The sequence below is a fragment of the Winogradskyella psychrotolerans RS-3 genome (assembly GCF_000427335.1).
In the GTDB taxonomy this organism is placed as follows: Bacteria; Bacteroidota; Bacteroidia; order Flavobacteriales; family Flavobacteriaceae; genus Winogradskyella; species Winogradskyella psychrotolerans.
Genome location: NZ_ATMR01000095.1, coordinates 1 through 115343 on the forward strand (window position 1 = coordinate 1; position 115343 = coordinate 115343).

Genomic DNA, 115343 nt, shown 5'->3' on the forward strand with positions numbered 1-115343 from the left:
TATGTTTTTTTATATTTGAGAATTACACCTATATAAGGATTAATCGCAATTATTGAATGAGCTTATTTCGTAAATTCTTCGGAAAAAAATCTGAACAAACTGAAGAAAACATACCAAATCATGAACGTGGCAAATATATGCCAGAAGTAAAGCTACCTGTAGATGAACGTTTTACAATCAACTTCAAACGCAATGGTGGTAAGTTTCTATATTGTGAAAATTTAGAAGAAGTTAAGGAAAGTTTTAATTCTATTTTAGAGGAGAATAATTGGCATAATGATAAAGTTTTTCTAATCGATCAACGTTTAACAGAATTATTTAAAGATTTTAATCTTAACAGTAGTACAAAACTCTCTGAAACTGCTTATTTTTTATCTACCTGCGAGTATTTAATTTCTGACGATGGCTCATTATTGATTTCTTCAAATCAAATTGCAGAAAAAAATTAATAGAATTACCAGATCATTTTATAATCTATGCTACAACCAGTCAGTTTGTAGAAACTATTGGCGAAGGTTTAAAAGGTATTAAAGCTAAAAGTAAAACAAAAATACCAACAAACATTACTACAATAAAGCATTTCAAAGCCGCTGACGATAAAGACTTTCTAACTTACGGAAGTAGTTCAAAAAACCTATACCTACTTTTATTAGAAGACTTATAATGAAAGAACTAGCCATAAGAGCCATTTCTGGTGCTATCTATGTTTTACTTCTAATAGGTTCACTTTACTCACAAATAGCTTCTGTTATTTTAATTGGAGTATTTGGTGTCATTTGTTTAACAGAATTAAGCCGTCTTATAAAGCTTAAATCTTTTATGCAATATCTCATATTTCTTATTTTATATGGAGGATTTTGGTATTTAAGTGTCAATAATTCAACAAATTTAATGAGCGATGAAGCCATTCAAATTCTACTAGTAATTACCATATTTGTCAATCTTATTTTAATCAAGGATTTATTTGCCTCAAAACGGATTCCTCTTTTTGAATCTAAGCGGTATATTGTGGCTGCTTTTTATTTGGCTAGTGGTTTTGTGTTTATGTTACTCATTGCTAACTACCATAATGAATTTACGCCACTTTTATTATTAGGTGGATTTATACTCATTTGGGTTAACGATAGTGCAGCATACATTGTTGGAAAGAATTTTGGTAAACAGAAATTATTCCCAAGTATATCACCAAAGAAAACAGTTGAAGGGTTCCTAGGTGGTTTATTTTTTGCCTGTATTTCCAGTTATTTTATTGCTTCTTACTCAGAAACGCTTACGTTTACACCATGGTTAATATTAGCCATTATCGTTAGTGTTTTTGGTACATTTGGTGATTTAATAGAATCTAAATTTAAACGCCAAGCAGGCGTTAAAGATAGTGGAGTTATAATGCCAGGACATGGAGGGCTTTTAGATCGACTAGATAGTATTATCTTTGCTGCTCCATTTATATATTTATTTTTAAGAATTATACACTTTTAAGAGATTAAAACTATGTTTCATAAAGAAGGCCATAAAATTATATTTATTACACTAGTAATAGTTATCGGTTCATTTTTTTTAATTGATGAATTTATTATTAATGAATGGTTAAGAAAAGGATTGATGCTAGCAATTTTAGTATTCTTCATTCTAATTTTACAGTTCTTTAGAAACCCTAAACGCAACACGCATTCTAGCGAAAAACAAGCGTTATCTCCTGTAGATGGCAAAGTTGTGGTTATTGAAGAAGTTGAAGAGACTGAGTTTTTTAAAGATAAACGTATTCAAGTTTCAGTATTTATGTCTCCTATAAATGTACATGTTACGCGTTACCCAATTTCGGGAAAAGTGACTTTTAGCAAGTATCATCCAGGAAAGTTCTTAGTCGCTTGGCACCCAAAAGCAAGTGAGGAGAATGAGCGCACTACCGTAGTGGTTGAAAATGAATATTTTGGTAAAGTATTATACAGACAAATTGCTGGTGCATTAGCGAAACGTATTGTAAATTATGCTAAAGTTGATACTAAAATCGAACAAGGATCTGATTCTGGATTTATAAAATTTGGGTCGCGTGTTGATTTATTCTTACCTTTAGATGCAGATATTAAAGTAGAACTTAATCAAAAAGTTCGCGGTGGTGAAAGCATCATTGCAGAAATTAAATGACTTCCAAAGAATTAAACATAGAATTTCAAGACGCAGTAGATCGTGTAAACGATCATACTGAACCTTTTCCTGCGGATTTTTTACTTCGCCTATACGCCTATTTTAAAAAAGCAACCAATAATTACGATCAGCCAAGCAGTCGTAAGCCCATAATTAATGCGTTTAAGGCAAATGCTTTATTTCAAGTAAAGGATATCTCTAAAGATGAAGCTAAAAAAGAGTATATCAATCTTGTTACGAATTATTTTTTATATCGTAAGTAAAGATTTCAAAAGACTTAAGCTCCCTTTGCTGTTGTTAGAAATAAGATAAAAACTTGAGAGCAACTAACTGACCACCTCAGGACTTCCTATTTAATCAATCAATACCATTTATTATTTAAAATGAGTTATAAATAATAATTGGAATAAGAGACAAATCTGTTTGCTACAATCAGAAATATCTATAGCCCCATAATAGTTTAGCAATTTATGTTTTTGTTTTATTAAAACATCGCTCAAGGGACAAACTACTCAATTCTGATCGATCAAAATTAGCAATTTAACCCTATAATAAATAATACGTATTATACCTTTTTATGTCCTACGTCTTTGTTCGATATTCCTGATTCTAAAAATATAACAAATTTATTCTCTTATCAAAGGCAGTGTAGAACACCTTAATAAACCTTCTTGCTTTGCAATCTCTGCATAAGGGACTTCTTCAACAGTAAAGCCATTTTCTCGTAACCAAGTATTCAGTCTCGTGAAGTTTTTTTCCGAAATAATAACATCTTCAGAAATTGAAAATATATTACTATTCATACTATACATTTCCTCTTTTGTGATTTCGAACACATTCTCTTTCCCGAAAAAATTCAATAACCATTCATATTCCCTTTCAATTAAGAATCCATTTTTATGAAGTATAGCTTTGTCTTTCCCTATAGGCTGAAAACAACAATCTAAGTGAAGCGCATTTTCCTTAGGATCCGTGTTTGATTTACGAAGTTCGAATGCTTTCACGGTTTTATGCGGAAACAATTCCTGAATAGCAATTACAGCATCCATATTAGTCCTCGCTGTAATGTAATCTGAATAGTCTTCACCTGAATAGGTTCCTATAAACACAAAATCATTCCATGGCATTACATCACCACCTTCTACATGGCACTCCTCTGGAAGAATGATAATGTTCTCATCCCCTATTTTCTCTATCACATGATGAATTGCTTCATACTCGCGTTCGCGATCTGGTAATATATTAGCTTTTATAAATTTATCATCAATGACAAAAGCTATATCTCTAGAAAATATTTGGTTGTAGTCCTTAATAACCTCTGGTCTATAAACCGTAACATCATATTTTTCAAATATTTCAGCAACAGCATCCATTTCCTTAATCATATCGCTTTCTTTAGGATACGTGCCTGCCTTTATATGTAGAATAGATTTAGGATCGTAAGCCTCGTCAATTGAAGGAATAGAACCAATACTTTCGGCTGTACCAAGAATAACTGATCTTAGACGTGAAGTTTCGTTTTGTATATTAAGTTTCATAAGTATTATTTATTCTTTTCAACGATCATGTATTATATCTTAATTACGATCTTATAGATGTATTAAAACACTTTACTATGGCCATTTCAAATGTCTAAAAACAGAAAAAGCTCCATAAATATCTATGAAGCTTTTATTTATAAATTCAGAGAATTATCTTTTATCAATAGATTTAAAATCTCTATGAGTTTCTCCTATGTATAGTTGTCTTGGACGACCAATAGGTTCATTACGCATACGCATCTCTTTCCATTGAGCAATCCAACCTGGTAAACGACCCATAGCGAACATTACAGTAAACATTTCTACCGGAATTCCCATAGCTCTATAAATAATACCAGAGTAAAAATCTACATTTGGATATAATTTTCTATCCACAAAGTAAGGATCTTCTAATGCTTCTTTTGCTAAGCCTTTAGCGATATCTAAGATAGGATCTTCAATACCTAAATCTGCTAATACTTCATCAGCTGCTTTCTTAATAATAAGAGCTCTAGGATCAAAGTTTTTATAGACTCTGTGACCAAAGCCCATTAAACGGAAAGGATCATTTTTATCCTTAGCTTTAGCCATATACTTCTTAGTATCACCACCATCAGCTCTAATAGCTTCAAGCATTTCTAAAACGGCTTGGTTAGCACCACCATGAAGTGGTCCCCAAAGTGCCGAAATACCAGATGCCAATGATACAAATAAACCAGCATGAGAAGAACCAGCAATTCTTACTGTAGAAGTAGAACAGTTTTGTTCATGATCTGCATGTAAAATTAAAAGTTTATCTAAGGCATTTACTAAAATTGGATTTTGTTCGTAATCACCACTTGGGCTTTTAAACATCATCTTTAATAAATTCTCTACATAACCCAATTTATTATCTCCGTAATCTAAAGGAAGACCATTCTTTTTACGTAATGTCCAAGCGACTAAAACAGGGAATTTAGCTAAAATTCTAACAATAGCTTTATACATTTCCTCTTCAGAACTAACATCTACTGTAGATGGGTAAAAATGCGGTAAGCGCACTAGTTAAAGAAGATAGCACTCCCATTGGATGTGCAGATTTAGGAAATGCATCCAAAATCTTTTTAATATCATCATCAACAACTGAATGTGCTTTAATATCGGCATCAAATTTTGTTAATTGCTCTTTCGTTGGTAATTCACCGAAAATAAGAAGGAACACGACTTCTAAAAAACTACCTTTCTCAGCTAATTCTTCAATAGAATATCCTCTATATCTTAAAATACCTTTTTCACCATCTAGAAACGTAATAGCACTTTCACAACTTCCTGTATTTTTATAGCCCGGATCTAAGGTAATAACACCTCCTGTTGAACCTCTTAAACTTTTAATATCAATAGCGACTTCTTTTTCTGTTCCAGTTATGATAGGAAATTCATACTTCTCGCCATTAATTTCTAATGTAGCTTTATCTGACATATTTTCTTTTCGGATTTTAATAAATTATAAGGATTGTAAATTTACAAAATATCAAACGATTTATAAAGCAGATTTATAATGGTTTTAACAATTTCGGGGTGTTCTATCAAACTACTATAATTTTAGCCTATTGAAATATAAAAAATGGGCCTATTTTTGCCAGTTATTTTGAATATGAAACATTTCATCTTACCACTTTTTTTTTGACATTTAGTTTTAATTGTATGTATTCACAAATTGTGAATGTAGAATCTTTAAGACGTGTTTCTGATACATCGAAATGGTCTGGATCTGCAAGTTTAGATATTGGACTCATAAAAAACACACAGTCAATTTTTAAGATCACTAATAATTTGAGGCTTCAATATAATTTTGAAAAGAACCTCTATCTTTTTATTAATGATTTAAAACTTGAACAAATTGAAAACAATTCTTTTGTAAATAAAGGTATTCAGCATTTAAGATATAATAGAAAAATTACAGAACGTTTAAAGCTTGAAGTTTTTGCGCAAAGTCAGTACGATGCTATTTCCGATATAAATTTTAGAGGATTATTAGGTGTTGGACCACGATTTAAACTCTCTAAAAATGACAATTACAGGTTTTATTTAGGAACACTTTTAATGTTTGAACACGAAGAATCCTCGGATCAAAGTATCGATATTCTAAGAGATTTTAGAGGTAGTATCTATTTTTCTAGTAGCTTATATCCTTTAGAAAATATATCTATAGTGAGCACTACATATTACCAGCCACTATTGAAACAATTCTCTGATTTTAGAATTTCTAATCAAACGTCTCTTGGTATTAAAGTCTTAAAAAATCTACTATTTAAAACCTCATTCACCTATAATTTTGATGCTAGTCCTATTATTGGTATTCCTAAGACGCAATATGAGTTGACGAATGGCATTGTTTATACGTTTGATTGAAAAAGCGATATTAGACCGTCCCGTTATCGCAACTGTTAGATCATAGAACTTAGACTCCAATGTAAATAACTGATGAAGTGATAGCACAAATAGAACTAAGATAATTGTGGATAAATACTAATTTCGGTTTAGAATTTCCCTAAACTGATAAAAGAAACGTTCTATTAATCTTAAGTCTTCAGTAATAATCTCTGCAGTGCCTCTCATTTCTTGTTTAAACTCTATGTCTTTATTATAGGAAGTAATCATTTTCTCAGGCAACGAAACATCAATAAAATACAAACCTTCTTTATCTGGAATTAATGATATGTTTTTCACTTTTCCGTTTAACACACCAAATTCAGTATCTGGATAGTTTTCTAATTTTACATTTACCTTTTGCCCAATTTTAATTTTACCAGAATTTTGTGCTGGTGTCTTTAGCTTTGCAATATATGCTGCATTCTCATTTGGAATGATAGTAAACACCAAATCTCCTTGATTAACGGTTTGATTGGTGTCCCAATAATTTAAAAAAGAAACCTTACCATTAATATTTGAGCTTAACACATATTGAAACTCCCAATCTTTAACGGCTTTCTTGAGTTGATTAAAGGATTGAATTACATTTTTAAGTAAGGTCATTTCTTCTTTAACACGATTGATTTCTGTTCCTTTTGAAGTCATGTTCGCATTACTGATACCTTCTCTAATTTGAGAAATTGAGGCTTCAAAATTTTTAAAGTTACGCTCAGCTTGCGCGTATTGCAATTGCTTGTTTTCGTATTCTTGCGCCGAAATCACTCCTTTTTCAAATAAGGTGGTTTGCCTGTTTAAATCTTTTAAATTGAATTCTAGTTCGGTTTTGTTAAGGTCTCTTTGAGATTTTAAACTTTGTAAACGTCTATTTAATTCTGAAATGGAATATCGATTTGCTATAGCTTCATTAGAAAATGGTTCTAACTCTTTGTTTAATTTATATTGTATATAACTGTTCTCAAATAATGCATATTGCGATTCTATATCTCCTAAAAATAATATGGGTAAACTGTCTAGTGGAAAATAAAACGATTTACTATTTACTGTGATGGTATCAATCACAGATTTTAGTATAAAAACATCTTTATAATTAGCTGTGTTTTCTAAAATGGCTAAAGATTGATTTTCTGTTACAACTTCGTTATCTGAAACTAGAATAGTATTCAACTTTCCTGTAATTTTAGCATATTCTTTTTGTGGTGGCACTTGTGTGGTTACCAAAGCTTCAGAAACAATAATATCTGGATATTTTACAAACCAAGAAATACCCAATAACATCAGAATTAAAAATAGGAACAAGACATTTCCCCAACGTATCATCCAATGTGGTACTCTGGTGAGTATTTCTTGTACTTCTTCGCTTCTTAGTTGTATGTTGTCTAGTTTGTTTTCCATTTATTTCATTGTATTCAATCAAAAAACACCCCTAAAGTCCCCTCAAGGGGACAATTGTACGATTAAAATTTATTTTTATATTAAACTTTATAAATGCAATAATGCTTATTTTGAGCTTACATTAATTTGTAAGCATCAAAAAAAATATTTTGTTTTTAACCTATTCTCTAAAGGGACATTTTAAAAAAATCTTTTAGATTTTTTTCCGCAACAGCGAGACTGTCCCTTTGAGGGGACTTTAGGGGTGTTTTAAAAAAATTTGAATGTCTAGTTCCCCAATTCTAACTGATTCTTTACCAAATGAAAGTAATTCCCTTTCTGCTTCACCAAAGCCTCATGATTCCCAACTTCTACAATTTTTCCTTTATCTAAAACCACTATTTGATGTGCGTTTTTTACAGTACTTAATCTGTGTGCGATTACTACAACGGTTTTATCTTCGAAAAAGGTGTTTAGTTTTTCCATAATTACTTTTTCATTATTGGCATCTAAAGCCGATGTAGCTTCATCAAAGAATAAGAAATTTGGGTTTTTATAAACTGCCCTAGCGATTAATAACCTTTGTTTTTGGCCTGTGCTAACGCCTACACCTTCCATTCCAATTTTGGTATTGTAACTTAATGGTAAACTCTCTATAAACTCTTTAATATTAGCCACATCTACTGCATGTGCTAATTTCTTTTTATCGACATAATCTTCGCCAACCGCAATATTATTGGCTATAGTATCATTAAATATATAACCTTCTTGCATCACCACTCCACATTGATGCCTCCATGTTTTTTGAGATACGTTTTGTAAATCGTGGTTTCCAATTTTTATTTGTCCGCTATTTGGGTCATAAAATTTCAGTAATAATTTCATCAAGGTAGTTTTTCCACTTCCACTGACTCCAACAATTGCCGTTACTTTATTAGATGGAATGGTTAAGTCTAAATCTTGTAATACCATTTGTTCTGAACCAATATACCTAAACGAGACTTTAGATAATTCTAAATTAGCATCTAAAGGAATGTCTGTAATTTTCTCAGCATCTTGTTGTTCTTCGTCTTCTTTATTGTGGATTTCGGCTAAACGCTCTAAAGATATTTTAGCATCTTGGACTTCTCTAATAAAGTTAATGAGTTGTGCAATTGGCGAATTTAATTGCCCAACGATATAACTTATAGCTAACATCATACCTAAAGTAATTTCACCATCGATGACCAATTTTGCGGATAAAACTGTTATTAATATATTCTTAACTTCATTGATAAAACCTGAACCCACACTTTGGTATTGTTCCAATGCCAAACCTTCAATAGAGACTTTAAACAAACGTGCTTGTACAAACTCCCAAGACCAACGTTTTTGTTTTTCTGCGTTGTGTAATTTTATTTCTTGCATGCCATTGATGAGTTCAATGACCTTACTTTGTTCTTGGCTTACTACAGAAAAACGTTTATAATCTAAATCTCTACGTTTTTTAAGAAAAATGATAATCCATAAAAAATACAGAAAACTACCCGTTAAAAATATACCAAACAACATTAAATTATAATATGCCAATACAAAACTAAACACCAATAAATTAACCATAGAAAACAGCACATTTAAAGATGATGTAGTTAAAATGCGCTCTATACGCTTGTGGTCATTGATACGCTGAAGAATATCACCTGTCATTCGCGTATCAAAAAACGCAATAGGCAAATTCATTAACTTAATAAAGAAATCTGAAACTAAAGAAATATTGATACGTGTACTAAGATGTAACAAGATCCAACTTCTAATCACCTCAATGGCTGTTCTGCCAATAAACAAAGCTAATTGGGCAAATAAGATTAAGTAGATAAAATGAATGTCTTGGTTTTTAATACCTACATCTACTATACTTTGAGTTAAAAAAGGAAAGATGAGTTGTAGTAAACTGGCTGCAATTAAACCAATGACTAATTGCCATAAGAAGCGTTTGTATTTGAAAAGGTATTTGGATAAAAAAATGAAGCCGAATTCTTTTTTATCGGTATCGAAATCTGAGTTGTAAAATTTAGCTGTAGGCTCTAATAATAATGCTATACCTTCTTCGGTTTGATCTGTAGCGTTATTACCTATCCAATGTTTTAAAAATTCTTCTTTATTATATTTAAGTAAACCATGTGCTGGATCTGAGATGTAAAAAGCTCCTTTCTTTATCTTGTATAAAACTGCGTAATGGTTTTTATTCCAATGTAGAATGCAAGGTAGAGGAGCCTCTTCAATACGCTCTAAAGTAAGTTTAACTCCTAGACTTCTAAATCCTAATTTTTCAGATGCTTCGCTTAAACCTAAAAGACTACTACCAATTCTAGTGGTTTCACTTATGGCTCGAAGCTTTTGAATGGATATAGTTCTATTATAGAACTTAGCTATTATCTTTAAACAAGTTGGTCCGCAGTCTTTTGCATCCCTTTGTTTGTAATGCGGAAAGTTTTTTAGCATTTAACAATTTTTATTTAAAACTACTACCAAAACTTATGATTCTTAACATCCTTTAATTTACGCAAAAACTGAGGCTCCTGCGGATGGTAAAATGCTTGGTCTATTAAATTCATATCCTTATCTATTAAGATATATCTTGGGATGGATTGCATTTCGATAAATTTCATGAATTCCTTAGTGTCACTATCAGTTTCATCTAGCCAATATGAAATTGACTGCCCTAATTGTTTTGTTTTAATCCTCCATTTCTCTTTATCTTTTTCTTTATCTATACTGATGCTTATTACGGATACATTGTTTGGCATGTCAATTTCTTTCATGGTTTTGACACCTTTTATACATGGTGCGCACCATGTGGCCCAAAAATCAATTAAATAATAATCTGTTTGATTTTGTTTAATGATATTTGTAAAATCAATTGATTCATCCGATTTACCAAAAAACTGAAGTTGAGACAAATTCTTTTTAAAATCCTCATTGTCTATTGGCTCAATTTCCTTGTCAATTATAATTTTATTATTAGAATATAAATTAGTTTTCTTAAGCCATTTTGTTGCTGCCGGATATTTATCATTACCTTTATTATCCTCAAATCTTAAAAAAGAAAAAACACCTATAGATAACAGATTAATATATTCTTCAGAAAAATTTATGATATTTAAATTTTTATAATCAAAAATATTTATTCTATTTTCAACATAACTAAAAAGCAATCTCCTTAAGGTTTTACTAGCAATTGGATCTGACAAAGTTTTAATAAAATGATCTACTTTTTCGCTTAAAGGGTTTATCATTTGTAGTTTTTCAAAATAATAAATATCATTTAATTGAACCTTTTTTGTGTTATTTTTTTCAGTATATAAGTTATTGTAAAAAAGATATAATGAATCTAACTCCTTTTGATAGATTTCCTTGTTTTCAGTTTGAAAAATTTTTGATCTTAATCTTCTATAGTTTTCTGTTATAGAATCTATATTTGAACTATTATGCTTGAAAATATATTTTTCTGAATCATATTCTAAAACCAGTCTAGAATTTCCTTTCGAAATTAAATAATTTTGCTTTATATTTTCAATTTTATTTTGACCAGAAATATATACACCATACCCTACAACCATTGAACTATAAGCACTAGACAGAACATGAGTTACTCTTCTTTCTTCGTGCTTTTCATTGTTAAAAGTTAGTGAATAATTATGTAATAAAGCATCAGGGACATTAATAATTGCCCTACCATCTTGATTAAAATTTACTGATATATATATAGAATCATTTTCTATATTAATTTTATTCGAGATTTCCTCTTTTACTATTTCTTTATTATTTTTTTTACAATTAAACAATAAAGCTAGTAACAAAAGAAGTAACAAGCTGTACAGCTTGTTACCCCAAAATTTGGCATTATGTTTAATAATTTTAATCATAAAATTATTGACCAAAACCATCATGTTCACAATCATAATGACAACCACTGGTTTCACCATTAGTTATATCATCAACACATGCATTATTTGCGGCACCTGAAGCACCTGAATCGCTAGAAGAAAAACTTCTTAAGATAAGCATATATGACGAGCCGTCGGAATGCGTAATAATACATTTTTGTGCACCACCACTTACGTTCTCTAACTGTTTTTTACCAAGCACAGTAACTCCTTCTAAATTTAAAATGTTTTGTAACATAATTTTAATATTTAATTGTTAAAAAATACTTGAACCATTATAGACACTCAAGTTGTGTCGTTTCCTTATATCTTTCCGATTAGAATTTTACCAATACTTATGATTCTTAACATCTTTTAACTTTGACAAAAACTGAGGCTCTTGTGGATGATAAAATGCTTGGTCTATTAAATTCATACCTTTATCTATTAAGATATATCTTGGGATAGATTGCATTTCGATAAATTTTATGAATTCCTTAGTGTTACTATCTGTTTCATCTATCCAATAAGAAAGAGATTGCTCTAATTCTTTAGTCTTAGTTTTCCATTTCTGTTTATCCTTCTCTTTATCTACACTTATACTAATTACCTTTATGTTTTTCGGTAACTGCATATTATTCATTATTTTAACGCCTTTTATACATGGTGCACACCACGTCGCCCAAAAATCTAACAAATAATAACTACTAGGGTTTTGCTTGATGACTTGAGCTATACTCAAATCATTTTGCTCGGTATCAGCTAAGATTAGTTTATGTATTTTTGTTTTGAATAAATTACTGTCTAAAGGTGTGATCTTTTTCTTGATATGTAAAGAGTCCTTTTTGTAAAAGTCTGTGGTTTTTAACCAATCAATTGCTGATTGATATTTTTTGTCTCTTTTATTATCTGGGTCTTTTAAAAAATTATAGTGTCCTATTGCTATAAGTTCTAAATATTTTTTTCCATATTTCTTTTCATTAAGTGTGTTGTAGTCAAACATCTTAATTCTTGTCTTTGTATAATTATATAGCAACGAATACAATTCTTTACTAGCTACAGGATCAATCGTTCTTTTTAGAAAATTATCAACTTCTTCATTAGTTGAATCTAAATTCTGTAATTTATTATAATAATATATATCATTATATTGTAACAAGCCGCTTTTATTTTCAGATGAATACTTTTGCACAAATTTTCTATACAACGTGTCTAATTTTAATATTGATTTTTTTTCATTGCTTTTTGATACATCCCATTTTTCATTTACTAGAGATTTATAATTTTCAAAAACATAATCAATATTGTTCATGCTTTTTGAAAAAACATAATTATCAGCAAGGAATGTCAATTTAAGAGTATCCGTTTTATCCGTTAAAAGATAAGCTTGAGTAATTTTTTGAAATTCATTATTGTTATACACCAACCCTTTATATTTAATAACCTTATACTTCTCTGTGATAGGTATTTTTTTTATGATTGAGGTGCTATCGTTTGTCTCACTTTTAAAACTTAAGAAATTATTATTTAAATAATCATCAGGTATATTAAATCCTACCTCACCTACTCCGATAAATTCAATAGACACTACTATTGAGTCTTTTTGGGTCGTATTGTTTTTTTCAACATAAACTTCTCTCTCTTTTTCTTGAACACATGAGAAGAAAAGCAAGAGAATAAACTGTAAACCCATATAAGATTTACAGTTTAAGTTTTTTATTCTATTCATAGATTTACTAATTTTAACCTGGCCCATCATGTGAACAATCATAAAAACATCTATCGGCATTTTCTAATAGTTGACCACATGCTTGTTGCGCAGCTGCTGTTTGCGACTCAGCAGTTTCACCTACACTTCCTCCCATAATGATATACTCTTCAGAATCATTATTAGTTAAAGTGGTTAGCCTACAGCTGCCTCCACCATTTATCGCGCCTTGCTGTGTTTTACCGAGCACAGTAACTCCTTCTAAATTTAAAATGTTTTGTAACATAATTTTAATATTTAATTGTTAAAAAATACTTGAACCGTTATAGACACTCAAGTTATGTCTCATTCATGCATGAATATTATTAATCTCTTTTTTAGTTTTTAACATCTCTTGTTCTAAGATTGGTTCAACAAAATGCTCAATGTCTTTAAAGCTATAATTTTTTGGAAAAAGTTTTTTGTTAATTAAAATTATAGGTGTGCTTTCTATCCCTTGTTTTAAGCACCAATATATTTGTTGACTTAGTATTTTATTATACTTTAAATCTTTACATTTCCCCCATTTTTTAGTCCATATTTTTGTATTGCCATTGCTATACCAATCATTAAAAGCGTTTAAAAAAACTTTTGTATCGTTTTCAAAATACAATTGCAGTAAGCGTTCTGAGATTATAGTTTTATTGTCTGCTCTATCTTTATTTGGAACTAAAAACCTAAAGTTTAACTGAATGCTATCCTTATACTTTTGTAATAAATCTATATATGTTTTATGAGCTTCGATACAGCTTTTGCATAAAGGATTGGTAATAATTGTAAGTTTTATGATTGGGTTTTCAGCTCCTAGTACAATTTGCGGTATAGTACAATCTTCTGTGTCAAGTTGTGTTAACGCGTTATAATAAGGAATAAACAATTTATGATTTCTTCTAAAACTTAGATTTTCAATTTCGAGCGTAATATTTTTTTGTTCTAATAATAATAGTGGTTTAAGTGCTAACCAACCTATTATTGTTATAGCTAAAACTGTTGTTAGCAATAAAATATCGCTGTATTGAAATAGAGTCGTTTCATAAGTTGCTAAGAGTGTAGAAAATTGTAATACCAAAACAAAAGCCACACCTAAACATAAAGGACACCACTTTTTAATCGTAAAATATTGTTGGTAAATTGAATATAAAACTACAGGTAACGCAATTGCTGAGATAATTAAAGCCAATATACTAAAAGGCCGTAAAAGGCTATAGACAGTAATAACTGTAAAATACATTATAACCGTATCACTAAGGTCTATAGTTTTAAAAACCTTGGCACTTTTTGAGTTAAGTACATTTACGCAATTCGTAATTGTTGTTATTTTACAGTATTTGGAAGCAAAGGTTTGTTGCCCAATTTTCTCCTTAATAATAAGATACCCTAAACCGAGACCAATAAGCGATAATGCAAAATATGTAGTTAACAATATTGAGTTTGTGACGAGAAATACATATCCCAAAAATGATAAGGAAAACAATAGCAGAAAAACTTTAGTAATAGAATCCTTTGATAAAGAAGCTTTACCAATCGCTTTGTTTTCTTCAATGGCAATTATAAAACCTGTCCAGTCGTTTAAAAATTGATTCTCTGAGAGCGTTACTATTTTCTCTTCACTTAACTGTATTTTTATGGTGTTGTTAGTTTCTTTAGATGCTAAAGCAATATATTCCGTTTTACCATTACTTACTTGTGCAATAAAATGATGAGGCAGTTGCTCTAATGCGGTTTTTGGAACATTAGCCGCAATGTGTTCTACATTAAAATAATCTAAAGTATTTGTAAAACTTAAAACTAAATTATCTGAATCACTAAGAAGCCGCAATGCCAGTTGCTGCTTACTAATAGAATACTTATATTCTTTTAGAAGCTGTGCAAGTAAAAAAACAGATGCATCTTTCAAATCCTTAATCTTTTAAGAAGCTTAAAATTAAGGCATTAAAAACAAAAGCTAGTACACAAAAGCTTACTTTAAAGTAAGCAAAAACGGAAATCTAAATAAAACCATTTGTTCTAGCAGCCAACACTAAATCTCTATCGCTATTACTCTCAATATTAAATATATGTTTATTGACAATACTCCTATATACAAATAGATTTATTTTTTTTAAGAGGGAAAATTATTTCTATTCTGATATTTCAATTTTATTAATAATATCATTGAATTCCAAAGTATCATTTGGAGAGGGCGAATTAATCAAAACAACATTATTATTATAATCTAAAATAGCATAATGAGGAATAGTACTCACGTTAAAAAATGCTATTAAATGATTGCTTTGAGTTTTACTAATCACATATTGATTTTTATCCATCCCAAATTCTTGTAATTCGGCAACTTTTTTTCTCCAACTTTCTTGATTCTCGTCTATTGAAAAATAGTAGAATTCTACATTTTTATTCTGAATTAATTTTTTTCTAAACTCATGACTACTTTTAATTTCTTTAATACATGGTGCACACCAACTTGCCCAAAAATCAATTATTTTAATTGTATTGCCCTGATTTTTTAAAATATCTTTTAATGTAATTCTTTCTCCATCAATATCTAATAAAATAGAACCGTAAACATTTTCTGCTAATCGATTATTAATCTTATTTAATCGTTCATTTATTCTCTCTAACACAACTTTATATTTTTCTTCTTTTATTTGCGGCAAGTAAATCATAATTTTATCTTGTAGGTTCTTTGAATTTTTTGTAATCGAATGACTATCAAATTCAAATATCATTTTTGTAATCGCATATTCTTTAGTGTTACCAACCAAATTTTTATTGATTAAATCTAATTGAAAATCTAGTGATTCTATTGAATATGTATTATTGCCAAATTTTTCTTCAGATACAATATTTAGATATTTTGTTAATGCAAGATAAAAATTCACATTATCATCTTGGTCATTTCTATTAAAATCATTGATAGATATACCTTTTAAATATTCTGTATAATTAGTTATGGCGCCTTTAGGAATGCTGTTCTGATTTAATATCCCATTGATATACTGAAATTTAAAAACATCTTTTATTTTATTATAAAACAAATCTGAAACATTTTTGTTTTTTGCATACTGATCTAAAAACTGTTGCTTATTTTTATAATAATTTTCATGAACTTTCTTATATTCAGAAATTCCAAGTTGCTCATTATATCTTGGGTAATTTAGGTTTAAATTATAAAGTTCTTTAAAAAAATTATAATGGGCTTCATTATTGCCATTAAAAGTTATTATGCTATTATCCAATTTATAACTAAGCGTATCACCTGGAGTTACATATATAAAAAACGCAATTGAGCTAGGTTTAAAACTAGCAAACCTAAATAGTCTTGGTGATTCCAATTTAAAACTAAAGTTTAAATTTTCATGTTCATTCTTTGCTTTAAGCAAAAAAGACTGTTTATTAAATTCAATATGGGTTTCATCAAGCAATACTGATTCTATTAAAGTGTCTCCTGGTTGTTCTGCAAACAAGTAAACTTGCTTTGAAGTTTCTATTAGTTTTGATCTTTCTTTTTTTAGATTAAAAACAAGAATCCCAATAACAATTACGACAAGTAAAATTGTTAAGACTCTTTTTGGGGCTCTTATCATAATATTATTTTTTTTGTGAAATTTATATAAAAATACGTTTTTAAATTTAGCCACCTTTTGCCAAAGATGGCTAAATAAACAGTTAATAAACTATGGTGTGAATTCTTTAGTTGGTGGGTCTAAAGGATTTGGATAATCACAACTGCAACAATTAACTCCCATTTGCCCTTCCTGTCTACAAGAAGCCCCAGTACTAGAACAGCCAGATACACCTTCAAGGTCGCCATTGTTACAAGTTACTTTACATACGCTTCCTGCTCCTCCACCTCCATTAATAGAGCGCATTTCACCTCTTGAAAGCTGCTCCTTTTTCAAACTAAAATTTATCATAATAATTAGTATTAAATTATTGCCTACTCTTTTTTAGCTTTTCGGCATCGCTATTTTATATTTTTTAACGTACAACGATTTGTCATCCAACAGTTCTTCTATATAAAATGGTAAATCGGCAATATCATATTCTTTTGGGTAACGGTAACCATTTATAAATAAGCATGGTGTAAAGTTGAGACTGTTTTCTTCAAACCAACTATTCTGTTTGTCTAAAAGTATTTCACCTTCACTCGTATTTATATTAATTTGATATTTATTTAACCATTTCTTATGCTCTTTTACTTGATACCAATAATCCATAGCTTCATAATAATGAGCATTACCTTTTTTTAATTTCAACTGTGTAATAGTAATAGCAAAATCTCTTAATATCAAATTATTTAGACTGGCATTATAAAAAATTGAAATATTTAGTTGTTGTTCATATTTATCTAATAAAGATTTGAGTAGATAGTGAGGTTCTTCACAAAATCCACAATATGGACTGGTGATGATACTTATCTTTAAATTAGCATTTTTATTACCAAAAACTAATTTCGTTTCTGGGAGGTTATATCGATCTTCTGATGTTAAAAGCAATTTGAACGTATTATAATTCCTCTTAAACCTATTGGCTTTTAACTCAACAGTTTTTAAATCATTTACTTTTTTTAAGATTTTTTTTAATGGCAACCATACTGCTGTTAGTAGTGAGATTGTGGCGAAGAACAACAATATGCTAAGCAATCCTATATTAAAGCCAAAATTTGAATGTATTAAAATTACAGCAATAAACTCCAAAATGACAACACCAATGATTGATAAACATATTGGACACCATTTTTTTTCGATATATTTTTGATAATACAAGGAGGCAATTATAACAGGTACCGAAAAGAGCAGCACTACAATCTGTAATGAGAAATACGCAGAGTATAGATTTAAAAGCCCCATCAAGAACAACCCAACAAGTTGCGTAGAAAAGAAAAGGATGCCTAGATCGCTAAAGCTTATGGTATCAAAAAATTTCCATTCAGTTGAGTTAACTACAGTTTTACAACTGGTATTAGCTGTTACATTACAAAATTTATTGAAGAGTTCACTCTTTGTAATAATTAGATCTTTTAGTGCAGCTGTAGAAAATAACAGCCCTAAGATTGGCAATGTGTAGAACAATAGAAACCATTTTTTTGGAGCGGTCAATACTATAACTGCAATAATTAGTGCTATAGTAACTATTGGTATTATGTAATTGTATTTTGGCTTTGATTTCGCTTTTGGAACTATATTTTCATTCTCCACCAATAATACAATATCGGTCCATAAAGCCTCAAAATCAGTTTTTGCTATTGAATTGTTCTCAACTCCATTAGAATATATAACAGTATCATCCTTTTTTTGAACGTAGGATAAAAAATCTGAGTTACTCTTATTTAATCTTGCAAAAAATTTATTTGGCAATAATTCAATCTCTGACTTATTTACATTAAATGCACCATTCTTAATGTTGAAGAATGTTAAAGTGTCGCTTAATGCTAAAAGCGTAGGGAAATCTGGATGCGAATTAAACTGAAAATTAAATTCTTTTTTATCGATATATATATATCTTCTGCTTCTAAATAATTAAAAAGTGATTTTATATTACTCATATAAGAAATTTATTACAATAAAATTAGAACAATGAGCATATTTTACAGGATACAAATGCGCACAATAAGTAAGCAAAAACGGAAATCTAAATAAACCCTTTGGCTTTAGCAGCCAAAACCAAGTCTCTATCACTATTACTATCAATATTAAATTTTCGTTTTAAAAGCCGTTTTCTCTTATCTATCGCAGATTTAGACAAATGCACTAACTTTAACAAATCTCTCATATTAGAGCCATTAGCAAGTTCTTTAAGTATTATAAAATCATAAGTATCTAATTGAATATTATTGAGCGACTTTTGCTTAATAGCGTTTATTATAGTTTTGCTATAATGTGTTTCTCCTAATAGCACCTTATTGATAGCAATCATATAATTTGTAAAACCTACATCTTGCTTATTTAAAAAGCCCAAAGGATTATAGGCATTAATAGTCTGCCTAATTCTATGACTATTGGTATATGACGTAATCACCAATATCTTAGTATTTGGAAATTGTCCTCTAATGCATACACCCAAATCATCACCAGAATGTAAATTAAGTTGTGGTGCTGGTGGGAGGCTTAAATCTAAAATGATCAAATCTAAAGGTTTTGCAATAGAATAGCTTTGAATTTTTTGATGAGCGGTTTCGCAATCCCTAGCACTTTCGGTTTTAAAACACAACTTATCTGATTGATCTTGCATATATTGAAGTGTATTTATAACCGCTTCAATAATAATGGGATGGTCATCTATGATTAAGACGTTAACGGATTTTTTATTCATCAATATTGCTCAGTTTTTAGAGCCTAATGTTTAGGCTATCAAAAAATTAAATATGTGTAATCAACAATGAATTAATTAATCCTTAGGGTAAGAATTTGTATAAAACTAATACTTTTTTCTCACAAATAATAATAATAATAAAGGTGTAGTTGAACTATATTTTTCTATATATCTAACTTAATTTTTATACTAAAGTTATAATAGTATATAACTTTAGTCCATAAAAAAACCATCTAAAATTAATATTTTAGATGGTTTAGTATAAGTAAGATATTTCGACTGCGCTCAATGTGACAATCTTTTACAAAAAACTATTTTAACTAAGCTTTCACCTTAAAAGCATTCGCTCCAGGGAAATAAGCAACACTACCTAATTCTTCTTCAATACGTAATAATTGATTGTATTTAGCCATACGATCACTACGAGACGCAGAACCCGTTTTAATTTGTCCACAGTTTAATGCTACGGCTAAATCTGCAATAGTATTATCTTCTGTTTCACCAGATCTATGAGACATTACTGACGTATAACCTGCATTATGTGCCATGTTTACAGCTGCAATAGTTTCAGTTAACGTACCAATTTGGTTTACTTTAATTAAAATAGAATTAGCAATACCATTTTCAATACCACGAGATAAACGCTCTACGTTAGTTACATATAAATCGTCACCCACTAATTGTACTTTATCACCGATTCTTTCAGTAAGGTATTTCCAACCATCCCAATCGTTTTCATCCATACCATCCTCAATTGAAATGATAGGATATTTTTCAGAAAGTTCAGCTAAATAATCAGCTTGTTCTTTACTTGTTCTTATCACTCCAGAATCACCTTCAAATTTCTTGTAATCGTACTTTCCATCTACAAAAAATTCGGCTGCAGCACAATCTAATGCCAACATGATGTCTTCCCCGAAGATATAACCTGCTTTTTCAACCGCTAATTTAATAGTATCTAAAGCATCTTCAGTTCCACCAGCTAAGTTAGGTGCAAAACCACCTTCATCACCAACAGCTGTACTTAAACCTCTATCGTGTAATACTTTTTTAAGGTTATGGAAAATCTCAGTTCCCATTTGCATTGCATGTGTAAAGTTTTTAGCTTTTACAGGCATTACCATAAATTCTTGAAATGCAATAGGTGCATCACTATGAGAACCACCATTAATGATATTCATCATTGGTAATGGTAATGTATTTGCAGAAACTCCACCAACGTATCGATATAATGGCATACCTAATTCGTTAGCTGCCGCTTTAGCAACCGCTAGAGACACTCCTAAAATAGCATTAGCACCTAATTTTGATTTGTTTGGCGTACCATCTAACTCAATCATCATTTGATCGATAGCATTTTGTTCGAAAACAGAAACACCTAATAATTCTTGAGCAATTGTAGAATTTACATTTTCAACGGCTTTTAAAACTCCCTTACCCATGTAAGTATCTCCACCATCTCTTAACTCAACAGCTTCATGCTCACCAGTAGATGCACCAGATGGCACAGCTGCTCTTCCCATGATGCCATTTTCTGTAGTAACATCAACTTCTACTGTAGGATTTCCTCTGGAATCTAAAATTTGTCTTGCGTGTACATTAATTATAATGCTCATTATATATTTTTTTAAGTTAACAATTTCAAAACCCTATAACGTCTATAAAACCTTACAGGTCATCCAAATTTACGAAAATCTACAGCGCAAAACTTGACAAAAATCATATTTATGATTAATGATTACGATAATGATTTCGTAACTAAAAAAACGCAATAAAAAGGGTGTTTTATTGCGTTTTTGGTAAAGTAATAAAATATTTAAAATGAAATATTATTCTATTTCGTTTCGAAATGAGCGATTACTCTTTTAATGAAGTCTTTAAATTTAGTGTCGAAATTTGTGATACAAATTCCCCTTGTGAATCATAACCTTCAATATAAAAATTAATAATGTCACTTTTTGTATCAGGAAATTTTAATATCTGAGATTTATTACCTCCGACAAAAACATCTGGAAACCAAGCTATAACGCCATAGTATTTAAAAATATCTATGCGATAACTTTTATATTTTGGTGCATAAAAACTCTTGGATTCGGTAAATCCGTTATTCGCTAATCTTGTAAAAGCAAATTCATCATTTTTTTTTGGAATGTCTTCAAAGGAAGTTCTACGAGTATATAATCTAATAACTCCGTTTGCTCCTATCATTCCTGTTCCAAAACCCGTTTTATCAACATTTATTCCTTCAAAATCTGCTGTTGACATATTGAGCAATAAATCAAAGTCCGTCAATTGTACATCGTCTAAAAAAACCGCTGGAGATTTATTAGCATCAATAGTAATAGGCTTAAGATTAACAATATCAACTCCACCTGTCTGTGACGCTCGCGATACCTGGTAACCCTGAGTATGTATGTAGTCTAAAATTTTAGGAAAGCTTCTAACAAAACTTTCCGTTACTTGAATAAAATTATCTTTCCCTGATAACAAATTCATTTTTATACCAAAAGAATTAAGTTTTTTCTCAGGCGCTTTAGACTTAGGCTCCAGCATAACTTCATCTAATTCTATCACATCATTATAAAAGAAACTTTCGAAAGAGCTTTTACTTATAAATTCCGATTTTTTAAATATTGAATTATTATATTTTAAATCTTCATTTGAAATATAATCGTTGAAAGCATTCAATTTCGCATTAAGATAAATTTTCGGTTTAATCAATTTTCCTTCTTTATCCATATAAGAAACTCTTATAGCTTCATCTTTTATCACGAAAAAATTATCTACTCTAAAATTATTATTTTCTTTTACATTTACTGTAGTCCAATTATATCCAATAAGCTTGGGTTCTTGAATTCGTATTTTGGTTATTTCTTCTGAAGAATGTATTTTCCCCTCTAAAACCACACCGTTTTCAAATTCATATAAGGCCTTGGGCGCATTATTAAAAATAGAATGCCAATTGTATCTGCTCCAACCTTGAGTTAACAGTAATAAATCTAACTCAAACTCTTTTTTCATCGTGATATCTGTAAAATAATAACTAGCCTTCTCTACATAGCCTTTTACATACGGTTTGAGTCTATTTGCAGATATAATATTATGATCAGGATCATAACCCACAGTGCTTTCAGGTAAAACTGAAATACTTAAATCGGTATATTCTTTAAATTCCCCTGATGTTTTGTTTAATGCTGTAGATATTGAAACAGCTACAGAGTCTTCAGCTAAATTGAGAGCACTTATTAAAATCTCATTACCATCGTCAATACTCTTATTAATATAAATTAAACGCTCTAATAATGGTGTGTTATTTTCATCAAAAACAGTAAATGTATTTACCCCTTTAAATAAATCCGATTTGGAATACTCAAAAATCTGAGTTATTTTATCCTGAAATGAAAATGGTAAAGATTTTAATTTACCATTTTTATGTAACAACAATCTATAAGTTTTGTCCTTAATAGATTTCAGCGTTTCCTTATTGGTACTTACCGTAACATAAACCTTTTCTGGATGTTGACTATTTACTTTAATTGCAATTCCTGTAGGCTCTATGTTAGTAATGTCTTGAATGATTTCCCTACTATTACTTGTTGTTATTTTTGCTACATATTGCTTTCCTTTTTTAGGATTAAATAAAAAACTACCAATTCCAAAAGTATTACTCTTAAAGGAGGTAATCTCCACATCGGAATCGTCATAAATAGTTCCTATAACTTTAACACCTTGACCTTTAGTATTAATAATTTTAAAACCTACGTTATTATTAACATCAGTAATTAAGTGACCTCCTTCGGGTAAAAACTGCATATCATATTCCGTATTTATAACGTCTGGTTTATGCTCTTGTAAGTCGTTACTTATGACTCTTATTTTTTGAATGAAGGCATCATTTTCTTCAAAATTCTTCATCCAATTCGTAGACGCTTTTATATAATATTCACCTGTTTTAAATGTGGAATCAATTTGAATATTACCTTTTCCTGATCCGTCATAGCAGAACCACAAATAATTTTTTACAAGCACCCCGTTTTCATCATAAATGCCAACGTTTACATTGGTTGTTTTTTTAGATCGTAAACTGTTGTGTCTGTCAAAAACATAGGATTTAAACCACACACTTTCTCCAACAATAAACGATGTTTTATTAAGATGTACAAAAATGGATTCTCTTGGCAATTCAAAATACGACTTGTACTTTTCAAATAGTTCATTATCCGCAGAGTTCATTGGACTTTGCGCGAAGATTAGTGTGCCGAAAAACAGAAGAAATGTCGTATAAAATTTAGCCATAAGTTTGAGTATCAGTATTAAATATAGCGTTTTTAAAAATCATAATCATCATAAAAACTGATATTTAACATTTTAAATCTACTTCTAAATAAGATATTTATTTCTAGATATAAGAATAAACAAAATACTTTTTACTGTTAGTTTGTAGTAACGAAAAAACGCAATAAAAATTAAATTTTATTGCGTTGTCTATTTTAGAAAATGAAATTGTTTTAATTATTTTTTATATTTTCTATAAACTGGTCAAACAAATACAAGGAGTCATTTGGTCCAGGACTTGCCTCAGGATGGTACTGAACTGAAAAACAGTTTTTGTCTTTTAGTTTGATACCCGCAACAGTATGATCATTTAAATGCACATGTGTTATTTCAACATTAGAATTGGCTTCAGTTTCTTCTCTATTGATAGCAAATCCGTGATTTTGAGAGGTGATTTCACCTTTACCTGTCACCAAATTTTTTACAGGGTGATTGATACCTCTGTGACCATTATGCATTTTATAAGTTGAAATGCCATTGGCCAAAGCAATGACTTGATGTCCTAGGCAAATTCCGAATAAGGGTTTGTTATTTGCAATAATCTCTTTAGCCAAATTGATAGCATCAGATAATGGTTCTGGATCACCAGGTCCGTTAGATAAGAAATAGCCATCTGGATTAAAAGCTTCTAACTCTTCAAATTTTGAATTGTATGGAAACACTTTTATGTAAGCATCTCGCTTAGCTAGGTTTCTAAGAATATTCTTTTTGATACCGATATCTAAAGCTGCAATTTTATATGTTGCGTTTTCATCACCAACAAAATAAGGTTCCTTGGTTGACACTTTTGATGCTAATTCTAAACCTTTCATTGAAGGGAATTCTGCTAATTGCTCTTTTAGTGCGTCTATATTATCAACCTCAGTAGTAATTACGGCATTCATAGCTCCATTATCTCTAATGTAGCTTACTAATGCTCTTGTATCGACGTCTGCAATGGCTAAGGTATTATGCTTTTCAAAGAACTCTTCTAAGGACGCATCTGCTGCTGGTCTAGAATAATTAAAACTGAAGTTCTTACAAATTAAACCTGCTATTTTTACGTCATCAGATTCTACTTCGTCTTCTTTGGTTCCGTAATTACCAATATGTGCATTGGTCGTTACCATGAGTTGACCATAATAAGAAGGATCCGTGAATATTTCTTGATAACCTGTTGTACCAGTATTAAAACAAACTTCACCAAAAGCAGAACCTTCTTTTCCTATGGACTTACCATGAAAAATTGTTCCGTCTGCTAAAAGAATAAAGGCTTTTTTTCTTTGTTTGTATTTCATTGTCGTTGCGTTGAGTCGTTTATTGCTGTTAAATCGATATTGTTACTCGTTTCTTGTAGGCTTTTATAACCTATGTTTTGCGTTAGTGATTGAACGGTTTGTTTGAGCTCCTCGCAGAGAGCGAGTAGTGAAAGCGTGACCGAATAAGTTTTCTTAAAAACTTGTTGGGTAACGCCCAAATCATTCTTCTATACTTTGCAAAAATCCAAAAAAAAGGATAAACTGAAACAGTCTATCCTTTTTATTTATTAATGCTTATTAACACTCGATAATCGAGATTTGTATAATACGAAAGCCAGTATAAATTTTTTATACATATTGCATTGAAAATCTTCTCGAACCTTCGTTAGCATATTTACTATTCTTCTTCTTCGTTTGAAGCTTTAGATTCAGTAGCTGGTGCCGCAGCAGCTTTACTACCACCTCTTCTACTTCTACGAGTTGTTTTCTTAGGTGCTTTATCAGCATTGTAGATTTCGTTGTAATCAACTAATTCTATCATTGCCATATCAGCGTTATCACCTAATCTGTTTCCTAATTTGATGATACGTGTGTAACCACCTGGACGATCACCAATCTTTGGTGCTACATCTCTAAACAATTCTGCAACCACTTCTGTTTGTCTTAGCTTAGCCATAACAATACGTCTGTTGTGCGTCGTATCTGTTTTAGATTTTGTAATCATAGGTTCTACAAACTGCTTTAAAGCTTTGGCTTTTGCAACGGTAGTGTTAATACGCTTGTGCTCTATTAAAGAACAAGCCATATTTGCTAACATTGACTTTCTGTGTGCTGTTTGTCTTCCTAAGTGGTTGAATTTTTTTCCGTGTCTCATGACTTTTGTTTTATCATCTTGCTACTAAACTCTTTATTGAGGAGCAAAATATGATTATTAATAATTATTTAAAATATGAATGCCACTCCCATAAAAACAGCAATGGCAAACTATATTTAGTCTTTATCTAATTTATATTTGCTTAAGTCCATTCCGAAGTTTAAACCTTTTACATTCACTAGTTCTTCTAGCTCAGTTAAAGACTTCTTACCGAAGTTTCTGAATTTCATTAAATCGTTTTTATTGAATGATACTAAGTCACCTAAAGTATCTACTTCTGCAGCTTTTAAACAATTAAGCGCACGTACAGAAAGATCCATATCAACTAGTTTAGTTTTCAATAGTTGTCTCATGTGAAGAGATTCTTCATCATAAGTTTCAGTCTGTGCTATTTCATCAGCTTCTAAAGTGATACGCTCATCTGAGAATAACATGAAGTGGTGAATTAATATTTTAGCAGCTTCTGTTAAAGCATCTTTAGGATTGATAGAGCCATCAGTTCTAATTTCAAAAACTAATTTTTCGTAATCCGTTTTTTGCTCAACACGGAAGTTTTCGATAGCATATTTTACATTCTGGATTGGTGTAAAAATTGAATCTGTAAAGATTGTTCCTATTGCTGCTGAAGCTTTCTTATTTTCTTCTGCTGGAACATAACCTCTTCCTTTTTCAATAGTCAATTCCATATTGATGTTTACTTTAGGATCTAAGTTACAGATTACTAAATCTGTATTTAATACTTGGAAACCAGAAATAAACTTCTGAAAATCACCAGCTGTAATTTGATTTTGTCCTGAGATAGAAATTGTAACAGTTTCGTTATCAACTTCATCAATTTGACGCTTAAAGTTAACTTGCTTTAAGTTCAAAATCATTTCAGTAACATCTTCAACAACACCAGCGATAGTAGAAAACTCATGATCTACACCTTCTATTCTCACAGAAGTAATTGCAAAACCTTCTAAAGAAGATAATAAAACTCTTCGTAAAGCATTACCTACTGTTAATCCGTATCCTGGTTCTAAAGGTCTAAATTCAAATTTACCTTCGAAATCAGTAGAATCAATCATGATTACTTTATCCGGTTTCTGAAAATTTAATATTGCCATATTATTCTTCGTTTTAATTGTTATTTAGTTGCGCGATTTAAAAGTATGAAGAAGACTAATAAATCCTTTGGCTAAATACCAATATGATTAGTTATTATTTAGAGTAAAGTTCAACGATCAATTGCTCGTTGATTTGTTCTGGAATTTGGATTCTTGCAGGAACAGCAACATAAGTACCTTCCATTGTGCTTGTATTCCAAGTAATCCATTCAAAAACATTGCTAGAATTAGACAATGAATTTTGTATCGCTTCTAATGATTTAGACTTTTCTCTAACACCTACCACATCACCAGCTTTTAATTGGTAAGAAGGAATGTTTACCTTTTCACCGTTTACTGTGATATGTCTGTGAGATACTAATTGTCTTGCACCACTTCTAGAAGGAGAGATTCCCATTCTATAAACAACGTTGTCTAAACGAGACTCACATGATTGAAGTAAAACTTCACCAGTAATTCCTTTAGCAGATGTTGCTCTTTTGAACATGTTTCTGAATTGCTTTTCTAAAATACCATAAGTATATTTAGCTTTTTGCTTTTCCATTAACTGAACTGAGTATTCAGATTTTTTCCCACGACGTCTTGCGTTTCCGTGTTGTCCTGGAGGATAATTTCTTTTTTCGAAGGCTTTGTCGTCTCCGAAAATAGCTTGTCCAAATTTACGAGCTATTTTAGTTTTAGGACCAGTATATCTTGCCATTTTAAATTGTTTTTTAAGAGTGATAAATGAATTAAGGTCTTAATCTTATCCTTCAAAAATCGTTGATCTCTTGTTGATACTTGTTAATATTTTTCAGTTTGCAAATTTATACAAAATAAACTAATATCAGCACATAAATGTGAGATATTAGTTTATTAATAAATTTAAGTAAGTATTTCTAACTGTTATAATTAGAAAACTGAATAGAATTCAGATTAAACTCTACGTCTTTTTGGCGGACGACAACCGTTATGTGGTAATGGAGTTACATCAATGATTTCTGAAACTTCAATACCAGCATTGTGTATAGATCTTATTGCAGATTCTCTACCGTTACCTGGTCCTTTTACGTATACTTTCACTTTCTTTAAACCAGCTTCTTTAGCTACTGCCGACGCATCTTCTGCAGCTAACTGCGCAGCGTAAGGTGTATTCTTTTTAGAACCTCTAAAGCCCATTTTACCAGCTGATGACCATGAAATTACGTCACCTTTTTTGTTTGTTAAAGAAATAATGATGTTGTTAAAAGATGCTGTGATATGAGCTTCTCCAATTGCATCAACTATAACTTTACGTTTTTTAGTACTTGCTTTTGCCATTTTATTTTAGCTTTTAGTATTAGTTTATAGTCGCTAGAATCCTAAACCGTTAAATTTCAAACAGATTCTTTCCAACGTCTAATAGACTAAAGACTATTATTACTTAGTTACTTTCTTCTTGTTAGCAACTGTTTTACGTCTTCCTTTTCTTGTACGTGAGTTATTCTTAGTACGTTGACCTCTTAATGGAAGACCAACTCTATGACGAATACCTCTATAACATCCAATATCCATTAATCGCTTAATGTTCATCTGTGTTTCCGAACGTAATTCACCTTCGATTTTAAAAGTTCCAACAGCTTCTCGGATTGCTCCAATTTCGTCATCAGTCCAATCTTGTACTTTTGTGTTCTCATCAACTTTAGCTGCTGCTAAAATTTCTTGAGATCTACTTCTACCTACTCCGTAGATATAAGTTAAAGAGATAACTCCTCTTTTCTGTTTTGGTATGTCTACACCTGCAATTCTTGCCATAATTACCCTTGTCTTTGTTTGAATCTAGGATTCTTTTTGTTAATGACGTAAAGTCTACCTTTCCTGCGCACCAACTTACAGTCTGCGCTTCTTTTCTTTACTGATGCTCTAACTTTCATCGTATTAGTATCTATATGTTATGCGAGCCTTCGTTAAATCGTAAGGACTCATTTCTAATTTCACTTTATCTCCTGGTAGTAATTTAATATAATGCATACGCATCTTACCAGAGATATGTGCAGTCACTATATGACCATTTTCTAATTCAACACGAAACATAGCATTTGATAATGCCTCTATAATTGTTCCGTCTTGTTCTATTGCCGCTTGTTTTGCCATAATTATATCTTATTGCGCAACCGCTTTTCTGTTCTTTCCTGTTTTCATCAAGCCATCATAATGCTTATTCAATAAATAAGAATTTATCTGTTGCATAGTATCAATAGCCACACCAACCATAATTAATAAAGATGTACCACCAAAGAATAATGCCCAACCTGCTTGCACGCTCATTAATTTCATAACGAATGCTGGAAAAACAGCAACTAAAGCTAGAAATATAGAACCTGGTAAGGTTATCTGTGACATAATTTTGTCTAAATACTCAGAGGTTTCAGATCCTGGACGTATACCAGGAATAAATCCACCACTACGTTTTAAATCATCTGCCATCTTGTTTGTTGGTACTGTAATTGCCGTATAGAAATAGGTAAATACTATAATTAATAAAGCAAATATTAAATTGTACCAGAACCCAAACATGTCTTGAAAATTAGTTTGCATCCAAACTCCCGTGCTAGTATCTTTTAACCAAGCAGAACCACCTATTAAACTAGGAACAAACATAATTGCTTGTGCAAAGATAATTGGCATTACACCCGAAGCATTAAGCTTTAAAGGTAAAAACTGACGTGAACCGAATACATTCTTTTCATAACCACCAGAAGCAGTTCTCCTTGCGTACTGAACAGCTATCTTTCTAACTGCCATTACTAAGAATATAGATGCTAATATAATAAGGAACCAAATTACCATTTCTATTAAGATCATCATGAATCCACCGTTACCACCTTCTAAACGAGAAGCAGCATTTTGAATAAATGATTGTGGTAATGTTGCTATAATTCCAACCATAATTAGTAATGAAATACCATTCCCTATTCCTTTGTCTGTAATTTTTTCACCTAACCACATTGCGAATACACAACCAGTTACTAAAATAATTACTGAAGAAAAGTAAAATATATTTTCATTAAAACCAGGAACTAACATAGCACTCATTGAAGAGGAACCTGATAATCCTGGAATACTAGCCAAATAGCCTGGAGCTTGAACCATACAAATACCGATGGTTAACCAACGTGTAATTTGTGTGATTTTCTTCTGACCACTAGCTCCTTCTTTCTGAAGTTTTTGTAGATAAGGAATCGCAATACCCATTAATTGAACAACAATGGAAGCAGAAATGTAAGGCATAATACCTAAAGCAAATACTGAGGCGTTAGCAAATGCTCCACCTGTAAATGCATTTAACAACCCTAATATACCACCATCCATACCAGCTTGCAAACCACCTAACGCATCAATATTAATGCCCGGTAATACTACCTGAGCACCAAAACGATACACTAATAACAGACCTAAGGTTAGAATAATTCTATCCTTAAGTTCTGTGATTTTCCAAACGTTTTTTAATGTTTCTATTATTTTCATCCTATAATCTTATAAAGTTACAGCTTCACCACCAGCAGCTTCAATAGCAGCCTTTGCCGTAGCAGTAAATTTATGAGCAGTTACTGTTAATTTTGATTTTAACTCACCTCTACCTAAAATTTTAACTAGTTCATTTTTACCAGCTAATCCCATAGTTACGAAAGATTCAAAACTAACACTATCCTTAATTACTTTTTCATCTATTAACTTTTGTAAAGTATCTAAGTTTATACCTTGATATTCTACTCTGTTAATATTTGTAAATCCAAATTTAGGAACACGTCGTTGTAATGGCATTTGACCACCTTCAAATCCTAATTTCTTAGAATAACCTGAACGAGACTTTGCACCTTTGTGACCACGAGTTGCAGTACCACCTTTACCAGATCCTTGTCCACGTCCAATACGTTTTCCTTGATTTTTTACTGAACCTTCTGCAGGTTTTAAATTACTTAAATCCATTTTTAAGTTATATTATTAAGCTTCTTCTACAGAAACTAAGTGTTCAACTTTCTTAACCATACCAAGGATGTTTGGTGTGGCGTCGTGCTCTACAACTTGACCAATCTTCTTTAGACCTAAAGCTGCTAATGTAAGCTTTTGTCTTTTAGTACGATTGATTGCGCTTTTTACTTTCTTTACTTTAATCTTTGCCATCTTATCCTATCGATTATCCGTTAAATACTTTTTCAAGTGAAATACCACGCTCTTTAGCTACAGACTTAGCATCTCTCAATTGTAATAAAGCATCAAAAGTTGCTTTTACTACATTGTGAGGGTTAGAAGATCCTTGTGACTTAGATAATACATCATGTATACCTACTGCCTCAAGAACAACTCTTACCGCACCACCTGCAATAACTCCTGTACCAGGTGCAGCTGGAATTATGTTAACTCTTGCTCCACCGTATTTACCTTTTTGCTCATGTGGAATAGTTCCTTTAAGAATAGGAATTCTCACTAAGTTTTTCTTAGCATCTTCAACAGCTTTAGCAATTGCGGTAGCAACATCTTTAGACTTACCTAAACCTTGTCCTACAACATTTGTTTCGTCACCTACAACAACAATTGCAGAAAAACCAAATGCTCTACCACCTTTTGTTACTTTAGTTACACGCTGAACGCCAACTAAGCGATCTTTTAATTCTAATCCGCTTGGTTTAACAAGCTCTGCGTTTTTATATTTTTGATACATAATGTCTTAAAATTTAAGTCCTGCTTCTCTAGCACCTTCTGCTAATGATTTTACTCTACCATGATATAAGTAACCACCTCTATCAAAAGAAATAGTATCAACACCAGCCTTCTTAGCTTTTTCACCAACAGCTTTACCTACTAAAGTAGCTACTTCTGTCTTATTTCCTTTAGACTTTACAATGTCCTTATCTCTTGAAGATGCAGCAGCTAAAGTTTTACCAGTAACATCATCTACAACTTGAGCATAAATTTCTTTATTACTTCTAAAAACAGCCAATCTTGGTCTTGTTTCAGTACCAGATACTACCTTACGGATTCTGCTCTTTATTCTTAATCTTCTTTCGTTCTTTGTCAATGCCATAACTTAATTATTAAGCTGATTTACCTGCTTTTCTTCTAATTTCTTCACCAACAAACTTGATACCTTTTCCTTTGTAAGGTTCTGGCCTTCTAAAACCGCGAATCTTTGCAGCAACTTGGCCAACTAATTGTTTGTCAAAAGACGTTAATTTAACTCTTGGATTCTTACCTTTTTCTGAGATTGTCTCTACTGTTACTTCTGGAGCGATGTCCAAAACAATATTATGAGAAAATCCTACGGCTAAATCTAATTTTTGTCCTTGATTAGATGCTCTATATCCTACACCAACTAATTCTAGTTCTTTGGTCCAGCCTTTTGAAACACCTTCTATCATATTAGCAATTAATGCTCTGTAAAGACCATGTTTTGCTCTTAAATCTTTCTTATCAGAAGCACGATCTAAAGTAATAGTTCCGTCTTCTAATGTAATCTCAATCTCCGAATACTCCTGAGTTAACTCTCCAAGTTTACCTTTAGCGGTAATCATGTTGTCTTTAATCTCAAGTGTTACACCTTCAGGAACTGTTATTGGGTTTTTACCTATTCTTGACATAATTTCCTGTTTTTAGTATACGTAACAAATAACTTCACCACCAACATTTTCTCTCTGCGCTTGTTTTCCTGTCATCACTCCGTGAGATGTAGAAACAATTGCAATACCTAAACCGTTAAGGATTCTTGGCATTTCGTTAGAAGAAGCATATTTACGTAAACCTGGTTTACTGATTCTTTGAATTTTTTTGATGACTGACTCTTTAGTGTCTTTGCTGTACTTCAAAGCAATTTTGATAGTACCTTGTACTGAAGAATCGTCAAACTTATAACTTAAGATAAATCCTTGATCGAATAAAATCTTAGTTATTTCTTTTTTAAGTTAGATGCAGGAATCTCAACCACTCTGTGATTTGCCTTTACTGCGTTTCTAACTCGCGTTAAATAATCCGCTATTGGATCTGTGTTCATATGTATTAATTTGCGGTAGCGGTTTTCAGCACTATTGCCAAACCTGAAACCAATTTATAATTTTACCAACTTGCTTTTCTAACACCAGGAATTAATCCTTGGTTAGCCATTTCTCTAAACATTACACGAGAAATTCCAAATTGTCTCATGTAACCTTTAGGTCTTCCTGTAAGTTTGCAACGGTTGTGCTGACGTATAGGTGATGCATTTTTAGGTAACTTTTGTAATGCTTCATAATCGCCAGCTTCTTTTAAAGCTTTACGTTTCTCTGCATATTTAGCTACCGTTTTAGAACGCTTAACCTCACGGGCTTTCATTGATTCTTTAGCCATAATTAATTCTTTTTAAATGGTAATCCTAGTTCTGTTAATAAAGACTTTGCTTCCTTATCGGTTTCAGCAGAAGTCACAAATGTGATATCCATTCCTGAAATTTTATTGACTTTATCAATATCTATTTCTGGAAAAATAATTTGCTCTACAATACCTAAGTTATAGTTTCCACGTCCATCAAAACCTGTAGCTTTAATTCCGTTGAAATCTCTTACTCGTGGTAAAGCTGAAGTTACTAAACGATCTAAGAACTCATACATTTGCTCTCCTCTTAATGTTACTTTGGCACCAATTGGCATCCCTTTACGTAACTTAAAAGAAGCAACATCTTTCTTAGACATTGTATGTATAGCTTTCTGTCCTGATATTTTTGTAAGTTCTTCTACTGCGTGATCGATTAATTTCTTATCCGCAACAGCAGCACCAACACCTTTAGATATTACTATCTTAGTAAGCTTAGGTACTTGCATTACATTTTTATATCCAAATTCTTCCGTAAGAGCAGGAACAATTTTGTCCTTGTACTCTTGTTTTAATCTTGCAACGTAAGCCATAGTTAAATTACTTCATTAGATTTTTTAGAAAATCTCACTTTATTATCGCCATCCATTTTATAACCAACTCTAGTTGTTTCTCCTTTAGAAGTTAACAACGATAAGTTAGAGATATGCATAGATGCTTCTTTCTCTACAATACCACCTTGAGGACTTTGTGCACTTGGTTTAGTATGTTTCTTAACCATATTTACACCTTCCACGATGGCTTTGTTCTTATCTATTAATACTTTAAGTACTTTACCTTCTGATCCTTTATGATCACCAGCGATTACTTTTACTGTATCTCCTGATTTTATTTTAAGCTTTGTCATTTTATTTATCAATTAAAGCACTTCTGGTGCTAATGATACTATTTTCATGAATTGTTTATCACGAAGTTCTCTTGCTACAGGACCAAAGACACGAGTTCCTCTCATCTCCCCTTGAGGATTTAAAAGCACACATGCATTGTCATCAAATCTAATATAAGATCCATCAGGACGTCTTACTTCTTTAGCTGTACGTACAACAACTGCTGTAGAAACAGCACCTTTCTTAATGCTACCGTTTGGTGCAGCATCTTTTACAGATACTACGATTTTATCCCCTACAGAAGCATACCTTCTTTTGGTTCCACCTAGTACACGGATAGTTAAAACTTCCTTTGCACCAGTGTTATCAGCTACTTTTAATCTTGATTCTTGTTGTAACATAATTACTTCGCTCTTTCAATTATTTCTACTAATCTCCAACATTTAGATTTACTTAAAGGTCGTGTTTCCATGATCTTTACTGTATCTCCTTCGTTGCAGTCGTTTGTCTCATCGTGTGCGACATATTTCTTAGTCTTTAACACGAATTTTCCATACATAGGGTGTTTTACCTTCTTAACTTCTGAAACAACAATAGATTTCTCCATTTTGTTACTAGTTACGATCCCTATACGTTCTTTTCTTAAGTTTCTTTTTTCCATCTTTCAGCAGAATACAATTATTGTACGTCTCTATTAGTTAATTCTGTTGCTACTCTAGCTACTGTGCGACGAGCTACTCGTAACTGAATTGGGTTATCTAAAGGAGAAATTGTATGAGCCATTTTCAGGTCCGTATAACTCTTCTTAGATTCACTAAGTTTCTCTTGTAACTCAGCTATTGAAAGCTGTTTAATTTCTGATTGCTTCATAATATCTTTCTATTAAGCTTCGTAATCTCTAGCTATGATAAACTTAGTTTTTACAGGAAGTTTCTGTGCTGCCAATCGAAGCGCTTCTTGAGCTGTTTCTAATGGCACACCGCTTATTTCAAATAACATACGTCCTGGTCTTACAACTGCTGCCCAATATTCAACGGCACCTTTACCTTTACCCATACGTACTTCAAGAGGTTTCTTTGTGATAGGCTTGTCTGGAAAAATTTTAATCCATAACGATCCTTCTCTTTTCATGTAACGAGTAGCGGCAATACGCGCTGCTTCTATTTGACGTGCAGTAATAAAAGTTGATTCTAATGATTTAATACCGAAAGTTCCATTTGATAACAAATGACCTCTTCCCGCATTTCCTTTCATACGTCCTTTTTGCTGCTTACGAAATTTTGTTCTTTTAGGCTGTAACATTTTGTCTTTTCTTTAAAAAATTACTTTCTACGACGAGATTGGTTCTTGTTTCCACCACGTCCACCTTTACCTTTTTGTTGTTTAGATAAACCGACTAATGGAGAAAGTTCTCTTTTACCATATACTTCGCCTTTCATTATCCAAACTTTGATGCCCAATCTACCATAAGTAGTATGTGCTTCTACTAGAGCATAATCAATATCAGCTCTAAAAGTAGACAAAGGAATACGTCCTTCTTTATAGTGTTCAGAACGTGCCATTTCAGCACCATTCAAACGACCACTAATCTGAATTTTAATTCCTTCAGCATTCATACGGATGGCAGCGGCAATAGCCATTTTTATTGCACGTCTATATGAAATTCGGCTTTCAATTTGACGAGCAACACTTGCTGCTACTAAAAATGCATCTAGTTCAGGTCTTTTAATTTCAAAGATGTTCAATTGAACTTCTTTGCCAGTAATTTTCTTAAGCTCTTCTTTTAACTTATCTACCTCTTGGCCACCTTTACCGATAATAATACCAGGTCTAGCAGTAGTGATAGTAACGGTTACAAGTTTAAGCGTACGCTCAATAATTACTCTACTTACACTAGCTTTAGATAAACGCGCGTGAACGTATTTTCTAATCTTATCGTCTTCGGCAAGTTTATCACCATAATCGTTTCCTCCGTACCAGTTAGACTCCCATCCTCTGATAATTCCTAAGCGATTTCCGATTGGATTTGTCTTTTGTCCCATATCTCTATCTTAGCTTTGTGTTTTATTTATTGCATCTACAATCACTGTTACGTGATTAGATCTCTTTCTAATTCTGTGTGCTCTACCTTGAGGTGCTGGACGCAATCTCTTTAACATAGAACCACCATCTACTCTAATTTCTTTGATAAACAATTTAGCTTCTTCAACATCAGCATCTTCGTTTTTAGCTTGCCAGTTTGCAATTGCAGACATTACAAGTTTTTCTAAACGACGTGACGCTTCTTTTTGACTAAATCTAAGAATCTGAAGAGCTTTCTCCGCCTTCTCACCTCTAACTAAATCCGCTACTAAACGCATTTTTCTTGGAGATGTAGGACAGTTATTTAGCTTTGCAAAAGCAACCTGCTTTTTCTCGGCTTTAATAGCTTCCGCCATTTGTTTTTTACGACTTCCCATGATTCTTATTTTTTACCTTTATTCTTAGCACCTGCATGACCTCTAAAAGATCTTGTTGGTGAAAATTCTCCTAATTTATGACCTACCATATTTTCAGTAACAAATACTGGAACAAATTGACGACCATTGTGAACTGCTATAGTTTGTCCAACGAAATCCGGAGAAATCATTGAAGCCCTAGACCAAGTTTTGATCACCGTCTTTTTGTTTGAAGCTACATTTTCTGCAACTTTCTTATCTAATTTATAGTGGATATAAGGTCCTTTTTTTAATGAACGTGCCATACTATCTTAATTATTTCTTTCTACGTTCTACAATATACTTATTACTCGCCTTTGTCTTAGAACGTGTTCTAAATCCTTTAGCAGGAATACCGTTTCTAGATCTTGGATGACCACCTGAAGATTTACCTTCACCACCACCCATTGGGTGATCGACTGGGTTCATCACTACTGGTCTTACTCTTGGACGTCTTCCTAACCATCTACTTCTACCTGCTTTACCAGATACTAGTAATTGATGATCTGAATTTGAAATCGCACCAATAGTAGCCATACAGGTTACTAGAATCATTCTAGTTTCACCAGACGGTAACTTTACTGTAGCAAATTTATCACCTCTTGCCATTAACTGAGCAAATGCACCAGCACTACGAGCCATTACAGCACCTTGTCCAGGACGTAACTCAATACAAGAAATAATTGTTCCTAATGGTATTTCACTTAAAGGCATTGCATTCCCAATTTCAGGAGCTATACCTGTTTCACCAGACACTATGTTTTGCCCTACTTGTAAACCATTTTGAGCGATAACGTAACGTTTCTCACCATCTTGGTAGTTTAATAGCGCAATAAATGCTGTTCTGTTCGGATCGTATTCAATTGACTTAACTTCACCAGGAATCCCAGCTTTATTACGTTTGAAATCGATAATACGATACCTTTTCTTATGACCTCCACCTACTTGGCGAATCGTCATTTTTCCTTGACTGTTTCTACCACCAGATCTCTTTTTCGGAGCAAGCAAGCTTTTCTCCGGCTTATCAGTAGTAATGGCGTCAAATCCATTTACTACTCTAAATCGCTGACCTGATGTGATCGGTTTTAATTTTCTTACTGACATTAATGTCTAAAATTACATGTTAGTGTATAAATCTATTGTTTCACCTTCCGCCAGTTGTACAATTGCTTTTTTAATAGCATTTGTTTTACCATGCTGAACACCAGTTTTTGTAAACTTGGTCTTACGATCTGGACGGACATTTATTGTACGAACTTTTTCAACAGAAACTCCATAAGCAGCTTCCACTGCTTTTTTGATTTCTACCTTGTTCGCCTTAGTGTTCACTTCAAATGCATATGCATTAAACAACTCACTTTGTTTCGTTGCCTTTTCTGTGATTATAGGTTTTCTTAAGATACTCATCTGTTCTATTTACTTAAATTCGATTCAATTCCTTCTAAAGCACTTTCAATTAGAATCACTTTATTAGCATTCATAATTTTATAAGTACTTAATTCTGAGGCCGTTATAACTTCAGAACCTTTAAAATTGCGTGAGGACAAATATACATTATTATTTGTACCACCCAACACAATAAGAGATTTTTTGTTTTCAACCTCTAAAGCCTTTAAAACATTGAGGAAATTTTTAGTCTTTGGAGCTTCAAAACTGAAATCTTCCAATACTAAAATTGACTTATCATTTGCTTTAATACTTAATGCAGATCTACGTGCTAATCGCTTAAGGTTTTTATTTAACTTAAAACCATAATTTCTTGGTCTAGGACCAAACATACGACCACCACCTCTAAATACACCAGACTTAATACTACCTGCTCTCGCAGTACCAGTACCTTTCTGTTTCTTTATCTTACGTGTACTTCCAGAGATTTCTGCTCTTTCTTTTGCCTTGTGCGTCCCTTGTCTTTGATTTGCTAAGAATTGCTTAACATCTAAATAGACAGCGTGATTATTAGGCTCTATAGCGAATACGTCTTTAGAAAGCTCAGCTTGTCTACCCGTATCTTTTCCGTTTATATCTAAAACTGCTATCTTCATTATTTCTCAATGATTACATAAGAATTCTTGTGACCAGGAACACATCCTTTTACCACTAGTAAGTTCTTTTCAGGAACTACTTTGTAAACTCTTAAATTTTGAACTTTAACTGTGTCACCACCCATTCTACCCGCCATCTTCATTCCTTTGAATACTCTCGCAGGATAAGAAGCTGCACCAATAGAACCTGGAGCTCTTAAACGGTTATGTTGACCATGCGTTGCTTGACCTACACCACCGAATCCGTGACGCTTTACTACACCTTGAAAACCTTTACCTTTAGATGTACCTGCGATATCCACAAATTCACCTTCAATAAATTGTTCTACTGTAATAGCATCACCTAATTTGTACTCCGCATCAAAACCTTTGAATTCAACAACTTTGCGTTTTACAGAAGTACCCGCTTTTTTAGCATGACCTAAGTCTGCTTTAGTAGCGCTTTTTTCTGTCGCGTCATCGAAACCTAATTGAAGGGCTGAATAACCATCCACTTCTTCAGTTCTGACTTGGGTAACGATACATGGTCCAGCTTCGATTACTGTACAAGGAATGTTCTTCCCATTTTCATCGAAAATGCTGGTCATACCGATTTTTTTTCCAATTAACCCAGACATAATTTTTAATTTATGAACAAGTTTTGACTTGTCCTTATGTTATTTTATTTAGTTAAGTCGCGACTTAACCTTTTTGTTCTTTGATAAGCTAAAGCTTATCTGTAAGACAACTCGCGAATTGTCTATGTGTATATAAAATACAAGGCCGAAAATACGTTTCAGCCTTGAATTGTATTTTTACCGTTTTCCTTCGCTCGCAGCTCAGGACATGTTAATGTGTAATTACACTTTGATCTCAACTTCAACTCCACTTGGCAATTCAAGTTTCATTAAAGCATCAATTGTTTTAGAAGATGAAGAGTAAATATCTAATAAACGCTTGTAAGAGCTTAATTGAAATTGTTCTCTAGATTTCTTATTTACGTGTGGTGAACGTAATACAGTGAAAATTTTCTTGTGAGTTGGTAAAGGAATTGGTCCTGTTACTACTGCACCTGTACTTTTTACTGTTTTTACAATCTTATCAGCAGACTTATCTACTAAGTTATGATCGTAAGACTTTAATTTTATTCTAATTTTTTGACTCATTTTCTTAACTTTTTAAGATTGTTCTCCTTTTGCTGCTTTAATTACATCAGCAGACACATTAGAAGGTGTTTCTGCATAATGTGAAAATTCCATTGTTGACGTTGCTCTACCTGAAGATAATGTTCTTAATGTAGTTACATAACCAAACATTTCAGATAATGGGACAGTAGCTTTTACAGTTTTTGCACCAGCTCTATCACCCATACTTGTCATTTGTCCTCTTCTTCTGTTTAAGTCACCTACAATATCACCCATGTTTTCTTCTGGTGTAATCACCTCAAGCTTCATGATAGGTTCCATTATAACCGCTTTCGCTGCTTTCGCTGAATTTTTAAACCCAAGCTTAGCTGCTAATTCGAATGATAATTGATCAGAATCGACATCGTGATAAGATCCATCTCTCAATGTCACTTTCATTGCGTCTACTTCAAAACCAGCTAATGGTCCGTTTTGCATAGCCATCTTAAATCCTTTTTCAATTGAAGGTATAAATTCTTTAGGAACGTTACCACCTTTAATTACAGATTCAAATTGCAATCCTACAACACCTTCATCTGCTGGTTCAATCGTAAATACGATATCAGCAAATTTACCACGACCACCAGATTGTTTCTTATAAACCTCTCTATGATCTGCAGATTGTGTAATAGCTTCTTTATATTCAACTTGTGGCTGACCTTGGTTAACCTCTACATTAAATTCTCTACGTAAACGATCAACAATTACATCTAAGTGTAATTCACCCATTCCAGAAATAATAGTCTGTCCTGAAGCTTCGTCTGAACGCACAGTAAATGTTGGATCTTCTTCAGCTAATTTAGCTAAACCAATACCTAATTTATCAACATCTGCTTTCGTCTTAGGCTCAACTGCGATACCAATTACGGGATCTGGAAAGTCCATAGATTCTAAAACAAGTGGATGCTTTTCGTCTGTAAGTGTATCTCCTGTTTTAATAGATTTAAATCCAACAGCAGCTCCAATATCACCCGCTTCTATAAAATCAATTGCATTCTGTTTGTTAGCATGCATCTGATAGATACGAGAAATACGTTCTTTCTTACCAGAACGATTGTTCAATACGTAAGAACCTGCATCTAAACGACCAGAATAGGCTCTAAAAAAGGCTAAACGACCTACGAAAGGATCCGTAGCAATTTTAAATGCTAATGCAGCGAAAGGCTCCTTAACACTTGGCTTACGAAGCTCTTCTTTTTCAGTATCTGGATTCATACCAACGATACCATCCTTATCCATTGGAGAAGGTAAATAACGACATACAGCATCTAATAAAAACTGCACTCCTTTATTTTTAAAAGCAGAACCACAAATCATAGGAATGATAGCCATATCCATTACAGCAGCTCTAAGCGCAGCATGCACTTCGTCTTCTGTAATAGAATCTTCATCTTCCATGAACTTTTCTAATAAGTTCTCATCGTAACCTGCTACTTCTTCAATAAGTAATGCTCTATATTTTTTAGCTTCAGCTTTAAGGTTCTCTGGGATTTCAATAACATCAAAAGTTGCCCCTTGCGTTTCATCATGCCAAACAATAGCTCTATTCTTAACTAAATCTATAATTCCTTTAAAATCTTCTTCGTCACCAATGTTTAAAACAATTGGCACCGCGTTAGACTTCAACATATCTTTTACCTGTTGACAAACACTTAAAAAGTCAGACCCTTGACGGTCCATTTTGTTAACAAAACCAATACGAGGAACTTTATAATTATCAGCAAGTCTCCAGTTAGTTTCAGATTGTGGCTCAACACCATCAACTGCACTAAACAAGAAAACTAAACCATCAAGTACACGTAATGAACGATTTACTTCTACAGTAAAATCAACGTGACCTGGAGTATCAATAATATTAAAATGGTAACTCTGCGCTTCTGGAGTAGGCTCTGCATTTTCTTTAGGAAAAACCCATTCACAAGTAGTAGCTGCAGAAGTAATTGTAATACCTCTCTCTTGCTCTTGCTCCATCCAGTCCATAGTTGCAGCACCATCATGCACCTCACCTATTTTATGCGAAACACCTGTATAATAAAGAACACGTTCTGTAGTTGTAGTTTTACCAGCATCAATATGAGCGGCAATACCTATATTTCTTGTAAGTCTTAAATCTCTTGCCATTTCTTAAAATCTAAAGTGTGAAAAAGCTTTATTTGCTTCTGCCATCTTATGAGTATCTGTTCTTTTCTTAACAGCTGCTCCTTCTTCTTTAGCTGCAGCTAATACTTCTGCTGCTAAACGTTGCGCCATAGATTTTTCGTTTCTTTTACGTGAAAAGCTAATTAGCCATTTCATCGCAGTTGAAACCTTACGGTCTGGACGAATCTGCATTGGAATCTGGAATGTAGCACCACCAACACGACGACTACGCACTTCTACGTGAGGCATTACGTTAGATAAAGCTTCTTTCCAAATTTCTAAAGCTGTTTTTTCGTCATCATTCTTTTTCTCTTCAACAATATCAATTGCATCATAGAATACTTTAAAAGCGATAGACTTCTTACCGTCCCACATCATCATGTTAACAAAACGTGTTACTAACTGATCGTTGAATCTTGGATCTGGTAAAAGCGGTCTCTTTTTTGCTGCTCTTTTTCTCATGTCTTCTTCTTAAAGTTTTTAATTACTTCTTAGGGCGTTTTGCACCATACTTAGATCTACGTTGTGTTCTTCCTGATACACCTGCTGTATCTAAAGCACCACGAACGATGTGATATCTAACTCCTGGCAAATCTTTTACCCTTCCACCTCTAACCAATACTATCGAGTGCTCTTGTAAATTGTGACCTTCTCCACCAATGTATGCATTTACTTCGTTTCCGTTTGTTAAACGAACCCTTGCTACCTTACGCATTGCTGAGTTAGGTTTCTTAGGTGTCGTTGTATAAACACGAGTACATACACCACGTCTTTGAGGACACGAATCTAAAGCAGCCGATTTACTCTTCTTGGTTATTTTGGCTCTTCCTTTTCGTACTAATTGTGAAATTGTTGGCATATATTTCTATATAAAATTTTATTAACCCTCACTTTTGAGGGCTGCAAAGGTAGAAATTAATATCTATAATTCAAACAGTTGTGAATTAATTTTTCAATTAAATATATATTTTTTTTAAAGTCCTATATATTATACCCTATTTTTACGTTACTATTATGAGTTATTCCATTTAATGCCAATGCTGTTTTTTAGCCGAATTATTTTTTTACTTCACTTCTGATTTTCTCAAATCAATGCATAGCTCAATCACTTAATTTAAATATTATTGGAGAAAACGAAGCCTCAACTAAAGTTATTGATTCTATAGGCTATTTAAAATATTTCAGTAACTACAATGGTTTACAAGCAGAAATCAACCAACTAAAAGAAAAATTAACGAAGCTAGGTTATATTGACACCACTCTTGAAACTGTAAGCAAACAGAATGACACATTGTTCATAGCGAAATTCAGATTAGGTAAACAAGTACATAAAATTAGAGTGTATTATGATGCAAATTTTGATGTTGACCTTTTAAAATTAAACAACAATTTAAAAGGTGAAAATTTCTTCGAACTTAAAATAACAGAACTCGAAACTTATTTAAAAAGCTTAAATTCTAGAATAGCAGAGCAAGGTGATCCGTTTTCAACATTACAGCTTGTTAATATTTCTAAGTTGACTTACAAATTATTATCAGCAGATTTAAAAATTGTTTCCAACGAGAAAAGACGTATTGATAAGATCATTATCAAAGGTTACGAAAAGTTCCCGAAATCTTATCTAAAACATTTTATGAAGTTGAAAACTGGAAAATCCTTCAACTTAAATGCCATAAAAGAAAAGGTAGAGTTATTAAATGAACTGCGCTTTGCTTCTAAGATAAAAGATCCCGAAGTACTTTTTACTCAAGATTCGACTACACTATATATATATGTAGAAAAAACCAAAACGAATAGCTTTGATGGTTTTTTAGGTTTTGGCACCAACGAAAACACCAATAAAATTGAATTTGATGGCTATTTAGATTTACGACTCATTAACAATCTTAATTTTGGAGAAACATTAAACCTCCTATACAAAAGTGACGAAATAGATCAACAAACCTTTATGGTTGATGCCGATTTACCTTATTTATTTAGCTCCCCTATAGGACTTCAAGTTGGCCTGAACATTTTTAGAAAAGATTCAACGTTTTTAAATGCTAAACAATATGCTAAAATTAATTACCTCATTAATGCACAGCACAAAGTTGGAGTTGGAATCAATACCACTACGTCAACTAATTTATTAGAAAATGATACTGATATCTTAAACGATTATAAATCGAATTACTACACACTTCATTATAATTACACTAAGCCACAGCCCTACGATCCTTTATTTCCTGTGAATTTTTGGTTCGATTTTTCATCTGGACTTGGAAGCAGAACCAATAATTTAGGAAAAGAAAACCAAACTATATTCACCTTAGACGCGTATAAAATTTTTAACCTTAATAATAAGAACAGCTTCTACACCAGAATAAACAGTGCAACATTAGCTTCTGACAATTATTTAGATAACGAATTGTTTCGTTTTGGTGGCATCAACTCTATCCGTGGGTTTGAAGAAAATAGCTTAGTGGCTAATCTGTATGGCGTTCTTAGTACAGAATATCGTTACCGATTAAGCACTAGTCTATATGTCCATTCTGTATTAGATGCGGCATATTTTGAAAACAAACTTACAGACAACAAAGAAAAACTCTTTGGTTTTGGTTTTGGACTTGGCCTACTTACCAATGCTGGACTTTTTCGTCTTAATTACTCTAGCGGAAAAACTGAAAATAGACAGTTTAAATTATCGGATTCGAAAGCACACCTTAGTTTAACCGCCACTTTCTGAGAACTTTACTAAGACGAATCAGAAAAAGCTTTATGTCAGCAAACTGAATAAAGCCACGAGGTCATACAATTAAGAGATATATAATTAATATTCATACCTTATATTATGTAGTTAAGTCAAAAAATATAGATACAACTATATTCATAAATTTAGATCTACTAAAACACGTTAGTGTCTTTATTTTTAAAATTCATGGCATCCTATCTCAAACAAAAAAACAGTTATGAAACAATCGAAAGTTATTCTTACATAATTAGTAACTGTCTCTATTATTAATATTTACAGTCAAAAGAACAAATTCGCTTTTACTATAGTACTTTTAAGAGAAAGCAACCTGGCATTAATTATAAAAGCTTTTTTTAACAATTTATTAAAAAAAACATTTCATTAAACAAAATAAAATTTATCTCATAATTATAGGTTTTTTAACAAAATTTTATCATATTTGATAACAATCACATCTAATCTATAATAAATATGAAAACAAAATTCAGAGGACTTTTAACACTTCTATTAGTGTTTCTTGTACAACTCACGTTTGCGCAAGAAAAAACAATTTCGGGCGTGGTGTCTGATGACTCAGGGCTTCCCTTACCTGGAGTTAATGTCATTATTAAAGGGACCGCAACTGGCACACAGACAGATTTCGATGGTAAATTCATGCTGAAGGCTAATGTAGGCGATATTATAATAATTAGCTACATAGGACTTAAAACTGAAGAAGTTGAAGTAGGTAGTTCAAATACTATTAATGTTTCACTAAAAGAAGACGCATCCTCCTTGGATGAAGTAGTTGTAACAGCTTTCGGTATTAAAAGAAACGCAAAATCATTAGGATATTCTGTTAAAGCAGTTACATCTGAAGAAATTGTAGACAACTCAGAACCAGATTTAATCCGTTCATTAAACGGTAAAGTCCCTGGTGTAAACGTTAACGTTTCCACTGGAGTTGCCGGAGCTTCCAACAAAATCACGATTAGAGGTACTACTTCCTTTCAAGGAACCAACCAGCCTTTATTTATTGTTGATGGCACGCCTTACAGCAACGATCAAATCACAACATCAAGCCAAATTACTGGCGGTGGTGGTTATGAGTCTGGTATATCTACCTTAGACCCAAATAACATTGCAGATGTACAAGTCTTGAAAGGTTCAGTTGCCGCTGCTCTTTACGGATCTAGGGCTGTGGACGGGGTAATTGTAATCACAACTAAATCTGGAAAATCCGGAGGAAATTCTAGAAAAGGGTTTGAGGTTAGTTTAACTAGTGGTGCATATTTTGAAAAAATAGCAAACCTACCAGATTACCAAAACACTTATGGCCCTGGAACCAACTTCAGCTACGGTAATTTCAATGGATCTTGGGGTGCTCGTTTTGACTCGCGTGAAACAATTCCAACATGGAACACTTTACTCACTGCTTTCCCTGATCAATTTGGGCCGACGGTAGCTTATGAAGCTAGACCAAATAATGTAAAAGATCTATTTAAAACAGGATTCGTAAGAGATAATTCAGTATCATTCAGTTCTAATGGAGAAAATTCTAATTTCAATGTTACTATTTCGAACCTAGATCAAGAAGGCTATATTCCTTTTAACACCTACAAAAGAACCAATTTTTCTGTAGGTGGAAATACCAAATTAGAAAATGGCTTAACTATTGGAGGTAATTTAAGTTATTCCGACGGATACCAAGTCGGTGCTTTCTTTGGTGAAAATCAATTTGCTGGTGCAGCTTCTTCTTTCGCTAGAACTTTGGTATTAGGTCGTAATTGGGATCTAAATCTACCATACGAAGATGCTAATGGCGCCCCTGTAATACCTAATGGTGGTTGGGATCATCCATTATGGTCTTGGGAACATAATCAAATCAGAACTGGAACAAACAGAACCGTTGCTAACGTAAATTTCTCATATGACTTCAATAGTCACATTAGTGCACGATATCAGTTAGGGGTCAACAGATATAGTCTAGGAAGAATTGAAATTACGGATAAAGGCTCTAGAGCAGCTGCGACTCTTGGACGTATTGTTACAGAAGATTATGACAGTGAAGAAATCGAATCTACCCTTACGATAAACTTTAATTATGACTTATCTGACGACATAAATTTGAATTTAATTGTAGGAAATAACGTCAATCAGCAATCTACCCATGATGTAGGTTATACAGGTACAGAACTAATTGCAGATGATATTTTTACTATTAACAACACCGCTAATGTTACATCCGATTATGATATTACTACGCGTAGACGATTAGTTGGTATGTTTGGAGATCTAGGGCTAAGTTTTAAAGATTATTTATTTTTAAACGCTACAGCTAGAAATGATTTGTCCTCAACATTACCGCTAGACGATAACAGCTCATTCTACCCTTCAGTATCTGCATCTTTCGTCTTCACGGATGCGTTAGGTATTGATAATGAAATTTTAAACTATGGTAAAATTCGTGGTGGATGGGCTAACGTGAGTCGTGATGCACAACCTTATCAAATTAATAAGGTTTTTGGTATAGGTTCTGTGTGGGGCGGTCAACCAAATGTATTTATTCCTGCGACACTAGGAAACCCTAGTCTAACTAAAGAGAATACTGAAGAGTTTGAAATTGGAGCTGATTTGGAGTTTTTTAATAAGCGGATTATTCTAGATTTTACATATTACACGAAAACGACAACAGATTTAATTTCTGGTGTAAATGTGCCTAACTCAACTGGATATTCTTCGTTTCTAACAAACATTGGAGAAATGGAAAACAAAGGTTACGAGATCGGGTTAACTTTAACTCCTATTCGTACAGACGACTTTTCATGGACCATGTTTACCTCTTTTACTAAAAACAAAAATGTTGTAAACGAATTAATCGAAGGTTTAGACCAGTTTGCCATTGATGTTAATCAAATTGCGTATGCTAAAAAAGGGCAACCTTTTGGAGTGTTTTATGGGACGGCTTTTGCGAGAGACGCAAACGGCAACTTCTTAATTGAAGAAGGCGGTGGAGGTGTTCTACAAGCTTTAGATAATAAAGTTATTGGTGATCCAACTCCAGATTTTAAGATTGGTTTTATCAACACTCTTAAATACAAAGGATTTACTTTTGGTGCACAGATCGATTGGAAAGAAGGTGGAGACATCTCTTCTTCTACAATTAGTTCACTATTAGGTAGAGGTGTAACTAAGGATACAGAAGACAGAGAAGGAACATATATTATCCCTGGTTTCTACGGTGATCCAACTTCAGGTCTGCCAATTTTAGATGTAAATGGTAATCAAATACCAAACACAACACAACTGACGGCGAATAATTTATATTTCTCCCCTACTACTAATTCTAATACTTTTGCTATTAATAGTGTCGATGAAGCGAATATATATGATGGAACTGTGTATCGATTAAGAGAAATATCCTTAGGTTATGATGTTCCAAGAAAACTTTTAGAAAAAACATTTATTGGATCTTTAAATATATCTATCATAGGAAACAATCTTTGGTACTTTGCACCAAACGTTCCGAAGTACACCAATTTTGATCCAGATATCACTGCATATGGCAGCAGTAATCTTCAAGGTATTGAGACACAGTCTGCACCGAACTCAAAACGATATGGAATAAGACTTAATGTTACATTTTAAAAAAAAATAATTATGAAAAATATATTTAAAATAAATCCAAAAAGAATTTTGGTGTTGGGTATAACATTAATTTCTGTTATTTGTTATAACTGCAGCGATTATCTAGATGTTAATGAAGACCCCAATAATCCCACTGCTGTACCAATAGTGCAGTTATTAACAGACGCTGAAATAAATTTTAATAATATTACTGAATTTAGGTTGTACTCGGCGGAGGTCCTTTCTGCTTATGTTCATCAGTTCGTGTTCCGTGAAGAACAAGATCAATATGGTGCTAAACAAGATAATATTACCGTTAATAATACTTGGAATGTAGCATACTCTGTATTCACCTCGACAAATCAAATCATTGCACAAGGTACTACTGAAAATGAAATGATTACTGTTGGTATGGCACAAGTATTAAAAGGTTATGCTACTACTATTATTGTTGATATTTGGGGTGATGCCCCATATACGGAGGCTGCTCAATTAGAGGTTGGCATATTAAGCCCTGTGTTTGAAGAACAAATGGCAGTTTATCAAAACGCCTTAGATTTAATTGATCAAGGTTTAGCAAATATAAATAGTGGTGAAGGATCAAATCCTGGAACTCAAGATTTATATTATGGTGGAGATATTACCAAATGGAACAAATTTGTGAATACACTTAAATTGAAACTTTATAATGAAATTCGACTTTCAGCATTGTTTGACGCAAGTAAATTAAGCACATTAATTTCTCAGGGTGATTTTATGGCTAGCAGTGCTGATGATTTCCAATTTAATTATTCAACAACACAATCTCCAGCAGAAGAAAGACATCCTCTTTTCAGAGATTCTTATTTAACAGGTCAGACAGCTCACCATGCAAGCCCATGGTTTTATGAAATTTTAAAAGGTTGGAATCCAACAATTCATAATGATGTAGCAGATCCAAGATTACCTTATTACTATTTTAACCAATTGACCCCTGGACAACTACCACCAGATGTTGGAGATCCAACTACTGGCGATCCTAAAGCGGATTACTTTGATTCTTCCTCTGGTTTCCATTCAATTAGATTCGGTAGTGTTGGACCGGATCGAGATGGCTCTTCAAGAAATTCATCAACTTACCCAGGAATATTTGTTGCTGGTGGAAGATATGATGACGGACTAGGAGGAAATGCAGATGTAAGCGCAGGAACTGGAGCAGCACCACATAGGATATTAACATACGATGAATATTTATTTATTAGAGCAGAACTTATCAACGTAGGTTTAGTTGCTGGAGATGCTAGAGCAACCTTACAAAGTGGAATTATGGCTTCATTTACTAAAGTAGATCAAGTTGTTGCTAATTCTCAAACGTCGCAAACTGTCCCTTTATTAGCAGGCACAACTCGCGCAAATGACTTCATTGATGGTATTTTAGCTGAATATGACACCACATCAACTGAAAAGAGGCTTGAAATTATTATGACGCAAAAATGGGTGGCTACTTTTGGGGATCCATTTGATCAATATAACGATTACAGACGAACGGGTTATCCTATCTTAGCTGATCCTAATGGTCCATCGCCAGAATATCAATTAGATATCAAGGTGCCTGGTAATTTTGCTCCTTTAGTAGACAGCGAAACTGAAAGCAATCGACCTTATCAAGTGTCACTATTCTGGCCACAGTCTGAATTGGAGGTTAACCGTAACTCACCTGACCAGAAAGATGCAACGACGTACACTATATTTTGGGATAACTAATAAAAAAAAAGACATGAAAAATTTAAAAATTATAACCTTTGTTTTAGCATTTTGCGTCATCAATATCGCCTGTGAAAATGACGGTGGAGATTCTGTAATAGGATACAAAAATGGAGCATTGGGCAATTTAACAATAGTCGATGGTAGTGCTACCTCTATTATAAACACAACATTTGCAACCTTAAATCTTGAATTTAATGTTGATTTAGCCATAGGCAACCCTAATTCATATGATTTGAGAGCGCTATATCAAACAGTAGATGGAGATTTTTACGGACCTGTTACTTTAGACGCAGGTGTAACAACCTTTCCTAAAGACTATGTTATTACTGGTGCAGAAGTTATTAACGCTTTCGCTGAGTTGACTGGTCCTTCAGACTTGATGGCTGGAGATATCCTTTATTTTTATCCTGCATTTACTTTAAGCGACGGTACTGTAGTAGAAACCTTAACTAGCGATGGGAGCACAAATTATTATGCAGCGGATTTCAATCAAATTGACAACAACACTTACTTCCTGCAATATGCTGTAAGTTGTGCTCCCCAGCCAGGTACTTACCGAGTTGAAATGCATGACAGCTACGGAGACGGATGGCAAACAAATGATGCAAATGGAGGTAACGGCTTACAATTATTTTTGGATGGCGTTTTAGATCAAGAAGTGGGATTATGTAATCCTTATGTCGACGTTCCTTATGATTGTGTTGACGAATCTAGTAATGGAACTGCAACTCTAACCATTCCTAATGGTGTAGAAACGGCGGTATGGTTTTACCCTGGTGATGAATATGGTGAGATTTCATTTGAAATTTATGGCCCTGATGATCAGCTTCTTTTAGCTGTTGAAGCAGGATCTGATGGAGGGCCACTTTCGGTAATTTTATGTGCCGAATAAACGAATCCGACATAAAATTAGATAGATTTATTATATCTTAAAATAAAAACCGTTGAATTAACTTTCAGCGGTTTTTTTATTTGGCTATACTTCTAAAAAAACTATAAAAAAGAATAGTTGTTATAGGCTAAATATTTTTATAAAATGAAAATCAAATATCATTTTATTTGGTTTCATTAAAATATCCCTGATTATAATTTCTTTACAGACCTAAATTTAAAATAGCACTATCTGTAGGCAAATAATTATAAGCTCTCCAAAAACTACCGACTTTATTGTACTTCCACACAATTTCTTTTTCTCTGGTAACTTCCCAAAATCCATAATCTCCTTCACAAATAAGCGTATTTCCATTTTTGAGGCGCACCGCACCAGAAATTCTTTGATTAAACAAATCTTCATGAGTAAAACTCCATGCTACTTCTGGCTCATTATCAGAATTTGGCACTAAATTATAATTAGTCGGCATTACAAGTTCATAAATAATAGACTGTCCTTGACTTGCACCATTATTAAAAATTAGAATATTTCCAGCACCTGGTTCATTAGACTCTAGGAAATTTGGAAAATGATTATTATCAAATAATCGTGTACCACTCAAATTATTATAAGCACCAGGATTACCAAACCTATAAATCAAATCTCCTCCTTTACCATAATTACCACCAACATCAGTAGAAGCTTCAGTGATAGTAGTAGAGTGATCGATAACCCAGACTTCACTAAAGAAATTGATACTTAAAAAAATCACATCTTTTTCAGGATCATAATCGATTCCATTACCATGCATAATATCTCCATTATCACTTAAGGCGTAATTAGGATTAATCAGCTGTGGGTTATCTGCTATAATGCCATAGTTAGGTAAAGTTTCATCAATATCTTGCACAAAATGGTCTTTAGAGTGCCACTCCCAAATTATCGCATTACTACTTGGGTTAACTTCGATTAACATTTCAGGATAAACATCATCAACAGCATTAATCCCATACGATTGAACCTCACTTTTAACAACTTTCTCCCATACTAAAATTAGAACATTTCCATTTGGTAAAATCTCTATATCATGATGTGCTAAATATGTACTAGAATGATAATCAAACTCCCAATCAATAGAACCATCAGTATTTATGATTTTAATGACACCGCCATATCCGCCAAATGAAAACTCAAGATCACCATCTGGCTTAAAAATACCTAATAGTTTGCCACTTGGCAATATTACTAAATCATTACCCAAGTTATTTTCAAAATTCCATTCCTTTAGTTTCCGTCCTGTTTTATCAATTAAAAAAGAATACGTACCTCCATTTATAACACCAAGAACTAAGCTGTTTTCAAGTTTATCTGAATCGTATAATTCTACCTCCTCTGAAAGCACTACTTCTTCTATTATTTCAGTTGTAGTATCACTATCATCTTTATTACATGACCATACAATTACAACTAAGAAACATATAGAAATTACTTTAATTTTCATAATCAAGAACTTTTAGTGAAAGATATTAAATTATTAAGCTATTAAAAACTAATTTTGCAATATAACTTTTAAATAAAACCCAGCTTTTATAGCATGAAAAACGAAACTACCATTTTTGGAATTAGAGCAATTATAGAAGCTATTAAATCTAACGAAACCATTGACAAGGTTTTTATGCAAAAAGGTTTGCAAGGTGAATTGTTTAAAGAACTAGAGCAAGCTATTCGTTCTGCAGGTATCAATTCATCATACGTACCTATCGAAAAGTTGAATCGCTTAACACGTGGAAATCATCAAGGTGCTGTTGCTCAAATTTCGCCAATTGAGTTTCATGATATTGACGACTTAGTAATGAGCGTTATTGAATCTGGAAAAACACCGTTATTCCTTTTACTAGATCAATTAAGTGATGTTAGAAATTTTGGTGCTATAGTCCGTACTGCAGAATGTACTGGCGTTAATGGTATTATTATTCAGAAAAAAGGTGGAGCTCCTATAAATGGAGATACGATTAAAACAAGTGCTGGTGCTATATTTAAAATGCCAATTTGTAAAGTTGATCATATAAAGGATGCCGTTTTTCATATGCAATCTTCTGGAATTAGAGTTATTGCAGCAACAGAAAAAGCAGAGCATTATTTATACGATGTATCATTTAAAGAACCGTGTGCTATAATAATGGGTTCTGAAGATAGAGGTATTAATCCGTCTGTATTAAAAGTAGTTGATGACCAAGCCAAACTTCCAATATTAGGCGAAATAGAATCCTTGAATGTTTCTGTAGCTTGTGGTGCGTTTTTGTATGAAGCTGTTAGGCAACGTAGTTAGTTAGCCTTTAGCCTTTAGCCTTTAGCCTTTAGCAAAAATTGTAAAATTGAACTTAAATCATTTTTTACCTTGAATCACATTAGCTGCTCTTTTGCTGATAAAATTTAGTCTTCCTTTTTCTTAAAGATATAATTGATGCTTTGAGCTTGATTTATTTTAGGTTCAATATTGAGTTCAGATTCATTTTCGATTTCGACTTCAGGTTCAAATTCAATAAAGTTTCCGTTTTCATCAAAGTGTTTCATAAACGGATCATCATCTTCGTTATAATCGGGTTGTTCCCATTTATAACGGTCGGGTTTTGCTACTTGTTTTCTAAAAATTAAAGCGAACACCAAACCTGTAACTAAACCGCTTAAATGGCCTTCCCAAGACATCCCACTTTTTATAGGGAACACATACCAAATCATACTTCCGTAAAGGAATATAACAACTAACGATAGCGCTATAAGCCGGTAATGTTTGGCAAAAATGCCTTTAAAAAACATAAAGCTGACTAAGACATAAACCAATCCACTAGCCCCAATATGATTTCCTGAACTCGCGATAAGCCACGTTAAAAAACCAGAAAGTAAAATACCAAAGCCGATAACCTGCCACGCTATTTTATTATAGAAATAAAATAAGGCTACACTCAGCACAAAGAGAGGAATTGAATTATTGTAAATATGATTAATATCTCCATGTAAAAATGGACTTGTAATAATTCCTGAAAGCCCTTCTAACCTCTGAGGCCTTATACCAAAAGCCTTTATACCACTATCAATCCTTACCTGATACCAAAACACCAACCAAATAGCAAATAAAATCATCAAAGGATAGATAATAATAGTGTTAGAGTATTTAAAATGTTGCGTTTTGCTCATATTCAAATTTAACTAAAGTCTTTCAAATTTATAGCCAAAATTGAATTGTCTGAAATAATGGCAGAAACATAAAATTCATCCCCTTCAGTTTTAACATGAATTTCATAGATTTCATTAATCCATCACAAAAGCATTTCGTAATTTTGAATTATGAATATTCCACTAGCAGAACGTTTAAGACCAAATACATTAGATGATTATTTAAGTCAGCAACATTTAGTAGGTAAAGATGGTATGCTCTATCAGCAAATTAAAAATGGCGTGATTCCTTCTCTTATACTCTGGGGCCCTCCTGGTATCGGAAAAACAACACTTGCCAATGTAATTGCTAATGAATCTGACCGTCCATTCTTTAAGTTAAGTGCTATAAATTCTGGTGTTAAAGACATTAGAGAAGTTATAGATAAAGCTAAGAAAAGTGGTGGTATGTTCACTACAAAAAACCCGATATTGTTTATTGATGAAATCCATCGTTTTAGCAAATCGCAACAAGATTCACTTTTAGAAGCTGTTGAGAAAGGGTGGGTAACGCTAATTGGTGCAACCACAGAAAACCCAAGTTTTGAAGTTATTTCTGCATTATTATCGCGTTGCCAAGTTTATACTCTAAATGCTTTTAGTAAAGCTGATTTAGAAGCCTTATTACAACGTGCCATAAAAAAAGACACCACACTTTCTAAATTAAATATTGAACTAAAAGAAACCGAAGCTTTACTCCGTTTATCTGGAGGTGACGCTAGAAAATTACTTAATATTTTTGAATTATTAGTCGCGTCGTTTGAAGGTGATCAAATTATTATCACTAATGATTTAGTGACCAAACAAGTACAAAGCAAAGCCGCTCGTTACGACAAAGCTGGCGAACAACATTACGATATTATTTCGGCATTTATAAAATCGATTCGTGGTAGCGATCCTAATGCTGCTGTATATTATTTAGCTAGAATGATTGAAGGAGGAGAAGACGTTAAGTTTATTGCCAGACGATTATTAATTTTATCTAGTGAAGATATTGGTAATGCTAATCCGACAGCTTTAGTGATTGCGAATAACACGTTTCAGGCTGTATCTGTTATAGGTAATCCTGAATCTCGAATTATATTAAGTCAATGCGCCACCTATTTAGCAAGTTCTCCAAAAAGTAATGCGGCCTATGAAGCTATTGGAAAAGCACAACAATTAGTGAAAGACACTGGAGATTTATCAGTTCCGATTGCGATGAGAAATGCACCAACGAAGCTGGTGAAAGAGCTCGGTTATGGTGATACCTACAAATATTCGCACAGTTACGAAAACAATTTCGCGGCTCAAGAATTTCTTCCTGAAGAAATAGCCAACACTAAATTATACAACCCAGGTAATAATGCTCGCGAGCAAGCCCAACGCAATCATTTAAAGATGCTTTGGAAAGAGAAGTATGGGTATTAGTTGTTGGTTGTTGGTTGTTGGTTGTTGGTTGTTGGTTGTTGGTTGTTGAAAAATCAGAATTTAATATTCAATTTTTTCTCTATTGTTGAAGCTCCATTATTTTCAGAATAAATCCACTGCCCTTCTTTATTAAAAACAATGGCATTTTTATCTTTAACGATAAAGACGTCTTTCGCTGAAGAATCCAACAAAATCATAACAACCTTTGGTTCTGAGTTTACTAACTGAAATCCATTTGTTATGGCTTGAGCATAATACAGCTCTTGCTTCACTTCGTTAGATGATATGGCTGCAGTTTTCGTAGTTACGTCCTTAGGCTTAACTTTAGTTTTCACTATTTTACTAGTTTCTTTAACTTCAACATACGTTAAAGACTGCTTGTCTTCTTTAGGTTTAGCTTCAACACTTTCTTTAGAAGCATACTCATAATTTAAGTTTTGGAAGGTTTCAAACGCTTCTCTTAAAGCTTCGTTATAAGCCTTTTTATAGTCCTTTACTCTTGATTCACCTATTTGAGATTTCATAATGACCACATCATAACAATCTTTCAGTATAATTTCTAATTTAGTTTTAAACAAACTACCTTCATCATTAGACACCTCAGCAATTAATCCTAAACAACGATCTGACTTTAAATCATCGGGTAACTCTTCAACAAAATAAGCGTCATATCCATACTTATTGAATAAAAATTTAGTTAAAGAATTTAGTTGGTACTGATCATCACTTTTAGAGAATTCATACGCTTTCGGAATAATTATATATTTATAATCATTCATGTTTTTTTGTGCATATCCTAAACAACTTATGATAACAAATGAAATGGTAAATATTATTTTCTTTAACATGGGTTTAAATTTTAAAGGTGATTAATAAGCATTCTTAAATTTGTGATGCGATTATAACTATGATTATTATACGAATCATTATAATCAAAATGGATGGTTTGCATGCCTGTTTTATGCGCACCTTCAATATCGGCTTCAATATTGTCTCCAATCATAACACTTTCATTGGCATCTGCCTTAGCTAAATTTAAAGCAAAATTAAAAATTTTAGGATTTGGTTTTTTAACCCCAACCATTTCCGAATTTGTTACTGTTCGAAAATACTGTTTAATATTTGAAGTCACCAATTTTTTCTCTTGTGCTTCTTCAAATCCATTAGTTATAATATGAAGCTGATATTTATCTTTTAAATAATTTAGAATTTCAAAAGTTCCATCAAATAAGTGATTAAAAGTTGTTAATTGATCTATATAAGCGTCAGACAAAAGGTGAATCATATCATCTTCAACCTTAACTCCTACTCCATCAAAAGCTTCTTTTAATCTTCCATAACGCAATGCTCCTTTTGTGACTTTCTCTTCTCTATAAAGCTTCCAATACTTAAAATTGATAGGTTCGTAAACCGATAAAAAGTCATTAAGTTTAACGTCAATCTTATTCAGGTTAAAAATCTTTTCAAACGCTAAACCTGAGTTTTTATCAAAATCCCAAAGCGTATGATCTAAATCGAAAAAAACGTGTTTAATTTGGGTTTTCATTCTGCTGATTCTAATATTAAATTAAATAACGATCTAAACCCTTTCCAGCGTTCTAAATCACTGAACGTATAGTTGTGAAATACCATTGTAAAAGTACCATTCACCGCTTTTACTTCATTAATTATTTTTTGTAAATGTTCGGTTTTGTCTAATTGCGAATTATACTTCAATAATGCAAAATCTAAACAATGGTATGGATTAATTTGCAATGGTGTTTGCACTTCGTAATCTAAATCGTAAAATTGAAAAGGCGTACAAGTACCGGCTCTAAAACCTAATGTATTAATGTAACCCATTGTAAAATCTTGATGAATTTCTAATTCGACTAAATTACGATACGATGTTGGTAAATTCAACTTTGAAAACGAATGACGCACGGCTTTTAAATCGGTATGTGTTGTGGATTCCATTTTGTTTTTTCCTTCTTTAGAATCGAAATATCATTTAAAGAAAAATAGGACGCTTTTAAGCCTACATCACAATAGTCGGCAACGGACTTAATCAGAGAGACAAACTCTTTTTTGTTGGTGTTTATATTTTTATCATAGGTTGAATAGTCACCTATTAAAAACAATACCATAAATTTAAAAGGATGTTGTTTTTGTTTCCTAATAATCCATTTGAACGTATCGTAAGGATCGCGTTTAAAACCAAAAAGCACTAAATAGCGAGAATACAGTTGTTTTATTTGTAAACGCCTCAAGTCATTTAACGTGCCACCGATGGTTCTTAAAAAACCTTTGTATTTAAAATAATATGCCATTGGCACATCAATTACAGGCTGCACTTTATATTGCCTTTTAGGAAACTCGTAACCTGGAAAGCGCACTTCTAAAACATCTTTGAGTTTATACGCCCAAATATCTACGACGGGTTGGTGTAGAAACTTGTTTTCAAAAGCTAGACTTTCAGAGGCTAAAAACCGTCCGTAATCATCCTTAACATGAGGTAAATACTCTTCATACCGACTTAATAAATAAAAAGATGCTGCAAAAATATCGAAAGGCAAATCACTTCGTTCCCCGGTAGCAAAAAATCCTTTTGTGTTTTCCCATTGCAATACATTAATATCGATATCCGATAGACCTGTTTCAAATAATAACTCGTTACTTCTAATAAATAACTCATTACTTAATGGTTGTTTTGTATAAGACATCTTAAGACTATCGTGCGCAATAAAATCTTCAACCTTAGACGTAAAAAGCACCTCAACACCTAAAATACGCTTGCATATATGCTTAAACGTATAGGTAACGCGTGGTGTGATTTTATGTGTATAAACGAGTAGCATAAAGTATTGTGAATTCCAAAGGTTAAAAATAACAAATTCCAACCGTAAACGCTCTAATTATAACGGTTGTCTGTGGATCTATTTTTAAAGTTTACCCCATTTGGTTTTCATCAGCAAAACTATAATAGGCACTCTCAGTAATAATAAGATGATCTAAAACAGAAATATCTAGACTTTGAGCAGCTGTTTTAATTTTTTGTAATGTCTTTATCCGCCTGACTTGGTTTTAAAGTGCCCGATGGGTGATTGTGACACAATATTAAAGCTACTGCCCCAACTTCTAGCGCATTTTTAAGCACCAATCGCACATCTACCAAAGTCCCTGTTATTCCTCCTTTACTTAATTGGTTTTTGCGAATCACTTTATTAGAATTGTTAAGGTATAAAATCCAAAATTCTTCATGTGGTAAATCGCCAAGTATAGGTTGCATCACATCAAAAACCGAACGGCTCGATGAAATCTTATCCAATTGCATAGCGTCTTCCAAACGACGGCGACGTCCTAATTCTAAAGCTGCAACAATTGATATGGCTTTGGCTTCACCAATACCTTTAAACTCCATAAGTTGCGCAATGGTGAGTTTACCCAAGGCATTTAAGTTATTATCAACACTTGCAAAAATGCGCTTGCACAAGGCCACAGCACTTTCCTCTCTGTTTCCTGAACCTATTAAAATAGCGATTAACTCAGCATCACTAAGGGTTGTTTTACTTTTGTCTCTAAGTTTTTCTCTAGGCTGATCGTCTTGAGACCAATTTTTAATTGAAAATGAAGCTGGTTTTTCTGACATGCATTAAAGATAAAAAATTGTAAATTTCGAATGTCATTAAATTAGTATAAATTTTAAAACAAGGGTTTAAAACCCATTTAGGCAGATAAAACATGAATTATCCTCCGCAACATCATCAAGATAACGACATCAATCATATGATTGAAGTGATAAAAACGTATCCTTTAGCAACTGTTATTTCAATTGATAATAATGAGCCGCTAATTACGCATTTACCATTAATTTATAGCAATGGAAAATTGATTGGTCATATTGACATTAACAATCCACACGCACAATTATTGCAAAACAACACAGAGGTGACGCTTATTTTTAGTGGACCAGAGTGTTATATTTCTCCAAGTATTTTTTCGAGTACGCAACTCCCAACATGGAATTATATTAAGGTGCATCTTAAAGGAAAAGCCCAAGAAAACCTAGATAAAATGGCGTTAAAACAGTCTTTAATTAGCATGACTAAATTTTTGGAAGCACCCGACCATAAGTACATTTTAAGTACCGATAATCCGCGATTAGATAAATATCTCGATTATATTTTAATGTTTGAAATTGAAATTACCCATTGGGAAGGAAAATTTAAACTATCACAAGACAAAGAGCCAAACGATATAATAGCTGCTCGTGAAGAATTAATTAGAGCTAATCAAGAAAGTGTTATTCAATTTTTAAATAAAGTATTTTAAACCCAAAGACCATGAAGTATCTGTTTACATTATTTATTATTCCACTGTTACTACTCAATACTACAACTAAAAAAGAAAATTTCATAGGCAAATGGGCTGGTGAAGACCAAAACCAAATTGGGTATATAACATTTGACAACGACGGTTATGCTGCTTTTGAAATCAACGGCGAAGTTATGGGTGGCAAGGAGTTTTACATCAAAGGTCAAAAAGGAAAAATGACTTATACCATTAATTACGACACCAACCCTATTGAAGTTGATTTTACAATTACAAAAATACAATCTGGAGAATCTAATAAAATTCTTGGTATCGCAGAATTTACAGATGTAGATACATTCATTTTTGACCTGAGTTTTAATAATGATAGACCTACTGCGTTTGGAGATAATTCTATTACCCTTAAACGTGTTAAATAATTACAAAACAAGAGTTTATAATTTTCGAAATTTGTAATTTAACACATTGGTTTATCATTAATTAAAACAACCACTTATGAAAGACTTAAAAAAAGAAGACATTAAACAAGAAGTTTTCGATTTATACGATGACTATGCCCACAACAAACTCAACCGAAGACAATTTGTTGAAAAGCTATCAATATACGCTGTAGGTGGCTTAACCGTTTCTTCATTATTGAGTTTTGTATCTCCTAATTACATCGATAATTTATTAGTCGCACCTAATGATCCTACTTTAAATTCAGATTATATAACTTATGAATCTCCAAAAGGAGGTGGCACTATAAAAGGCTTACTATCCCAACCAAATGATAAGAAAACCAAATTACCGGGTGTTATTGTAGTACATGAAAATAGAGGTTTAAATCCATATATTGAAGATGTAGGCAGACGCACCGCAAAAGAAGGTTTTATTCTTTAGCTCCAGATGCACTAAGTCCACTTGGTGGTTATCCTGGAAATGATGACGATGGTAGAACGATGCAAAAAGAGCGTAACCAACAAGAAATGCTTGAAGATTTTATTGCAGCCTATCATTATCTTAAAAATCATGATAATTGTGATGGCAACGTCGGAGTTGTTGGGTTCTGTTTTGGCGGATGGATTTCAAATATGATGGCCGTACGCTTACCAGATTTAGGAGCAGCAGTGCCTTATTACGGCAGACAACCAGAAGCTGAAGATGCTGTAAAAATTAAAGCTCCACTTCTACTCCAGTATGGTGAATTAGACACTAGAGTCAATGCTGGTTGGCCGGCTTTTGAAGAAATTTTAAAAGCCAATAATATTGAACATACAGCTTATATTTATCCTGAAGTGAATCATGGGTTTCACAATAACACCACACCAAGATATGATAAAGCAGCGGCAACTTTATCTTGGGAACGTACTATTGCTTTTTTTAAGAAACATCTTAAGTGATAATTTTAATTTAAGTTGCCGATGGAAATGTTAATTCTTTATATCGGATTTTTACTTGCAGCCTATGCAGTAATAGGTAATGATGTAATACAGACCTTAGGCACATTTCTCACGTCTAATGACAAAACGCATTGGCTTATACTATGGGCTTTTGCATCCACAATTTTAACTGTGACTTTATTCTATGGTTGGTATTTCTACAATGGAGATGTCTCATACAATAGACTAGATAAAATTCCGCTTCCTGAAACATTGAGATGGTGGCATTTATTAGCACCACTTACACTATTAATAATAACACGATTGGGAATCCCTGTCAGTACGACATTTATGATTCTAAGTGTTTTTTCGAGCCAGCAGATCATCGAAAAAATGATAATAAAATCAGTGTATGGATATGGCCTTTCTGTTATCTCGGCCTTTCTACTTTATATTATAATTGCGAAAAGATTCGAATCTAAAAAATCTATTGCTAAAGTAAATGAGGCCAAGCAAAAAAAGTACTGGATCTTTGCGCAATGGGTTTCTACTGCTTTTTTATGGTCGCAATGGTTAATACAAGATTTTGCTAATATCTTTGTCTTTTTGCCGCGAAGACTGTCCATCTATGAGTTCATTGGATCGCTCTTAGCGATATTAGCCATAATGGCATATTTGTTTAAAAACCGTGGAGGAAAAATTCAAGAAATTGTTAACCAGAAGGTAAATACAAGAAATATTCGTTCTGCAACAATTATTGATTTTTGTTATGGCATGATTCTCTTTTTATACGGAAACTATAATGCTATCCCGATGAGCACTACTTGGACATTTATAGGTATCCTTGCTGGACGTGAAATTGCAATAAACTACATGCTCAATAAAAAACAACTAAAAAATTCCTATAAACTTATAGCTAAAGACTTTGCAAAAGTAAATATTGGTCTGGCTGTTAGTATTTTTGTCGTCTATATTATTCAACTTATTAAAGAGTTTTAGTACGCAAATTCACTCTTTTTTTTAAGATGCTATAATTCAAATATTATTTTTTTTATAGCATATCCTCATTTTATTTGACAGTCCCAAAAAAATAAACCACCTTCGTTTTACAAGACTAATAAAACACAATTCTAAATGCCATTAACGTTATTATCTTCACCTTTACAAGGGTTTACAGATTTCCGATTTCGGAATGCCTTTAACCATTATTTTGGAGGCATTGACACGTTTTATGCTCCTTACATTCGTTTTAATAATAAGTTGATTATTAAAAATTCTTATAAACTCGATTTACAACTCGAAAACAATACAGAACTCGAAGTCATTCCACAAATTATGACCAATAGTGCTGATGAGTTTTTATTCGTAGTCGATTATATTCAGGAATTAGGGTATAAAGAATTGAACTGGAATTTAGGTTGTCCCTATCCCATGGTGACGAATCGAGGCATGGGTTCTGGACTCATTTGCGACCCAGAAAAAATCAATCATATTTTAGAACGCGTGCATAAAGAAACGGACATTGTGGTGTCTATGAAAATGCGCATGGGTTACGAAAATCCTGAAGAAATTTTAGACACCTTTCCTATTCTAGACGCTTATCCTCTTAAGAATATTGCCATTCACGCACGTATTGGCAAACAACTTTATAAAGGAGGTGTGAATCTTGACGCTTTTGGAAAGTGTATAGAAAGCACCAAACACAAATTATATTACAACGGTGACATTACTTCTGTTTCCAAACTGAAAGAAATGCAAACCCGTTTTCCGAGTATCGATCATTTTATGATTGGTAGAGGACTAATTGCAGATCCGTTTTTACCAAGCATGATTAAAAATGACACGACAGAATATCCAGAAAACCGATGGGACATTTTTAGAGAATTTCATGATACCATTTATCAGCAATACGATGCGGCACTTTCTGGCCCTACTCCGATTAAAATGAAAATGCAAGGGTTCTGGGAATTCTTTGCACAGTCGTTTTCAAATCCGCAGAAAGCATTTAAGAAAATTAAAAAAGCGAATAATCCAAGAGCATACCAACAAGCTGTTAGTGAGATTTTGAAGAATGGGTAGGTATAAATACCTTATCTTTATTTAAACCACAATCGTCAGTTCGAGTGTTTAGTTATTTGAAGAGAAACGAAGAAGAACTAAATGTATCGAGAACCTTCGGCACAACAATTGTTCTCGATACAATTTTATCGTACCTCAAAAATCACTCGAACTGACAGAAGGATAAAATTGAAAATCCAAACCACTCAAGCGAACCACCTACGTCAGTTCGAGTGTTTAGTTATTCGAAGTGAAACGAAGAATAAATAAATGTATCGAGAACCTTCTGTACAACAAATGTTCTCGATACAATTTTCTCGTGCCTCAAAAATCACTCGAACTGACGGAAAGAACTTTATTTAAAATTCTTTTTTGCCAAATTGGGCAACTTATCAAATTCATTATTAATTAAAGCTTCCTTTTTAGCTCTAGACCACTTTTTAATTTGTTTCTCAGTTTCTATGGCGAGATTAATATCGGTAAATTCCGCGTAGAATTTTAATTCAACAGGTCGCCTTTTGTACGTATAACTATCTATATGTGCTCCTGATTTATGTTCAAATAATCGCTTATTTAAATTACTTGTAACACCAGTGTAGTACGTATAATCTGAGCATTTTAAAATATAGACATATGATATTTTCATAGTTAAAGTTATAAAATCTAAAATAAACCTACAGCGTCAGTTCGAGTGTTTATTCATTTGAAGTTTAACGAAAAAGAATAAATGTATCGAGAACCTCCGGTACAACAAATGTTCTCGATACAATTTTCTCGTACCTCAAAAATCACTCGAACTGACGTATCAACTTCTATTCAAATTAAAACCAACCAACGATATTACCTTTATATTTGCAAACACATAAATCCAACAAGTGAAAGACCTCTTACTCATAACACCTCCATTTACCCAATTAAACACTCCGTATCCTGGAACCGCCTATCTTAAAGGGTTTTTGAATACCAAAGGGATTGGTGCGTTTCAAATGGATTTGGGTATTGAAGTGATTTTAGAGTTGTTCAAAAAAGAAACCTTTGAAGAAATTTTTCAATTGGCTTTTGAAAACGATCGTATTCAATCCGAAAATTGCGAACGCATTTATGCTTTAAAAGACCATTATTTAAAGTCTTTAGATGATATCATCTTATTTTTACAAGGCAAAAATCAAACCTTTGCCAGACAGATTTGCACCACCAACTTTTTACCACAAGCTTCGCGTTTTGCCCAATTAGACGATATGGATTTTGCATTTGGTGCCATGGGAATGCAAGACAAAGCCAAACATTTAGCCACACTTTATATTGAGGATTTATCCGATTTTATTGTGGAGTGTATTGATCCCGATTTTGGATTCAGTCGTTATGCAGAACGTTTAGGACAAAGTGCCAATGCCTTTGATGAACTCTATGCACAATTACAAGATCACGAAACCTATATCGACCAAATCACATTAGAGTTATTAGACGTTCAGCTTAAAAATACAGAACCCAAACTGGTGTGTTTCTCAGTACCATTTCCAGGAAATTTATACAGCGCCTTTCGTTGTGCGCAATATATAAAAGCACATCATCCTGAAATTAAAATAGCCATGGGAGGCGGATTTCCAAATACCGAATTACGTTCAGTAACTGACGTTCGCGTATTTGAGTTTTTCGATTTTATCACCTTAGATGATGGTGAACTGCCTATTGAATTACTGCACAACGCAGTCCTCAATAACGGAACCGAATTCAAACGCACATTCATTCTCGAAAACGGAATTGTTACCTATAAAAATAACGCCACCAAACCCGATTACAAACAGCAAGATGTTGGCACTCCTGATTATTCAGATTTATTATTAGACCAATATATCTCTGTTATAGAAATTGCCAACCCAATGCACAGTTTATGGAGCGATGGCAGATGGAACAAACTCACCATGGCACACGGTTGTTATTGGGGAAAATGTACCTTCTGCGATATATCCTTAGACTATATAAAAATTTATGAACCTGTTGCTGCATCGCTTTTAGTAGACCGCATGGAAACGCTCATTGCACAAACTGGCGAAACCGGATTTCACTATGTAGATGAAGCGGCTCCTCCATCGCTGATGAAAGCCTTGGCGCTCGAAATCATAAAACGCAACCTCAGCGTCACCTGGTGGACCAACATTAGATTCGAGAAAAACTTTACTCAAGATCTTTGTATTTTATTGAAAGCCTCTGGTTGTATTGCCGTTTCTGGTGGCTTGGAAGTCGCTTCAGATCGTTTGTTAAAATTGATTGATAAAGGAGTTACCGTTGAGCAGGTGGCGCAAGTGACACGCAATTTTACCGAAGCGAATATTATGGTGCATTCGTACTTAATGTATGGTTACCCAACGCAAACGGTTCAAGAAACGGTGGATAGTTTAGAAATGGTGCGTCAGTTGTTTGAAGTTGGTGTGTTACAATCGGGCTTTTGGCATCAATTTGCTTTAACAGCGCATAGTCCTGTGGGATTAAATCCTAGCGACTATGGCATTACTCCCAATTACAAAAACATCAGTTTTGCCAATAATGATGTTGATTTTACAGATTCAACTGGTATTGACCATTCACAATTTAGTTACGGATTAAAGAAATCACTCTTTAATTTTATGCATGGTATTGGATTTGACATTCCTTTGCAAGATTGGTTCGACTTCGACATTCCAGAAACCGATATCGATCCCGATTTTATTTATAATTCCTTAGCACAAGAACCGGTTTTCAACATTAAACCAACCGCAAAAATTGTGTGGTTAGGCAGCATGCCTTTAGTGGCTGAATTTTCAAAAACTAAAAAGGAACCACTAAAGACTTCTTAGAATTCACGTTTCATGATACGGCAGACAGCTTTCAGATTACACTAGAAAAAGAGAAAGGCCTTTGGCTTTTAGATATTTTAGAAGACATCACTCCTCAACATAAACCACAATCGTTTAAGCAGTTAAAAACCAGTTTTGAAACCCAATTTGAAGATTTTGAATTGTTTTGGTATGCTAAACCGATAAACATTTTGAGAGATTCTGGGCTTTTAGTTTTATAACAGTTTAATTCTAAATACACACAAAACAATTTGCCTCTTAAAAATTTTCTTAGACCTTTGCACCTTCTAATACAGCGTTAGCCAAATTAGCCCAAAAACAAAACATCAAAAATTTCTTAATGAGAAAACATAAAGCCATTCGATTTTTAATGGTCGCTACTGTTTTATTTACACAGGTTACCTTTTTAACCATGATTGTAAACGCGCATTACGAAACCAACGCAGCTATAATTATAGCGGCACTTGTTATTATACTTACCATCGTTTTTGGCTATCGCTACTTAGATTTACACCACGAGGATTACGCCTACGAAAAAATATCCGTCGTGATTTGGGTGCCAATTGGAGCCGTATTGTGTTACCTCTTAAATGTTCCTGGTGGTTTGGGCCCCATTTTAGCCATGGGCATTGTGGGAACATTAGCGTCATTTTTACCATCTTTAAATAAAAAATCGAACTACTTAAAACAACTACCAGCAAGCATTTATTGTGGTGCTTTTGTTGGCATGTCTAGTGCAGAAACTAGTCCTTCCCTTGGTTTTGCACTTGCTGCAGGCACACTTGCAGGACTGTTTTTTATGATGTCTAAAAACTTATTTCTTGGTGTTGGCGGAAAACTAGGCACCATGGCATTTGCAGGTGTCATCACAGCAACTCTAATGTATGCGTTATTAGTATGAATATATGTATCCTCATCATCACCGGAATTTTAGGCGCTACACTCACCCACTTTGTTAGCGAACACTTACGCTTTGGAGCTGTAAAAGCCTCTGCGTTGCTATCGCTAATAGTCGGTTTGTTTTTTTATGCCTTTCCTAACGTACTCAATGGCTATTTAACCGAACATCTCCCTATTGTATTTGTTGGCACCTCGTTTATTGGGATGGTCTCTGCTAAAACTTTAAAAAGTTACACCTTGCTTGCCATAGCAGGAACGCTATTTACTGGGATTTACATTACGAAAAGCCATGTCTTTGATGGTTATGGAGGTGCACTTGGCGCACTTGCGTTTATTGCTTTAGTGACTACTATGGGTTTTGCTTTTGTGGTATCGAATTCTGCTAAAATTAGGCGTAAGGTTGTTTTGGTTTGGGAGACGGTTTTTGGTTCTGGGGAATAGGTTTTAAATCTCTGTTTATTAAAATCTTACATTAATTGTTGTAAGGCTTGACTTTCTGAAAAATTTAAGAGAACCTTATTTATAGGATATAAGTCTTTATATAATTAAGTTAAATCACATTAAACAGCAATCCTTACTAATTAAGATTTCATATATATATTTAATTTAAGAACCTCCTTATTTAATTTTTTTTAATATTCTTAAATAAGAAGTACTTTTGTTTAAGAATATTGAAAGAAATGAAAACATTCAACGCTGGTAATTATATAAATCAAGGAACTTATAAAAGTTTTCAACCCACCAAAATAAATCAAAAATGGGCAATTGAAGACATGGAGGTACTAAGTCTTTTAAGTCAAGCAGACAGACAACTTGGAAGACTTGACATGTATTCAGAGTACATTCCAAACATTGATTTATTTATCAGTATGCACGTGTTAAAAGAAGCAACACAATCAAGTAAAATAGAGGGAACAAAGACAAATATAGAAGATGCTTTATTAGACAAAGAAGATGTAAATGATGAAAAAAGGGATGATTGGGAAGAAGTACAAAATTATATAGAAGCTTTAAACTCTGCTATCAAAAGTTTAGAAAAGTTACCTTTCTCTTCGCGGCTGATAAGAGAAACTCATAAAATATTACTACAAGGAGTAAGAGGAAAACATAAACTGCCTGGAGAGTTCAGAAGTAGTCAAAACTGGATAGGAGGAGCGAGCATTAATGATGCTACATTTATTCCCCCTACTCACACAAGTGTTAACGACTATATGGGAGACTTAGAGAATTTCGCCCATAACACAGAATCCTTTTTCCCTGACTTGCTTAAAATTGCTTTAATACATTATCAATTTGAAACAGTTCACCTTTTTCTAGATGGAAATGGAAGAGTTGGTAGGCTTATGATTACATTGTATTTGGTAGAAAAAAGAATATTAAAAAAACCTATACTTTATCTTTCAGATTTTTTTGAAAGAAACAGAACGTTATACTATGACAATCTTACAAGAGTTAGAGAAAAAAGCGATTTAAACCAATGGTTAAAATTCTTTTTAGTTGGAGTTATAGAAACTGCAAAAAATGGAATAAACACATTTGATAGTATTTTAAAATTGCAAAAAGAAGTTGAAGTTAAATTACAAACACTGGGAAGTCGTTCAAACAATGCACAATTAATTTTAAACCATCTTTTTCAAAAACCAATTGTAGATGCTCAAAAGGCTAAAGAATTAACTGGCTTGTCTTCCCCTTCTGTTTATAAGTTAATCGAAGCACTTGAAAAGCTTGAAATATTAACTGAAATCACTGGTGCTAAAAGAGGAAAGATATATTTGTTCAGAGAATACACAAAAATATTTAAATAATCTCATGCAAACACTTGAAAGGAATCATCTCACAAAAACCTTATATAATTTTAAAACCTCATATCAAAACGTCATGTTAAACCTTCTTCATCCATCTAATTAATCCATATTTTTGCATATTGAAAATTGAGAATTATGCAAGACAATAAAACCCTAAATTACATAAAAGACGTATTAAAAAACATGCCAACAGACTGGTTAGGTCTAACCACGCATCGTTTAGATATTTACAACGAGAAATTAGCTAAAACACAGTTTTTAGATGAGTTCGAGTTGTTATTTAATGCCAATAGCACTGAGCCATCGGCATTAAACGAATTACCAACCGCTTACGATTATATTCGTTTAGGACATCCCTTATCTTGTATTTTAGAATGGGGAATTGCGAATTTAAACGACATTAAAGCAGACAACGTGATTAGTTTTTCGTCACAAACGGTGCCTGTGTTGTCTATTTTAAGAACAAATTTATTAGAAGACAAAAAGACCCAAATTGTATATACTGGCGAACTTCCAGAATTTTTCGATGCTGAGATCATCAAGCAGGTCTACGGTTATCATTTCGATGTCATAAAAGTAGATAGTGTAGATGCTATTTTAGAGTTTAAAGGCAGTACTGTTTTTATCTCGCAGCAAGAGGACATTTCACATCTTGAGGACAATGTCAATATTGATTTTTATATCAATCTTCATGGACACCTTGGAAGTGTACTCATCGTTAATGGCAGTCATAACGATCATTATATTTCAGATATTCAGCATGTGAGACGTCGTGAAACGATTGCGATGACTCCATCGAATTGTTTAGTGGCTTTACAAGCGTTAACAGCACATACTCCGATTACTAAGTTAGACAATCATTTTGAAGCCAATAAAGCAAGTGTTTTAAACTCTATTAAGGAGATTAATGGCACAACGTCTAAGCCTTTAGTCGGTTCTAGTGGATTATCGGTTCAGTATGCTATTATGATGGGCTTGGTGGACTATTCCTTAGAACACCATAAAGGCAAAGCGATTAAATTTGTGGTGCCACCAAATTGTTATGGAGGCACCAATGACCAAGCCAGACGTGTGGCTGCCTGTTTAGATAATGTGGAAGTGGTAGATTTACCTGTAGATGGTGATAATGATATGGTGCAAAGTATCCATACCGTTTTAGATAAAATTGCACACGAGGACGCGATTCCGTATATCATTGCAGAAATTCCAACCAATCCACGTGTTGAAGTTCCGGATTTACAAAAGTTAAAAGACGCTTTGACCGAAGAACGTAAAACGGCTTCTGGAGACATCGCGATAGATCCTGTGTTTATATTAGATCAAACGTTTTGTCCTAATGTGCACTTTTTAGGTGAAGGTGAAATACTATCTACTATGCGTACCATTTCTTATGCTAGTGGTTCTAAATTCCCGAGTGGTGGAAAATGTACAGCGGGTTATATTGTAGGAAATACAAAAGCAGACGCTTTAATGGATAAAATTGCATTGCATTTGACGCTTTGCGATAATGAGGCGACTGCGCTTCAATACGAGATTTTGGCAAAGCAATTACCATCCATGAATCAGCGTATTGCGGAGGCGTATAAAAACACCCGTGAGTTTGTGAATTTTATTCATGACACCTTACCAGAAGCGAAAATCAATTTTGTTTCAGAGGAATTGGCAGCACAAGGATTTACTCCTTCGGTGTTTTCATTAGATCTTCCAACAAAAGGCAATACACCTGAAGAGAAGGAAGCCTATAAACGAAAATTAAATCATAGATTAATCAATTTAATGATTACTGAGATTCCTAGTGAAAGCAAGTATTGCGTGAGTTACGGACAATTAAAAGGCTGTTATTGGACAATTCCTGCAACCTCAACACAAGGTACCACAAAAGAAGGAGACAAAGATTATATTGCACGTGTGTCTTTATCTCCAGATTTAGATTTAGAAAAGCATAAAGCGGTATTTTTGGAGTTTGTTTCTGAGATTTAAAAAATTACAAACTGGAACTAAATCATTAATTATTGATAACTAAAATAGCCTTGACCTGCAAGGTTTTGAATACCTTGTAGGTCTATAAAGCTAACAAGTCATACCTACAAGGTTAAAAAGAAACCTTGCAGGTTATCAAGTTTTCTAGCACGTCAGTTCGAGTGTTTATTGATTCGAAGTGCAACGAAGAATTAAAAAATGTATCGAGAAGCATTCGTTTTACTGCAGGTTCTCGATACAATTTTTCAAAAAAGAAAAATCACTCGAACTGACGTAATAACAAATAATCAAATTCAATACCTTATAACACAAATGGAAATACTAGAATGGATACAAGATTGGCTTAAAGACAATGCTGATGGCGAATGGGAAAAAGGCGATGCCATTCAAATTACCACTTTAGACAGTCCATTGGGTTGGGATGTTGAAATTGATATCTCAAAAACATCTATTGCAAATCTTGAAATCAAATGGATTCTTAACGAAAACGGAAAACAAGATTGGTATGGAGTTAAAATTCAAAACCAACGGTTTAGAGCAGCTGGTGATGCTGGTAAATTAACGTTTCTACTGAATCTTTTTAGAGAGATGATTGAAAAAATTGAAAACGAAGATTAGCACTTTCTTGACTAAACCTAACGTTCTTAAGGAAATAGATAACTCTCAAACCGGAAAAATCGCTTCAAAACTATAAATAAACGTTAAATACTATTTTATATCTAACCGATTGTTTAGTTTTGTCCTGTAGTTAGAAATAATGGCAAGAAAAAAACAATATAATGAAGACGACGTCGTAGAAAAAGCCATGAACCTTTTTTGGAAAAATGGTTATGAAGCGACATCAATGCAAATGCTCGAAAAAGAAATGGGCATTAATAAGTTTTCGATATATTCTAGTTTTGGTAATAAACACGGTTTGTTTCTTGAAAGTTTAAAACACTATAAAACCAAAGTCAGTGCGACGTTATTAAAATTTAAAAATGGTACGAATGGAGTTGAAGACATTAAGCAGTTTTTTCACGACTCTATAAATTCCAATTTTAAAGTTGGCAATCAAAAAGGTTGTTTGGTGACTAATACGTACAACGAATTTTCTGAGAACGAAGACCAACTTATAAAAGACGAAATGACATCTTTTATGGGGAATTTAAAAGCTCTTATTATAGAAAAACTACAGATGGATGCTTCAAAAGATGAAGACACCGTTTTAAAACAAGCAAATTACTTACTCTTAGCAAAACACGGCTTAGCAGCTGCAGCAAGAGTTAACACAGCTCAAGAAATTGAAGATTATATTGAAATGACATTCAAAAATTTATAATCCTTTTTTTGGCAAATAACTAAACGAACGTTTAGATAAATTTAACATTTACAAATAATAAAAAGAAAAATTATGACAACTTTAAAAATTCACAATATCGAAAGCGCACCAGAAGACAGTAAAGCATTATTAGAGAACTCTCAAAAAGCTTACGGAATGATTCCTGGTTTACATGGCGTTTTAGCTGGAGCACCAAAAATATTAGAAGCTTACCAAACTTTACACCAATTATTTGTTGACTCTTCATTTAACGAAGAAGAATTAACAGTGGTGTGGCAAACTATCAACGTAGAACACGCTTGTCATTATTGTGTTCCTGCACATACAGGTATCGCAAAAATGATGAAAGTAGATGACGCTATCACAGAAGCATTACGTAATGAAACACCACTTGAAAGTTCAAAATTAGAAGCTTTACGTACCTTAACATTAACTATTGTTAGAAATCGTGGTTATGTAACTCAAGATGATTTAGATGCATTTTATGCTGTTGGTTATGGTGAAGCACAAGTATTAGAGATCATCTTAGGCTTATCTCAAAAAACAATAAGTAACTATGTAAATCATATTGCAAATACACCTGTAGATGCCGGATTTAAAGCATTTACATGGTCTAAAGAGAATGTGGCTAAATAATCCCTATAAACCAAGCCACAGGTTGATTAATAGCTTTAAACCTTCCGTTGATTCGGAAGGTTTATTAATCTTTAAAAATTAATATTATGATAAAAGTTTCTGTAATGTACCCTAATAGTAAAGACGTACAATTTGATACGGACTACTACCAAAATAAGCACTTACCAATGGTTACAAAACTTATTGGTAACGCCTTAAAAGGATTAGAGTTAGATTTGGGTATCGCAAGTAGAGTTCCAGGAGAATCTGCTCCTTATGTTGCTATTGCACATTTATTATTTGATGATGTAGCGTCTTTTCAAGAGGCTTTTGGCCCTCATGCAGCGACCTTTGCTGCTGATGTAAAAAATTATAGTAATGTACAGGCAGAGCTTCAAATTAGTAAATTGGTTATCTTTAAAACTAAAGACTAGTAATTATAAAGGTGTTTAAATGAAAATTGAAGGGGAAACGATAAAACAAATAGCCAATAAGAGCTTCCAAGCCGTTTTTAGAACTACTACGGAAACGCCTGGCTTTATCCACCTAGTTTTCAGAAAAAAAGAATTAACACCTTATGAATTCAGGTCTATTATGATAGACCTAAAAAAAGAATTATCAAAACTTAGTGTTTCAAAATTCAATAAAAAACTAAGCTATCATTGGCTAGTTCGATTTGATCAGCAGGTGACTACACCTTTTCATGTAGATAATGCTGCAGATCAATCTATATTAATGCTGGGTTACGAACCTAGCGCTATTAAAAGTGAATTGCACATAGCGGATTATTATACTTACGCTAATAAAGCCTTTGAAGCACCTGAAGATTATTTCAATAATTTTTCACCTGTTTTTAAAGATAATGAGGACGTATTATTACCTTTTATTTCAAAATTAAAGTTAGTTAATATGAATAATTATTTTATTCTTATAATTAATAATAGCAGTCCGAAACCTGATGTCGATACGTTAGGTGTTTTTCATAAAGCTCTAATTATAAATAAAGATTTAAATAAAAGCAGAATAGTTAACTCTATGGTTTTAAATGTAGTGCAAAAAGATCAAGTTACAGAAGATGAACAAAGGGAAAATAGCTTTCTAAATACTAATCTAATTAGCAAATAATAAAATTAGTATAACGGATACATATATAAAGTTTAATTAAAAATAAAAACATGGCAAATAAATTAAAAATAGATATCGTTTCAGATGTCGTTTGTCCTTGGTGTACCATTGGTTACAAACGTTTAGAAAAAGCGATTTCAGAATTAGGAATTGAAGACCAAATAGATATAGAATGGCAACCTTTTGAGTTGAATCCTAATATGCCAGCCGAAGGTCAGAATGTGATAGAACACATTACTGAAAAATACGGTTCGACTTTAGATCAACAAAGAGCATCGCAACAACATATGGCAGATGCTGGTGAAGAATTAGGTTTTAAATTCGACTATTTTGATGAGATGCGTATGGTTAACACCTTTGATGCTCATATTTTATTAGAATATGCTAAAGACTTCGGGAAACAAACCGAATTAAAAATGGCATTCACTAAAGCGTTTTTTAGCGACAGAAAAGATGTGTCTAAAAAAGACGTCTTAAAAGAGACACTTTTAAGTGTTGGTTTAAACGCAGATGAAGCCTTAGCAAAATTGGATAGCGAAGACGCACGATTAGAAGTAAGAGAAAAACAAGATTATTGGAAAAATTTGGGTGTAAACTCTGTTCCAACAATTGTGTTTAACAGAAAAAGTGCCGTTACCGGTGCGCAACCTGTAGATACCTTTAAACAAGTGTTAACTGAATTAATTGCTGAGCAGAAATCCATCTAACGCAGCAGTTCGCTATATTCAAATTATTTATATAAAAACCGAAAGCATAATAATGAAAAACAACAGAAGGAATTTTATTAAAAATTTAGGAATTATGGGTACAACAGGAATGTTAATGCCTAACTTAGTATTAGGAAACACACAAGAAAATAAAAACATTATGACAAACACAACACGACCTAAAGTATTATTTTTTGATGTTAACGAAACGCTTTTAGACCTTACCCAAATGAAAAAGCAAGTTGGTGAAGCGCTAAATGGTAGAGAAGATTTATTATCGCTTTGGTTTACTACGATGTTACAATATTCATTAGTAACTACCGCAAGTGGACAATACGAACACTTTGGTAATATTGGTGCAGCAGCATTACAAATGGTGGCCGCAAATAATGACATTTCAATTTCTGAAAAAGAAGCTCGAAACGTCATCGTAAATTCTTTAAGAGGATTACCAGCACATCCAGACGTAAAAGCAGCCCTAACGCAACTAAAGGCAGACGGTTATAAATTAGTGTCCTTCACTAATTCATCTAACGAAGGTGTAAAAAAACAATTTGAAAGTGCCGGATTAACCGACTTTTTTGATGAACGTTTAAGCGTGGAAGATATAGGAAAATTTAAACCATTTACAGATGCCTACACTTGGGCAGCACGTAAAATGGGTGTAAAACCAGAAGAATGTATGCTAATCGCAGCACATGGTTGGGATGTTGCCGGAGCCGTTTGGGCTGGTTGGAGAGCTGCATTTATCAGCAGACCTGGTCAACAATTATTTCCATTAGCACCAAAAACTGAAATTGTAGAATCAGATTTACAAAAGGTGGCTGATGTTTTGGTGACTTATAAATAAAGTATCTATTGAAAAAGAAAATGATTTACTAAATGACAAAGGAGCTTCAATAAAGCTCCTTTGTTGCTTTAAAATATTAAGCTTTGTAATTACAAGCACTTATTCAAAACGTTCCGTAATGCGAAACGGATACTCCTTTGTAATTCTATCTCTTTCTTCATAAAGTTTATCATCACGGCTAAATATATTTTTTCGAATCTGAGCATCTATCTCTTCATAATTTTCAGTCGCTCTTAATTCCCATACTGAGATTTTATGAGCAGATAACACATCAATATAATCTTGATAGGTTACATTATCTCCATAAATATATTCCATAATAGATGATTCATTAATATGACTTTTGAGCTTTTCAGGAAGCATATATAGTGGAATCTCACGATTATCAATTTTAATCCCTTCTGAAATATAAACGCTTAATGTATCTTGAAACTTCTGATCTTTATAAAAATCCCAACCTGGAACTCTAGGTGGTTTTCCGATTCTTGTAAAAGCTTCTTGTAAGGAAGGAGAAATACGTTTGTCCAATTCATTATTATAATAGCTTTCCGTCAATTCATCATTATTAGCTACTTCATAGACCAATCTCCATTGATTCATTTCCAAAAGTTGAAGTTCAAATTCTTTAATATACTTAATAGGTATATTTCTATTTGCCCGTAATCGTACTAGCGTTCGACTAGAATAATACTGGCCCTCATTAAAATCTAATATTAATCTATATAAATCAGACCATTCTATTTGTTCATTTGCTTCATTAAATAAGCAAACGAGATGCTTCGAATCAAAATCCATTTTAATGACTAAATTATCATAAGAGTATCTACGATAGTTATCATTGAGGTATACACTAGACGGTACATCCACTGTTGGGTTTGAAGCCATCATGGACGCATCCAAAGATTTATAATCTATAAAATAAACACGACTAAGCATAAAAGTAAGCACTACAAAAACTATCAAATGAATACTTTGAATTTTCCAACGGTTATTTTTTATAACGGTTATCAGTGTTTTCCAACTATCTAAATAAAGTACTATGACCAATAAGATTGAAGGCCATAAAAATGTATCGATAAATTTCGAGCCCATAAATTGAGAAGCAAAAACACAAAATAGAAACCAAATTTTTGTAAACCAATGAAGAAAAGTTGCCCCTAAAAAAGCTTGGTCATTAAGAACTCTATTGCGCTTATTGTTTCTTCTTGAAAATGCTTTTTGAGGCCTAGAAAACAAATAGCTAATACCAATAGAATTTCCTATAACCATTGAAATTGCAGCGAAGAATAAATTGTATAATTGTCTTTCAGATTCAGGAATTATAACGGGTCTATTCTCAAAATTAAGAAATAGCATCCTATCCGTTTCTCGCAAAACATCATAAAAACTGTAGAGTATAATCGCAGATAATAATCCAATAATAAATGACAAAACAATTCTCTTCTTAGAAATTGATTTGAAGTTTACATGTGAATCATAGAAAATACGATTAAATTTCATAAATAATAAGTTCTAACATATCAGTCTTATAAAAAGAATAATTGTTACGTCCTACGATTCAAAAAGTCAATGATTATGATATTCTGTTACAGGATAAGAATGACAAATCTATTTAATCAAATTCTTCACCTCATCAAAATCCAAACCACCATAATTCCCAGAACTCATTAATAACAACGATTTATTATCAAAATTTTGTTCGAATAAGAAGTTTTTAAAATCTTCTGGATTGGTGTAAATGATTAAATCATCGCGCTCAAAAGCATTCGCGATTTGCTCTTTGGTAACTTCTTCTAATTTCTTAATTTCAACCGCATGTGGAGAATAGAAAACGACCGCTACATCTGCAGCATCTAAAGCTCCTTTATATTCTTTTAGAAATTCGGCATTAAGGCTGCTATAGGTATGCAATTCTAAACAAGCGACTAAAGTTCTGTCGCTGTATTGTTCTTTAACCGCTTTCGTTGTGGCTTCTACTTTACTCGGTGAGTGCGCAAAATCTTTATAAGCGACACTTGTCTTAGATTCAGCAATCTTCTCTAAACGTTTGCTGGCTCCTTTAAAGGTTGAAATGGCTTCGTAGAAATCATCTTCATCAATGCCCATATGTTGGCAAATCCATTTGGCACCAGCTAAATTATTTAAGTTGTGCGCACCAAAGACTTCAATTGGCATTGGCCCTTCTGGAGTTTCTAATAAGGTTTCACCATTTTCAACGGTGTATTCTGGAGTTTTGTAGGCTATTTTTCGAATCTGATTTTCGGAAGCTTCCACGACACGCTTTACTTCAGGATCTTCTTCGTTATAATTAATACTTCCACCTGTGACAATAGAATCTACAAATATGCTAAACTGCTCCACGTAATTTTCATACGTTGGAAACACATTAATATGATCCCAAGCAATACCACTTAACAAGGCAATATTAGGTTTATATAAATGAAATTTTGGTCGTAAGTCAATTGGTGAACTTAAATATTCATCTCCTTCTAAAACGATAAAATCATTGTTTTCCGTGAGTTTTACCATCACATCAAAACCGTCCAATTGTGCACCAACCATATAATCCACATCACGATCGTGATAATGCATTACATGTAAAATCATGGAAGTAATCGTTGTTTTTCCATGACTTCCTCCAATAACCACACGTGTTTTATTTTTGGCTTGTTCGAATAGAAATTCAGGATAACTGTAGATTTTTAAACCGAGTTCTTGAGCTTTTAGCAATTCCGGATTATCAGCTTTAGCATGCATTCCTAAAACGATAGCTTCTAAATCTGAAGTAATTTTTTCAGGATACCAACCAAAAGCCTCAGGCAATAACCCTTTAGCATCTAATCTCGATTTTGAAGGTTCGAAAATAGTATCGTCGCTTCCTGTAACTTTGTAACCTTTATTGTGAAGTGCTAAGGCTAAATTGTGCATTGCTGCACCACCAATAGCGATAAAATGTACGTTCATAGTATCCTTAAATGTATACCGTAAAAATACTATAAGTTTTTTGAAATTAGAAGAACTAAAAGCTTTACCTCTCTGTTGATTTAAGAGAGTTAATTGATGGAATTAAATATGTGTGAATAACATCAACCTACGATTACACTATATTGAGCTATATACTGAAACGGACGTAAAAGAAAGTTTTTTCGTAAATTTGTTTAAAAGATTACAACATGGATATTCAAGCAACAAAACTGGAATTATTGAAAATCATATTAGAAAATGAAAATTCTGAATTTATTCAACGTGTATCTGATTTCGTAAAAAACGAGAAAAAAGACTTTTGGGATGAATTAAGTTCGTCTGAGCAAAATGAAATTGAAAAAGGCATTGAAGATCTTAACCAAGGTAAAAGAATTTCTTATGATTCTTTTTTGAAGAAAATTTCATAGAAAATGAAAGTATTCTTATCTGAACTTGCCGAAACAAAACTTCTAAAACTATGTGAATATCTATCAGAAAATTGGAATTTAAAAACAAGAGATAAGTTTATTACCAAACTGACTGAAAAGATTAAGCAAATATCAATTGAGCCAAATAGTTGTCAAAAATCATCGGAATTTGATAACCTTTACAAATGTGTTGTAACAAAACAAACATCATTTTTTTATCGAATAAAAGAAGAAAAGAAAGAGATAGAAATCATCACAATATTTGATACAAGACAACATCCTGAGAAATTAAAAAAAGATATCGATTGAAAAAGCACGAAACCTCAACAAGAGCTATAGTAGTTGCATATTCTCACCTACTCTAAAAGCCATATACAATATTCAGTTTGGGGTGTACTTGAAAATAATCGAATTCATAAGTACATTATAATTCAAACGGTGGACTAAATACCTCCCTTAAACTCCTGAAATACATCAATATCTGGCAAACCCGAAATTGCTTTATTGATCCAAATCAAGGCTTCAGCCTTATTGTTTTTATGCTTGTAAATTTGTGCCAAACGGTAATAAGCCCATTCTTTGGGAACACCGTCTTTTGCTGAATGGTTTGAAAGATAAACTTTCAGCATGCCTTCACCTTTATCTAACTGAATATTATAATCGGCACAGACTTTACCTATTTGATAATGCATGGCATTACGTTGGTGTTTATCCTTAGCTTCTTCTAGATTTCCGATGGCTTTTTCTGGTTGCTTCTGACCTTCGTAGAAATTGGTCAATTTTTCATAACAGGTTAAAGAGCCACCAACTTTTATAGCTAGTCTATAATATTTTTCGGCCAATTCTGGTTCGTCATCATATTCGTAAACATAGCCTTTTGCTAAATAACCATCTACTTTAGAGAGTTGTTCTAATTGCTCAGCATAACTTAAAGCTTTAGAGAAACTTCCTCCAACAATACCTGGCAAAGATACATACAACTCAACCAAAGCCCAACGTGCATCGATATGATTTGGATCTAATTGGGCTGCCTTGTGAAACGAATCTTTAACATCACCAATAATACCTAATGCTTTTAGCTTACTTATACTTAACGCTTTCATCCCCAAAGCTCCACCATATTTATAATAATAATTGGCGTTCTGAGGACGTTTTTGTTTTAAAATCTGATATTGTTCAATAGCTTCATCCCATTTCTTTTGATGTCCATAGGCATCACCTAAAAGTTCAATAGCTTTTAAATCATCAGGATTAGAACTTAAAAACAATGTCATTTCGTCTTGAGCTTTTATAAACTCCTTTTTAGCAATAAATGCTTCTGCATTATCTATTGATGTTTGAGAAAAACAGAATGACGATAGTAATAAAATAAACAAAAATCTATTCATATAATATGGGCAATTTAGACAAAAATACAATTATTAAACGCTCAGGTTCCTCAACAAATTGTTAACTTCACTCATCGAAATGAGTCGTTAACTCATTATGCCTATTTTGGAATACATTTTGAATGTATTTTGGCAAAGCTAACAGAATCTGTTCGCCTCTATATTAACCGAAACAGACTCATCAAATATTACCGCATTTGCGGAAAAACTATGAAAAACTATATATCTATACTCATGCTAATATGCATCGTTTCCTTTTCTAATGCTCAAAACGATTTTGAAGATCAATGGAAAGAAGTGGACAAACTCGAATATGACGGCCTTACAAAAAGTGCTGCCGATTTGGTTGAAACCATTTATAAAAATGCCGTTAACGCTGACAATACGCAGCAGCGCATCAAAGCATTATTACATATCAGTAAGTATATGCTCATACTAGAAGAAGATGCTCAGCTCTCTATTGTTAATCGGTACAAAGCCGAAATCAACGCGACTAAAAACGAGATCACCAAACACCTCTTAGAAAATATGTTAGCTACCATGTACTGGCAATATTTTCAACAAAGTCGTTACCAATTTTATAACAGAACTAAAACGTCAGAAAAGATAAGTGATGACTTTAGAACTTGGGATTTAGAGACTTTGTTCAATGAAATTCATTTGTATTATCAGCGTTCACTTGAAAATTCAGATTTATTGCAACAAGAATCACTAAGTGATTATGCGCTACTTTTAAATGAATCTGAAAATTCTAAAATATATAGACCTACATTATTTGATTTGTTAAGTCATAATGCACTTAGTTTTTATAAAACGGACGAAAACAGCATTACACAACCTGCTTACAAATTCACTATTGATAACAATCACTTTATTGCTGATAGTGAAATTTTCACAAGGATAGATTTAAGCTCTAAAGACAGCTTATCGCTTCAACGTAATGCTTTAAAAATCTATCAAAATTTATTGAAATTTCATCGTAAAGGCAAAACTTCAAAGGCCTTTGCAGATGTAGATATTGAACGTTTAAATTTTGTAGCGCAACATGGCACGTTTTCAAATTTAGAAGATCAACTTTTGAATACGTTACAATCGACATCAAAAAAATTAAAAGCTTCAGAATTATCGACGTTATATGATTATGAAATTGCTAAGCTGCATGAAAAACAAGGTAATTTATTCAATCATACACCAGGAGAAAATGAAATCAACAGCAAAAGCCAATGGAAACTAAAGGAAGCGATAGCAATTTGTAATGTGGCAATTTCTAAATTCCCGAATAGCATTGGCGCTCAAAAATGTGAGTTTTTAATAGCGCAAATTGGTAAACCCAACTTAGAGCTTCAAGTCGAAGAATTTATTGGTATCAATTCACCTTCAAAATTATTAGCGACGTATAAGAATTTAGAAGGCTTAGAATTTAAAGTTTATAAAGTTTCACAAAAGCAATTAGAGCTTTACAGTCGCACGTATAGTGATGATAAAAAGATGGAGTTCTTCAAAAAACTAGATCCGGTTAAAACGTTTTCGAGCACATTAAAATCCGAAGGCGATTACCAAAATCATAGCACTGAAATTGTATTACCAAATCTAAATAATGGTTTATACATCGTTAAAGCCGATACTAATACTGACAACTACACGAATGTTTTTGCTACAGCGCATATTCAAGCTACGAATTTAGCATTAGTAGAAAGTTTAGAAAATGATGTACAGGTTTATCAAGTTATTGATAGACATAATGGAAAACCTCAAGCTAACATTAAGGTGAAACTCTCCTATAATACTCACAACAGCAAACAATTCACGAAAGTATTTACAACAGACCATTTTGGAAAATTTCAATTCACAAAAGACAATAACTATTACAATAGCATTCAAATAAATGTCAACTCTAAAAACGATACGGCTTATTTTGGCGACTATTACATTAACAGAACTTATAACCAAAATAAAAACAACGATACACAGTACCGTAACTTCTTATTCACAGATCGAAGTATTTACAGACCAGGACAAATAGTTTATTTTAAAGGTATTGCTACCAAATCTAAAGACGAAAAGACCACAGTCTCAGAAGACGCAACTGCAATAGTCAAATTAATGAATGTTAATGGAGAGATTGTCAAGGAACTAAATTTATTAACTAATGAGTTCGGTTCGGTTCATGGAGAATTATTACTACCAAACGATGGTTTAACGGGTAATTACACTATTAATATGTTTAGTGGAACTAATAGTTATACGAATATTTCTGTGGAAGAATACAAGCGACCAAAGTTTAAACCAGAATTTCAACCCATAACAGAAACTTACAAAGTAAACGACAGCATTACGGTAAACGGAACGGCAATCGCGTTTGCTGGGAGCACCATTACAGATGCTATAGTGGTGTATCGTGTAAAACGAAATGTAAGATTTCCTAGTTGGTATTATTGGAGACGTCCATATTTTAATGTGGAAGCCCAAGAAATCACTTTTGGTGAGACTAAGACAAATGATAAAGGAGAGTTTGAAATTATGTTTAAAGCACTTCCGGATGCAAGTGTCTCTAAAGAAAATCTCCCTGTTTTTAATTATGAAATCACAGCAGATATTACAGATATCAACGGTGAAACGCGTTCAACATCTACAATTGTTAATGTTGGTTATCATGCTATGACGCTCAATATTCTTGCTCCTCAGAAAATTGATAAAGATCAAAAAGAAATTGAATTCACTTTAGCGTCGCAAAATCTTAATGGAGAATTCGCACCAGCAAAAGGACAATTAAAAATATATAAACTAAGTGCACCAGATCGCATTTTAAGAACACGGCCTTGGCAAGCACCAGACTACCAAAAGCTTTCTGAAGCTGAATTTAAAAAGCTATTTCCTCATGAAGCCTATGATAATGAAGGTCTACTAATCAATTGGACCAAAGGAGACGAAGTTTTTAGCACCGAATTTGATACCGAAAAAGAAAAACGATCATTCTAAAACGACTTCACAAATGGGATTCTGGTCAGTATATTATTGTTGCAGAAAGCAAAGATAAATTTGGACAACCGGTAAAAGACCAAGTGTTTACATCTCTTTTTAGTGATAAGGACAAAACGGTTGCAGACCACCAATTGTATGAAGCGCAATTGGATAAAGAAAGTTATGACATTAATTCTATGGCAAAACTAACTTTAGGTTCTGCCGCAGAACATATAACCGTTACTGTTGAAATTGAAAAAGACGGTAAAATTATAATGACACAATTAGTGGAGCTTAATAATTCGAGAAAAACAATTATAATTCCCGTTTTAGCAAGTGATGTAGGTGGTTTTGCTGTTCATACGTCTTTTGCAGCGTTCAACGAATTTAAATCTCAGAGTTTTAATGTTAGTGTCCCTTATCCTAAAACGGATTTAAATATTGAAACCACAACGTTTAGAGATAAACTACAACCAGGACAAGATGAAACTTGGAGTTTTAAAATAAAAGGCCCTAAAGGAGATAAAGTATCTGCAGAATTATTAGCTAGCATGTACGATACCTCTTTAGACGAGTTTAGAACACACAATTGGAATTTTAATCCTATTAACAACCCTGTTTATCATGGTAGATTAGGCAAAAATTCTAGACAAAGTTTCGGAAACACTAATTTTAGAGTATTCAATAATTTTTATACAGATGTGACATATCCATATCAAGGTTATGATGAATTAAATTGGTTTGGATTTTACTTTGGAAATAATTACAGGTACTTAAGTAAAAGCAAAAGGCTTTCTTCTCCCGAAGCTGTGGCAATGGTTTCAGATTCTGCAGAATTAGAAGAGGTTGTAACTGTTGGTTATGGTGAGGCTGCGGAAAATAAAACGGCTTTGAACAATTTGAATGGAGCAGTTTCAGGACTAAATATAACATCTGGTTCAGGTCAACCTGGATCTGACAGCTCTATTATTTTGAGAGGCACAGGGTCTATAACTGGTAACAGCGAACCGCTTTTTATAATCAATGGAAACATAGCAACTGAAACACAATTTAGATCTATCGAAGCTTCAGATATTTTAGAATATAAGATCTTAAAAGCCGAGGAAGGAACTGCTCTATATGGCGAAAAAGGTAAAAATGGAGTTATAATAATTACAACTAACCAAGATCTTAGCGACTTACAAAAAGTAAAAATCCGAAAAAACCTAAACGAAACCGCCTTCTTCTTTCCACAATTACAAACCGACAAGGAAGGAAATGTGAGCTTCAATTTTACGGCACCAGAAGCTTTAACTAAATGGAAGCTACAATTATTGGCACACACTAAAACTTTGGAAAGTGCCGTGACGAAATTAGAAACAGTGACGCAAAAAGAATTGATGGTAATACCGAATGCTCCTCGTTTTTTAAGAGAAGGCGACGAAATTACTATTAGTACAAAAATTGCAAATCTTACAGACAATGAATTATCTGGAGTTGCTCAATTAATTTTGACCGATGCTGTAACGGGTAAATCGATTGATACAGAACTTTCAAATTCGAATAACACATCCAATTTTATTGTAGATGCGAAAGGCAATACGCAAGTATCTTGGAGTTTAAATATTCCAAAAAACATCCAAGCGGTACAATATAAAGTGATTGCAAAAGCTGGTGATTTTAGTGATGGCGAGCAAAATGCCTTACCTGTTTTATCTAACAGAATGCTAGTGACTGAAACGCTTCCGATGTGGATCCGTTCTAACCAGACCAAAACGTTTACTTTAGATAAGTTGAAGAATAATACTTCCACGACGCTCAGTCACCATAAGTTGACCTTAGAAATGACATCGAATCCGGCGTGGTATGCGGTTCAGGCTTTGCCTTATTTAATGGAATATCCTTATGAGTGCAATGAGCAAACATTTTCACGTTACTATGCGAATGCCTTAGCGCAACATATTGTAAAATCGAATCCAAAAATTGAAGCGGTTTTCAACCAATGGAAATCTACTGACGCTTTATTGTCTAATTTAGAAAAGAACCAAGAATTAAAATCATTATTAATACAAGAAACACCTTGGTTACGTGATGCGGAATCCGAAACCGAACAGAAAAACGAATCGCGTTATTATTCGACTTGAATAAAATGACGAATGAATTGCAATCTGCTGTTCGTAAACTAAAGAATAATCAACACGGTTCTGGAGCTTGGCCTTGGTTTAATGGCGGGCGTGACAATCGATTTATCACCCAACATATTATTGCTGGTTTTGGACATTTAAAACAGTTAAATGTAACTTCGACTTCAGATGAAGAAACTATGATTGAAAACGCCATAGACTATTTAGATGCCCAATTCGTTCAAGAATATAAAGACATTAGAAAGCACAACAAGGATGCCGACTTAAGCAAAGATCATTTATCGCATACGCAATTGCATTATTTGTATACCAGAAGTTTTTATTCAGAAATGACACCTTCTAAAGAGGTTCAAAATATTATGGAATATTACCAAAGTCAGATTCAAAAGTATTGGTTATCGCGTTCATTATACGAGAAAGGTTTAATGGCTTTAACCATGTATAGATCAGATGACGCAAAAACGGTTGGTAAAATTGTTAAGTCATTAAAAGAAAATAGTATTACTTCAGAAGAATTAGGCATGTATTGGAAAACCAACACCAACTCATGGCATTGGTACCAAGCACCAGTTGAAACACAAGCCTTAATGGTGGAAGTGTTTTCTGAAATTGGAAATGTCATTCTGAGCGAAGCGAAGAATCTCGAAGTTGTAGACAATCTAAAAATATGGTTACTTAAAAACAAGCAAACCAACAGTTGGAAAACGACTAAAGCCACCTCAGAAGCTGTATATGCGCTATTGTTACAAGGAAGCGATTGGCTAAGTGTTACAGAACAAGTAGACGTTAAAGTTGGTGGTGAAACGATTTCACCTGAAACATTAGAAAACGTAAAAGTAGAAGCTGGCACAGGGTATTATAAAACCTCTTGGAATGGTTCTGAAATTAAACCAGAACAAGCTGATGTTACCATTACTAAAAAAGGAGACGGTATTGCTTGGGGAGCGTTATACTGGCAATATTTTGAGGATTTAGATAAAATAACTTCAGCTGAGACACCATTAAAATTAAGTAAAAAATTGTTCTTAAAATCGAATACCGATAAAGGAGAAGAAATCACCGAAATTACTTCAAATACAAAATTAAAAGTTGGTGATTTAATTAGAGTTAGAATTGAATTGAGAACCGACCGCATTATGGAATTTGTACATCTAAAAGATATGCGCGCCGCTGGTTTAGAACCGGTAAATGTACTCTCGCAATACAAATGGCAAGATGGATTGGGTTATTACGAAAGCACAAAAGATGCTGCCACCAATTTCTTTATGGATTATTTACCAAAAGGGGTTTATGTGTTTGAATACGATTTACGTGTTAATAACGCTGGTGACATGAGTAATGGCATTAGCACCATTCAGAGTATGTATGCACCAGAATTTAGTAGTCATAGTGAAGGTGTTAGGATTACGGTGGACTAAAAACTTAATTGATCTTTAAAAATATAGGATTGTCTTCTGGAGATTTCAATTTCTTCTCCAGAATTCATTTCTATTTTTAGCTTTCCATTAAACCATGAGACGACTTTTTTAACGTGATTAATGTTTATTATTTGTTGTCGGTTGGCTCTAAAAAACACATCTGAAGGTAACTTTTCTTCTATTTGCGCGAGTGATTTATAAATTAGAGGAGTATTCGAATCAAAAAAGACACGTGTATAATTACCAACAATTTCAAACAATGAAATATCCTGAACTTTAACCAACCAACATTGTTCACCGTCTTTAATAAAAATCTGTTTATCTAAACGCAGTCCCTCTTCTTTTTCGGTTGTGGTAGATGTAGTACTAATTTTTTCAAGAACCTTAGTAATCGAACTTGAAAAACGTTTTTGACTAATAGGCTTCAATAAATAATCGAATGCGTTGTACTCAAAAGATTTAATGGCATAATCATCAAAAGCGGTAGTAAAAATAGTTATTGGCACGTCATCAAGCATTTCAAGAAGTTCAAAACCATCTTTCTCTGGCATATTGATATCCAAGAAAAGTAAATCAGGATTTGTTTTAGTAATCAGCTCAAAACCTTCATCTACATTTTCGGCTTCACCAATGAGTTCTATGTCTTGGTGAACTTTCAATAGTTCTTTTAACTCATTACGAGCCAAACGTGAATCTTCTACAATAACAGCTTTTAATGTTTTCATACGATTGGCATTTTAATAGTGGCAACCACTTTATTTTTGATTTCTTTTAAGGTAAAGGTCGCATTTTGGCCATAAAGCAATTCTAGACGTCTCTTTATATTCTTTACACCTAACTGTGTAGAATTTTCGCTTTTCTGTAGTTTCCCAGAATTGGTAACCTCAATTTGTAATTGATGATCCGACACAAGCGTTGATAAAGTAACTTCACCTCCACTTTTTATATTTGAAATACCATGCTTTAAAGAATTTTCAACAAGCATCTGAATAATCATTGGTGGAATTTGTTTATTTAAGGATTCTTCGTCAATATGAGTTTCAAACTGCAAACGATCTTCAAACTGAATTTTAGAAATTTCAACATAGTTTTCTACCATTTCTAATTCATCTTCTAGCGAAATAGAATTCAATTCACTTTTGGTAAGCGAATACCGCAATGTTTCAGATAAATTGGTCAACATGTTTCTGGCGACATTTGCATCTTCTAGCATTAGTCCACGAATGTTATTCAAACTATTAAACATAAAATGTGGATTAATCTGCCCTTTCAACGTATTGAGTTGCGACTCTTTTAAATTGGCTTCTAGTTGTAATTGTTTCACTTTAATAGTATTAATGTGATGTACTAACTTTAAGGTTAAGACAACAAATAACCAAACCACAAAATAGGCCAAAAAATGAGGCACATTGGTTAACTTTTGTAATAAAGTTAACTCTATACGTTCATTCAAAAAATAACTCGCAGGAATCCCTAAAATAGGCCAAAGTAACAGGTGATAAATCAACTGCGTTACAATAATTACAGCAATAAGTTTATAGACATCAGCTTTAGAATAATCACCTATATTAAAATAATTTTCGATAAAGTATAGAATAACAAAAGATAAAACAAAACCCAATAAGCCGCACAAGACTCCTTCAGACAAAAGGTAATACATTCTATCATTAGAACTACCTCCTCCATAGGATATCTTGTCTATAGTGAGCATAAAAAGCGCGAATAAAATCCACCCAAAAAAATTAATAATCCAGTATTTATAGTTTGTTAAAAGCTTCATTTATTCTTCTTTAGCCGAGATATAATTAAATGCAAGATATGAGATAATACGTGTTTATTGCAACTGTAGTTCATATTCCATTGTGCTTTCTAACGACGCTATTTCTTTTTCTGTTTTTCTATACGATAAATATCCAAAAATACCTACGAAAGTTATATAAGCCAACATACTTAAAATACCTGAAACACTAGAGTCAAAATATAATGATGCTGAGGGAATTAAGGTTAACATCCAAAAGCCCATAAAATACATTTCGTATTTCTTGCGATTAACCATATAGGTTTTGAATTTAGAGATACTTGAAACTAAAGAGGTTTGTGTATATGATGTTTGCTTAATATCTTTTAGGGATAAAAATTTATCTATAAAAAATACTATGGCTAAAATACCCATAAGTAATAGCATAACATAAAGGTTATTATCTCTAAAGCGAATGGCAAGTCCTATTGATACTCCAATTAGGATGAACGATGAAAGCTTAGCCATCTTTGCTCCTATTAATAATTTCTCAAATGTTTTTAATTGCTTTTGAAATGTGTCTTTTTTTCTTGTTTTGAATTTCCCATAATTTGATTGATTTGATTGATTGATTGATTGATTGATTGATTAACTAAATACGACTTCAATAATAAATTCGATAATTACTTTTACTAAATTGATCATAAGACTGTTGTTTTTTGATTGATGATTACTATCCGATTTTTAATTGATAGTATAAATATAAAACAGCATTAGCCTTTTAAAATTAAAAATATGATGAGTGGTTCTTAGATTATGCTAAACGGAAATTTGAATAACCAATTGCTATTATAGACGTATAAAAACCTGAAGAAAATTCTTTTAAACAAAAATAAATCACGCACCAATACATCTAAATACCGTCTTCCCTATCAAGTCGAAAAAATCATAAACAAAAAAAGGTTTCGTAAATGAAACCTCTTTTTATGCTAAGTGCTTGTTTTATTTACTCGGAGGAGTTGTAGGCCTCACTTCTATTTTACTTGGTAAGGTTCTTGGGTTCATCTTTAATAAATCGATCACCAATTCTCCTATATCTTCACTCTGAATTTTCCAAGCTTGTTCGTCACTTGGTTCATTTCCATTAAAATGTGTGGATACTGAACCAGGCATTATCGTACTCACTTTAATTCCATGTTGTCTTAAATCTAACATTACCGCCTGTGTAAATCCTGTGACTCCAAATTTACTTGCATTATACGCAGACCCTCCTGCGAAAAAATTAGCACCAGCTAAACTCGAAATCGTGATATAATAGCCTTTCGATTTTTTCAATTCTGCTACACTCGCCTTTATAGAATTAAAGGCACCTGTAAGATTTGTATCTATGGTATCTTTCCATTGTTGCTCTGTTAAATCTTCGATACTTGCAAAATGTCCTAATCCTGCATTTGCAATTACAATATCTAAAGCGCCAAATTTAGCTATTGCTTCTTTTACGGCTGCTTCCTGACTCTTTAAATCTCTTACATCTGCTTCGACTCCGATTATAGCATCTAAGGCATTTGTTTTTGATGCTAATTCTTTAGCCGCGCTTTCTGCTGCACTTTTAGCTCTACTCGTTATCACAACTTTCACTCCTTTATTAAGTAGAGCTTCTGCAATACCATAACCTATTCCTTTTGTTCCACCTGTAATTAAGGCGACTTTTCCTTTTAAATTTTCCATATGTGTTGTTTTTACCAAATTTACAAAACAAGACTAAAAACTCAGCTTTTGGAATGTTAGGATTATTATAAAACCACGAATAAATATTAACAGATAGAATTTTACTCACCTATATTATTTATTTTACCACGACCATTTTTATAACTAACTTTAACATTCTAAAAAACATTTAATTTCGCGAATGAAAATTTCAAAAACCATAAGAGTCACCTACCTATTAACACTTTTAATAGCTATACTTTCTTGCGCTAGTAAACAACACATCGTAACTGAAGAAGAACCTTTAATTACACAACCCAAACTTCTTTTCTTAAATTTTGAAATTGTAAAATTAAACGACACAAAAAGTGTTTCGTTAATCAATCAAATTACAACGGATGGTAAATTGAAAGGACATACGAGCGAAGAATCTAAAGGAGACATCGGAGACTTAGAATATTTGATTTTAGATAAAGACCTCAACCAATTAGAAAGACATTATATAAAAAACCCTTTAAAAAAGTTATAGAATTTATAAACGACTCAGGAAATTTTGAAAAAAAATGCTAGATTTAGACCGTTCGGAATTTTCATTAAGATTACAACTAAAGTCAAAAGCTGAATACATTGTAATCAACGAAATCACTTCAGAAGGTATTACAAAACTGAACACCACAAAAATAGAATAAACATGAAAAAACTATTACTCTTCGTACTTATTTCCCTTAATGTTCAATTTGTTTTTTCTCAAACTTTTGATGTTCAAGCTATCAAAAATTCTGGTGATACTGACAAACGTATTAACCTTGTTATTTTGGGTGATGGTTATTTAGCTAGCGAATTACCGCAGTTTGAAATCGATGCGACTAATTTTATGAATGATATGTTTTCTCAAGAGCCTTTTGCGAGTTATGAAAACTACTTCAATGTTTATATTATAAAAGTACCTTCTAATGAAAGCGGCACAACACACCCAGGAACAGCTTCAGACGAGCCAGATCCTGCTGTACCAATACTAAATGTGGACAATTATTTTGGAACTGCATACGACTTTAATGGTAGTCACAGATTATTATACACCGAAAATTTTTCTGTTATCACTACGGTTTTAGCGAATAATTTTCCTTTATACGATCAGGCGCTTATTTTAGTAAACTCATCATATTATGGAGGTAGTGGAGGCCAGTTTCCAATTTCTTCAACAGGTGAAGATGCCAGTGAAATTGCTATTCATGAATTAGGGCATTCGTTTGTAGATTTGAAAGATGAATATTACCCTGGAGATATTCTTGCAGAAGAAGGTATTAATATGACCCAAGAAACAAATCCTACATTAGTAAAATGGAAAAACTGGATAGACACTGGTAATGTTGGTGTATTTCCATATGCTACATCTGGGACTGCGTCAACTTGGAACAGACCGCATCAGAGTTGTAAAATGCGCTATTTGGGTTATGATTTTTGTGCTGTTTGCAAAGAAGGTATTATTGAGCAGATCCATGATTTAATTTCACCAATAGATTCATATACTCCGACAGAAACTACAATTAGCGCATCAAATTTCCCTCTAAATTTTGAAATCAATACTATTGAAACTCTTCCTGTAAATACTTTAGAAACAAATTGGTCTCTCAATAGCACTGCTATTGCCTCTAATATAAATACTGTTACTCTTGAAGAAAGCGATCTAACCGTTGAAACGAATAACCTAAGCGTTGTGGTCAACGATACCACGACTTTAATTAATGTAGATAGCCATGAAACCATTCATATTTCTACCGTGACTTGGACCATAGATAACACTTTAGGAGTGCAAGACGTAACCGTTAATGATTATAGCTTAACAATGTATCCTAATCCATCACAAAACAGTTTAAATATAAAACTAGATAATGTGCGCAACGAAACTGTTCGTGTTGAAATCTTAAGCCTTGACGGAAAAAGAATAAAATCAGCATTAGTTAAAAATGATGAAACTACAGCAATAGATATTAGTGCATTAAGCAATGGCGTTTACATCACTAATTTTTATACCAATTCAGTTTTAATTGCGAGTAAAAAGTTAATCAAAAACTAAAACTATTTGGATTTCGGAGGATAGTTTGAAAACACCTTATCCACTACGATTTTAAACTGTTCTTCTCGCTTTTCGGGAGTGGCATTTGGGCTATAACTACTTTCACTTATGGCTTGCCAAAACATTCCTGTTTTAGTATCGTCCACAAACTCAATTACTAATTCTCTGGTGTTTTTGTTTCCACCTATAGGTAATCCGACAGAAACTCCACCACCAACACTACCTCCGCCTCCACCGAGACCAACACCGACATTACTATTATTTCTACTTTGTATCTCTTGACTTTGAATATCAATATAAAAATCGGGATTATTGGATCGGACTAACCCCATGGTTTCAAGCTTAGTATCCATTGTTCTAATTAAGCGTTTAACGTCTAATTCGGATAGGCCCGTTGTCATTTCATCAAAATAATTGTAGGTTTTGTAGTTATTGAAATCAGTTGACTTTTCGTAATCGTAGTTGACTTTGGTTCCGCAAGACGTTAGGATAAGTGCTATAAATAAGAATTTTAAATTTTTCATCTTTTTTTATTTAAAGATATTAAAAATTTAAGATGCCATCCCTATTTTAACTTGTCTTCTTTTTCGTCGTCATGTGGCTCAACAGCCTTGGTTAAAGAAGATGAGATAATACCTGTAGGAATCGCAACAATTCCTAAACCAATCATAAGTATAAAAAATGTAAAGATGCGACCACCAACAGTTATCGGATATACATCACCATAACCAACTGTTGTTAAAGTAACAATAGACCACCACAGACTAGAGAATATGGAAGAAAAATGTTCAGGCTGTGCTTCATTTTCAAAATAATAAATACCTACTGCAGCAAAATAAATCAGCATCAATGTAATTATCATAAATAAAATAATCTGTTCTTTTGCCAACTTCATAGCATTAGCAAAATGATGCATCGCTTTGTTATAGCGCACTAACTTAAACAGCCTAAATAATCGGAACATACGTAGTAAACGCAAAGAGCGTAAATCGATACCGAAAGAGAGATAAAATGGTAAAATGGCCAAAAAATCTACAATGCCGAAAAAACTAAAAACGAATTTAGGTTTACTATCAGCAACATAAATGCGTGCTAAATATTCAAAAGTAAAAATGATAACACTAAAAGCCTCAATAGCTTTTAAAACAACTCGTGTTTGAGGTTTTAAATCTGGTAAGGTTTCAATGGAAAATGTAATTACAGAAAAAATAATTAAAAACTGAATAAAGTACGCAAACCGTCTACTTTTCTTGGTACCATTAATTTCTACCAAATCTTTTAGGTACGTTTTCATACTAAAGTCAACTTACTAATTTAACATCTTCCAAAGTGTATCTTTCAATTCTATCAAACCTTGTTGAGCAACAGAAGAGATAAACATATAATTAGCATCTAAATCTTTGTCTAGAATGGCTGCTATTTCAGATTTTAATTCGTCATCTAACATATCAGATTTAGAAACCACTACAAAGCGTTCCTTATCTAGCATTTCAGGATTATAACGTCTTAATTCATCTTCTAATATTTCGTATTGCTTTACAATATCCTTTGCATCTGCAGGAATTAAAAACAATAGAATAGAGTTACGTTCAATATGTCTTAAAAAATAATAGCCTAAGCCTTTTCCTTCAGCAGCTCCTTCAATAATACCAGGAATATCTGCCATTACAAACGACTGAAAATCGCGATATTCTACAATACCTAGATTCGGTTTTAAAGTCGTAAACTCATAATCCGCAATTTTAGGTTTTGCTGATGTTAATACAGAAAGTAAGGTTGATTTTCCTGCATTAGGAAATCCAACTAATCCAACATCTGCTAATACTTTAAGTTCTAATGTAATATCTAGTTCTTCAAGTGGAATTCCAGGTTGTGCATAACGCGGAGTTTGATTCACTGAATTTTTAAAATGCCAGTTTCCTCGTCCACCCATTCCACCTTTTACTACAATAATTTCTTCACCTTCTTCGGTAATTTCAAATAAAATAGTATCAGATTCTGAATCACGAACAACAGTTCCTAATGGCACATCGACATAAATATCTTCACCATCGGCACCTGTACTTCTGCCAGAACTACCATGAGACCCATGACCTGCTTTAAAGTGTCTTTTAAACTTTAAGTGAATAAGTGTCCAAAGATTAGAATTTCCACGCAAAATAACATGACCTCCACGACCACCATCTCCTCCATCTGGCCCACCTTTCATTATATATTTTTCGCGATGTAAATGCGCAGAACCTTTTCCTCCGTTCCCGGAAGATACGTGCATTTTTACGTAGTCAACAAAATTTCCTTCAGTCATATTCATTTCCCCACCAAAGTGGGAATCTTTTTAGTTAATTCCTATTTTAGTAGGAATGGCAATTTATAATTTATCAATCACAGAACTTAAACGCACTGTAATATCTTCAACACTACCAACACCATCAACACCAAAATATTTGTTTTGATCGGTATAGTAATCTTTTAAAATAGCCGTTTTTGTATAGTATTGTTTTATTCTATTTCTTATGATACTTTCGTCCGCATCATCAGTTCTTCCACTAGTTTCTCCACGTTTAAGTAAACGTTGTACCAAAACCTCATCGTCTACCTCTAAAGCAACCATAGCGTCGATTTGAGAATCTTTATCTTCCATTAACGCATCTAATGCTTTTGCTTGTGCATTCGTTCTTGGAAAACCATCAAATATAAAGCCGTTAGCTCCAGCATTTTTTTCAACCTCTTTATTCAACATATCAATAGTAACCTGATCTGGCACTAATTCTCCTTTGTCCATAAATGACTTAGCTAACATTCCTAATGCCGTTTCGTTTTTAATATTAAACCTAAAAACGTCACCTGTAGAGATGTGTATTAAGTCGTATTTCTCTTTTAGAAAATTAGCTTGTGTTCCTTTACCTGCACCTGGAGGGCCAAATAGTACTATGTTTGTCATGTGTTGTGTGGTTTTTAATTGATATACATCTGGTAAATCCCTTCCTAATCCGTTATAATCAAGTCCATAACCAACGATGAACTTATTAGGAATTTCCATACCTACGTAATGAAGTTTAAAATCTTTGTTATAAGCTTCAGGTTTGTAAAACAAGGTTGCAATAATTAATTGTTTTACATTTTCATTTTCAAAAATACGGTGCACTTCTTCCAAAGTGTTTCCTGAGTCTATAATGTCTTCTAAAATAACAACCGTTCGACCTGTTAAGTCTTGGGTTAACCCAATTAAGCGCTGAATATCTTCTGTAGACTTTACGCCTTCGTAAGATGCCAACTTAATAAAAGTGACTTCACAAGGTTTCGGATATTTTTTTACAAAATCGCTCACTAACATAAATGAGCCATTCAAAATCCCAATAAACACGGGCACTTCATCACCCAAATCGTCAGCGATACCATCTACCATTTTCTGGACAGCGGTATCTATTTCTTTTTCAGATATGAAGGGTTTGAAGTATAAATCGTGAAGCTTAATCACTTTCTTTTTATTTTAGAGTTGCAAAGATACATATTTGATTACTTTTTAAGGGATTTTTGATTTAGGAATTTAGAGGGATGTATGATATTTACCGTATTTTTGCTATAAATTAAGTTGAATCTTTTAACCGATTTCCACTTTCGTGGAAAATAAACATGAACTATTTTTCTTCAAATTTTAAACTCGGAATTCTTGGTGGTGGCCAACTTGGCAAAATGATGTTGTACGACACTCGTAAGTTTGATATTTACACTTGTGTGTTAGACCCTAGTGCCGATGCACCATCCCGACTCGCTTGCGATGAATTTACCATAGGTGATTTATTAGATTACGACACCGTAATTAACTTCGGAAAGAACGTTGATGTATTAACTTTTGAAATAGAAAACGTTAATGTAGATGCTTTAGAGACACTCGAAAAACAAGGTGTAAAAGTTTTCCCATCTTCTAAAACGTTGCGAACCATTCAAAATAAAGCGACTCAAAAATTATTTTATCGCGATCACGATATTCCGACAGCAGATTTCTCAAGATTTGCATATACCTCTGAAATTGATGAAGCTGTAGATAATGGAGGCCTAAGTTATCCTTTTGTATGGAAAAGCGCACGATTTGGTTATGATGGCACAGGAGTAAAAGTAGTTAGAACTATTTCTGACTTAACGGATTTACCAAATGTGGAATGTATTACCGAAAAGTTGATTCCATTTAAAAATGAATTAGCTGTTATTGTTGCAAGAAATGCACAAGGAGAGGTTAAGACCTATCCTGTTGTTGAAATGGAATTTCATCCTGAAGCCAACCAAGTTGAATACGTGATTTGTCCGGCAAGAATACCAGATACTATTGCAAAAAAAGCAGAATCTGTGGCATTAAAAGTCGCAGCGGAATTTAAACATGTTGGCTTATTAGCTGTTGAAATGTTTCAGACTGAAAATGATGACATTATAGTAAACGAAGTGGCACCAAGACCACATAATTCTGGTCATTATAGTATTGAAGCCAGTTATACCTCGCAATTTGAACAACAGATTAGATGTATTTTAGGTTTACCACTTGGTAATACTGAAAGTAAAGTTGCAGGAGTGATGGTGAACCTTGTTGGCGCAGAAAATCATACCGGAAATGTGGTTTATAAAAACATTGAAAACATCTTAGCAATGGATGGAGTAACACCTCACATTTACGGAAAAAAACAAACTAGACCTTTTCGAAAAATGGGACATGTCACCATAGTTAACAAGGACATTGCTGTAGCTCGTAAAATTGCAGAAGAAGTAAAACGTACAATCGAAGTAATTAGTGAATAACAATGAGTAAAGTAGCCATCATAATGGGGAGTAAAAGCGACATGCCAGTAATGCAAGACGCTATAGATATATTAAACGGATTTGATATTGAAATTGAAGTTGATATCGTTTCTGCACATAGAACACCTGAAAAATTATTCGACTTTAGTAAAAATGCGCACAAAAGAGGTATAAAAGTGATTATTGCTGGGGCTGGTGGAGCAGCACATTTACCAGGAATGGTAGCGTCAATGTCCCCTTTACCAGTTATTGGAGTTCCTGTAAAAAGCAGCAATTCTATAGATGGTTGGGATTCTGTATTATCAATTTTACAAATGCCAGGAGGTGTACCTGTTGCTACAGTAGCGTTAAACGGCGCTAAAAATGCTGGAATTTTAGCTGCTCAGATTTTAGGCTGTTCTGACCAATGTGTTTTAGATAAGATAATGATCTATAAGGAAGGCTTGAAAGCAAAGGTTATTGATTCGGCTAAAGATTTACAATAATCTCATAAAGGTTAAATGAATGAATAAGGACCTTTTTTATTTCTTAATTTTAACAGCGATTGCTACAACGAGTTGCAAACAAGACACCATTTTACCAATTGAAACGTATAAAGCAGAAATTTCAAGTTTAAAAAACGAAGATGAGATTTCGATGTATTGGGATAAATTATATGATTTAGACCAAAGTATGTTGAAAAATTCTAAGAGTAGCAGGGAAATTGACTCCACATCAATTACCAATATGCTTCGAACAGCATTACTTTATGAAACCCATGGAAACAAAATTTTCAGCCCTAGGACACATGTTCCTACTTTAAATTTAATCCATAATTACACTGCGGAATCTAACCTTGCCTTTTGGCCGATTATAAGGGAACGTGTCAAAGCAGGTGGCACTATTTTCGAAATGGGAGCCGGCTACCCTGCATATCAACTAGAAGGAATTTCATTTTCTTTTTATGACTACTCTCTTTTTAATCAAGATTCAATTCATCAAAGTTTAGTTACTAAATTAAATGCAAGAACATACGAAACCGTCAGTTTAAGCCTTATTGCATCATTTCAAGAACTGGTCGATTTAAGAAAATTGACTACTCAAAAGGTTCTTGGAAAATGGAGAAGACAACATTTTAAGAACAGAGATAACGAAAGAATTGATTATTTCGAATTTGTAAAAATGTCTGACCATCAAATTTATTTGAGAAGAGCAGGAAGACTTCTAAAACTGAATCCTATTAAAAATGAAAAAGATTATATAATTTACAGAATTGAAAACGAACCGTTTGGGTTTCATTATAAACTTAAGAAAAACGGAGAACTTTTTTTAATTAACGACGTAGGTGACTTTTTAATTACCTACAGTATACAAACATAAAAACACTTAAAGATGGCAGTCTTAAATAAACCTTTCAATACACCATATAACACCGCCCCTTTTTCAGAAATAAAAACAGAAGATTATTTACCTGCTTTTAAAGAAGGTATAAAAAAAGCTAAATCTGAAATTGATGCGATTACAGCAAACACCGAAGCACCAACTTTTGAAAACACTATTGAAGCCTTAGATTATTCTGGCGAAGAATTAGATCGTCTTTCCAGTATTTTCTTCAATTTGAACTCAGCTGAAACTAATGACGAGATTCAAAAAATAGCACAAGACGTTTCTCCTTTGCTTTCTGAATTCAGTAATGATATCACTTTAAATGAAGACTTGTTCAAACGTGTAAAAGCGGTTTATGATTCTAAAGCTCGTTTAGATTTAACTACAGAACAAGAAACCCTTCTCGATAAAAAATACAAAGGATTTTCTCGAAATGGCGCTAATTTACCTGAAGACAAAAAAGAAAAGCTTCGTGCTATTGATAAAGAATTAAGTCAATTAAAATTAAAATTCGGAGAACATATTTTAGCAGAAACGAATAAATTTGAAATGCATCTTACTGACGAATCTGATCTTTCAGGTTTACCAGAAGGCGCCAAAGAAGCCGCGAAACAATTGGCAGAAAGTAAAGACAAAGACGGTTGGTTAATCACTTTAGATTACCCAAGTTATATTCCGTTTATGACTTATGCAGACAACAGAGCATTAAGAGAAGAATTGTCAAAAGCTTTTGGAAGAAAAGGATTTCAAAACGATGAGCTAGACAATCAAAACATTGTTCTCAAAATAGCGCAATTGCGTTTTGAGCGTGCTCAACTTTTAGGTTACAAAACACATGCTCACTTTGTATTGGAAGAGCGTATGGCAGAAACACCAGCAAAAGTAACGTCATTTTTAAACGAATTATTAGAAAAAGCAAAACCAGCTGCTAAGGATGAATTTGAAGAATTAGAAAGTTTTGCAAAAGAATTAGATGGTATTGACCAACTTCAAAAATGGGATTCTGGCTATTATTCTGAAAAGTTGAAACAAAAATTATTCGACTTGGACGACGAGCAATTAAAACCGTATTTTAAATTAGAAAATGTGATCAATGGTGCTTTTACGGTTGCTGAAAAATTATTCGGACTACAATTTGAAGAAATTAATACTATCGATAAATATCACGACGACGTTTTAACTTACAAAGTTACTGATGCAGACGGTGAATTAGTATCCATCTTCTATGCTGACTTTTTCCCAAGAGCAGGAAAGCGTAACGGTGCATGGATGACGTCTTACAAACCTCAAATGATTAAAGATGGTAAAAACGAAAGACCACACATTTCTAACGTTTGTAATTTCACTAAACCAACAAAAAGCAAACCATCATTATTAACGTTTAATGAAGTTACAACGTTGTTTCATGAATTTGGTCACGCCTTACACGGTATGTTAGCCAACACCACGTATCCTAGCATATCTGGAACCAGTGTGTATTGGGATTTTGTTGAATTACCAAGTCAGGTGTTAGAAAACTGGTGTTACGAAAAAGAAGCTTTAGAGTTATTTGCTACACATTACGAAACAGGCGAAGTCATCCCAATGGAACTAGTTGAAAAAATAAAAGCCTCAGCAACGTTTCACGAAGGCATGCAAACCTTACGTCAATTAAGTTTTGGGTTGTTAGATATGTCGTGGCATGGTATTGATCCTTCAAACATTACAAATGTGAAGTCTCATGAAGTTGAAGCCTTTGGAGATACAAGTCTTTATCCTGATGTGGCAGAAAATTGTATGAGCACGTCGTTTTCGCATATTTTTCAAGGTGGTTATTCTTCTGGCTATTACAGTTACAAATGGGCAGAAGTTTTAGATGCAGATGCCTTTGAATATTTTAAAGAAGAAGGTATTTTCAATAAAACAGTAGCAGACAAGTTTAAAACCTTTGTATTATCGCAAGGAGGTACCGACAATCCTATGACCTTATATAAAAAGTTTAGAGGACAAGAACCAAAACCTGAAGCCTTATTGAGACGTGCAGGTTTATTGAAATAAAAATTAAGGTTTATGCGTTCACTGTTTATGAGGTTATTAAAACTTATTGGACATATCGCAATCATTTTAGTTTTAACAGCAATCACTCAAGTTGGAGGTATCATCTGGCTTCTTGCTGTTATTATTTCTTATAAAATCAAAAAGGGAAAACGTATTGTTTTCCCTTTACTTTACCTGCTATTCAACCTCGTTATAATTCCACCAATTGCTTCTCATTTTGGAAGAGTAAAATTACCTTGGTTTGACAACAATTTAAAACCTCGAAATTGGTTTTATCCTTTAGCTTTTAGAAATTATGTGGATTCAGAATTAAAAGATGTGTTGAAAGATGCTGCTCATGTTTTGGGGTCATCAGACATTACAATCACTTATCTAGATGCTAATTTCCCTTTTATTGATGGCTTTCCTTTATTGCCGCATTTAAGTCATAATGACGGAAAAAAGATAGATTTATCGTTGATGTATTTAGACCACAATGGCATTTCCACATCTAAAAAACCTTCAATCTCTGGTTATGGTGTTTATGCTAATACCGATAAAAATTACACCTCTAAATCTTGTTTAGATAAAGGCTATTGGCAATATGACTTCACTAAGTATATAACGTTTGGAACCTTAAATGAATTAGAACTCGATAAAGAAAATACAGTACGCATAATTAATCAACTACTTTCAATTCCATCAGCTCAAAAACTATTTATTGAACCGCATCTTAAACAATCCTTGGGTTTAAGTTATCAATCAAAAATTAGATTTACAGGTTGCCAAGCTGTTAGACATGATGATCATATTCATTTTCAAACAAAATAAACTTTCAAAGATTACTGAAAGTTTGAAAATTATCATATATTTGTAATATGGAATATCAAGAAGCAAAAGAGAAATTTATAAGTACTTGGGGAAGTTTAGGATCACTTTGGGGAATCAATAAAGCGATGGCCCAAATACAAGCATTGCTTTTTATTTCAACTCACCCCTTATCGATGGAAGACATTATGGAGGATCTTAAAATTTCGCGCGGTAACACAAGTATGAATTTAAGACAATTAATGGATTGGGGCATTGTCACTAAAGTATTGATTTCTGGTGAACGTAAAGAGTTTTTTACGACGGAAAAGGACGTTCAAGAATTAGCACGCACAGTTGCTAAAGAGCGCAGTCGAAGAGAAATCAGACCTGTGATTAAAGTTCTTGAAGAGGTCTCTACAATAAAAGATGATGGCACCGAAAAAACAAAAGAGCTCATTAAACAAACTAAGGCACTAAACCAATTAACGCAAGATTTAGACACGTTGATGAATAAGATGGTCAATCAAAAACAAAATTGGTTAACGAAGTCAGTTTTAAAACTAATGACATAGCCGTAACTAAAATTTCAATAAAAATACCACCTCTTAAATGGATGTTCTATATGACAATTGAAAAGCAATAAACAAAAACATAGAAAATAGCATTTCTATTTTTTTAAACCAAACTTTCAATTTTTTCTGAAAGTTTAAAAACAAAGAAAACATGAAACATTTTTATGATATTAACAAGTTGTTAATCTTGATTACCTCGTTCCTTTACTTGACTTTTTGGGGAGGTATTGCGGCACAAATTGTTTTAGGTATTATTCAAATCTTAATGAGTGTAACACTTATCGTTCATTTCAAAACGCTCTCTAAACTCGTTAAGAACTTATTTAAAGCTTATGTAATTACTACATTATCCTTTATTGTACTCTTTCGGATTATAGGTCATTTCGGAATTGGAGGATTCCAATTCATATTTCTATGGTTATTCCTTTCAATGGGTCTTGCCCTATTCCATCTCTATATCACTTATAAAATTAAATTATCATGAAAATACAAATTCCAAATTGGTTAATTATTCTAGGTGGCTGTGGACAAATATTCACGGCATTAATTTATCCTTATATAAGACATAAAGTTTTTGATTGGTATAATGATGTGAAACAACTAAAACCTTTAAATCAAGAAATCGCAAAAACGTATGGCAGATATATTCAAGGTTTAAATTTTCTTTTGGATTAATTGCTATCGTAATACCCACTGATTTAAAAAACGGATCAAACTTAGCTATTGCATTAACTGGACTTATTGCAGCATACTGGGTTGGAAAAGTCGCTACGCAAATTGCTTATTATCCCATGTATCAAATACCTCAGAAATTAATTTTTAAGATCGGTAGTTATTTCATGAATACTTTGTTTACACTATTTGCTGTGGTTTACACGTGGTTATTAATTACAAATCTTAGTTCAATCTTTTAAATGTACTATCATGAACACACAAGCACTACCTATTAACAACTATTCTGAAAGAAACAAAATAGAAATGATAGATTTCTATAACGAAGCCTCAGAAGATTACGAATTTTGGAGTCAAGATTTCAATATGCATTTCGGTTATTACGCCCCATTTAAAACTAATCCTTTTAAACGCGACAGCATGCTTAACCAAATGAACGCTCAGGTTATAAAACGACTTCAAATAAAAGATAAAAAACATAGACTCATCGATTTAGGTTGTGGTATGGGCGGCACTATGCGCTATGCTTTAAACCAACATCAAAATCTGATTACTTATGGAGTCACCCTTTCTGATTTTCAAGTGAAACATGGCAATGACTTATTACAAGGAAAAAATGGTATTATTATAAAAGAAAACTATAACAACACCTCTTTTCAATCTAATTCCTTTGATTCGGCTGTAGCTATAGAAAGCTTTTGCCATTCCGGACATGGAGAAAATTCATTAAAAGAAGCTTATCGAATTTTAAAACCAGGAGGAAAACTAGTCATCGCTGATGCCTTTTTAAAAAAAGAACAATCAGAACTTTGCAAAGGTGCTAAATATGCTTACCACAATTTATGCGATCATTGGAGTCTTGAGAAACTAGAAACCCATACCGCTATAAAACTTAAATTACAAGACTTAGGTTTCTGTAACATTAAAATTGAGGATGCCTCATATAGAGTCGCACCGTCTGTATTACATGTACCATTTGCGATTACAGGATTTATTCTAAAAAAACTACTGAGTTTTAAATCTGTAAAACGTGAAAGTCTTCATAATCTAAAAGGGTCATTCTTCGCTTTAATGACCGGTTTACACATGAAGAATTTTGGGTATTATATAATAACTGCAGCAAAAAAATGATAAAATATACATCCTATGTTATTTCAGTTTAATTTTTAGAACTAAATAATATTTCAAATTTTTAACCTATTTTTGAATCAGCAATGAAATTGAACAATGCCTAAGCATCAAATAGACCCAAATACTTGGGTAAAATCATATTCAGATTATTTATTTAATTACACGATTACTCGTGTTAATAGCAGAGAAATTGCCCAAGATTTAATATCTGAAACATTTTTAGCTGGCCTTAAATCCATGAAAAATTTCAAGGGAGAAGCGAGCGAACGCACATGGCTAATTTCGATTTTAAAGCGTAAAATTATTGATCATTACCGAAAAATAAATTCTAACAAAGGTAAAGCTGAAGTTAGAATGACTTATAACAGTGACACAGATACTGAAGGTGATTGGTTAGAAGAACGCGTAGCAGACACTAATGATAAGACTGCTGAAGACAATTTAGTAAATTCAGAATTAGGAGATGCTATCTACAATTGTTTAGGAAAATTACCAGAAAAACAAGCTGACGTTTTTAAGATGAAAACCATTTTAGGTTATGATACAGAAACCATTTGTAATGATTTGGATATTACTGCGTCTAACCTATGGGTTATTATACACAGAGCCCGAACTGCATTAGCAGAATGCATGCAAGATAATTGGTATAAATAATATTCCGTTTACAAGGACATTAAAGATGAAAAAAAGTTTTTTATTTATAAGCTGTGATGAAGCAAAACATATTTGTGATAAAGCACAATATGATGAGGCTTCTACTTGGGAACAATTCAAACTAAGATTACGTCTTGTGTATTGTCACATTACAAAGAAGTATTCTAGCAACAACACTAAACTATCCCAAACCATAGAAAAATCAAAAGTTCAGTGTCTCAAAACTGAAGAACTCAATAAGCTTCAATCACAATTTGATAAAGAATTAGCGAAGCAACAACAAGATTAATAGCCAAATAATAGGTAAACCTTCTACCCAAAACGCACTAAAATATTTTGATTGATTTTTGTTTGAAAGGAGTAAAAACAATAATGTAATAACTGTAATTATTACGATTGCAATTATTGATTCCTCTAGCAATTCATCTTTAAAAAATTCTAATATCAAAAAAGCAGCTAAAAGCACAACACCTATAATTTTAGTTTTTTTGACTCCTATTTTTTGAGGAATTGTTGCTAATTTTAAATTATCATAATTTAGATCTCTAATCTCAAACGGCAGCATTAATATAAGTACATAACAAAACCGCTGAACACCTATAATTACACTATCAGAATTTATAAAAACATCATTATTCAATAGTGGTAATAACACCGTTGTAAACGTCCATATCAATGCAATAAGATAAACTTTCAAACCACTGACTTGCCGTAAGTTCTTATGGTCATCAAACAAATATTTTTTTGGTACCATTATAGGAATGGCATAAAAGAATGTAATAACTCCAAGAATAACGATAAGCATTAAGGCATCAGCCTCTAGCATTAGCACATAATAACACATGGCTAAAAAAGCTATAAAAGAAAACACTTGTAATGCTTTTAACCAACTTGCCAAACTGCGATGATGAAACTTAACGATTCCAAAATATTTCACAAAATTATAACCCGTTATTGTCGCAAAAAAAACAAAACTTAAAAGAGATTTATCACAATCAATATTCATCTCTATTAATGTTACCCATGCCAAGGAACATGTGGCTAATGCGACATGAATACTACTATTTAAATAAAAGTTGAAGATGCGTTTTAAAACTTCCATACAGCAAAAGTAGGGATTGTGTTAATAACCTCTAACATCGGTTAAAAACTTTAGCATTCCTTAACTAAAAAATTAGGCTAAATCCTTACTTTTGCAGAACTAAATAAATCATTTTTTTTTAATGGATACTACTTCTTTTGCACTCAGACATATTGGCCCAAATTCAGACGACCAACAAGCCATGCTAGACACAATTGGTGTTAAAAGCATAACTCAATTAATTGCTGAAACTATTCCCGATAACATTCGATTAGATCACGATTTAAATCTCGATGCTGCCCTGAGTGAGCAAGAGTACCTCAGCCATATCAATGAGCTCTCACAACGTAATAAAATTTATAAAACGTACATTGGTTTAGGGTATTACCCAACTAATTTACCTGCAGTAATACAACGTAATGTATTAGAAAACCCAGGTTGGTATACAGCTTACACACCTTATCAAGCAGAAATTGCACAAGGTCGATTAGAAGCCTTATTGAATTTCCAAACTATGATTATTGATTTAACAGGAATGGAAATTGCCAATGCCTCTCTTTTGGATGAAAGTACGGCTGCAGCGGAAGCTATGGCATTATTATTTGCGATTAGAGATCGTGGTCAAAAGAAAGCCAATGTCAATAAATTCTTTGTTTCAGATTTAGTTTTACCACAAACTATCGATTTACTTGAAACTAGAGCGAATCCCATAGGCATTGAATTAGTCATTGGTAACGAAACGGAATATAATCTTTCAGACGAATATTTTGGAGCCTTAGTTCAATATCCAGCCAAAAATGGTCAGATTACAGATATTAAATCATTTATAGAACAAGCAAACGCTAAAAATATTAAAGTTGCTGTTGCAGCTGATATTTTAAGTTTAGTTAAACTTGAAGCTCCAGGGAAATTTGGTGCAGACGTTGTGATTGGTACAACACAACGTTTCGGAATACCAATGGGTTACGGAGGTCCACATGCCGCTTATTTTGCAACAAAAGACGCTTATAAACGTGATGTTCCTGGTCGTATTATCGGAGTAACAAAAGACGTTACTGGTAATAGAGCTTTGCGAATGGCACTACAAACTAGAGAGCAACATATTAAACGCGATAAAGCAACATCAAATATCTGTACTGCCCAAGTTCTTTTAGCGGTGATGGCAGGTATGTATGCTGTTTATCATGGCCCTAAAGGTTTAACTTTTATTGCCGATAAAGTTAAAGATTCAGCCTCAACTCTAGCTAATGCTTTAGAACAATTAGGATTAGAACAAGTAAACTCTCATTACTTTGATACCATTCAGATAAAAGCAGATGCTGTTAAAGTAAAATACGAAGCTGAGAAAAATGAAGTTAATTTTCATTATCCAGATACGAATACGGTTACTATAGCTTTAAACGAAACCACTACTATTTCTGACTTAAATGATATTATTTCAATTTTTGAAAAGGTAACAGGAAAAGCAACAGATAAAATTGAATCTATTTCAACGAACGAAACGATTCCTTCACACCTGAAACGTCAATCTGAATTTTTAAGTTTTGATGTCTTTAATACCTATCATTCTGAAACGGAATTAATGCGTTACATTAAACGTTTAGAGCGTAAAGATTTAGCATTAAACCATTCTATGATTTCATTAGGGTCTTGTACCATGAAATTAAATGCGGCTTCAGAAATGTTACCATTAAGTTGGCCAAGTTGGGGAAATATGCATCCATTTGTACCTTCTGACCAAGCAACGGGTTACAAACTAATGTTAAAAGCATTAGAGAATCAGTTATCAGAAATCACTGGTTTTGCAGCGACCTCACTTCAACCAAACTCTGGTGCACAAGGAGAATTTGCTGGATTAATGGTTATTAAAGCGTACCATGAATCTCGTGGAGATCACCATAGAAACATCTGTTTAATTCCATCATCTGCACACGGAACAAATCCTGCAAGTGCTGTTATGGCTGGTATGAAAGTCGTAGTTACTAAAGCATCAGAAAATGGAAATATAGATGTTGACGATTTAAGAGAAAAAGCAGAATTGCATAAAGATAATCTTTCGGCCATCATGGTAACGTACCCTTCTACACATGGGGTTTACGAATCTGCCATTAAAGAAATCACACAGATTATTCACGATAACGGAGGTCAAGTTTATATGGATGGTGCCAACATGAACGCTCAAGTCGGTTTAACAAACCCAGGAAATATTGGAGCTGATGTTTGTCACTTAAATTTACACAAAACCTTTGCTATTCCTCATGGAGGTGGTGGACCTGGAGTTGGACCAATTTGCGTTGCAAAACAATTAGTACCATTCTTACCAGGAAACCCAATCATAAAAACTGGTGGTCACCAAGCGATTACAGCTATTTCAGGCGCACCTTTTGGGTCTTCCTTAGTATGTCTTATCTCTTATGGTTATATCAAAATGCTAGGCTATAGAGGATTGAAAAAAGCCACCGAAGTTGCCATTCTAAATGCCAATTATATTAAAGAACGTTTAAGTGAATATTATCCAACTCTATATTCTGGAGAAAACGGTAGAGCTGCCCACGAGATGATTATTGATTGTCGAGATTTTAAAGCCAATGGTATTGAAGTTACAGACATTGCAAAACGTCTGATGGATTACGGATTCCATGCACCAACAGTATCATTCCCTGTAGCAGGAACCATGATGATTGAACCTACTGAAAGTGAAAGTAAAGCTGAAATGGATCGTTTTTGTGATGCCATGATTTCAATTCGAAAAGAAATTGATGCCTCTTCTAAAGACGAATCCAATAACATGCTAAAAAATGCACCTCACACCTTAGGTATGCTTACTGCTGACGAATGGACATTACCATACAGTAGAGAGGCTGCAGCATTTCCATTAGATTTTGTGAGAGATAATAAATTTTGGCCAAGTGTGAGGCGTGTAGATGATGCCTATGGAGATCGAAATCTAATATGTAGTTGTGCTCCAATTGAAGCTTATATGGATGCTTAATTTTAATAGATAAATATTTTAAAAAAAAGTATTCAATATGAATACTTTTTTTTGGTTATTTATCCATTATAGACGGCTATAATTATGAATTCTTTAAAAATTACTGCTTTAGAACTGTAAATTATAAAAATGTATATATTATTAATTAGTTTCGTAACTATGAAAACAATTAGCGATGGCAATTAAAATAACAGGTACAGGGAGTTATATCCCTAATACTATCGAAAAAAATGAAGATTTTTATAATCATCAGTTTTTAAATGCTGATGGTTCTTCTATTAATAGTCCAAATGAAATCATTGTAGAAAAATTTAGAGCGATTACAGGTATACAAGAACGACGTTATATTGAAGAAGACTTATTAAATTCTGATATTGCTTTTTTTGCTGCTCAAAAGGCTATAGATGATGCAAAAATAGATAAAGAAAGTATCGATTATATCATTGTAGCACATAATTACGGTGATGTTAAATATAATGCAGAACAAAGTGATACCGTACCTAGTATGGCGTCTAGAGTGAAGCATTTATTACAAATTAAGAATCCAAAATGTGTTGGGTACGATTTACTTTTTGGTTGTCCTGGTTGGATTGAAGGGGTTATACAAGCCAAAGCGTTTATCGCTTCTGGTATTGCTAAACGTTGTTTAGTAATTGGCTCAGAAACGCTATCTAGAGTTATAGATAAACACGATAGAGACTCTATGATTTACAGTGATGGATCTGGTGCTGTAATCATTGAAGAGACCGATGAAGAAGGCGGTATTTTAGCGCATGACTCGGCGACTTACGCCTTAGACGAAGCGCATTTTATCTACTTTGGTGAAACCAATAATACTGAAATTACAGATAAACGTAAATACATTAAAATGTATGGTCGCAAAATTTATGAATTTGCACTATCTAACGTTCCTAAAGCCTTAAAAGCGTGTCTTGATAAAAGTGGAGTTTCGATTACAGATGTCAAAAAAATATTGATACATCAGGCGAATGAAAAAATGGATGAAGCTATTATAAAGCGATTTTATAAACTACACAACATGGAAATGCCAGAAGGCATAATGCCGATGACTATTAATAGGTTGGGTAACTCTAGTGTGGCAACAGTTCCTACTTTATTAGATATGATTTTAAAAGGCCAAGTAAAAAATCAAGAGATTAAAAAAGGGGACATAATTATGTTTGCTAGCGTTGGTGCTGGTATGAATATAAATGCTATTGTATATAAATATTGATTTAAAAGACTGCTTTAAACCCCTTTTATGTACGAAAAAACATATCCAAATAAACGCTTTAAACTCACACTTCAGTTTTTACAAAAACACATCAATACATCAGAATCTATTTTAGATTTAGGGATTAAAAATCCGTTTTCAGAAATTATGATTTCCGAGGGTTACGCAGTTGAAAATACAACTGGAGAAGATTTGGATGAAAATCAATCAGCAATTGAAAATTCTTCGACTGAAGTTGTAACGGCTTTTGAAATTTTTGAACATCTATTATCTCCTTATGAGGTTTTAAAATCTATTAAAACCAATAAATTAGTTATTAGTGTGCCTTTAAAATTATGGTTTGCTCCTGCTTACAGAAGTAAAACTGATATGCGAGATAGACATTATCATGAGTTTGAAGATTGGCAACTCGATTGGCTATTAGAAAAAACAGGTTGGACCATTAAAGACAGACAACAATGGACCAATCCTGTGAATAAATTAGGCATTAGACCTATTTTAAGACGGTTTACGCCTCGTTACTACATTGTATATGCAGAAAGAGTTTAACTTTGAAAAAATAGCTTTCAATTTTGAAATTTTATATTATCATTCCGGCTCACAATGAAGAAGGTTACATCGGTAAAACTTTAGACTCTTTAATACAGCAAACGTTACTACCCAAAACAGTGGTTGTAGTGAATGATAATTCCACTGACACTACTCAAAAAATTGTTGAAGACTATGCTTCAAAACACCCTTGGATATCTTTACTAAATTCAAAATCATCAGACAAACATTTACCTGGTTCTAAAATTATTAATGCTTTTAATAAGGGCTTAGACTCATTAGACGATGATTATGACATTATTTGTAAGTTTGATGCTGATTTAATTTTTCCTGAACATTATTTAGAACAATTAGCCAATCATTTCAATTCGAATAAAAATTTAGGAATGGCTTCGGGGTTCTGTTACGTTGAAAAACAGAATGCGTGGATTCTTGAAAACCTAACGAATAAAGATCACATAAGAGGTGCATTAAAAGCGTATAAAAAAGATTGCTTCACGCAAATAGGACAACTCAAACCATCGATGGGATGGGATACCGTTGATGAGTTATTAGCGAAATATAATGGTTGGGAAATTCTTACCGATGACACACTTCATGTCAAACATTTAAAACCAACCGGACAATCCTACAATAAAGCATCTAAATACTTACAAGGAGAAGCCATGTACAAAATGCGTTATGGCTTTTGGATTACCTTAATTTCTGCTTTAAAATTGGCGTATAAAAAAGGAAGCTTTAAATTATTTAAAGATTATATGTCTGGCTATTTTAGAGCTAAATCTAATCACTTAGAATTTTTAGTTTCTAAAGAAGAAGGACAGTTTATTAGAGACTTACGTTGGGATGGAATAAAGGGTAAATTTCTAAAATAAAAATCCCAATTCTAACAGTAAATTATTGCGCTTTGAAATAGAGATTCCTGCCCTCGCAGGAATTGGTTAAAAACTCCAGCTTTTATAACTGCTTGATGCTTCTAATTTATCTTCAATAGCATCGTCTAACTGTGGAAAAAAGTCAATTCCTGTTAAAGCCTCAACCTCATCAACTGAAACCACAAACTTATACAATGGTAAATCCGAGTTCTCGTGATTCATAATAAAAGCAAGCATTTTTATTTTTCCATTGGTATTGTCTAATATCACTTTATAAAACTGCATAGGCACAGCGACATTTTCATCACCAATCACTTTTAGTCCATTTTTAAGAACACCACCTGTCACTACAAAAACACCATCATTCTTTTTTGCCCAATAGCGTACTTTCTGCTCCAATCGATTCCAAACACCAGCATTAAATTGATGTTCTTGTGGACTAATATTACTCGTTAAAAAAAGTTTCATCATGTGCCTCTTGGGTGAATCGTCTATCACCAGCAGGACATAAATGCCCTTTGTCGTAACCCGATTGTTTATAATTATTCCAATGTGCTGCACCTGTTTTTACGGCATTATCAATTTCAAAATAAGGTCGTTTATGGTTTGTAGAACTTATATGTGATGCTTTCAACTCATAAGCCACCCACTCCGCTTGTTCGTGAGGTTCGCTATACGACAACGAATAGTTTTTATGATGTATGATTTGATTGGTGGTACTTGTTGGCAAATAATACGCGTTAGTGTTTTCTTTTAAAGTCGCACCTTCACTTACAATCTCGGTTTTCGCGTTAGTCTCTAAAAAATAGTCATAGCTGTATATGCCAATCACTATAATTACTGCAATGATTGTAAAAATGGGTTTTCTCTTCAAAATATGGTATTAATCTATCACAAATCCTAAAGGTTGACCTGTAGCACCATTAGGAAAACTAATACCTAAAAGTGCTGACATTGTAGGTGCAATATCTGGAATTACTGTTTTGCTAAACGTTTGTCCATGCTTAATGCCTTTTCCAAAGAATAACAATGGCACATGTGTATCGTAATTTAAACCACTACCATGTGTAGAACCTGTTTTACCATAGGAAATAAAAGAGGTATCATTCACCAATATCACATCACCTGAACGTTTTTGGTTAAAGCCATTTTGTAACAACGCTTCTATGCCGTCAGAAAAACCTGTTGAACCCATTGTCGTTGCAGTATAAACTTTAGACACATTAAGGTAACTTAATTGCTCCATGGCAATAGTCTCTTGTACATCGCTAAGTTTTAATCCTAACGCTTTAACCTTATCTCTGTCTAAAAATATTTGATCGTTGCTAATATTCTCTACAATAGAATCAGTTCCATAAGTCGCTTCTAAAAAGGCATTAAATATTGCCTTTCTATCCTTATTATTTACATAACCCGCAGGAACTTTTAATGAACTTAAATAAGAAGGAACATCTATTGCTCCATGATCGGCAGTTAAAAAAACAGTATATTCTCCTTTACCGACAGTTGTATCTAAATACTCAAATAAACGCTCCAAATCTTTATCCAAACGAATATAAGTGTCTTGAACTTCCTTTGAGTTCACTCCGAAGTTATGTCCCACATAATCCGTCGCTGAAAAGCTTACCGCTAAAACATCTGTAATCTTATCTTGCCCTAAACCTTCCGCTTCAATTGCAGCCATTGCAAAATCCGCTGTTAAGCTATTCCCATAAGGTGTGGCTTTTAAAATATCGTAACCTCTATTGTCTTTACTTAATGCTTTTAAATCATAAGGAAATGTTGCTTTTTCTTTGCCTTTAAAACCACCTTCAAAAGTGTTTTCATCAACCCCACTTTCTGTGTATGTTGAAATATCATATAATGTATTCCATTCTTTCAAATAAGATTCCGCATGTGTCGAAGCATTAAAATTTGATACCCATTCTGGTAACTCAGTCATGTAATGAGAACTTGAAATCCAACGTCCTTCATCTCTACCATGAAACCAATACGCTGCATTTGCCGTATGACCTGCGGGCAAAATTGCTCCTCTATCTTTTAAAGAAATTCCGATAGTTTTCCCTTGGCCCTGTGTAAACAACCTATTCTCATCTGCAAAAGTTGTAGTTTGCATTCTACGGGGTGACATCTTACCTGCATCATCTTCTGTTCCGATCGATTTCACATTCTCGTCACCAGCACAATACACCATTTCCTTAGTTTCTTTATCGTACCAATTGTTACCAATTATACCATGAATTTTTGGTGTGGTCCCTGTATAAACAGAAGCATGACCAGGACCAGTATAGGTTGGTACATAATTAAAATGATTATTTTTACAGTTAAAGCCTTCATTTATCATACGATTAAAACCACCATCTCCAAATTTAGATTCAAAGCGTGTTAAGTAATCATAACGCATTTGATCTACGACGATACCAACGACTAACTTTGGCCTATCGTTAGATTCTAAAACTGAAGTTTCTATTTTTGTATCAGTAATTGTATTTTGCGCACCACAAGAGGAAAACATAAATAAAACACCAATTAAAGAGAAGATATTTTTCATTTGAATATGACATTATTGTGAGTTTCAAAAATACAATTTTTAAATTATCTTAGTTTAAATTAACATTAATAACTAATCCTTTTTTATACTTTAGCATTAAGAAAATATAACATGACTTACCTACATAATATAGGCACCTATTTTATAATGATTAAAGACATCTTTCGCAGACCCACAAAGTGGTCAGTGATGAAACCTTTAATTCTGAAAGATATTGATGATCTTATAATTGGTTCTCTAGGCATTGTTGCCTTTATTTCATTTTTTGTTGGAGGCGTTGTGGCCATCCAAACCTCGTTGAATATGACGAGTCCATTAATGCCAAAATCTCTAGTCGGTTTTGCGACAAGACAGTCCATAATTCTAGAATTTGCACCAACTTTTATCTCCATTATTATGGCTGGTAAAGTGGGTTCTTTTATTACTTCGAGTATAGGAACAATGCGTGTTACAGAGCAAATTGATGCTCTTGAAGTTATGGGAATAAATGCCATTAACTATCTCGTTTTTCCAAAATTTATAGCTTTAACACTCTATCCATTTGTAATTTCTATTGCTATGTTTTTAGGAATTTTAGGTGGACTTATGGCATGTGTTTATGGCGGTTACGGAACTATGGAAGACTATGTAGAAGGTGTTCAGATGGATTTCATTCCATTCCACTTCTTTTATGCCTTTATAAAAACTTTTGTGTTTGCCTTTTTATTAGCAACTATACCATCGTATTATGGCTATTTTATGAAAGGTGGAGCTTTAGAAGTTGGTAAGGCTAGTACAACGTCTTTTGTTTGGACTAGTGTTATGATTATACTTGTCAACTTTTTACTAACCAGTTTATTACTCGGCTAATTATGATAGAAGTTAAAGACTTAAAAAAATCGTTTGGAGACACCCAAATTTTAAAAGGAATAACAACTTCTTTTGAAAAAGGAAAGACCAACTTAGTTATTGGCCAAAGTGGTTCCGGTAAAACCGTATTTTTAAAATGCTTGCTTGGATTATTTGAATATGAAAGTGGTTCCATTTCTTATGAAGGAAAAAACTTCAGCGAATTATCAAGAGATGAAAAAACCAATTTACGTTCAGAAATGGGAATGGTTTTTCAAGGAAGTGCGCTTTTTGACTCCATGACTATTGCTGAAAATGTAATGTTTCCATTACGCATGTTTACAAAACAGAGCAAAAGCGAAATGGAAGATAGAGTTAATGAGGTTTTAAAACGTGTGAATCTAGATGACGCTCACAAAAAAATGCCAAGTGAAGCTTCTGGTGGAATGCAAAAACGTGTTGCGATAGCCAGAGCTATTGTGAACCGACCAAAATATCTATTTTGTGATGAACCAAATTCTGGATTAGATCCTAAAACAGCCATAGTTATTGATAACTTAATTCAAGAAATCACGGAAGAGTTCAATATCACAACAGTGGTTAACACACATGATATGAACTCTGTTATGGAAATAGGAGAAAAAATCGTTTTTCTAAAAAATGGCTTATTAGAATGGGAAGGCTCTAGTGAAACGATATTTAGAACCGATAACGAAGCTGTAACCAACTTTGTATATTCTTCTGAGTTATTTAGAAAAGTACGTAAAATGTATCTTGAAGAAAGCGAATAATCTTTAGTTACGCTTAATAAACACAGTATCTACTTTCAGTTCGTTTTTTAACCACTTTTGCAAATTGCGTTCCTTTACGTAAACCATGCTATCGGTTAATTGAACCCTCCATCTTACGTTCGCTACTGTAATAGTATCTATATTAATAAAGTCTTTAGATTCCAACATCTTAGCGTAACCAAAATACTCTAAATCACTAAACTTAATTTT

Annotated in this window: 113 protein-coding genes and 9 pseudogenes (1 of these 122 running past the window's edge); 51 read left to right on the plus strand and 71 right to left on the minus strand. The window is 33.1% G+C overall.

Going from position 1 to position 115343, the window contains the following annotated elements; translation table 11 throughout:
• Positions 1 to 56: 56 nt before the first annotated feature.
• From ADIWIN_RS08515 to ADIWIN_RS08530, 4 genes and pseudogenes are all read left to right on the plus strand, one after another.
• Positions 57 to 664: pseudogene (locus ADIWIN_RS08515) on the plus strand (LUD domain-containing protein).
• On the plus strand, positions 664 to 1479 hold the full coding sequence (locus ADIWIN_RS08520; RefSeq protein WP_020897610.1) for a phosphatidate cytidylyltransferase: 816 nt from the start codon (positions 664 to 666) through the stop codon (positions 1477 to 1479). The pseudogene ADIWIN_RS08515 and the gene ADIWIN_RS08520 overlap by 1 nt, the downstream one beginning before the upstream one ends.
• 12 nt (positions 1480 to 1491) lie before the next feature.
• Positions 1492 to 2145, plus strand: a complete 654-nt coding sequence (locus ADIWIN_RS08525; protein WP_020897611.1) for a phosphatidylserine decarboxylase family protein — start codon at positions 1492 to 1494, stop codon at positions 2143 to 2145.
• Positions 2142 to 2408: an acyl-CoA-binding protein gene (locus ADIWIN_RS08530; protein ID WP_020897612.1), complete on the plus strand. Its 267-nt coding sequence runs from the start codon at positions 2142 to 2144 to the stop codon at positions 2406 to 2408. Before ADIWIN_RS08525 ends, ADIWIN_RS08530 begins: the two co-directional genes overlap by 4 nt.
• A gap of 363 nt (positions 2409 to 2771) precedes the next feature.
• On the opposite strand, the gene ADIWIN_RS08535 is transcribed toward ADIWIN_RS08530, so the two are convergent.
• Together ADIWIN_RS08535 and ADIWIN_RS08540 are read right to left on the minus strand one after the other, a co-directional pair.
• Entirely contained in the window at positions 2772 to 3683 is a 912-nt protein-coding gene (locus tag ADIWIN_RS08535; RefSeq protein ID WP_020897613.1) for a dimethylarginine dimethylaminohydrolase family protein, read from the minus strand.
• A gap of 153 nt (positions 3684 to 3836) precedes the next feature.
• Positions 3837 to 5124 (minus strand): annotated as a pseudogene (locus tag ADIWIN_RS08540) (citrate synthase).
• Between the two features lie 224 nt (positions 5125 to 5348).
• Between ADIWIN_RS08540 and ADIWIN_RS08545 the strand changes: the two are divergent.
• On the plus strand, positions 5349 to 6056 hold the full coding sequence (locus ADIWIN_RS08545; protein WP_040756768.1) for a DUF481 domain-containing protein: 708 nt from the start codon (positions 5349 to 5351) through the stop codon (positions 6054 to 6056).
• 117 nt (positions 6057 to 6173) lie between these two features.
• Here the strand turns inward: ADIWIN_RS08545 and ADIWIN_RS08550 are convergent, their stop codons facing one another.
• The 46 genes and pseudogenes from ADIWIN_RS08550 to rpsL all read right to left on the minus strand — a co-directional run bounded on the left by ADIWIN_RS08550 (position 6174) and on the right by rpsL (position 42835).
• Entirely contained in the window at positions 6174 to 7469 is a 1296-nt protein-coding gene (locus ADIWIN_RS08550) for an HlyD family secretion protein (protein ID WP_020897617.1), read from the minus strand.
• A 267-nt stretch (positions 7470 to 7736) separates the two neighbouring features.
• On the minus strand, positions 7737 to 9929 hold the full coding sequence (locus tag ADIWIN_RS08555) for a peptidase domain-containing ABC transporter (RefSeq protein WP_020897618.1): 2193 nt from the start codon (positions 9927 to 9929) through the stop codon (positions 7737 to 7739).
• Positions 9930 to 9952: 23 nt separating this feature from the next.
• The gene (locus ADIWIN_RS08560; protein WP_020897619.1) at positions 9953 to 11353 is read right to left on the minus strand and encodes a TlpA family protein disulfide reductase; all 1401 of its coding nucleotides are present in this window, start codon (positions 11351 to 11353) and stop codon (positions 9953 to 9955) included.
• A 4-nt stretch (positions 11354 to 11357) separates the two neighbouring features.
• Complete coding sequence (locus tag ADIWIN_RS08565) at positions 11358 to 11612, minus strand: hypothetical protein (RefSeq protein WP_020897620.1); 255 nt, start codon at positions 11610 to 11612, stop codon at positions 11358 to 11360.
• Between the two features lie 87 nt (positions 11613 to 11699).
• Positions 11700 to 13082 (minus strand): TlpA family protein disulfide reductase, encoded by a 1383-nt coding sequence (locus tag ADIWIN_RS08570; RefSeq protein WP_161624669.1) that lies wholly within the window; start codon positions 13080 to 13082, stop codon positions 11700 to 11702.
• A 13-nt stretch (positions 13083 to 13095) separates the two neighbouring features.
• Complete coding sequence (locus tag ADIWIN_RS08575) at positions 13096 to 13347, minus strand: hypothetical protein (RefSeq protein ID WP_020897622.1); 252 nt, start codon at positions 13345 to 13347, stop codon at positions 13096 to 13098.
• 63 nt (positions 13348 to 13410) lie between these two features.
• The gene (locus tag ADIWIN_RS08580) at positions 13411 to 14997 is read right to left on the minus strand and encodes a vitamin K epoxide reductase family protein (protein ID WP_020897623.1); all 1587 of its coding nucleotides are present in this window, start codon (positions 14995 to 14997) and stop codon (positions 13411 to 13413) included.
• Between the two features lie 223 nt (positions 14998 to 15220).
• On the minus strand, positions 15221 to 16684 hold the full coding sequence (locus ADIWIN_RS08585; protein ID WP_020897624.1) for a TlpA family protein disulfide reductase: 1464 nt from the start codon (positions 16682 to 16684) through the stop codon (positions 15221 to 15223).
• A 90-nt stretch (positions 16685 to 16774) separates the two neighbouring features.
• On the minus strand, positions 16775 to 17014 hold the full coding sequence (locus ADIWIN_RS08590) for a hypothetical protein (protein WP_040756775.1): 240 nt from the start codon (positions 17012 to 17014) through the stop codon (positions 16775 to 16777).
• 33 nt (positions 17015 to 17047) lie between these two features.
• Positions 17048 to 18457, minus strand: coding sequence for a vitamin K epoxide reductase family protein (locus ADIWIN_RS08595; protein WP_020897626.1), 1410 nt, complete (start codon positions 18455 to 18457; stop codon positions 17048 to 17050).
• Between the two features lie 274 nt (positions 18458 to 18731).
• The gene (locus ADIWIN_RS08600; protein WP_020897627.1) at positions 18732 to 19412 is read right to left on the minus strand and encodes a response regulator; all 681 of its coding nucleotides are present in this window, start codon (positions 19410 to 19412) and stop codon (positions 18732 to 18734) included.
• 320 nt (positions 19413 to 19732) lie between these two features.
• Positions 19733 to 21028 carry a phosphopyruvate hydratase gene (gene eno, locus ADIWIN_RS08605; protein ID WP_020897628.1) on the minus strand — a complete coding sequence of 432 codons (1296 nt, stop codon included), beginning with the start codon at positions 21026 to 21028 and terminating at the stop codon, positions 19733 to 19735.
• 241 nt (positions 21029 to 21269) lie between these two features.
• On the minus strand, positions 21270 to 23708 hold the full coding sequence (locus ADIWIN_RS08610; protein ID WP_152487239.1) for a hypothetical protein: 2439 nt from the start codon (positions 23706 to 23708) through the stop codon (positions 21270 to 21272).
• Between the two features lie 212 nt (positions 23709 to 23920).
• A complete protein-coding gene (gene carA / locus ADIWIN_RS08615; RefSeq protein ID WP_020897630.1) occupies positions 23921 to 25024 on the minus strand; it encodes a glutamine-hydrolyzing carbamoyl-phosphate synthase small subunit in 1104 nt (367 codons plus the stop codon).
• Positions 25025 to 25382: 358 nt separating this feature from the next.
• The gene (gene rplQ / locus ADIWIN_RS08625) at positions 25383 to 25859 is read right to left on the minus strand and encodes a 50S ribosomal protein L17 (RefSeq protein ID WP_020897631.1); all 477 of its coding nucleotides are present in this window, start codon (positions 25857 to 25859) and stop codon (positions 25383 to 25385) included.
• 116 nt (positions 25860 to 25975) lie between these two features.
• Positions 25976 to 26968: a DNA-directed RNA polymerase subunit alpha gene (locus tag ADIWIN_RS08630; RefSeq protein WP_020897632.1), complete on the minus strand. Its 993-nt coding sequence runs from the start codon at positions 26966 to 26968 to the stop codon at positions 25976 to 25978.
• Positions 26969 to 27062: 94 nt separating this feature from the next.
• Complete coding sequence (gene rpsD, locus ADIWIN_RS08635; RefSeq protein ID WP_020897633.1) at positions 27063 to 27668, minus strand: 30S ribosomal protein S4; 606 nt, start codon at positions 27666 to 27668, stop codon at positions 27063 to 27065.
• A gap of 215 nt (positions 27669 to 27883) precedes the next feature.
• Positions 27884 to 28267 carry a 30S ribosomal protein S11 gene (gene rpsK, locus ADIWIN_RS08640; RefSeq protein ID WP_020897634.1) on the minus strand — a complete coding sequence of 128 codons (384 nt, stop codon included), beginning with the start codon at positions 28265 to 28267 and terminating at the stop codon, positions 27884 to 27886.
• 99 nt (positions 28268 to 28366) lie between these two features.
• Entirely contained in the window at positions 28367 to 28741 is a 375-nt protein-coding gene (gene rpsM, locus ADIWIN_RS08645) for a 30S ribosomal protein S13 (protein WP_020897635.1), read from the minus strand.
• Positions 28742 to 28743: 2 nt separating this feature from the next.
• The gene (gene ykgO, locus ADIWIN_RS20000) at positions 28744 to 28860 is read right to left on the minus strand and encodes a type B 50S ribosomal protein L36 (protein ID WP_008269159.1); all 117 of its coding nucleotides are present in this window, start codon (positions 28858 to 28860) and stop codon (positions 28744 to 28746) included.
• A 4-nt stretch (positions 28861 to 28864) separates the two neighbouring features.
• The gene (gene infA / locus ADIWIN_RS08650; protein ID WP_007094967.1) at positions 28865 to 29080 is read right to left on the minus strand and encodes a translation initiation factor IF-1; all 216 of its coding nucleotides are present in this window, start codon (positions 29078 to 29080) and stop codon (positions 28865 to 28867) included.
• Positions 29081 to 29089: 9 nt separating this feature from the next.
• Entirely contained in the window at positions 29090 to 30454 is a 1365-nt protein-coding gene (gene secY, locus ADIWIN_RS08655) for a preprotein translocase subunit SecY (protein WP_020897636.1), read from the minus strand.
• Between the two features lie 9 nt (positions 30455 to 30463).
• Positions 30464 to 30916, minus strand: coding sequence for a 50S ribosomal protein L15 (rplO, locus tag ADIWIN_RS08660; RefSeq protein WP_020897637.1), 453 nt, complete (start codon positions 30914 to 30916; stop codon positions 30464 to 30466).
• Positions 30917 to 30931: 15 nt separating this feature from the next.
• Complete coding sequence (gene rpmD, locus ADIWIN_RS08665) at positions 30932 to 31111, minus strand: 50S ribosomal protein L30 (RefSeq protein WP_020897638.1); 180 nt, start codon at positions 31109 to 31111, stop codon at positions 30932 to 30934.
• A gap of 13 nt (positions 31112 to 31124) precedes the next feature.
• Positions 31125 to 31649, minus strand: a complete 525-nt coding sequence (gene rpsE, locus ADIWIN_RS08670) for a 30S ribosomal protein S5 (protein WP_020897639.1) — start codon at positions 31647 to 31649, stop codon at positions 31125 to 31127.
• 6 nt (positions 31650 to 31655) lie between these two features.
• Positions 31656 to 32012: a 50S ribosomal protein L18 gene (gene rplR / locus ADIWIN_RS08675; RefSeq protein WP_040756781.1), complete on the minus strand. Its 357-nt coding sequence runs from the start codon at positions 32010 to 32012 to the stop codon at positions 31656 to 31658.
• A 10-nt stretch (positions 32013 to 32022) separates the two neighbouring features.
• Complete coding sequence (rplF, locus tag ADIWIN_RS08680) at positions 32023 to 32565, minus strand: 50S ribosomal protein L6 (RefSeq protein ID WP_020897641.1); 543 nt, start codon at positions 32563 to 32565, stop codon at positions 32023 to 32025.
• A 12-nt stretch (positions 32566 to 32577) separates the two neighbouring features.
• Positions 32578 to 32975 (minus strand): annotated as a pseudogene (rpsH, locus tag ADIWIN_RS08685) (30S ribosomal protein S8).
• A 62-nt stretch (positions 32976 to 33037) separates the two neighbouring features.
• Complete coding sequence (rpsN, locus tag ADIWIN_RS08690) at positions 33038 to 33307, minus strand: 30S ribosomal protein S14 (RefSeq protein ID WP_020897643.1); 270 nt, start codon at positions 33305 to 33307, stop codon at positions 33038 to 33040.
• Positions 33308 to 33309: 2 nt separating this feature from the next.
• A complete protein-coding gene (gene rplE / locus ADIWIN_RS08695) occupies positions 33310 to 33861 on the minus strand; it encodes a 50S ribosomal protein L5 (RefSeq protein WP_020897644.1) in 552 nt (183 codons plus the stop codon).
• 2 nt (positions 33862 to 33863) lie between these two features.
• Complete coding sequence (gene rplX, locus ADIWIN_RS08700) at positions 33864 to 34175, minus strand: 50S ribosomal protein L24 (protein WP_020897645.1); 312 nt, start codon at positions 34173 to 34175, stop codon at positions 33864 to 33866.
• 12 nt (positions 34176 to 34187) lie between these two features.
• Entirely contained in the window at positions 34188 to 34556 is a 369-nt protein-coding gene (gene rplN / locus ADIWIN_RS08705) for a 50S ribosomal protein L14 (protein WP_020897646.1), read from the minus strand.
• Between the two features lie 2 nt (positions 34557 to 34558).
• The gene (gene rpsQ, locus ADIWIN_RS08710; protein WP_040756784.1) at positions 34559 to 34816 is read right to left on the minus strand and encodes a 30S ribosomal protein S17; all 258 of its coding nucleotides are present in this window, start codon (positions 34814 to 34816) and stop codon (positions 34559 to 34561) included.
• Between the two features lie 17 nt (positions 34817 to 34833).
• The gene (gene rpmC / locus ADIWIN_RS08715; protein ID WP_020897648.1) at positions 34834 to 35025 is read right to left on the minus strand and encodes a 50S ribosomal protein L29; all 192 of its coding nucleotides are present in this window, start codon (positions 35023 to 35025) and stop codon (positions 34834 to 34836) included.
• 12 nt (positions 35026 to 35037) lie between these two features.
• Positions 35038 to 35457 (minus strand): 50S ribosomal protein L16, encoded by a 420-nt coding sequence (gene rplP / locus ADIWIN_RS08720; protein ID WP_020897649.1) that lies wholly within the window; start codon positions 35455 to 35457, stop codon positions 35038 to 35040.
• A gap of 20 nt (positions 35458 to 35477) precedes the next feature.
• Complete coding sequence (rpsC, locus tag ADIWIN_RS08725; RefSeq protein ID WP_020897650.1) at positions 35478 to 36197, minus strand: 30S ribosomal protein S3; 720 nt, start codon at positions 36195 to 36197, stop codon at positions 35478 to 35480.
• A 9-nt stretch (positions 36198 to 36206) separates the two neighbouring features.
• Positions 36207 to 36614, minus strand: a complete 408-nt coding sequence (gene rplV, locus ADIWIN_RS08730) for a 50S ribosomal protein L22 (protein WP_020897651.1) — start codon at positions 36612 to 36614, stop codon at positions 36207 to 36209.
• A 5-nt stretch (positions 36615 to 36619) separates the two neighbouring features.
• Positions 36620 to 36898 carry a 30S ribosomal protein S19 gene (gene rpsS, locus ADIWIN_RS08735; RefSeq protein ID WP_020897652.1) on the minus strand — a complete coding sequence of 93 codons (279 nt, stop codon included), beginning with the start codon at positions 36896 to 36898 and terminating at the stop codon, positions 36620 to 36622.
• A gap of 10 nt (positions 36899 to 36908) precedes the next feature.
• Positions 36909 to 37736 carry a 50S ribosomal protein L2 gene (gene rplB / locus ADIWIN_RS08740; RefSeq protein WP_020897653.1) on the minus strand — a complete coding sequence of 276 codons (828 nt, stop codon included), beginning with the start codon at positions 37734 to 37736 and terminating at the stop codon, positions 36909 to 36911.
• A 12-nt stretch (positions 37737 to 37748) separates the two neighbouring features.
• Complete coding sequence (gene rplW / locus ADIWIN_RS08745) at positions 37749 to 38039, minus strand: 50S ribosomal protein L23 (RefSeq protein ID WP_020897654.1); 291 nt, start codon at positions 38037 to 38039, stop codon at positions 37749 to 37751.
• A 5-nt stretch (positions 38040 to 38044) separates the two neighbouring features.
• Positions 38045 to 38674 carry a 50S ribosomal protein L4 gene (gene rplD, locus ADIWIN_RS08750; RefSeq protein ID WP_020897655.1) on the minus strand — a complete coding sequence of 210 codons (630 nt, stop codon included), beginning with the start codon at positions 38672 to 38674 and terminating at the stop codon, positions 38045 to 38047.
• On the minus strand, positions 38674 to 39291 hold the full coding sequence (gene rplC / locus ADIWIN_RS08755; protein ID WP_040756786.1) for a 50S ribosomal protein L3: 618 nt from the start codon (positions 39289 to 39291) through the stop codon (positions 38674 to 38676). The genes rplD and rplC overlap by 1 nt, the downstream gene beginning before the upstream one ends.
• A gap of 222 nt (positions 39292 to 39513) precedes the next feature.
• A complete protein-coding gene (gene rpsJ, locus ADIWIN_RS08760) occupies positions 39514 to 39819 on the minus strand; it encodes a 30S ribosomal protein S10 (protein WP_007650482.1) in 306 nt (101 codons plus the stop codon).
• Positions 39820 to 39831: 12 nt separating this feature from the next.
• A complete protein-coding gene (fusA, locus tag ADIWIN_RS08765) occupies positions 39832 to 41958 on the minus strand; it encodes an elongation factor G (protein ID WP_020897657.1) in 2127 nt (708 codons plus the stop codon).
• Positions 41959 to 41961: 3 nt separating this feature from the next.
• Complete coding sequence (rpsG, locus tag ADIWIN_RS08770; protein WP_020897658.1) at positions 41962 to 42438, minus strand: 30S ribosomal protein S7; 477 nt, start codon at positions 42436 to 42438, stop codon at positions 41962 to 41964.
• 22 nt (positions 42439 to 42460) lie between these two features.
• Positions 42461 to 42835, minus strand: a complete 375-nt coding sequence (gene rpsL / locus ADIWIN_RS08775; RefSeq protein ID WP_019386263.1) for a 30S ribosomal protein S12 — start codon at positions 42833 to 42835, stop codon at positions 42461 to 42463.
• Positions 42836 to 43267: 432 nt separating this feature from the next.
• Here rpsL and ADIWIN_RS08780 point away from each other — a divergent pair, with 432 nt between their 5' ends.
• The 4 genes from ADIWIN_RS08780 to ADIWIN_RS08795 all read left to right on the plus strand — a co-directional run bounded on the left by ADIWIN_RS08780 (position 43268) and on the right by ADIWIN_RS08795 (position 50951).
• Entirely contained in the window at positions 43268 to 44701 is a 1434-nt protein-coding gene (locus tag ADIWIN_RS08780) for a POTRA domain-containing protein (RefSeq protein WP_235047069.1), read from the plus strand.
• 477 nt (positions 44702 to 45178) lie between these two features.
• On the plus strand, positions 45179 to 48334 hold the full coding sequence (locus tag ADIWIN_RS08785; protein ID WP_020897660.1) for a SusC/RagA family TonB-linked outer membrane protein: 3156 nt from the start codon (positions 45179 to 45181) through the stop codon (positions 48332 to 48334).
• A 12-nt stretch (positions 48335 to 48346) separates the two neighbouring features.
• Positions 48347 to 50056 (plus strand): SusD/RagB family nutrient-binding outer membrane lipoprotein, encoded by a 1710-nt coding sequence (locus tag ADIWIN_RS08790; RefSeq protein WP_040756790.1) that lies wholly within the window; start codon positions 48347 to 48349, stop codon positions 50054 to 50056.
• 13 nt (positions 50057 to 50069) lie between these two features.
• Positions 50070 to 50951, plus strand: a complete 882-nt coding sequence (locus ADIWIN_RS08795) for a hypothetical protein (RefSeq protein ID WP_020897662.1) — start codon at positions 50070 to 50072, stop codon at positions 50949 to 50951.
• Positions 50952 to 51153: 202 nt separating this feature from the next.
• On the opposite strand, the gene ADIWIN_RS08800 is transcribed toward ADIWIN_RS08795, so the two are convergent.
• Complete coding sequence (locus ADIWIN_RS08800; RefSeq protein WP_020897663.1) at positions 51154 to 52431, minus strand: aryl-sulfate sulfotransferase; 1278 nt, start codon at positions 52429 to 52431, stop codon at positions 51154 to 51156.
• A 93-nt stretch (positions 52432 to 52524) separates the two neighbouring features.
• Between ADIWIN_RS08800 and rlmB the strand changes: the two genes are divergently transcribed.
• Entirely contained in the window at positions 52525 to 53259 is a 735-nt protein-coding gene (gene rlmB / locus ADIWIN_RS08805) for a 23S rRNA (guanosine(2251)-2'-O)-methyltransferase RlmB (RefSeq protein WP_020897664.1), read from the plus strand.
• A gap of 104 nt (positions 53260 to 53363) precedes the next feature.
• Here the strand turns inward: rlmB and ADIWIN_RS08810 are convergent, their stop codons facing one another.
• Positions 53364 to 54125 carry a rhomboid family intramembrane serine protease gene (locus ADIWIN_RS08810; RefSeq protein ID WP_020897665.1) on the minus strand — a complete coding sequence of 254 codons (762 nt, stop codon included), beginning with the start codon at positions 54123 to 54125 and terminating at the stop codon, positions 53364 to 53366.
• 150 nt (positions 54126 to 54275) lie between these two features.
• Between ADIWIN_RS08810 and ADIWIN_RS08815 the strand changes: the two genes are divergently transcribed.
• The gene (locus ADIWIN_RS08815) at positions 54276 to 55553 is read left to right on the plus strand and encodes a replication-associated recombination protein A (RefSeq protein WP_020897666.1); all 1278 of its coding nucleotides are present in this window, start codon (positions 54276 to 54278) and stop codon (positions 55551 to 55553) included.
• Positions 55554 to 55606: 53 nt separating this feature from the next.
• Here the strand turns inward: ADIWIN_RS08815 and ADIWIN_RS08820 are convergent, their stop codons facing one another.
• The 4 genes and pseudogenes from ADIWIN_RS08820 to radC all read right to left on the minus strand — a co-directional run bounded on the left by ADIWIN_RS08820 (position 55607) and on the right by radC (position 59181).
• On the minus strand, positions 55607 to 56401 hold the full coding sequence (locus ADIWIN_RS08820; RefSeq protein WP_020897668.1) for a hypothetical protein: 795 nt from the start codon (positions 56399 to 56401) through the stop codon (positions 55607 to 55609).
• A gap of 11 nt (positions 56402 to 56412) precedes the next feature.
• Positions 56413 to 57099 carry a YjjG family noncanonical pyrimidine nucleotidase gene (locus ADIWIN_RS08825; protein WP_020897669.1) on the minus strand — a complete coding sequence of 229 codons (687 nt, stop codon included), beginning with the start codon at positions 57097 to 57099 and terminating at the stop codon, positions 56413 to 56415.
• Positions 57096 to 58390, minus strand: a pseudogene (locus tag ADIWIN_RS08830) (polysaccharide deacetylase family protein). Before ADIWIN_RS08830 ends, ADIWIN_RS08825 begins: the two are co-directional and overlap by 4 nt.
• A 91-nt stretch (positions 58391 to 58481) precedes the next feature.
• A pseudogene (gene radC / locus ADIWIN_RS08835) lies at positions 58482 to 59181 on the minus strand (RadC family protein).
• 92 nt (positions 59182 to 59273) lie between these two features.
• Between radC and ADIWIN_RS08840 the strand changes: the two are divergent.
• The 5 genes and pseudogenes from ADIWIN_RS08840 (at position 59274) to ADIWIN_RS08860 (ending at position 63304) form a co-directional block, all read left to right on the plus strand.
• A complete protein-coding gene (locus ADIWIN_RS08840; RefSeq protein WP_040756795.1) occupies positions 59274 to 59864 on the plus strand; it encodes an FMN-binding negative transcriptional regulator in 591 nt (196 codons plus the stop codon).
• An 11-nt stretch (positions 59865 to 59875) separates the two neighbouring features.
• Entirely contained in the window at positions 59876 to 60283 is a 408-nt protein-coding gene (locus tag ADIWIN_RS08845; RefSeq protein WP_020897674.1) for a hypothetical protein, read from the plus strand.
• A gap of 76 nt (positions 60284 to 60359) precedes the next feature.
• A pseudogene (locus ADIWIN_RS08850) lies at positions 60360 to 61246 on the plus strand (dienelactone hydrolase family protein).
• A 21-nt stretch (positions 61247 to 61267) separates the two neighbouring features.
• Positions 61268 to 62224, plus strand: a complete 957-nt coding sequence (locus ADIWIN_RS08855) for a hypothetical protein (protein ID WP_020897677.1) — start codon at positions 61268 to 61270, stop codon at positions 62222 to 62224.
• 135 nt (positions 62225 to 62359) lie between these two features.
• On the plus strand, positions 62360 to 63304 hold the full coding sequence (locus ADIWIN_RS08860; protein ID WP_020897678.1) for a tRNA dihydrouridine synthase: 945 nt from the start codon (positions 62360 to 62362) through the stop codon (positions 63302 to 63304).
• Positions 63305 to 63638: 334 nt separating this feature from the next.
• Here ADIWIN_RS08860 and ADIWIN_RS08865 read toward each other — a convergent pair whose 3' ends face one another.
• Positions 63639 to 63929, minus strand: coding sequence for a GIY-YIG nuclease family protein (locus ADIWIN_RS08865; RefSeq protein WP_020897679.1), 291 nt, complete (start codon positions 63927 to 63929; stop codon positions 63639 to 63641).
• Positions 63930 to 64158: 229 nt separating this feature from the next.
• On the opposite strand from ADIWIN_RS08865, the pseudogene ADIWIN_RS08870 reads away from it, so the two are divergent.
• The 12 genes and pseudogenes from ADIWIN_RS08870 (at position 64159) to ADIWIN_RS08925 (ending at position 75420) form a co-directional block, all read left to right on the plus strand.
• A pseudogene (locus ADIWIN_RS08870) lies at positions 64159 to 66338 on the plus strand (B12-binding domain-containing radical SAM protein).
• Between the two features lie 119 nt (positions 66339 to 66457).
• Positions 66458 to 67018: a hypothetical protein gene (locus ADIWIN_RS08875; RefSeq protein WP_020897682.1), complete on the plus strand. Its 561-nt coding sequence runs from the start codon at positions 66458 to 66460 to the stop codon at positions 67016 to 67018.
• Positions 67015 to 67458, plus strand: a complete 444-nt coding sequence (locus ADIWIN_RS08880; RefSeq protein WP_040756797.1) for a hypothetical protein — start codon at positions 67015 to 67017, stop codon at positions 67456 to 67458. The genes ADIWIN_RS08875 and ADIWIN_RS08880 overlap by 4 nt, the downstream gene beginning before the upstream one ends.
• 239 nt (positions 67459 to 67697) lie before the next feature.
• Positions 67698 to 68822 (plus strand): Fic family protein, encoded by a 1125-nt coding sequence (locus ADIWIN_RS08885; RefSeq protein WP_040756798.1) that lies wholly within the window; start codon positions 67698 to 67700, stop codon positions 68820 to 68822.
• A 135-nt stretch (positions 68823 to 68957) separates the two neighbouring features.
• Positions 68958 to 70802 carry a PLP-dependent aminotransferase family protein gene (locus ADIWIN_RS08890; protein ID WP_020897685.1) on the plus strand — a complete coding sequence of 615 codons (1845 nt, stop codon included), beginning with the start codon at positions 68958 to 68960 and terminating at the stop codon, positions 70800 to 70802.
• Between the two features lie 312 nt (positions 70803 to 71114).
• Positions 71115 to 71420 (plus strand): immunity 53 family protein, encoded by a 306-nt coding sequence (locus ADIWIN_RS08895; RefSeq protein WP_020897686.1) that lies wholly within the window; start codon positions 71115 to 71117, stop codon positions 71418 to 71420.
• Positions 71421 to 71559: 139 nt separating this feature from the next.
• The gene (locus tag ADIWIN_RS08900; protein ID WP_020897687.1) at positions 71560 to 72123 is read left to right on the plus strand and encodes a TetR/AcrR family transcriptional regulator; all 564 of its coding nucleotides are present in this window, start codon (positions 71560 to 71562) and stop codon (positions 72121 to 72123) included.
• 72 nt (positions 72124 to 72195) lie between these two features.
• On the plus strand, positions 72196 to 72759 hold the full coding sequence (locus ADIWIN_RS08905; protein WP_020897688.1) for a carboxymuconolactone decarboxylase family protein: 564 nt from the start codon (positions 72196 to 72198) through the stop codon (positions 72757 to 72759).
• Positions 72760 to 72845: 86 nt separating this feature from the next.
• A complete protein-coding gene (locus ADIWIN_RS08910) occupies positions 72846 to 73172 on the plus strand; it encodes an EthD family reductase (RefSeq protein WP_020897689.1) in 327 nt (108 codons plus the stop codon).
• Between the two features lie 19 nt (positions 73173 to 73191).
• A complete protein-coding gene (locus tag ADIWIN_RS08915; RefSeq protein ID WP_020897690.1) occupies positions 73192 to 73863 on the plus strand; it encodes a hypothetical protein in 672 nt (223 codons plus the stop codon).
• 50 nt (positions 73864 to 73913) lie between these two features.
• Positions 73914 to 74570 (plus strand): DsbA family oxidoreductase, encoded by a 657-nt coding sequence (locus tag ADIWIN_RS08920; protein ID WP_020897691.1) that lies wholly within the window; start codon positions 73914 to 73916, stop codon positions 74568 to 74570.
• Positions 74571 to 74622: 52 nt separating this feature from the next.
• Complete coding sequence (locus tag ADIWIN_RS08925) at positions 74623 to 75420, plus strand: haloacid dehalogenase type II (RefSeq protein WP_040756800.1); 798 nt, start codon at positions 74623 to 74625, stop codon at positions 75418 to 75420.
• A 99-nt stretch (positions 75421 to 75519) separates the two neighbouring features.
• Here the strand turns inward: ADIWIN_RS08925 and ADIWIN_RS08930 are convergent, their stop codons facing one another.
• Entirely contained in the window at positions 75520 to 76920 is a 1401-nt protein-coding gene (locus ADIWIN_RS08930; protein WP_020897693.1) for a hypothetical protein, read from the minus strand.
• 108 nt (positions 76921 to 77028) lie between these two features.
• Positions 77029 to 78384, minus strand: coding sequence for a UDP-N-acetylmuramate--L-alanine ligase (locus ADIWIN_RS08935; protein ID WP_020897694.1), 1356 nt, complete (start codon positions 78382 to 78384; stop codon positions 77029 to 77031).
• Positions 78385 to 78593: 209 nt separating this feature from the next.
• On the opposite strand from ADIWIN_RS08935, the gene ADIWIN_RS08940 reads away from it, so the two are divergent.
• Together ADIWIN_RS08940 and ADIWIN_RS08945 are read left to right on the plus strand one after the other, a co-directional pair.
• Complete coding sequence (locus ADIWIN_RS08940) at positions 78594 to 78812, plus strand: hypothetical protein (protein ID WP_020897695.1); 219 nt, start codon at positions 78594 to 78596, stop codon at positions 78810 to 78812.
• A gap of 3 nt (positions 78813 to 78815) precedes the next feature.
• Positions 78816 to 79121 carry a type II toxin-antitoxin system RelE/ParE family toxin gene (locus tag ADIWIN_RS08945; RefSeq protein WP_020897696.1) on the plus strand — a complete coding sequence of 102 codons (306 nt, stop codon included), beginning with the start codon at positions 78816 to 78818 and terminating at the stop codon, positions 79119 to 79121.
• Positions 79122 to 79255: 134 nt separating this feature from the next.
• Here the strand turns inward: ADIWIN_RS08945 and ADIWIN_RS08950 are convergent, their stop codons facing one another.
• Positions 79256 to 80200, minus strand: coding sequence for a tetratricopeptide repeat protein (locus ADIWIN_RS08950; protein WP_020897697.1), 945 nt, complete (start codon positions 80198 to 80200; stop codon positions 79256 to 79258).
• A gap of 210 nt (positions 80201 to 80410) precedes the next feature.
• Between ADIWIN_RS08950 and ADIWIN_RS21860 the strand changes: the two are divergent.
• Positions 80411 to 86702: pseudogene (locus tag ADIWIN_RS21860) on the plus strand (alpha-2-macroglobulin family protein).
• Here ADIWIN_RS21860 and ADIWIN_RS08960 read toward each other — a convergent pair.
• From ADIWIN_RS08960 to ADIWIN_RS08975, 4 genes are all read right to left on the minus strand, one after another.
• Positions 86699 to 87427, minus strand: coding sequence for a LytR/AlgR family response regulator transcription factor (locus tag ADIWIN_RS08960; protein ID WP_020897701.1), 729 nt, complete (start codon positions 87425 to 87427; stop codon positions 86699 to 86701). The pseudogene ADIWIN_RS21860 and the gene ADIWIN_RS08960 overlap by 4 nt on opposite strands.
• On the minus strand, positions 87424 to 88482 hold the full coding sequence (locus tag ADIWIN_RS08965) for a sensor histidine kinase (RefSeq protein WP_040756802.1): 1059 nt from the start codon (positions 88480 to 88482) through the stop codon (positions 87424 to 87426). Before ADIWIN_RS08965 ends, ADIWIN_RS08960 begins: the two co-directional genes overlap by 4 nt.
• A gap of 54 nt (positions 88483 to 88536) precedes the next feature.
• On the minus strand, positions 88537 to 88968 hold the full coding sequence (locus tag ADIWIN_RS08970) for a hypothetical protein (protein WP_020897703.1): 432 nt from the start codon (positions 88966 to 88968) through the stop codon (positions 88537 to 88539).
• Between the two features lie 474 nt (positions 88969 to 89442).
• Positions 89443 to 90168: an SDR family oxidoreductase gene (locus tag ADIWIN_RS08975; protein ID WP_020897704.1), complete on the minus strand. Its 726-nt coding sequence runs from the start codon at positions 90166 to 90168 to the stop codon at positions 89443 to 89445.
• Between the two features lie 181 nt (positions 90169 to 90349).
• On the opposite strand from ADIWIN_RS08975, the gene ADIWIN_RS08980 reads away from it, so the two are divergent.
• Genes ADIWIN_RS08980 through ADIWIN_RS08985 form a run of 3 tightly spaced genes read left to right on the plus strand, consistent with a single transcriptional unit; the run spans position 90350 to position 92224 of the window.
• Complete coding sequence (locus ADIWIN_RS08980; RefSeq protein WP_020897705.1) at positions 90350 to 90676, plus strand: hypothetical protein; 327 nt, start codon at positions 90350 to 90352, stop codon at positions 90674 to 90676.
• Between the two features lie 34 nt (positions 90677 to 90710).
• Positions 90711 to 90836: a hypothetical protein gene (locus ADIWIN_RS21630; RefSeq protein ID WP_020897706.1), complete on the plus strand. Its 126-nt coding sequence runs from the start codon at positions 90711 to 90713 to the stop codon at positions 90834 to 90836.
• Between the two features lie 2 nt (positions 90837 to 90838).
• The gene (locus ADIWIN_RS08985) at positions 90839 to 92224 is read left to right on the plus strand and encodes a M64 family metallopeptidase (protein WP_020897707.1); all 1386 of its coding nucleotides are present in this window, start codon (positions 90839 to 90841) and stop codon (positions 92222 to 92224) included.
• Positions 92225 to 92226: 2 nt separating this feature from the next.
• Here the strand turns inward: ADIWIN_RS08985 and ADIWIN_RS08990 are convergent, their stop codons facing one another.
• The 4 genes from ADIWIN_RS08990 to ADIWIN_RS20005 all read right to left on the minus strand — a co-directional run bounded on the left by ADIWIN_RS08990 (position 92227) and on the right by ADIWIN_RS20005 (position 95702).
• Positions 92227 to 92748, minus strand: coding sequence for a DUF4136 domain-containing protein (locus ADIWIN_RS08990; protein WP_020897708.1), 522 nt, complete (start codon positions 92746 to 92748; stop codon positions 92227 to 92229).
• Between the two features lie 41 nt (positions 92749 to 92789).
• Positions 92790 to 93518 (minus strand): ion transporter, encoded by a 729-nt coding sequence (locus tag ADIWIN_RS08995; protein ID WP_020897709.1) that lies wholly within the window; start codon positions 93516 to 93518, stop codon positions 92790 to 92792.
• Positions 93519 to 93533: 15 nt separating this feature from the next.
• The gene (obgE, locus tag ADIWIN_RS09000) at positions 93534 to 94529 is read right to left on the minus strand and encodes a GTPase ObgE (protein ID WP_020897710.1); all 996 of its coding nucleotides are present in this window, start codon (positions 94527 to 94529) and stop codon (positions 93534 to 93536) included.
• Positions 94530 to 94592: 63 nt separating this feature from the next.
• Positions 94593 to 95702 (minus strand): adenylate kinase, encoded by a 1110-nt coding sequence (locus tag ADIWIN_RS20005; protein ID WP_020897711.1) that lies wholly within the window; start codon positions 95700 to 95702, stop codon positions 94593 to 94595.
• Between the two features lie 155 nt (positions 95703 to 95857).
• Between ADIWIN_RS20005 and ADIWIN_RS09010 the strand changes: the two genes are divergently transcribed.
• From ADIWIN_RS09010 to ADIWIN_RS09060, 11 genes are all read left to right on the plus strand, one after another.
• The gene (locus ADIWIN_RS09010) at positions 95858 to 97012 is read left to right on the plus strand and encodes a 5-(carboxyamino)imidazole ribonucleotide synthase (RefSeq protein WP_020897712.1); all 1155 of its coding nucleotides are present in this window, start codon (positions 95858 to 95860) and stop codon (positions 97010 to 97012) included.
• Between the two features lie 2 nt (positions 97013 to 97014).
• The gene (gene purE, locus ADIWIN_RS09015; protein ID WP_040756803.1) at positions 97015 to 97497 is read left to right on the plus strand and encodes a 5-(carboxyamino)imidazole ribonucleotide mutase; all 483 of its coding nucleotides are present in this window, start codon (positions 97015 to 97017) and stop codon (positions 97495 to 97497) included.
• 19 nt (positions 97498 to 97516) lie between these two features.
• On the plus strand, positions 97517 to 98371 hold the full coding sequence (locus tag ADIWIN_RS09020; protein ID WP_020897714.1) for a hypothetical protein: 855 nt from the start codon (positions 97517 to 97519) through the stop codon (positions 98369 to 98371).
• Positions 98372 to 98383: 12 nt separating this feature from the next.
• A complete protein-coding gene (locus ADIWIN_RS09025) occupies positions 98384 to 100414 on the plus strand; it encodes a M3 family metallopeptidase (protein WP_020897715.1) in 2031 nt (676 codons plus the stop codon).
• A gap of 12 nt (positions 100415 to 100426) precedes the next feature.
• Positions 100427 to 101224 carry a hypothetical protein gene (locus tag ADIWIN_RS09030; RefSeq protein ID WP_020897716.1) on the plus strand — a complete coding sequence of 266 codons (798 nt, stop codon included), beginning with the start codon at positions 100427 to 100429 and terminating at the stop codon, positions 101222 to 101224.
• Positions 101225 to 101271: 47 nt separating this feature from the next.
• A complete protein-coding gene (locus ADIWIN_RS09035; protein WP_020897717.1) occupies positions 101272 to 101775 on the plus strand; it encodes a GbsR/MarR family transcriptional regulator in 504 nt (167 codons plus the stop codon).
• A gap of 151 nt (positions 101776 to 101926) precedes the next feature.
• Positions 101927 to 102259 (plus strand): hypothetical protein, encoded by a 333-nt coding sequence (locus ADIWIN_RS09040; RefSeq protein WP_040756809.1) that lies wholly within the window; start codon positions 101927 to 101929, stop codon positions 102257 to 102259.
• Positions 102256 to 102450, plus strand: coding sequence for a hypothetical protein (locus ADIWIN_RS09045; protein ID WP_020897719.1), 195 nt, complete (start codon positions 102256 to 102258; stop codon positions 102448 to 102450). The genes ADIWIN_RS09040 and ADIWIN_RS09045 overlap by 4 nt, the downstream gene beginning before the upstream one ends.
• 249 nt (positions 102451 to 102699) lie before the next feature.
• A complete protein-coding gene (locus tag ADIWIN_RS09050) occupies positions 102700 to 103578 on the plus strand; it encodes an SAM-dependent methyltransferase (protein WP_020897720.1) in 879 nt (292 codons plus the stop codon).
• A 96-nt stretch (positions 103579 to 103674) separates the two neighbouring features.
• On the plus strand, positions 103675 to 104232 hold the full coding sequence (locus ADIWIN_RS09055) for a sigma-70 family RNA polymerase sigma factor (RefSeq protein WP_020897721.1): 558 nt from the start codon (positions 103675 to 103677) through the stop codon (positions 104230 to 104232).
• Between the two features lie 25 nt (positions 104233 to 104257).
• Entirely contained in the window at positions 104258 to 104521 is a 264-nt protein-coding gene (locus ADIWIN_RS09060) for a hypothetical protein (RefSeq protein WP_020897722.1), read from the plus strand.
• On the opposite strand, the gene ADIWIN_RS09065 is transcribed toward ADIWIN_RS09060, so the two are convergent.
• Positions 104498 to 105334 carry a UbiA prenyltransferase family protein gene (locus tag ADIWIN_RS09065; protein WP_040756811.1) on the minus strand — a complete coding sequence of 279 codons (837 nt, stop codon included), beginning with the start codon at positions 105332 to 105334 and terminating at the stop codon, positions 104498 to 104500. The genes ADIWIN_RS09060 and ADIWIN_RS09065 overlap by 24 nt on opposite strands.
• A 121-nt stretch (positions 105335 to 105455) precedes the next feature.
• Between ADIWIN_RS09065 and gcvP the strand changes: the two genes are divergently transcribed.
• The 4 genes from gcvP (at position 105456) to ADIWIN_RS09085 (ending at position 110963) form a co-directional block, all read left to right on the plus strand.
• The gene (gene gcvP, locus ADIWIN_RS09070) at positions 105456 to 108305 is read left to right on the plus strand and encodes an aminomethyl-transferring glycine dehydrogenase (protein ID WP_020897724.1); all 2850 of its coding nucleotides are present in this window, start codon (positions 105456 to 105458) and stop codon (positions 108303 to 108305) included.
• 175 nt (positions 108306 to 108480) lie between these two features.
• Positions 108481 to 109539 (plus strand): 3-oxoacyl-ACP synthase III family protein, encoded by a 1059-nt coding sequence (locus ADIWIN_RS09075; protein ID WP_020897725.1) that lies wholly within the window; start codon positions 108481 to 108483, stop codon positions 109537 to 109539.
• A gap of 27 nt (positions 109540 to 109566) precedes the next feature.
• Positions 109567 to 110088: a class I SAM-dependent methyltransferase gene (locus tag ADIWIN_RS09080; RefSeq protein WP_020897726.1), complete on the plus strand. Its 522-nt coding sequence runs from the start codon at positions 109567 to 109569 to the stop codon at positions 110086 to 110088.
• Between the two features lie 23 nt (positions 110089 to 110111).
• Positions 110112 to 110963: a glycosyltransferase family 2 protein gene (locus tag ADIWIN_RS09085; RefSeq protein ID WP_020897727.1), complete on the plus strand. Its 852-nt coding sequence runs from the start codon at positions 110112 to 110114 to the stop codon at positions 110961 to 110963.
• 66 nt (positions 110964 to 111029) lie between these two features.
• Here ADIWIN_RS09085 and ADIWIN_RS21865 read toward each other — a convergent pair whose 3' ends face one another.
• Genes ADIWIN_RS21865 through pafA form a run of 3 tightly spaced genes read right to left on the minus strand, consistent with a single transcriptional unit; the run spans position 111030 to position 113514 of the window.
• The gene (locus ADIWIN_RS21865) at positions 111030 to 111431 is read right to left on the minus strand and encodes a DNA/RNA non-specific endonuclease (protein ID WP_020897728.1); all 402 of its coding nucleotides are present in this window, start codon (positions 111429 to 111431) and stop codon (positions 111030 to 111032) included.
• Complete coding sequence (locus ADIWIN_RS21870; RefSeq protein ID WP_316929647.1) at positions 111409 to 111837, minus strand: DNA/RNA non-specific endonuclease; 429 nt, start codon at positions 111835 to 111837, stop codon at positions 111409 to 111411. Before ADIWIN_RS21870 ends, ADIWIN_RS21865 begins: the two co-directional genes overlap by 23 nt.
• A gap of 9 nt (positions 111838 to 111846) precedes the next feature.
• The gene (gene pafA, locus ADIWIN_RS09095; RefSeq protein WP_020897730.1) at positions 111847 to 113514 is read right to left on the minus strand and encodes an alkaline phosphatase PafA; all 1668 of its coding nucleotides are present in this window, start codon (positions 113512 to 113514) and stop codon (positions 111847 to 111849) included.
• A 111-nt stretch (positions 113515 to 113625) separates the two neighbouring features.
• Here pafA and ADIWIN_RS09100 point away from each other — a divergent pair, with 111 nt between their 5' ends.
• Together ADIWIN_RS09100 and ADIWIN_RS09105 are read left to right on the plus strand one after the other, a co-directional pair.
• On the plus strand, positions 113626 to 114363 hold the full coding sequence (locus ADIWIN_RS09100) for an MlaE family ABC transporter permease (RefSeq protein WP_040756813.1): 738 nt from the start codon (positions 113626 to 113628) through the stop codon (positions 114361 to 114363).
• Between the two features lie 2 nt (positions 114364 to 114365).
• Positions 114366 to 115133: an ABC transporter ATP-binding protein gene (locus tag ADIWIN_RS09105; protein ID WP_020897732.1), complete on the plus strand. Its 768-nt coding sequence runs from the start codon at positions 114366 to 114368 to the stop codon at positions 115131 to 115133.
• Positions 115134 to 115136: 3 nt separating this feature from the next.
• On the opposite strand, the pseudogene ADIWIN_RS22335 reads toward ADIWIN_RS09105, so the two are convergent.
• Positions 115137 to 115343, minus strand: a pseudogene (locus tag ADIWIN_RS22335) (DUF389 domain-containing protein) (it continues 1292 nt past the right edge of the window).

What these genes read in the sequence shown, in the direction of transcription:
- ADIWIN_RS08520 (WP_020897610.1), top strand. Translation starts at nt 664, where the DNA reads ATGAAAGAACTAGCCATAAGAGCCATTTCTGGTGCTATCTATGTTTTA.
- ADIWIN_RS08525 (WP_020897611.1), top strand. Translation starts at nt 1,492, where the DNA reads ATGTTTCATAAAGAAGGCCATAAAATTATATTTATTACACTAGTAATA.
- ADIWIN_RS08530 (WP_020897612.1), top strand. Translation starts at nt 2,142, where the DNA reads ATGACTTCCAAAGAATTAAACATAGAATTTCAAGACGCAGTAGATCGT.
- ADIWIN_RS08535 (WP_020897613.1), bottom strand. Translation starts at nt 3,683, where the DNA reads ATGAAACTTAATATACAAAACGAAACTTCACGTCTAAGATCAGTTATT.
- ADIWIN_RS08545 (WP_040756768.1), top strand. Translation starts at nt 5,349, where the DNA reads ATGTATTCACAAATTGTGAATGTAGAATCTTTAAGACGTGTTTCTGAT.
- ADIWIN_RS08550 (WP_020897617.1), bottom strand. Translation starts at nt 7,469, where the DNA reads ATGGAAAACAAACTAGACAACATACAACTAAGAAGCGAAGAAGTACAA.
- ADIWIN_RS08555 (WP_020897618.1), bottom strand. Translation starts at nt 9,929, where the DNA reads ATGCTAAAAAACTTTCCGCATTACAAACAAAGGGATGCAAAAGACTGC.
- ADIWIN_RS08560 (WP_020897619.1), bottom strand. Translation starts at nt 11,353, where the DNA reads ATGATTAAAATTATTAAACATAATGCCAAATTTTGGGGTAACAAGCTG.
- ADIWIN_RS08565 (WP_020897620.1), bottom strand. Translation starts at nt 11,612, where the DNA reads ATGTTACAAAACATTTTAAATTTAGAAGGAGTTACTGTGCTTGGTAAA.
- ADIWIN_RS08570 (WP_161624669.1), bottom strand. Translation starts at nt 13,082, where the DNA reads ATGAATAGAATAAAAAACTTAAACTGTAAATCTTATATGGGTTTACAG.
- ADIWIN_RS08575 (WP_020897622.1), bottom strand. Translation starts at nt 13,347, where the DNA reads ATGTTACAAAACATTTTAAATTTAGAAGGAGTTACTGTGCTCGGTAAA.
- ADIWIN_RS08585 (WP_020897624.1), bottom strand. Translation starts at nt 16,684, where the DNA reads ATGATAAGAGCCCCAAAAAGAGTCTTAACAATTTTACTTGTCGTAATT.
- ADIWIN_RS08590 (WP_040756775.1), bottom strand. Translation starts at nt 17,014, where the DNA reads ATGATAAATTTTAGTTTGAAAAAGGAGCAGCTTTCAAGAGGTGAAATG.
- ADIWIN_RS08600 (WP_020897627.1), bottom strand. Translation starts at nt 19,412, where the DNA reads ATGAATAAAAAATCCGTTAACGTCTTAATCATAGATGACCATCCCATT.
- eno (WP_020897628.1), bottom strand. Translation starts at nt 21,028, where the DNA reads ATGAGCATTATAATTAATGTACACGCAAGACAAATTTTAGATTCCAGA.
- ADIWIN_RS08610 (WP_152487239.1), bottom strand. Translation starts at nt 23,708, where the DNA reads ATGGCTAAATTTTATACGACATTTCTTCTGTTTTTCGGCACACTAATC.
- carA (WP_020897630.1), bottom strand. Translation starts at nt 25,024, where the DNA reads ATGAAATACAAACAAAGAAAAAAAGCCTTTATTCTTTTAGCAGACGGA.
- rplQ (WP_020897631.1), bottom strand. Translation starts at nt 25,859, where the DNA reads ATGAGACACGGAAAAAAATTCAACCACTTAGGAAGACAAACAGCACAC.
- ADIWIN_RS08630 (WP_020897632.1), bottom strand. Translation starts at nt 26,968, where the DNA reads ATGGCAATATTAAATTTTCAGAAACCGGATAAAGTAATCATGATTGAT.
- rpsD (WP_020897633.1), bottom strand. Translation starts at nt 27,668, where the DNA reads ATGGCAAGATATACTGGTCCTAAAACTAAAATAGCTCGTAAATTTGGA.
- rpsK (WP_020897634.1), bottom strand. Translation starts at nt 28,267, where the DNA reads ATGGCAAAAGCAAGTACTAAAAAACGTAAAGTTATAGTTGATGCAATT.
- rpsM (WP_020897635.1), bottom strand. Translation starts at nt 28,741, where the DNA reads ATGGCAAGAATTGCAGGTGTAGACATACCAAAACAGAAAAGAGGAGTT.
- ykgO (WP_008269159.1), bottom strand. Translation starts at nt 28,860, where the DNA reads ATGAAAGTTAGAGCATCAGTAAAGAAAAGAAGCGCAGACTGTAAGTTG.
- infA (WP_007094967.1), bottom strand. Translation starts at nt 29,080, where the DNA reads ATGGCAAAACAAGCGGCAATAGAACAAGACGGAACAATTATAGAGGCA.
- secY (WP_020897636.1), bottom strand. Translation starts at nt 30,454, where the DNA reads ATGAAAATAATAGAAACATTAAAAAACGTTTGGAAAATCACAGAACTT.
- rplO (WP_020897637.1), bottom strand. Translation starts at nt 30,916, where the DNA reads ATGGATTTAAGTAATTTAAAACCTGCAGAAGGTTCAGTAAAAAATCAA.
- rpmD (WP_020897638.1), bottom strand. Translation starts at nt 31,111, where the DNA reads ATGGCAAAGATTAAAGTAAAGAAAGTAAAAAGCGCAATCAATCGTACT.
- rpsE (WP_020897639.1), bottom strand. Translation starts at nt 31,649, where the DNA reads ATGTATCAAAAATATAAAAACGCAGAGCTTGTTAAACCAAGCGGATTA.
- rplR (WP_040756781.1), bottom strand. Translation starts at nt 32,012, where the DNA reads ATGGCATTGACAAAGAACGAAAGAAGATTAAGAATAAAGAGCAGAATC.
- rplF (WP_020897641.1), bottom strand. Translation starts at nt 32,565, where the DNA reads ATGTCAAGAATAGGTAAAAACCCAATAACAGTTCCTGAAGGTGTAACA.
- rpsN (WP_020897643.1), bottom strand. Translation starts at nt 33,307, where the DNA reads ATGGCTAAAGAATCAATGAAAGCCCGTGAGGTTAAGCGTTCTAAAACG.
- rplE (WP_020897644.1), bottom strand. Translation starts at nt 33,861, where the DNA reads ATGGCTTACGTTGCAAGATTAAAACAAGAGTACAAGGACAAAATTGTT.
- rplX (WP_020897645.1), bottom strand. Translation starts at nt 34,175, where the DNA reads ATGACAAAGCTTAAAATAAAATCAGGAGATACAGTAAAAGTAATCGCT.
- rplN (WP_020897646.1), bottom strand. Translation starts at nt 34,556, where the DNA reads ATGTTACAACAAGAATCAAGATTAAAAGTAGCTGATAACACTGGTGCA.
- rpsQ (WP_040756784.1), bottom strand. Translation starts at nt 34,816, where the DNA reads ATGGAAAAAAGAAACTTAAGAAAAGAACGTATAGGGATCGTAACTAGT.
- rpmC (WP_020897648.1), bottom strand. Translation starts at nt 35,025, where the DNA reads ATGAAGCAATCAGAAATTAAACAGCTTTCAATAGCTGAGTTACAAGAG.
- rplP (WP_020897649.1), bottom strand. Translation starts at nt 35,457, where the DNA reads ATGTTACAGCCTAAAAGAACAAAATTTCGTAAGCAGCAAAAAGGACGT.
- rpsC (WP_020897650.1), bottom strand. Translation starts at nt 36,197, where the DNA reads ATGGGACAAAAGACAAATCCAATCGGAAATCGCTTAGGAATTATCAGA.
- rplV (WP_020897651.1), bottom strand. Translation starts at nt 36,614, where the DNA reads ATGGGAAGTCGTAAAAAACAAATGGCGGAAGCTATTAAAGCCGAGAAA.
- rpsS (WP_020897652.1), bottom strand. Translation starts at nt 36,898, where the DNA reads ATGGCACGTTCATTAAAAAAAGGACCTTATATCCACTATAAATTAGAT.
- rplB (WP_020897653.1), bottom strand. Translation starts at nt 37,736, where the DNA reads ATGTCAGTAAGAAAATTAAAACCGATCACATCAGGTCAGCGATTTAGA.
- rplW (WP_020897654.1), bottom strand. Translation starts at nt 38,039, where the DNA reads ATGAGTATCTTAAGAAAACCTATAATCACAGAAAAGGCAACGAAACAA.
- rplD (WP_020897655.1), bottom strand. Translation starts at nt 38,674, where the DNA reads ATGAAGATAGCAGTTTTAGATATAAACGGAAAAGATACGGGTAGACAA.
- rplC (WP_040756786.1), bottom strand. Translation starts at nt 39,291, where the DNA reads ATGTCTGGGTTAATTGGAAAAAAAATCGGTATGACCAGCATTTTCGAT.
- rpsJ (WP_007650482.1), bottom strand. Translation starts at nt 39,819, where the DNA reads ATGAGTCAAAAAATTAGAATAAAATTAAAGTCTTACGATCATAACTTA.
- fusA (WP_020897657.1), bottom strand. Translation starts at nt 41,958, where the DNA reads ATGGCAAGAGATTTAAGACTTACAAGAAATATAGGTATTGCCGCTCAT.
- rpsG (WP_020897658.1), bottom strand. Translation starts at nt 42,438, where the DNA reads ATGAGAAAAAGAGCAGCAAAAAAGAGACCGCTTTTACCAGATCCAAGA.
- rpsL (WP_019386263.1), bottom strand. Translation starts at nt 42,835, where the DNA reads ATGCCAACAATTTCACAATTAGTACGAAAAGGAAGAGCCAAAATAACC.
- ADIWIN_RS08785 (WP_020897660.1), top strand. Translation starts at nt 45,179, where the DNA reads ATGAAAACAAAATTCAGAGGACTTTTAACACTTCTATTAGTGTTTCTT.
- ADIWIN_RS08790 (WP_040756790.1), top strand. Translation starts at nt 48,347, where the DNA reads ATGAAAAATATATTTAAAATAAATCCAAAAAGAATTTTGGTGTTGGGT.
- ADIWIN_RS08795 (WP_020897662.1), top strand. Translation starts at nt 50,070, where the DNA reads ATGAAAAATTTAAAAATTATAACCTTTGTTTTAGCATTTTGCGTCATC.
- ADIWIN_RS08800 (WP_020897663.1), bottom strand. Translation starts at nt 52,431, where the DNA reads ATGAAAATTAAAGTAATTTCTATATGTTTCTTAGTTGTAATTGTATGG.
- rlmB (WP_020897664.1), top strand. Translation starts at nt 52,525, where the DNA reads ATGAAAAACGAAACTACCATTTTTGGAATTAGAGCAATTATAGAAGCT.
- ADIWIN_RS08810 (WP_020897665.1), bottom strand. Translation starts at nt 54,125, where the DNA reads ATGAGCAAAACGCAACATTTTAAATACTCTAACACTATTATTATCTAT.
- ADIWIN_RS08815 (WP_020897666.1), top strand. Translation starts at nt 54,276, where the DNA reads ATGAATATTCCACTAGCAGAACGTTTAAGACCAAATACATTAGATGAT.
- ADIWIN_RS08820 (WP_020897668.1), bottom strand. Translation starts at nt 56,401, where the DNA reads ATGTTAAAGAAAATAATATTTACCATTTCATTTGTTATCATAAGTTGT.
- ADIWIN_RS08825 (WP_020897669.1), bottom strand. Translation starts at nt 57,099, where the DNA reads ATGAAAACCCAAATTAAACACGTTTTTTTCGATTTAGATCATACGCTT.
- ADIWIN_RS08840 (WP_040756795.1), top strand. Translation starts at nt 59,274, where the DNA reads ATGAATTATCCTCCGCAACATCATCAAGATAACGACATCAATCATATG.
- ADIWIN_RS08845 (WP_020897674.1), top strand. Translation starts at nt 59,876, where the DNA reads ATGAAGTATCTGTTTACATTATTTATTATTCCACTGTTACTACTCAAT.
- ADIWIN_RS08855 (WP_020897677.1), top strand. Translation starts at nt 61,268, where the DNA reads ATGGAAATGTTAATTCTTTATATCGGATTTTTACTTGCAGCCTATGCA.
- ADIWIN_RS08860 (WP_020897678.1), top strand. Translation starts at nt 62,360, where the DNA reads ATGCCATTAACGTTATTATCTTCACCTTTACAAGGGTTTACAGATTTC.
- ADIWIN_RS08865 (WP_020897679.1), bottom strand. Translation starts at nt 63,929, where the DNA reads ATGAAAATATCATATGTCTATATTTTAAAATGCTCAGATTATACGTAC.
- ADIWIN_RS08875 (WP_020897682.1), top strand. Translation starts at nt 66,458, where the DNA reads ATGAGAAAACATAAAGCCATTCGATTTTTAATGGTCGCTACTGTTTTA.
- ADIWIN_RS08880 (WP_040756797.1), top strand. Translation starts at nt 67,015, where the DNA reads ATGAATATATGTATCCTCATCATCACCGGAATTTTAGGCGCTACACTC.
- ADIWIN_RS08885 (WP_040756798.1), top strand. Translation starts at nt 67,698, where the DNA reads ATGAAAACATTCAACGCTGGTAATTATATAAATCAAGGAACTTATAAA.
- ADIWIN_RS08890 (WP_020897685.1), top strand. Translation starts at nt 68,958, where the DNA reads ATGCAAGACAATAAAACCCTAAATTACATAAAAGACGTATTAAAAAAC.
- ADIWIN_RS08895 (WP_020897686.1), top strand. Translation starts at nt 71,115, where the DNA reads ATGGAAATACTAGAATGGATACAAGATTGGCTTAAAGACAATGCTGAT.
- ADIWIN_RS08900 (WP_020897687.1), top strand. Translation starts at nt 71,560, where the DNA reads ATGGCAAGAAAAAAACAATATAATGAAGACGACGTCGTAGAAAAAGCC.
- ADIWIN_RS08905 (WP_020897688.1), top strand. Translation starts at nt 72,196, where the DNA reads ATGACAACTTTAAAAATTCACAATATCGAAAGCGCACCAGAAGACAGT.
- ADIWIN_RS08910 (WP_020897689.1), top strand. Translation starts at nt 72,846, where the DNA reads ATGATAAAAGTTTCTGTAATGTACCCTAATAGTAAAGACGTACAATTT.
- ADIWIN_RS08915 (WP_020897690.1), top strand. Translation starts at nt 73,192, where the DNA reads ATGAAAATTGAAGGGGAAACGATAAAACAAATAGCCAATAAGAGCTTC.
- ADIWIN_RS08920 (WP_020897691.1), top strand. Translation starts at nt 73,914, where the DNA reads ATGGCAAATAAATTAAAAATAGATATCGTTTCAGATGTCGTTTGTCCT.
- ADIWIN_RS08925 (WP_040756800.1), top strand. Translation starts at nt 74,623, where the DNA reads ATGAAAAACAACAGAAGGAATTTTATTAAAAATTTAGGAATTATGGGT.
- ADIWIN_RS08930 (WP_020897693.1), bottom strand. Translation starts at nt 76,920, where the DNA reads ATGAAATTTAATCGTATTTTCTATGATTCACATGTAAACTTCAAATCA.
- ADIWIN_RS08935 (WP_020897694.1), bottom strand. Translation starts at nt 78,384, where the DNA reads ATGAACGTACATTTTATCGCTATTGGTGGTGCAGCAATGCACAATTTA.
- ADIWIN_RS08940 (WP_020897695.1), top strand. Translation starts at nt 78,594, where the DNA reads ATGGATATTCAAGCAACAAAACTGGAATTATTGAAAATCATATTAGAA.
- ADIWIN_RS08945 (WP_020897696.1), top strand. Translation starts at nt 78,816, where the DNA reads ATGAAAGTATTCTTATCTGAACTTGCCGAAACAAAACTTCTAAAACTA.
- ADIWIN_RS08950 (WP_020897697.1), bottom strand. Translation starts at nt 80,200, where the DNA reads ATGAATAGATTTTTGTTTATTTTATTACTATCGTCATTCTGTTTTTCT.
- ADIWIN_RS08960 (WP_020897701.1), bottom strand. Translation starts at nt 87,427, where the DNA reads ATGAAAACATTAAAAGCTGTTATTGTAGAAGATTCACGTTTGGCTCGT.
- ADIWIN_RS08965 (WP_040756802.1), bottom strand. Translation starts at nt 88,482, where the DNA reads ATGAAGCTTTTAACAAACTATAAATACTGGATTATTAATTTTTTTGGG.
- ADIWIN_RS08970 (WP_020897703.1), bottom strand. Translation starts at nt 88,968, where the DNA reads ATGGCTAAGCTTTCATCGTTCATCCTAATTGGAGTATCAATAGGACTT.
- ADIWIN_RS08975 (WP_020897704.1), bottom strand. Translation starts at nt 90,168, where the DNA reads ATGGAAAATTTAAAAGGAAAAGTCGCCTTAATTACAGGTGGAACAAAA.
- ADIWIN_RS08980 (WP_020897705.1), top strand. Translation starts at nt 90,350, where the DNA reads ATGAAAATTTCAAAAACCATAAGAGTCACCTACCTATTAACACTTTTA.
- ADIWIN_RS21630 (WP_020897706.1), top strand. Translation starts at nt 90,711, where the DNA reads ATGCTAGATTTAGACCGTTCGGAATTTTCATTAAGATTACAACTAAAG.
- ADIWIN_RS08985 (WP_020897707.1), top strand. Translation starts at nt 90,839, where the DNA reads ATGAAAAAACTATTACTCTTCGTACTTATTTCCCTTAATGTTCAATTT.
- ADIWIN_RS08990 (WP_020897708.1), bottom strand. Translation starts at nt 92,748, where the DNA reads ATGAAAAATTTAAAATTCTTATTTATAGCACTTATCCTAACGTCTTGC.
- ADIWIN_RS08995 (WP_020897709.1), bottom strand. Translation starts at nt 93,518, where the DNA reads ATGAAAACGTACCTAAAAGATTTGGTAGAAATTAATGGTACCAAGAAA.
- obgE (WP_020897710.1), bottom strand. Translation starts at nt 94,529, where the DNA reads ATGACTGAAGGAAATTTTGTTGACTACGTAAAAATGCACGTATCTTCC.
- ADIWIN_RS09010 (WP_020897712.1), top strand. Translation starts at nt 95,858, where the DNA reads ATGAACTATTTTTCTTCAAATTTTAAACTCGGAATTCTTGGTGGTGGC.
- purE (WP_040756803.1), top strand. Translation starts at nt 97,015, where the DNA reads ATGAGTAAAGTAGCCATCATAATGGGGAGTAAAAGCGACATGCCAGTA.
- ADIWIN_RS09020 (WP_020897714.1), top strand. Translation starts at nt 97,517, where the DNA reads ATGAATAAGGACCTTTTTTATTTCTTAATTTTAACAGCGATTGCTACA.
- ADIWIN_RS09025 (WP_020897715.1), top strand. Translation starts at nt 98,384, where the DNA reads ATGGCAGTCTTAAATAAACCTTTCAATACACCATATAACACCGCCCCT.
- ADIWIN_RS09030 (WP_020897716.1), top strand. Translation starts at nt 100,427, where the DNA reads ATGCGTTCACTGTTTATGAGGTTATTAAAACTTATTGGACATATCGCA.
- ADIWIN_RS09035 (WP_020897717.1), top strand. Translation starts at nt 101,272, where the DNA reads ATGGAATATCAAGAAGCAAAAGAGAAATTTATAAGTACTTGGGGAAGT.
- ADIWIN_RS09040 (WP_040756809.1), top strand. Translation starts at nt 101,927, where the DNA reads ATGAAACATTTTTATGATATTAACAAGTTGTTAATCTTGATTACCTCG.
- ADIWIN_RS09045 (WP_020897719.1), top strand. Translation starts at nt 102,256, where the DNA reads ATGAAAATACAAATTCCAAATTGGTTAATTATTCTAGGTGGCTGTGGA.
- ADIWIN_RS09050 (WP_020897720.1), top strand. Translation starts at nt 102,700, where the DNA reads ATGAACACACAAGCACTACCTATTAACAACTATTCTGAAAGAAACAAA.
- ADIWIN_RS09055 (WP_020897721.1), top strand. Translation starts at nt 103,675, where the DNA reads ATGCCTAAGCATCAAATAGACCCAAATACTTGGGTAAAATCATATTCA.
- ADIWIN_RS09060 (WP_020897722.1), top strand. Translation starts at nt 104,258, where the DNA reads ATGAAAAAAAGTTTTTTATTTATAAGCTGTGATGAAGCAAAACATATT.
- ADIWIN_RS09065 (WP_040756811.1), bottom strand. Translation starts at nt 105,334, where the DNA reads ATGGAAGTTTTAAAACGCATCTTCAACTTTTATTTAAATAGTAGTATT.
- gcvP (WP_020897724.1), top strand. Translation starts at nt 105,456, where the DNA reads ATGGATACTACTTCTTTTGCACTCAGACATATTGGCCCAAATTCAGAC.
- ADIWIN_RS09075 (WP_020897725.1), top strand. Translation starts at nt 108,481, where the DNA reads ATGGCAATTAAAATAACAGGTACAGGGAGTTATATCCCTAATACTATC.
- ADIWIN_RS09080 (WP_020897726.1), top strand. Translation starts at nt 109,567, where the DNA reads ATGTACGAAAAAACATATCCAAATAAACGCTTTAAACTCACACTTCAG.
- ADIWIN_RS21865 (WP_020897728.1), bottom strand. Translation starts at nt 111,431, where the DNA reads ATGAAACTTTTTTTAACGAGTAATATTAGTCCACAAGAACATCAATTT.
- pafA (WP_020897730.1), bottom strand. Translation starts at nt 113,514, where the DNA reads ATGAAAAATATCTTCTCTTTAATTGGTGTTTTATTTATGTTTTCCTCT.
- ADIWIN_RS09100 (WP_040756813.1), top strand. Translation starts at nt 113,626, where the DNA reads ATGACTTACCTACATAATATAGGCACCTATTTTATAATGATTAAAGAC.
- ADIWIN_RS09105 (WP_020897732.1), top strand. Translation starts at nt 114,366, where the DNA reads ATGATAGAAGTTAAAGACTTAAAAAAATCGTTTGGAGACACCCAAATT.